Consider the following 115,343-nt stretch of genomic DNA (forward strand, 5'->3'; position numbering starts at 1 on the left):
GCAAGCGCAAGCACAAGTATGAGCAACAGCGAGTCTGCATCACGTAGTGCTTCAGCTTCAGCATCAACAAGCTTGAGCAATAGCATTTCTGCTTCAATCAGTGCATCAGAATCAGCAAGCACAAGCGTAAGCAACAGCGAGTCTGCATCACGTAGTGCCTCAGCTTCAGCATCAACAAGCTTGAGCAATAGCATTTCTGCTTCAATCAGTGCATCAGAATCAGCAAGCACAAGTATGAGCACCAGCGTGTCAGCCTCAATCAGTGCTTCAGTATCAGCAAGCACAAGCGTAAGCAACAGCGTGTCTGCTTCAATCAGTGCAAGTCAATCAGCAAGCACAAGCATGAGTAACAGCGTGTCAGCCTCAATCAGTGCTTCAGTATCAGCAAGCACAAGCGTAAGCAACAGCGAGTCTGCATCACGTAGTGCTTCAGCTTCAGCATCAACAAGCTTGAGCAATAGCATTTCTGCTTCAATCAGTGCATCAGAATCAGCAAGCACAAGCGTAAGCAACAGCGAGTCTGACTCAATCAGTGCTTCAGTATCAGCAAGCACAAGCATGTCTGCTTCAATTAGTGCATCAGAATCAGCAAGCACAAGCATGAGTAACAGCGTGTCAGCGTCAATCAGTGCTTCAGTATCAGCAAGCACAAGCTTGAGTAACAGCGTGTCTGCTTCAATCAGTGCTTCAGTATCAGCAAGCACAAGCATGTCTGCTTCAATTAGTGCATCTGAATCAGCCAGCACAAGCTTGAGTAACAGTGTATCCGCCTCAATCAGTGCATCTGAATCAGCCAGCACAAGCATGAGCACCAGCGTATCTGCCTCAATCAGTGCTTCAGCTTCAGCATCAACAAGCTTGAGCAATAGCATTTCTGCTTCAATCAGTGCTTCAGAATCAGCCAGCACAAGCATGAGCACCAGCGTGTCCGCTTCAATCAGTGCAAGTCAATCAGCAAGTACAAGCTTGAGTAACAGCGTGTCCGCTTCAATTAGTGCATCTGAATCAGCCAGCACAAGCATGAGCAACAGCGTATCCGCCTCAATCAGTGCATCTGAATCAGCCAGCACAAGCATGAGCACCAGCGTGTCTGCTTCAATTAGTGCATCTGAATCAGCAAGCACAAGCTTGAGTAACAGCGTGTCCGCCTCAATCAGTGCATCTGAATCAGTAAGCACAAGCATGAGCACCAGCGTGTCTGCTTCAATCAGTGCTTCAGTATCAGCAAGTACAAGCATGAGCACCAGCGTGTCTGCTTCAATCAGTGCATCTGAATCAGCAAGTACAAGCTTGAGTAACAGCGTATCATCCTCAATCAGTGCATCTGAATCAGTAAGCAACAACTCAAGTAGTACTTCAGTTTCAACAAGTACTTCAGTAAGCTTGAGTAACAGCGTAAGTACATCTACATCACTTAGCAATAGCGTTTCAAACAGTTTGAGTACAAGTGCGTCACAACAATCTAACTCATTCAGCTATAGTAAGGGTGAGCCAACAAGCGAATCTAAGCCAGAGTTTAACCTTCCTAGCTACCTTGAATCTGTAAGTGCAAGTGAGTCAGTCTCAACAAGCACAAGCATGAGTGACAGCGCAAGTACCTCAGCTAGCTTGTCCGACAGTGCTTCAATCTCAAGTGCTACAAATCACTCTCAAGCACCTAAGCCACAGCCTGCACAACCAGGACAAGTCAAAGTTACTCCAAACGCTAAGGCTTTACCAAATACAGGAACTGCAAGTAACCAATTTGCTGGTCTTGGATTAGGAGTAGCTGCCTTGGTAACTGCCTCTCTTCTTGGTAAGAAGAAGAGATCAGCAGCTTCTGAAATGGATTTAGAAGACTAAGTTCCAAAAATCGGCTACAATGAAATTTTGTTGATATCATTTTAGCGATGAAAATAAGAACCCCGGATGGCTCAAGGCTATCTGGGGTTTTTCGGCTCTTTTCTACCATTTGTCAAGTCTATCAAGGCTTTAAGTAAAAAAAGAGATAAGACAGTAGCTATTCTGAGGTTACTGTCTTATTTTTAACACTTTTTGATCCATAAAAGGGCATGCTAAAAAACACCTCATCTGGTATTTTTGAAACAAGGTGTTACCATAATACGGCATAGACAGCCTTATCGATTTTGGGTCAAAGAATAATCGTAAAGTTTGTTATGCGTAATGAGGTAATACATTGTTCGAATGAGACGATGTATAGAGGCAATCGTAAGTGGCTTAGTTGAAGCTATTGTTGATTGTCTTTTTCGTTTCTCATAAAAGTCAGCGATATGGCAGGGATTGGTATGACTAGCTGAAGCGATGTTGTGAATGCACTTGAACAAGATTTTTCTGGCATAGGGATTACCTCGTTTAGTGATGTGTTCCTTAGCGAGAAAGTTCCCAGATTCATAGTGTCTCAGGTCAATGCCAATAAAAGCGTTGATTTGATTGGTAGACTGAAAGCGACGAATATCTCCCAATTCGCCAATGATAGATGTCGCTGTGGTTTCTGCGATGCCAGGAATTGACCGTAAGATGTCATACTCTGGTAAAGGCTGAGCTAGAGCTACCATATCGTTTAAGACAACTTGTCTGCGTTCAGAAAGACGAAGCAATTCTTGATCATAGTAGCGAACCTCTTCAAGCATTGGAGAGGTTTTCTTGACCGCACAAAAAGATTGTTTAGCGAGTTTTATCAGTTTATCAGTCAGGTAAGCAATACGCTTTTCAGAGATGCGTTTGGAGGTAGATTGACGGATAATCTCATACAAGTCACTTTGAGATAGGCTTAATACAAACTCTTTACATGGAAAAGCTATCACTAAGTTCCAATATTGCTCTCCAGTTGGTGTGGATAAGAGATTTTCCAATTCAGGAAAGGTGACTTGTAGGACCTTGTGCAGACGGTTTTTAGCTCGAACAAGATCTTCAGTCATATTTTGATAGAAACGGCTTAAATCACGCAGGTGTTGATAAACTTCTTCCTGCACGTAAGTTGGTTTACGATTGTGCACAAGCTGAGATTTAGCCAACTTTTCAGCGTCAATTTTATCTGTTTTACGAACTCGCAGACTGTCCAATTGCTAGCCGTATATAAGCGTAACCAGATTCCTCAAGAAAGGCCTGAAGACGCCGAGAATAGACGCCTGTGGCCTCAAATATAATCTCAGGGTTATGAACAGTTTTCAAGTCCCCCAACAGGCGATTGAATCCAATGGCATCATTGAGTATGGTGTAGCCATGAACCTTCTCACCGTTGACTAAAATTGCCACCTCAGAACTTGTTTTACTTACATCCATTCCAAATACTGCACGCATGACATTACCTCTTTTGTCTTGAATAATTCCATGTTTTAGTGATTTTATTTTCAATACGCGACGTTTAGCGTCCCACATACTTTGATCAAACTCCACCTAAAACAAGTTGTCTTGCCAATTTGTCAAGCGACGTCTAGCGCCATAGAGCCCTACGACTTTACAAGACACCACTACTTTAACATAAAGAAAAAGTAGTGAGTACTCTCTTCCGTCGGAGATTTCTTCACTACTAATCTTAGTATGTTTGTCAACTGTAGTGGGTTGTTGAAAAGTTACAACCTGGAGAGGACCAAATTTGTTCTCTCCTTTTTGATATTCAAAGCGACGAGAATTCTAGTTTTAAAGTTGTCAAAGTTCCGAAAGCTAAAAGCGTTGCGTTTGAGTAGGTAAGATCTAAGGCGTTTATAATTTTAGATCCATAATTCCTACAGTGGTTTTACCCACTACAGAAATTATAGATTTTCTCATTATTGGAGAAAAATTCTTTTTCGATCCTTTTAGATTTCCATGCTTCATTGCTGGGGAAATGTGGTAAAATAAAAGATAGATTTTTACGAGAATGAGAGAAGAAATGTCTAAGAGGAAATTTGATAGCCATTCTATCACAGGCCGACTCTACCTTCTATTTGGAATTGTCGGAGCCTTATTTTTGGTGCTGATCGCTCGTCTGGGCTACATGCAGGTCGTCAATCAAGAATTTTATACAGATAAATTAGCTAAAGCAAGTAAAACAAAGATAAAATCGAGTTCGGTTCGTGGGCAGATCTATGAAGCTTCAGGCAAGCCCCTGGTGGAGAACACAACCAAGCAAGTGGTGACCTTTACGCGAGATAATAAACTGACAGCAGAAGAAATCCGTGAAACAGCACAAAAGTTACTGCAGTATGTGTCCGTGTCTGACCTAAAGGTGACCGAGCGCCAAGAAGTTGACTATTATCTGGCGGATAATAAAGTTTACCGAGAAGTGGTTGAAAAATTACCCAAGGAAGAAAAATTTGATACAGATGGAAATCGTTTGCCTGAAGCCAAGATCTATAAGGCAGCAGCGGAGAGTATTGATCCAAGCCAGCTAGGCTATACAGATGAGGAAAAGAGGATTATCGCTCTATTTAGCCAGATGAATGCTGTTCCAAACTTTTCAACAGGGACGATTCAGACGGATGACTTGACGACGGAGCAGGTCGCTACAATTGCGTCCATCGGCAAAGAGCTTCCGGGTATTAGTATTTCAACCAGCTGGAACCGGAAGGTTTTGGAAACATCGTTGGCTTCGATTGTTGGTCAAATTTCAACCGAAAAAACAGGTCTGCCAGCTGAGGAAGCGGATGACTATGTCAAGAAGGGCTATTCTCTGAATGACCGAGTGGGAATTTCTTATCTGGAAAAAGAGTATGAGTCTGTTTTACAAGGAAAACGAGCAGAAAAAGAAATTCGGCTGGACAAAAATGGGAACATGGAGAGTGTTGAGACCATTTCTGAGGGCAGTAAAGGGAACAACTTGAAGCTAACCGTAGATCTGACTTTCCAGCAGGGAGTCGAGGATATTCTCAGAAATGCCTTTAATATGGAGCTAGCCAAGGGCAATGCCACCTATTCAGAAGGTGTCTATGCCGTGGCTATGGATCCCAATACAGGATCAATCTTGGCACTGGCTGGTGTCAAGCACGATCTGGAAACAGGCGATATCTCAGCGGATGCGCTGGGTACCATTACAAATGTCTTTGTTCCTGGTTCTGTCGTCAAGGCGGCTACCTTAACCGCTGGTTGGCAGTACGGAGCCATTTCAGGAAATCAATCCTTGGTCGATCAGCCGATTCTTTTCGCGGGTTCTGCTCCCATCAATTCTTGGTTTACGGCCTACGGTTCACGTTCTATTACGGCGGTGGAGGCTCTGGAATACTCGTCTAATACCTATATGGTTCAGGTGGCCCTAAATATGCTTGGGGCTCCGTATAGCCCAAATATGGCCTTAGGAACCAATAATGTCGATGCTTCAATGAAAAAGCTCCGTTCGACTTTTGCAGAATATGGTCTGGGGACTGAGACAGGGATTGATTTACCGACAGAATCAACAGGCTACATTCCCAAAAACTTCACAGTCAGCAATTATATTACGGATGCTTTTGGTCAGTTTGATAACTACACACCACTTCAGTTGGCTCAATATGCGTCGACGGTAGCCAATAACGGCAAACGGGTAGCTCCGCATCTGGTTGAAGGCATTTACGCCAACAATGACCAAGGTGGACTGGGAGACTTGATTGAGAAAAAGGAAACAAAAGAACTAAATCAGGTCAATATTTCTGAGGAAAATATGGCTCTGATAAAACAAGGTTTCTATCAGGTGGTTAATGGATGGAGTGGCTTTACAACTGGACGGACGATTGCGCAGGGCGCTATGGTTTCTATCAGCGCCAAAACAGGTACTGCTGAAACCTTTGTCAACGGTGGTACATCTGCTATCAACACCAATGTTGTATCCTATGCACCAAGCGATAATCCTAAAATAGCTGTAGCCGTGGTATTTCCGCACAATACTGACCTTTCCTCAACGGTCAGCCACAGTATCACCCGTGATATTATCAACCTTTATAACCAACAGCACCCTATGAATTAGAAAGGAAAAGCAGTAGAATCGGATCAAGATTTTACTGCTCAACTATTATTATGCTTTATCCAACTCCTATCGCCAAATTGATTGATAGCTTTTCCAAACTGCCGGGTATCGGCATCAAGACAGCTACTCGTCTGGCCTTTTATACCATCGGGATGAGTGACGATGATGTCAATGAATTCGCCAAAAATCTACTAGCTGCCAAACGCGAGCTGACCTACTGCTCTATCTGTGGCAATCTGACGGACGATGATCCTTGTGCTATTTGTACGGATCAAACGCGCGATCAGAATGTGATTCTGATCGTTGAGGATAGTCGCGATGTGTCTGCTATGGAAAATATCCAAGAATACCATGGCCTTTACCATGTCCTTCACGGCCTCATCTCCCCCATGAACGGTGTAGGACCAGATGATATCAATCTCAAGAGTCTCCTGACTCGCTTGATGGACAGCCAAGTGACGGAAGTGATTGTAGCTACCAATGCAACAGCTGACGGAGAAGCTACTTCTATGTATATTTCGCGGGTGCTCAAGCCTGCAGGCATCAAGGTGACTCGTCTGGCCCGCGGACTGGCTGTCGGCGCTGATATCGAATATGCAGACGAAGTGACCCTGCTCCGAGCCATTGAAAATCGGACAGAATTGTAAGATGAAAGAAAGATTTCCTGCTGAAAAACAGCTTTGGGAGTCTTTTTTCTATTCAAAAATGCGGGGAAATATGATATACTGAAACAGTCTAAAAAGAAGATGGGGCAACCCAAAATGAACTTATAGCTAGAAATGTTAGGATAAGATAATGGTCAAACAAACCTTGATTTTACTATACGGTGGCCGCAGTGCTGAGCGAGAAGTTTCAGTCTTGTCGGCTGAGAGTGTCATGCGAGCTATCAACTATGACAAATTTTCTGTCAAGACTTATTTCATCACAAAAGCTGGCGATTTTATCAAAACGCAGGAATTTACAGAAAAGCCGTCTGCAGATGAAAAGCTCATGACCAATGCAACGGTTGATCTTTCACAGCAAGTCAAACCGAGTGATATTTATGAGGAAAATGCAGTTGTTTTTCCTGTTCTTCATGGACCGATGGGCGAGGATGGCTCTATCCAAGGCTTCCTTGAAGTGCTGCGCCTTCCTTATGTGGGCTGCAATATCTTGTCTTCCAGTGTTGCCATGGACAAAATCACTACCAAACGCATTCTGGAGTCTGCTGGAATCCCACAGGTGCCTTATGTAGCGGTGATTGAGGGTGAAAATCTGGAAGAAAAAATTGCCGAAATCGAAGAAAAATTAACTTATCCGATTTTTACCAAACCGTCTAATATGGGCTCTAGTGTCGGTATTTCTAAGTCTGAGAATCAAGAGGAGTTGCGAGCGGCATTGGATTTGGCCTTCAAGTACGACAGCCGTGTCTTGGTTGAGCAGGGAGTCAATGCGCGTGAGATTGAAGTTGGTCTCTTAGGAAATTATGACGTTAAGAGCACCTTGCCGGGCGAAGTGGTCAAAGATGTGGCTTTCTACGACTATGAAGCCAAGTATATTGACAATAGGATTACCATGGATATCCCTGCAAAAATTTCAGACGAAGTTATTTCAGTCATGCGTACGAATGCTGAGACAGCCTTTCGTGCCTTGGGCGGACAGGGATTGGCTCGCTGTGATTTCTTTTACACCGAAGAGGGGGACATTTTCCTCAATGAGCTCAACACCATGCCTGGCTTTACTCAATGGTCTATGTATCCTTTACTTTGGGAAAATATGGGACTGCCTTATTCCGAGTTGATTGAGACATTGGTAAATCTAGCTGAAGAGGCCTTTGCTAAGAGAGAAGCGCATCTTTTATAAATATGATATAATAGAGGGACTGAGATGACAGACCGAATATTTACTATTTAGTCTGGCCTCAATCCCTTCTTTTTTTGGGAAAAAGCGGAAAAATGAGTTAAAAATATGAAATTAGATTTATATGAGATAGCAGAAGTCTTGGCTGCCAAAAATGATGTCAGTCAGTTTGAAAATGTGACTTTTAGAAAGGCTGAATTTGATAGCCGTTTGATGGAGGCGGGGGATCTTTTTATCCCGCTTAAGGGGGCGCGTGACGGCCATGACTTTATCGCGACCGCCTTCGCTCAGGGAGCTGCGGCTACCTTGTCTGAGCGTCCGGTAGCAGAAGGACCCTATATTTTGGTCGATGATGTGCTCGCGGCCTTTCAAGCCTTGGCTCAGTACTATCTGGAAAAGACAGGGGTAGATGTGCTCGCTGTGACGGGCTCCAATGGGAAGACTACAACCAAGGATATGCTGGCTCAGCTATTAGCTACTAGCTACAAAACCTATAAAACTCAAGGCAACTATAATAATGAAATCGGTCTGCCCTACACGGTGCTCCACATGCCAGACGACACAGAAAAGCTAGTTTTGGAAATGGGACAGGATCATTTGGGAGATATCCATCTTCTGTCTGAAATTGCCAAGCCTAAAACGGGCATTGTGACCTTGATTGGCGAAGCTCACTTAGAATTTTTCGGAAGCCGTACGGAGATTGCTAAAGGTAAGATGCAGATTGCGGATGGCATGAGGAAAGGCGGTCTACTCTTGGCTCCGGCTGATAAGATCGTTAATGATTTTCTGCCGGACCAGCAAAAAGTAGTCCGCTTTGGTTCCGATGCAGATATTTGTCTGACGCGTCTAGAAGAGCGCAAAGACAGCTTGACCTTTGAAGCGAATTTTCTGGAGCAGGCGATTGACCTACCTGTGACTGGCAAATATAATGCGACCAACGCTATGATCGCCTCTTACGTTGCCTTGCAGGAGGGTGTCAGTGAGTCGGCGATTCGTCAGGCTTTTGCCCAGCTGAAATTGACCCGCAATCGGACCGAGTGGAAGAAGGCGGCTAATGGAGCCGATATCCTGTCAGATGTCTACAATGCCAATCCGACAGCTATGCGCCTGATTCTTGAGACTTTCTCAACGATTCCAGCCAGTCAGGATGGCCGCAAGGCTGCAGTCTTGGCTGATATGAAAGAGCTGGGTGCTGACTCCAAGCTGATGCATGGAGCCATGATTACCAGCCTCAATCCAGAGATTATTACCGATCTTTTCCTCTATGGAGAGGACATGGAAGCCCTCTATGTCTATGCTCGGGAAATCTACCCACCAAATCGGGTACATTATTTTATCAAAAATGCTGACAAAGATCAGTTTGAAGATTTGACCAAGACCGTTAAGACTTGGTTGCAATCCTCCGACCAAATCTTGCTCAAGGGTAGTAATTCGATGAAGTTGGATAAATTAGTGGAGGTCTTGGAGCATGGGGACAAGTGATACAGCTTTAATTCTGCAACGACTGCTGGCTATAACGGATACAGGTTTGTCTTTTGCAGCCAGTGATTTTGATCGAGAACGCTATGCGGATATCAGAGAAAATCTGAATCAGTTGCTCAGCGAGACCAGTCATCTGGAACCGGATGAGCTGTCTGACTTACTCCGGCCGACAGATTTTTATGCGACTCCTTTGGTCGATGTCCGAGCTTTTATCGTTCAGCAGGGCAAGATTTGTCTAGTACGAGGACAGCAAGAGGAGACATGGGCTCTGCCGGGTGGTTTCTGTGAAGTAGGCTTATCTCCCAAAGAAAATATAGTAAAAGAAATTCAGGAAGAAACTGGATTTCAAGCTAGCGTAGTACGCTTGCTGGCTGTCTTTGATAGCAATAAATTTCAGCCACAAAGTAAGCAGTACGTCAAGCTCGTGTTTGAATGTCAGCTTAAAGAGGGAGATTTTCAGCCCAATTTAGAAATCGCTGAGCTGAGTTTCTTTGATCAACAGGATTTGCCTCTTCTATCCGAGAAAAGGATAACAAAAGAGCAGATGCAACTTCTATGGGATATTTATCAGAATCAGCAGGAACAATATATAGACTAGATTGAAGTTGATGCTGATTGGATGCTTATATCCAATAGACCAGATAATCTAGCTCAATCTGTCCAGAGTTATAAGGGCCAGAAGCTATTACCTCTAGAAAGTTGAAAAACTTTTTGAGAAAAATTAAGGACTTTGCTAGGAAGAGCAAGCCCAGTGTCCTTAAAAAATATTTATTAGGATGAAAATTTGAAAGATGAATTTACTAGATTTTTTTACTAGTCACAAAACAGAACCACCTGTGATGACACCTTTTGCTTACATTCTGCTCATGATGAGCCTAGTGTCCGTCATCTATGTTGCTAGTCGTTATTTTGAACAAAAGAAAGTGCAGACTTTTTTTAGAGTTGCCCAAATCGTGCAATTAGTCTCTTTGTATGGCTGGTACTTGGTTATTCAGGAGCCTTTGTCGGAGAGTCTCCCCTTGTATCATTGCCGAGTCGCTATGTTTGCTGTCTTGCTACTGCCAGATAAAGTAGCTTATAAGCAATATTTTGCCTTATTGGGAGTATTTGGACCGATTTGCGCTATTGTCTATCCGATTTTGGATCCCTATTCATTTCCGCATATAACCCTATTTTCGTTTTTCATCGGTCATTTGGCTTTGTTAGGCAATTCGATTATCTACCTGATGAAGCATTATGATAGACTTAATCTGTCCTATCGCCGTATCGTAGAAATTACCTTTGGCTTAGACTTCCTCATCTTGCTTGGAAATATTGCATTCGGGGGCAACTACGGTTTCTTAAAGGATCCGCCTCTGGTAGGAGATCATGGTATGCTTGGGAATTATATGATCGTGTCTGTGGTCTTAGCGACGGCCTTGCTTCTATTTTCTTACTTGTTCAAAGAAATGAAGGAAAGACAGGCAGAGCGATTGACCCAATAAAGATTGGAAGAGGAAATGATTTCTCTGGTAACTAGGAAAATTCTGCCTAGATTTTCAATCTGACTGCGAGTTTGAGCATACAGATTTTAGAAGTAGAAAGGAAACTGGATGCATCATTTTTTGACTACCAATCAAACTGAACCACCCTTTGTTTCAGCTTTGGCCTACTCTTTGATGATGGCATTGCTTTTGCTGTCCGTCTACGCATCGATAAAATACCATAAGAATTCTAGCTTTATCAAAAGCATGAAAATCCTTCAGTTGTGCCAACTGGCAATTCTTTATAGCTGGTATGTGGGTTTTCAGCTCCCTCTGGCAAATAGTCTGCCTTTGTACCATTGCCGTTTGGCCATGTTTGCGGTGGTCTTTCTGCCAGATAAATGGCCCAGCAAGCAGTATTTTGCTCTCCTAGGAGCCAGCGGGGCAGTCTTCGCCCTCGGCTATCCAGTCTTTGATCCTTATGATTTCCCGCATATTACCAGCTTCTCTTTCCTGATTGGTCACTATGCCCTCTTGGTTAATTCCCTAATTTATCTGATGAATCACTACGACAAGACCCAGCTCAAGAAATATATGATTGTCCTCTATACTTTTGTGCTCGATGCCTTTCTTGTCGCTGTCAATCAAGTGACGGGTGGGAATTACGGTTTGCTAAAAAGCCCGCCTTTTATCAGCCAGCACAATCTTTTAGTAAAATATTTAGCTGTGTCGATTATTTTGTCCGCAACTTTGCTTCTTTTTGATGAAATATTTAAGAAACGCTGGAAAAAGCAGCTAGAAATTGTTTAAAATGAAATTTTGTAGCTCCTGTCAAGTTTAGTTGGCAGGAGTTTTCTTAAATCTGATTTTAATCTTAATCATTGCAATTTTCTCTTTAGCAGTGTCATTGTCAGATTTTAAGATAAGTTAGCCAAATATAAAGAATAGGAGAGTGGGACAGAAATCGGTAATTCGTTAGAATTCGATTTCGTCGTCCCACCTCCGCACAGTTGAGTAGGGCTGTAAAAGCTGATGAAATCAGCGTAGTAGAGCCCACTCAACCACTGCGTCTTGCTCGACATTCCAAAGACAATTGAGAGGCTAGGACTTTTGTCCCAGCCTCTTTATATTCTTCAGATAATTGAAAAAAAGCGCTAAATCCGCTATAATAGGTAGGTTGAAAGGATTAGAATATTCCAATGTAAAATAAAAAAATACTGACATTCACCATTATCCTAAAATGAAAGAAAGAGAAGAAGATGACTTTACAAGAAGAAATTAAGAAACGCCGCACCTTTGCCATTATTTCCCACCCAGACGCGGGGAAAACGACCATCACTGAGCAGCTGCTCTACTTTGGGGGCGAAATTCGTGAGGCTGGTACTGTAAAAGGTAAGAAAACAGGGAATTTTGCCAAGTCTGACTGGATGGATATCGAGAAACAACGTGGTATTTCGGTAACCTCATCTGTTATGCAATTTGACTACGATGGCAAACGAGTCAACATCCTTGACACACCAGGACACGAGGACTTCTCTGAAGATACCTATCGGACCTTGATGGCGGTGGATGCTGCGGTCATGGTCGTGGACTCTGCCAAGGGTATTGAGGCCCAAACCAAGAAATTGTTTGAGGTTGTGAAACACCGTGGAATCCCTGTCTTTACCTTTATGAACAAGCTAGACCGTGACGGTCGTGAGCCACTGGACCTCTTGCAAGAATTGGAAGAAGTCTTGGGGATTGCTAGCTATCCGATGAACTGGCCAATCGGGATGGGGAAAGCCTTTGAGGGTCTCTATGACCTCTATAACCAACGTTTGGAGCTCTATAAAGGGGATGAGCGTTTTGCTAGTTTAGAAGACGGAGACAAACTTTTTGCGAGCAATCCTTTCTATGAGCAAGTCAAGGATGATATTGAACTTCTAAATGAAGCTGGGAACGAGTTTTCAGAGGAAGCTATTTTAGCTGGTGAGCTAACCCCAGTCTTCTTCGGTTCAGCCCTGACTAACTTTGGGGTGCAGACCTTCCTTGAGACCTTCCTCAAGTTTGCTCCAGAACCTCATGGACACAAGAAAACAGACGGAGAAATTGTGGATCCTTATGACAAGGATTTCTCAGGATTCGTCTTTAAAATCCAAGCCAACATGGACCCTCGTCACCGTGACCGTATTGCCTTTGTCCGTATCGTATCGGGTGAATTTGAGCGCGGTATGAGTGTCAACCTACCTCGTACTGGTAAGACTGCCAAACTTTCGAATGTTACCCAGTTTATGGCTGAAAGTCGTGAGAATGTGACCAACGCTGTTGCAGGAGATATCATCGGGGTTTACGATACCGGTACTTATCAGGTTGGAGACACTTTGACGGTTGGAAAAAACAAGTTCGAATTTGAACCACTGCCAACCTTTACACCTGAAATTTTCATGAAAGTTTCTGCTAAGAACGTCATGAAACAAAAATCCTTCCACAAGGGAATCGAGCAATTGGTACAAGAGGGAGCCATTCAGCTTTATACAAATTACCAAACTGGTGAGTACATGCTAGGCGCTGTCGGCCAACTCCAGTTTGAAGTCTTTAAACACCGTATGGAAGGCGAGTACAATGCGGAAGTGGTCATGAATCCTATGGGGAAAAAGACAGTTCGTTGGATCAAGCCGGAAGACCTAGACGAGCGTATGTCTTCAAGCCGAAATATCTTGGCCAAAGACCGCTTTGACCAACCAGTTTTCCTCTTTGAAAACGACTTTGCCCTCCGTTGGTTTGCGGATAAGTATCCAGATGTAGAGTTAGAAGAGAAGATGTGATTCAGTACTACCAATTGGAACTAAACTTCCTAATTGGTGGACGCTAGCCGCTATTTGGCGGACTAGCTAGCTGCCTTACACTTATGTTTAGAAAATAATATCGATTTGCTTGGTTATTGTCAGGACATAGGAGCTTTGGCTATGAGGCTAAGTGTGGGCATTATGTATGAGCTATTAGACAATCATTCTAGATCGCAGAAAGGAGTTCTATGTTTCTGGAAAGAAAACTGAAAGACCAATCTGTCTGGATCAACATTGACTCAGATGATGTTAAAAAGAATGGACAGATTTATCAGGATTATAATATCGATCTTGAAACCATTGAGTATGCGCTGGATAAAAACGAGCGGGCTCATATGGACTACAATCGTGAGAATGGGACAGTTCTTTTCATCTATAATGTGTTAAATTTAGCGACAGAGAAGGACTACTATGAGACTATTCCGATGACTTTCGTGGTACAGCAGGATCGTCTCATCACCATCAGCAATCAAGACAATGCCTATGTGGTTGATATCATGAAGGCCTACACGGAGCATCATGAGCCTGTGTCAGTCTATAAGTTTCTTTTTGCCAGTCTAGAGTTGATTTCCAATTCCTATTATCCGGTCATTGAGCAGATGGACAAGCGAAAGGATGAGCTAAACAGACTTTTGCGTCAGAAGACCACCAAAAAGCATCTGTTTGCCCTCTCGGACTTAGAAACCTCCATGGTCTACCTAGTAGCGGCATCCAAGCAAAATAGTATACTTTTAGAGCATATCAAGAGCCATGCTGTTTATCGTGGCTTTGATGAACTAGAAACTGAGCAGTTTGAAGATGCCATGATTGAGGCACGTCAGCTGGTTTCAATGACGGATTTGATTGCTCAGGTTCTTAGCCAGCTTTCGGGCTCCTACAATAACATCCTGAACAACAATCTGAATGATAATTTGACTGTCTTGACTATTATTTCGGTTCTTCTGGCAGTCCTAGCAGTCATCACTGGCTTCTTCGGTATGAATGTACCCCTGCCTTTGTCAGATGATAAAAATGCTTGGCTTTATATTATCATCATTAGCTTTGTTCTCTGGACTCTTTTGACCAAGCTCCTCAACTGGGTGGTCAATAAAGAGCGATGAATAACATACATTAAATGAATGAGGTTTTTGAGCCTCATTTTTTTTATGGTATTAGTTGGAGCGAGTTCCATATTTTATTCATGAAGAATAGAGGGAAAATTTTTTGTTCACTAGGACAAAAGGATGAAAAACTGCTTTCAAAGTAGTATAATAATTTTAGTATCATAATAGGAGGTTTCGTATGCTTCATGTAGAAAAACTAGAAAAAAGTTTTGGGCAAAAGCAAGTCTTGTTCGGTATTGATTTTGAAGCCCAGCCGGGGCATATCCTTGGTTTAATTGGGAAAAACGGTGCTGGGAAAACAACGATTTTTCACAGTATTTTGCGCTTCCTAGACTATAGTGGAGAGATTCGTTTCGAGGGGCAGGCGATTGAGCAGGAGACCTATAGCAGGATTGGCTATCTGCCTGAGGAAAGAAGCCTGATGCCCAAGCTGACGGTCTTTGAGCAAGTGCGCTATCTGGCAAATCTAAAGGGTGTGCCGACAGCTGTTGTCAAAGAAAAACTGCCCCAATGGATGGAAAAGCTTCAGGTCAAGGGAAAATTAACCGACAAAATCAAGAGCTTGTCTAAGGGGAACCAGCAAAAGGTTCAGCTGATTATCACGCTCCTGCATGAGCCAGACTTGATTATTTTAGATGAGCCTTTCAGCGGTCTGGATCCTGTCAATACTGAAATCCTGAAAGAAGTCATTATTGAAGAGAAAAAGCGCGGAGCGACGATTATCTTCTCGGATCATGTCATGACAAATGTGGAAGAGTTGTGCGATGATGTCTTGATGATTCGTGACGGGCAAGTGGTTCTCAATGGCGATGTGCAGGCAGTCCGCAACCAATATGGCAAGACTCGTCTTTTCGTTTCAAGTGACTTGTCTCAGGCTGAATTAGAAGCTCTGCCCCATGTTGTCAAGGCGACGCAGACCAAGCAAGGTATCTGGAAATTGATTTTGGATGACGAAACAGCTGGTCCTGAATTGTTTGATCGCTTGACTCAGGGAAGCTATGTGGCAACTTTTGACCAGCAGGCACCGACAATTGATGAAATTTTCAAATTAGAATCAGGGGTGGAAGTATGAAACAAATGTTAATCGTAATCAAAGAAACCTACCTGCGTCATGTTAAGTCTTGGAGTTTTGTCTTTATGGTCTTGTCTCCTTTTCTCTTTCTTGGGTTGAGCTTGGGGATTGGCTATCTGCAAGGAAGCTCTATGGCCTCCTCTAAAAAGGTGGCAGTGCTAACCCAGCTTGATTCTGTCAGAGAAGTATTAAGAGCTGAAGATCAGCTGAGCTTTCAGTACAAAGATGAAGCAGCAGCTAAGCAGGCTGTAAAAGATAAGAAAATCGCAGGCTATCTGACGGTTGAGGAAAAAGACGGACAGCTCTCTGCTACCTACTATGCAGAAACCAGCATGAACGCTGCAACGAAAATGGTTTTGTCCAATTCCCTTATCCAGGTCCAGCAGGCTTTAAACCTGGCTCAGGCCAATTTATCAGCTGAGCAGAGTCAGATTCTTGCGCGGACAGTCCAGTTTGAAGAAAAAATCGATGAAAATAAAGAAAGCAAGAAGATGATTCAGACCTTTGCTGCAATGGGTCTGGGCTTCCTGCTCTATATGATTCTGATTACTTATGCCAGCATTACTGCCCAAGATGTGGCCAGTGAAAAGGGCACAAAAATCATGGAAGTTATCTTCTCCAGTATTAAGGCGACCGATTATTTCTATGCCCGTATGATTGGGATTTTTGCGGTAATTCTTAGTCATCTGGGCATTTATGTGCTCGGTGGACTGGCAGCCTTTCTCTTTGCAGACAGCATTCCTCTTGTATCCCAAGTCTTGAAGAGCAATCCAGCCATTCAGCAGTATATCGGAGAAGCTGTGTCTTTGAATACTCTAGCTTTTGTAGCAGTTAGTATCTTTATGTATGTTGTCTTGTCAGCCTTTCTTGGTTCAATGGTGGCGCGAGCAGAAGATACAGGAAAAGTCCTTTCGCCCGTTATCATGCTGATTTTAGTTGGCTTTATGGGAGTTTCTTCGCTAGGGGCAGCAGGAGACAATGTGATTTTGAAGGTTGGTTCTTATCTTCCGTTCATCTCAACCTTTTTCATGCCCTTCCGAGCTATCAATGGTTATGCGACCAGCTTGGAAGCTTGGCTTTCTCTAGGAATTACAGCTGCTTTTGCGGTGATGATGACCGTTTTCATTGCACGAATCTACTCCAGTCTTGTTCTACAGACAGATGATTTAGGAGCTTGGAAGACCTTCAAACGTGCTTTAAAATATAAATAAATCACAACTTCACTGGAGTCATCTGGTGGAGTTTTCTTTTTGTATTTTAATTTAATATTTTGAATAATAGGGCTAGGTAAAAAGTGGAATTTATGGTAAAATAGTACAGATAAAACAAGGAGTGGAAAAATGGTAGAACCTAAATATAAGCGTATTTTGATTAAACTATCTGGAGAAGCTTTGGCTGGCGAAAAAGGTGTGGGTATCAATATCGCCACTGTTCAAAAAATGGCTGAAGAAATCAAGGAAGTCCATGAACTGGGCATTCAAATTGCCTTGGTTATCGGTGGTGGTAATCTTTGGCGAGGCGAGCCAGCAGCAGAAGCGGGTATGGATCGCGTTCAAGCGGACTATACTGGCATGTTGGGAACAGTCATGAATGCACTTGTAATGGCAGATTCCTTGCAGCAAGTGGGCGTTGACACCCGCGTTCAGACAGCGATTGCGATGCAGCAGGTGGCTGAGCCTTATATTCGTGGACGTGCTCTTCGTCACCTAGAAAAAGGTCGGATCGTTATTTTCGGTGCTGGTATTGGTTCACCATATTTCTCAACAGATACGACAGCTGCTCTGCGGGCTGCAGAAATTGAGGCAGATGCTATCCTCATGGCTAAAAATGGTGTGGATGGGGTCTACAATGCCGATCCAAACAAGGATAAAACGGCTGTGAAGTTTGATGAATTGACCCACCGTGACGTTATTAACAAAGGCTTGCGCATCATGGACTCGACTGCTTCTACCCTTTCTATGGACAATGACATTGACCTAGTCGTCTTTAATATGAATGAACCTGGCAATATCAAACGAGTAGTCTTTGGCGAGCAAATCGGGACAACTGTCTCAAATAATTTATAAAAATCAGGAGAAAAGAAAATGGCAAATGCAATTGTAGAAAAAGCAAAAGAAAGAATGACCCACTCGCACCAAAGCTTGGCGCGTGAATTTGGTAGCATCCGTGCAGGCCGCGCTAATGCTAGCCTTTTGGATCGTATCCATGTGGAATACTATGGAGTAGAGACACCGCTTAACCAACTCTCTTCTATCACGATTCCAGAAGCTCGTGTGCTTTTGGTGACACCTTTTGATAAGTCTTCTATCAAGGATATCGAGCGTGCGATCAATGCCTCTGACTTAGGTATCACACCATCTAGCGACGGATCTGTCATTCGTTTGGTTATTCCAGCTCTGACAGAGGAAACTCGTCGTGAATTGGCTAAAGAAGTGAAAAAAGTCGGTGAAAATGCTAAGATTGCGATCCGTAACATCCGCCGCGATGCGATGGACGAAGCAAAGAAACAGGAAAAGGCTAAAGAAATCACTGAAGATGAATTGAAGGTTCTTGAAAAGGATATTCAAAAAGTCACTGATGATGCAGTGAAGCATATCGATGATATGACAGCGACTAAAGAAAAAGAACTTCTAGAAGTTTAATATTTTAGCAGAATCAAAACTCAGTTGGCCTTGGCTGACTGAGTTGTTTTAACATAAAAATCCTTGCGATTAGAAGAGGCAAGGTAGAAGTAGGGCTATATGAACACAAATCTTGCTAGCTTCATCGTGGGGATTATCACGGATGAAAACGATCGTTTTTACTTTGTCCAGAAGGATGGACAAACTTATGCGCTTTCTAAAGAAGAGGGACCGCATGAGCTCGGTCAGTCTGTCAAGGGCTTTGCCTACAGCGATATGAAGCAGAAACTTCGCCTGACGACTCTTGAAGTTACAGCGACCCAAGACCAGTTTGGCTGGGGAACGGTAACGGAGGTCCGAAAGGATCTAGGTGTCTTTGTCGATACTGGTCTGCCGGATAAGCAAATCGTCGTGTCACTAGACATCTTGCCAGAGATCAAGGAACTCTGGCCTAAGAAGGGCGACCGCCTTTATATCCGTCTGGATGTGGACAAAAAAGACCGCATCTGGGGTCAACTGGCTTATCAGGAGGACTTCCAACGTCTGGCCCGTCCTGCCTACAATAACATGCAGAACCAAAACTGGCCAGCCATCGTTTATCGGCTCAAGCTTTCTGGTACCTTTGTTTACCTGCCGGAGAATAATATGCTGGGCTTCATTCATCCGAGTGAGCGCTATGCAGAGCCACGTCTAGGGCAAGTCTTGGACGCACGGGTAATTGGCTTTCGTGAAGTAGACCGCACCCTTAACCTCTCTCTCAAGCCTCGCTCCTTTGAAATGCTGGAAAATGATGCCCAGATGATTCTGACCTATTTGGAGAGCAATGGCGGCTTCATGACTTTGAACGACAAATCTTCACCAGACGACATCAAGGCCACTTTTGGTATTTCCAAAGGCCAGTTTAAAAAAGCTCTGGGCGGTCTCATGAAAGCCGGTAAAATCAAGCAAGATCCGACTGGAACGGAGTTGGTGTAAATGAGAAAATCTTTTTACAGCTGGTTGATGACAGAGCGTAATCCTAAGAGCGAGGAGCCTAAGGCTATTTTGGCGGATTTGGCTTTTCAGGACACGGCCTTTCCTAAGCACACGGATGATTTTGATGAGGTCAGTCGTTTTCTGGAGGAGCATGCAAATTTTTCCTTTAACTTGGGCGAGTTTGATGCTATTTGGGAAGAGTATCAGGCCCATTAAGTGGATAGTGGCTAGGGATAGTCATTTTCTGCTTGCTTTGATATAATAAATGTAATTCATTCAATAAATTAAAATAGAGAGGTTCTTTGTTTGCAGGAACATTCAGTAGAATTGAAACTGGGCCATCCAGATGATGCCTTTCATCTCTTTGGCTCTAATGAACGCCATCTGCGCTTGATGGAGCAGGAATTGAAGGTCACCATTCATGCCCGAACCGAGATTGTGCAGATTTTAGGGACGGAGGCTGCCTGTGAGGAGGCGAGCCAGGTTATTCAGGCTCTCTTGGTCTTGGTCAATCGTGGCATGACCATCGGTACACCCGATGTTGTGACAGCCATTACTATGGTCAAAAATGACGAGATTGATAAGTTTGTAGCTCTTTACGAAGAAGAGATTATCAAGGACAGCTATGGCAAGCCAATTCGGGTTAAGACATTGGGTCAGAAAATCTATGTGGATAGTGTTAAAAATCATGATATTGTCTTTGGGATTGGTCCAGCTGGGACAGGGAAGACCTTTCTGGCGGTGACCTTGGCCGTGACAGCTCTCAAACGTGGGCAGGTCAAACGCATCATCTTGACGCGACCAGCGGTAGAAGCTGGTGAGAGTTTGGGCTTTCTGCCTGGTGACCTTAAGGAAAAGGTGGATCCTTATCTGCGTCCGGTCTATGATGCCTTGTATCAGATTTTGGGTAAGGACCAGACGACACGCCTGATGGAGCGAGAAATCATTGAGATTGCACCTTTAGCCTATATGCGGGGGCGGACGCTGGATGATGCTTTTGTCATTCTGGATGAAGCGCAGAATACCACCATCATGCAGATGAAGATGTTCCTGACACGTCTCGGCTTCCAGTCTAAGATGATTGTCAATGGAGACATCAGTCAGGTTGACCTGCCTCGCAATGTCAAATCAGGACTCATTGACGCTCAGGAGAAATTAAAGAACATCTCCCAGATCGACTTTGTTCATTTCTCAGCCAAGGATGTGGTTCGCCATCCAGTAGTGGCGCAGATTATCCGTGCCTATGAGCCGCCAGCTCCTAAGAAAGAGGATCGTGAAGTAGCTGAGGACGAAAGCGTTAGCTGATGATAAATGATAAAAAAACGACTAACTTGATGAACAAGTTAGTCGTTTTCTAGTGTCTGAAAATTATTTGGTTAAACCGTAGTTGTAGTCATCATCTTGCATGGCTTCAACTTCACCAAGAAGGTAACCATTTCCGACCTGAGAGAAGAAGTCGTGGTTAGATGTTCCTGTTGAGATCCCGTTCATGACGATTGGGTTGACATCGTCCGCTGAATCTGGGAAGAGGGGATCTTGTCCTAGGTTCATGAGGGCCTTATTGGCATTGTAGCGAAGGAAGGTTTTAACTTCTTCGGTCCAGCCAACACCGTCATAGAGGCTTTCTGTATAGCCCTCTTCGTTCTCGTAGAGTGTGTAGAGTAGGTCGTACATCCATTCTTTGAGCTTTTCTTGCTCTTCTTCAGGCAATTCGTTGAAACCGAGTTGGAATTTGTAACCAATGTAGGTCCCGTGAACGGACTCATCACGGATGATCAGTTTGATGATTTCCGCAACGTTAGCTAGTTTGTTGTTGCCAAGATAGTAGAGGGGTGTAAAGAAACCAGAGTAGAAGAGGAAGGTTTCCAGGAAAACGCTGGCAATCTTCTTTTCAAGGGGGCTACCATTAAGGTAGATTTCATTGATAATTTCTGCTTTTCTTTGTAGGTAGGGGTTAGTGTTGGTCCATTCAAAGATTTCTTCAATCTCAGCCTTGGTATTCAAGGTAGAAAAGATAGAAGAGTAAGATTTTGCGTGGACGGATTCCATGAATTGGATATTATTGAAGACGGCTTCTTCGTGGGCAGTACGGACGTCCTTACGTAGAGCATCCACACCAGATTCAGACTGGAGGGTATCCAGCAGGGTCAATCCTCCGAAGACCTTGCCGACCAAGTCTTTTTCCTTGTTGGACAATTTTCTCCAGTCATCCAGGTCATTAGACAAGGGAATCCGTGTATCCAGCCAGAATTGCTCCGTCAGCTTTTCCCAAGTTGATTTGTCGATGACATCTTCGATAGCATTCCAGTTTATGGCTTTATAGTATGTTTGCATGTTTATATTCTCTCGTTTTTTTGAATTCTTTTCTTAACTAAATACTTTCCAGCTACTGAGCTACCTTTTCGTAGTCCGTCAGAGGCTATTGTATCAATTTTGCTTTCTAAATTTATTTTATCTTCTTCCAAAATGGAAATCTTCTTTTTATCTTGTCGGCGTAGCTTCTTTAAAATTGCGTTCTGAAATTTTAACTCATTATTTTCTCGTTTTGTTTTACTAAATCCGAACATATTCTTCTCCTAATTAAAAGTAAGTTATAAATTTGATATTTTAGAATCAAAACTAGATCACACAGCTTTCACACTGATTTGCCCCAACTTCGCCGCCATCGTCAGTGAAGGTGCGGACGTAGTAGATGGACTTGATTCCCTTGTTGAAGGCGTAGTTACGCAGGATAGAAAGGTCGCGGGTTGTCTGCTTGCTTTCTTTTTTCCATTCGTAGAGGCCTTTAGGAATATCGCTGCGCATAAAGAGAGTCAGTGAAAGTCCTTGGTCCACGTGCTCAGTTGCAGCGGCATAAACATCAATTACCTTGCGCATGTCCATGTCATAGGCGCTGGTGTAGTAAGGGATAGTCTCAGTTGACAAGCCTGCCGCAGGATAGTAGATCTTACCGATTTTCTTTTCCTGACGTTCTTCGATCCGCTGAGTGATTGGATGGATTGAAGCAGAAACATCGTTGATGTAGCTAATAGAGCCATTTGGTGCAACAGCTAAGCGGTTTTGATGGTAGAGGCCGTCAGCCTTGACCTTGTCGCGTAACTCTGCCCAATCCTCTGCAGATGGGATAAAGATATCTTTGAAAAGTTCTTTGACACGATCAGACTTAGGTACAAATTCACCCGTCAGGTATTTGTCAAAGTAAGTGCCGTTAGCATAGTCAGATTTTTCAAAGTTATGGAAGGTCACGCCACGCTCGCGAGCGATATTGTTAGACTCAACTAAAGTCCAGTAGTTCATGAGCATAAAGTAGATGCTAGTGAACTCGACAGCTTCCGCTGATCCATAATCGATCAACTGCTGAGCCAAATAGCTGTGCAGTCCCATAGCTCCCAGACCAAAGGTATGCGCCAGACTGTTACCGTTGTCGATAGAAGGCACAGCTGTGATGTGTGAGCTGTCAGTGACAAAGGTCAAGGCGCGTGTCATGGTTCGGATGGATTTTCCGAAGTCAGGCGAAGTCATCATGTTGACAACGTTTGTAGATCCCAAGTTACATGACACATCTGTTCCCAGGTGGAGATACTCTTGTGCGTCATTCAAGAGGCTAGGCTCTTGAACTTGCAGGATTTCTGAGCAAAGGTTACTCATGATAATTTTGCCGTCGATTGGATTGGCACGGTTAGCTGTATCGATATTCACGACATAAGGATAGCCAGACTCTTGTTGCAGTTTAGAAATTTCTGTTTCCAAATCACGGGCCTTGATCTTGGTTTTGGTGATTTTAGGATTAGCAACTAGCTCATCGTATTTCTCTGTGATGTCGATATAGGCAAATGGAACGCCGTATTCACGTTCGATTGAGTAAGGGCTGAAGAGATACATATCTTCATTCTTGCGCGCTAATTCGTAGAATTTATCTGGAATGACAACACCGAGCGAGAGAGTTTTAACTCGAACTTTTTCATCAGCATTTTCTTTCTTGGTAGAAAGGAAAGCGATGATATCTGGGTGGAAGACATTGAGGTAAACAACTCCAGCTCCCTGACGTTGGCCCAGCTGGTTAGAGTAAGAGAAGCTATCTTCAAACAGTTTCATAACAGGAACAACTCCAGATGCAGCTCCTTCATAACCCTTGATAGGAGCTCCAGCTTCCCGCAGATTGCTGAGGGAAATACCGACCCCACCTCCGATACGAGAGAGCTGCAGGGCGGAGTTGATGGAGCGGCCGATTGAGTTCATGTCATCTGTTACTTGGATGAGGAAGCAGGAAACCAATTCGCCACGACGAGCTCGACCAGCGTTGAGGAAGCTTGGTGTAGCCGGTTGATAGCGCTGGTGGATGATTTCATTTGCGATATCTTTGGCAATGGCTTCATCTCCGTTGGCAAAGTAGAGGGCATTAAAGAGCACCCGATCTTCCATGCCTTCGAGATAATATTCACCATCATTTGTCTTCAGTGCATACTGGTTGTAGAATTTATAGGCTGCCATGAAAGATTTGAACTTGAAATCTTGAGCATGGATAAAAGCAGACAACTCTTCAATATATTCAGGAGAATAGAGTTGGATAAATTCTTTTTCCAAGTAGTTTTCTTCAATTAAATATTGAATTTTTTCAGTAATAGAAGCAAACTTCATCGTGTTTGGTTCAACATTTTCTTTAAAGAAGGCTTCCAAAGCTTCCTTGTCTTTGTGAAGCATGATTTGCCCATTGACTGGACGATTGATTTCGTTATTTAGACGGAAGTAAGTCACATCTTCTAAGTGTTTGAGTCCCATAATTTTCCTTTTTCTAAAATGTCTTTTGCTTTTACAAAATAAACGGCTCCTACGAATGATAGGAGCGGCAACAAAGCTCTAAATACTGGCGAGATTATGATAATTTTTTAAGTTTACCAGGCTGGAAACCAGAAAATGCTTCAGTTGGCGTTTGAATAACAGGCGCTGCATTGAAACCGAGGCTTTTAACATGGTCGATGTATTCTGGTTGCTCATCAAGATTGATTTCGCGATATTCCACATTGTTGGTATCGAGAAAACGCTTGGTCATCTTGCATTGAACACAATCGTTTTTAGAGTAAATAGTTACCATTAGATGATTCCTCTATACTTTCATTTTCTTAAATTTAAATCTGAAACTAGTATATCTAAAAGCGAATTCGATGTCAACAGTTTTGAACTAAATATTGTATGATATTTTCTTATAGCAACTATAGAGATACAATATATAGTGTATAAAACATCGAAACAAAGAGAAATAACCACAAGGAGTCACAGCGCTTACTGTACTTTAAGCGAAGCTAGAGCAAAAAGAATTCATTGTAAGGAAGAAAGCCTTGAAACGATTTCGAAAAGAGAGGGAGCTGACGATTGAATCTACTATTTTAAAACAGAATTCATTTTCAAACTCTAACGAAATATTTTGTAAGCGGGCTATAAAATTCTTGAAAAAGATTTCAAAAAGTGATATAATATCAATTTGTAAGGGTTATCACTTTAACTCAAAAAGAATTATTTTAAAGGAGAGTCTAACTATGGCTTCTAAAGATTTCCACATTGTGGCAGAAACAGGTATTCACGCGCGTCCAGCAACATTGTTGGTACAAACAGCTAGCAAATTTGCTTCAGATATCACTCTTGAGTACAAAGGTAAATCAGTAAACCTTAAATCAATCATGGGTGTTATGAGTCTTGGTGTTGGCCAAGGTGCTGACGTTACAATCTCAGCTGAAGGTGCAGACGCGGATGATGCTATCGCTGCTATCTCAGAAACAATGGAAAAAGAAGGATTGGCATAAGAAAATGACAGAAATGCTTAAAGGAATTGCAGCATCTGATGGTGTTGCTGTTGCTAAGGCATATCTATTAGTTCAACCGGATTTGTCATTTGAGACTGTTTCAGTCGATGATACGAATGCAGAAGAGGCTCGTTTGGATGCAGCTCTTGAAGCTTCACAGAACGAGCTTTCTGTTATCCGTGAGAAAGCAGTAGATAGCCTTGGTGAGGAAGCGGCTCAAGTATTTGACGCTCACTTAATGGTACTCGCTGACCCTGAAATGGTTGGTCAAATCAAAGAAACGATCCGTACTAAGAAAGTAAATGCGGAAGCTGGTCTGAAAGAAGTTACAGACATGTTTATCGCTATTTTTGAAGGTATGGAAGACAATCCATACATGCAAGAACGCGCGGCAGATATTCGTGACGTAACGAAGCGTGTTTTGGCAAACCTTTTGGGCAAGAAATTACCAAATCCAGCTTCTATCAATGAAGAATCAGTTGTAATCGCACATGACCTGACTCCTTCTGATACAGCTCAATTAGACAAGAAATTTGTTAAAGCTTTTGTAACTAATATCGGTGGACGTACAAGCCACTCTGCAATCATGGCGCGTACGCTTGAAATCGCAGCGGTATTGGGAACAAATAATATTACTGAACTCGTTAAAGACGGCGATATCATCGCAGCTAATGGTATCACTGGTGAAGTAATCATTAACCCAACTGAAGAGCAAGCAGCAGCATTTAAGGCAGCTGGTGAAGCTTATGCGAAGCAAAAAGCTGAATGGGCTCTCTTGAAAGATGCTCAAACAGTGACTGCCGATGGCAAACACTTTGAACTCGCTGCTAACATTGGTACACCAAAAGACGTTGAAGGTGTCAATGCAAATGGTGCTGAGGCCGTAGGTCTTTACCGTACAGAATTCCTTTACATGGATTCACAAGACTTCCCAACAGAAGACGAGCAGTACGAAGCATACAAGGCTGTACTTGAAGGAATGAATGGTAAACCTGTTGTCGTTCGTACAATGGATATCGGTGGAGATAAGGAACTTCCTTACTTCGATATGCCGCATGAAATGAACCCATTCCTTGGTTTCCGTGCATTGCGTATCTCTATCTCTGAAACTGGTGACGCTATGTTCCGTACACAGATCCGCGCTCTCTTGCGTGCTTCTGTACATGGACAATTGCGTATCATGTTCCCAATGGTTGCTCTCTTGACAGAATTCCGTAAAGCTAAAGCAGTTTACGAAGAAGAAAAAGCGAAATTGCAAGCTGAAGGTGTTGCTGTAGCGGACAATATTCAGGTAGGTATCATGATTGAAATTCCGGCAGCAGCAATGCTAGCTGATCAATTTGCCAAAGAAGTTGATTTCTTCTCTATCGGTACTAACGACTTGATCCAATACACAATGGCTGCCGACCGCATGAACGAACAAGTTTCATACCTCTACCAACCATACAACCCATCAATCCTTCGCTTGATCAACAACGTTATCAAGGCAGCTCACGCTGAAGGCAAGTGGGCAGGTATGTGTGGAGAAATGGCCGGTGACCAAACAGCTGTGCCGCTTCTTGTCGGAATGGGCTTGGATGAATTCTCTATGAGTGCGACTTCTGTCCTTCGGACTCGTAGCCTTATGAAGAAATTGGATACGAAGAAGATGGAAGAACTTGCACAGCGCGCATTGACTGAATGTGCAACGATGGAAGAAGTTCTTGAACTTGAAAAAGAATATCTTGACTTCGATTAATCTGAAAATTAAGATCAGGAAATTTTCCTGGTCTTTTTTTACTTTTCTTCAGTGTCCAGTGGACCTAGTGTAGAAAGTGAGAAGTGATAAAAAAGAGAGAAATATAGAGAGTTCATATGAACAAAAGAAGATGATTCATGAAATTTGTGAAAAATTTCTTTAAATTTATAAAATTTAGTTGAAATTTTCAGAAAATTTGATAAAATGATACTTAATAATATTTTGGAGGGGACACGTGACACAATATAAGAACTATATAAATGGAGAGTGGAGAGCTTCTGAAAATGAAATCACCATCTCATCTCCTATCAATAATGAGATTTTAGGAACTGTGCCTTCCATGAGTCAGGCAGAGGTTGATTATGCGATGGCGAGCGCTCGTGCGGCTTTGCCAGCTTGGCGCGCCCTTTCAGCAGTCGAACGTGCAGCTTATCTGCATAAGGCTGCGGATATTTTGGAGCGCGATCAGGAGAAGATTGGCGAAATCCTTGCAAAAGAAGTTGCCAAGGGTATCAAAGCGGCGATTGGAGAAGTTGTTCGGACAGCAGACTTGATTCGCTATGCGGCTGAAGAGGGCATCCGTATTCATGGCCAGGTTATGGAAGGAGGTGGCTTTGAAGCTGCCAGCAAGAAAAAACTGGCTATGGTCCGTCGTGAGCCTGTAGGAGTTGTCTTGGCTATCGCACCATTTAACTACCCAGTCAACCTGTCTGGTTCTAAGATTGCTCCTGCTCTTATCGGTGGAAATGTTGTGATGTTTAAGCCACCTACTCAAGGTTCAATCTCTGGTCTGCTCTTGGCTCAAGCTTTTGCTGAGGCTGGTCTTCCTGCTGGTGTTTTCAATACCATCACAGGCCGTGGTTCAGAAATTGGGGATTACATTATTGAGCATAAGGAAGTAAACTACATTAACTTTACTGGCTCCACTCCAATCGGTGAGCGCATCGGTAAGTTGGCTGGTATGCGTCCAATTATGTTAGAATTGGGTGGTAAGGATGCTGCAGTTGTGCTGGAAGATGCCGACTTGGAGCATGCAGCTAAGCAGATTGTTGGCGGAGCATACAGTTATTCCGGTCAGCGCTGTACGGCTATTAAACGTGTCATTGTCATGGAGAGCGTAGCAGATAAATTAGCGGCGCTGATTAAGGCAGAGGTAGAGAAACTGACGGTTGGGGATCCCTTTGATAATGCGGATATCACACCAGTCATTGATAATGCATCAGCAGATTTCATCTGGGGCTTGATTGAAGATGCTCAAGAAAAGGGAGCGTCAGCCTTGACAGAAATCAAACGTGAAGCAAATCTCATCTGGCCTGCCTTGTTTGACCATGTGACACTAGATATGAAATTAGCTTGGGAAGAGCCATTTGGTCCTGTTCTTCCGATTATTCGTGTGACTTCCCTTGAAGAGGCTATCCAGATCTGCAATCAGTCAGAATTTGGTTTGCAATCTTCAGTTTTTACAAATGATTTTCCGAAAGCATTTGAAATTGCTGAAAAACTGGAAGTGGGTACTGTACATATCAATAATAAGACCCAGCGTGGTCCAGATAACTTCCCATTCCTTGGTGTTAAGGGGTCTGGAGTCGGAGTGCAAGGGATTCGTTACAGTATCGAAGCGATGACACAAGTGAAATCTATCGTGTTTGATGTGAAATAATGAGAAAGGCGGCTTTGTGCGGCCTTTTTTCTTACCATAATGAACTTGTAAATCTAACAAGTGTTCGAACAATATAAAAATAAGCAGGCGTTGATATTTTTGATTGCTTATCATTTTAAAATGTAAATTTACATATTGGTCTAGATAAATTATTTTAGGAATCCTAGTACAGGGATTGATTTTTAAGTACAGATATTAGCCTCAAACTCTTTGAAATCACTATTTTATCAGATATTTTCCACAAAAACCTTGATATAGCAACTCATTCTTTTTAAGAAATTGGGCTTTTGAAATTTTTGAGATAGTTTTTGGAAATTTACTTGAAAAATATAAGAAAATGGGGTAAAATAGAAACATAGAAAACGCTTACAAATAGAAAGGTGACTAAATGGACAAAAAAGAAGCATTAAGAACCTTTACAACAGGTGAAAACTTTCATTTGCAGCATTATTTAGGAGTGCATCAGGATGTGGTGGATGGCAAGGCTGGCTACACCTTTAGAGTCTGGGCTCCAAATGCGCAGAATGTGCATCTGATTGGAGATTTCACCAATTGGTATGGAGAGCAGATTCCTATGACTCGCAATGAAGGCGGTGTCTGGGAAGTCTTCACGGATTTGCCTAAGGAAGGAGATATTTACAAGTACAATATCAAACGCAGTAGTGGTCAGGAAATCTTGAAAATTGATCCGCTGGCTATCTATTTGGAAGAGCGCCCAGGTACGGGAGCTATTGTTCGGACTATTCCAGAGAAGAAGTGGCAAGATGGGCTTTGGCTGGCTCGGAGAAAGCGTTGGGGCTTTTTCTCAAGACCGGTCAATATCTATGAAGTACACGCTGGCTCTTGGAAACGAAATCCTGACGGCAGTCCATATTCTATGGCTCAGCTTAAGGAGGAGTTGATTCCTTATCTGGTCGAAATGAACTATACACACGTTGAGTTCATGCCGCTCATGGCCCATCCTTTGGGACTCAGCTGGGGCTACCAGCTCATGGGTTACTTTGCCTTTGAACATACTTATGGAACGCCAGAGGAATTTCAAGACTTTGTCGAAGAATGTCACTTGAATAATATTGGTGTCATTGTGGACTGGGTTCCGGGTCACTTTACCATCAATGACGATGCCTTGGCCTACTATGATGGAACACCAACCTTTGAGTACCAGGATCATGACCGAGCTCACAACTATGGCTGGGGCGCCTTGAATTTTGACCTAGGAAAAAATGAAGTGCAATCTTTCTTGATTTCTAGTATCAAATTCTGGATTGATTTCTACCATCTAGATGGGGTTCGTGTGGATGCAGTTAGCAACATGCTCTACCTAGACTACGATAGTGGTCCTTGGCAGCCAAACAAGGATGGCGGTAATCGTAACTATGAAGGCTACTATTTCTTGCAACGTTTGAACACAGTCATCAAGCTATTTCATCCAGATGTTATGATGATTGCTGAAGAGAGCTCGTCCGAAACCAAGATTACAGGCATGAGAGAGATGGGCGGTTTGGGCTTTGACTTCAAGTGGAATATGGGCTGGATGAACGATATTCTGCGTTTCTATGAAGAAGACCCGATTTATCGCAAGTACGACTTTAATCTGGTGACCTTCAGCTTTATGTATGCTTTTTCTGAAAATTTCCTCTTGCCTTTCTCTCACGACGAAGTCGTTCACGGCAAGAAGAGCATGATGCATAAGATGTGGGGTGACCGCTACAATCAATTTGCTGGTCTCCGCAACCTCTTGACCTATCAAATCTGCCATCCAGGCAAGAAATTGCTCTTTATGGGTTCAGAATTTGGTCAATTCCTAGAGTGGAAGTCAGAAGAGCAGCTGGAATGGTCAAATCTGGACGATCAGATGAACAAGCAGATGCAGAGCTTCACTTCGGCCCTCAACGCCTTTTATCGAGATAATCGTCCGCTTTGGGAGATTGATCTTAGCTACGATGGCATCGAAATCATTGATGCCGACAATACCGATCAGAGCGTCCTTTCCTTTATCCGTAAGACGGAAAAAGGAGATATGCTGGTCTGTGTATTCAACATGGTGCCAGTAGAGCGCAAAAACTTTACCATTGGTGTGCCAGTGGCAGCCGTTTATGAAGAAGTATGGAATACTGAATTAGAGAAATGGGGAGGTGTTTGGAAAGAACACAACGAAACAGTTCAGTCTCAAGAGGGACTATGGAAAGATTATCCGCAGACCTTGACCTTTACGCTACCAGCTTTGGGAGCAAGTATTTGGAAAATCAAGCGTCGTGTGAATGTTCGTAAAAATGCTAAAAAAGATTCCACAAAGGAGTAGGATATGAAGAATGAAATGCTAGCTTTGATTCTTGCCGGTGGGCAAGGAACTCGTCTTGGAAAGCTCACACAAAGTATTGCAAAACCAGCAGTACAGTTTGGTGGTCGTTATCGTATTATTGATTTCGCGCTGTCAAACTGTGCCAACTCTGGGATTAATAATGTCGGTGTGATTACCCAGTACCAACCACTTGCTTTGAACAGTCACATCGGGAACGGTTCAAGCTGGGGCTTGGATGGTATCAACACAGGTGTATCCATTCTTCAGCCTTACTCTGCCAGTGAAGGAAATCGTTGGTTTGAGGGAACTAGCCACGCTATTTTCCAAAATATTGACTATATCGACAGCATCAATCCTGAATATGTCTTAATCCTATCTGGTGACCATATCTACAAGATGGACTATGATGATATGCTCCAATCCCATAAGGATAACAGCGCTAGTTTGACGGTTGCAGTCTTGGATGTACCTCTCAAGGAGGCCAGCCGTTTTGGTATCATGAATACCGACGCTAACAATCGGATCGTTGAATTTGAAGAAAAACCAGAAAATCCTAAATCTACCAAGGCTTCTATGGGAATCTATATCTTTGACTGGCAACGTCTCCGCAATATGTTGATTGCTGCTGAAAAGAGCAATGTAGATATGTCCGACTTTGGTAAGAATGTTATCCCTAACTATCTTGAATCTGGCGAAAGTGTTTATGCTTATGAATTTAACGGCTACTGGAAAGACGTTGGTACGATTGAGTCACTTTGGGAAGCTAATATGGAATACATTAGTCCAGAAAATGCTTTAGACAGTCGTGATCGTCAGTGGAAAATTTACTCACGCAACTTGATTTCACCACCCAACTACCTTGGTGCAAATGCTCATGTTGAAGATTCTTTGGTAGTTGACGGCTGTTTTGTGGATGGAACTGTTAAGCATTCTATTCTTTCAACAGGCGCTCAAGTTCGTGAGGGTGCAGAAGTTATTGATTCTGTCATTATGAGTGGCGCTATTATCGGTCAGGGAGCTAAGATTAAACGTGCGATCATTGGTGAGGGCGCTGTTATTTCTGATGGTGTAGAGATTGACGGAACAGATGAAGTGCAAGTAGTCGGATATAATGAAAAAGTGGGGGTACCAACAGATGAAGATTGATAAATATTCAGCGATTTTAGGAAATACGGTCGGTTTCCACGACATGTCAACCTTAACAGAACATCGTCCAGTTGCCAGTTTGCCATTTGGTGGGAAATACCGCTTGATTGACTTCCCACTTTCTAGTCTTGCTAATGCTGGTGTTCGTAGCGTCTTTGGTATCTTCCAGCAAGACAATATCAGCTCTGTATTTGACCATATTCGTTCAGGTCGTGAGTGGGGCTTGTCTACACTTTTGAGCCACTACTATCTAGGTATTTACAATACTCGTGTAGAAAGCAGCACAGTTGGTAAGGAATATTATGAACAGTTACTGACTTATCTGAAGCGCTCAGGCTCTAACCAAACTGTAGCCCTGAACTGTGATGTGTTGATCAACATTGACCTAAATCAGGTCTTCCACTTACATAACACAACCCAGCAACCGATGACAGTGGTTTACAAGAAATTGCCATCTAAGGACATTTCAGATGTGAATGCAGTTCTGCAAGTCAGTGAAACAGACCATGTCCTAGGACATAAACTGCATAGTGATAGAGACGAGGGCGAGCTCTTCAATATGTCTACAGATATTTTTGTAGTAGATACGCCTTGGTTGATTGAAAAATTGGAAGAAGAAGCCCAAAAAGAATTCCCACAAAAACTGCGCTATGTTCTTCGGGACTTGGCAGCTGAAGTTGGAGCTTTTGCTTACGAGTATACAGGCTATCTGGCAAATATTTACTCTGTTGAATCATACTATAAGGCCAATAAAGATATGCTTGATCGGCAGAAATTCTACTCCCTCTTCTCACCAAATCAAAAGATTTATACAAAGGTGAAAAACGAAGAGCCGACTTACTATGCAACAGGATCGAAGGTAAATCGCTCTCAGTTTGCCTCAGGTAGTATTGTAGAAGGTGAAGTTGTAAATTCTGTTATTTCGCGGAATACAAGAATTTTAGCAGGTAGCAGTGTCAAAGACAGTCTCCTCTTCCCACGCGTTGTCGTTGGAAAAAATGCAGTGGTAGAATATGCAATTGTGGACAAGGGCGTTGAGATTGCTGAAGGAGTTGTTGTTCGAGGGACAGCTGAACATCCAGTTGTACTGAAGAAAGGTCAAAAAGTTACAGAGGACATCGTTTCATGAAAATTTTATTTGTAGCAGCAGAAGGGGCCCCTTTTTCCAAGACGGGTGGTTTGGGGGACGTTATCGGCGCCCTCCCCAAATCCTTGGTCAAAGCTGGTCATGAGGTTGGGGTTATTCTGCCCTATTATGACATGACGGATGCTAAATTTGGTGATCAAGTTGAAGATCTCTTCTCCTTTGAAGTCAGTGTCGGTTGGCGTCGGGAATATGTCGGTGTCAAAAAGATTGAGTTGGAAGGTGTGAACTTCTACTTTATCGATAATCAGCATTATTTCTTCCGTGGACACGTCTATGGTGATTTTGATGACGGCGAACGTTTTGCCTATTTCCAATTAGCAGCAATTGAGCTGATGGAGCGCATTGACTTTATTCCAGATGTTCTCCATGCGCACGACTACCATACGGCTATGATTCCTTTCTTGGTCAAGGAAAAATACCGCTGGATTCAGGCCTATAACAACATCAAGACAGTACTGACTATTCATAATTTAGAGTTTCAGGGACAATTTCCGGATAGCATGCTTTGGGAACTCTTTGGTGTCGGCTATGAACGTTATGCGGATGGCACTCTCCGTTGGAATGACTGCCTCAACTGGATGAAGGCGGGCATTCTCTATGCAGATCGCGTGACAACTGTTTCACCGAGCTATGCCAACGAAATTCGGACAGCTGAGTTTGGCTGCGGTCTGGATCAGATTCTTCGGATGGAGTCAGGCAAGCTGGTCGGCATTGTCAATGGTATCGATACAGATATCTACAATCCAGAAACCGATAAATTGCTGGCTTACCACTTTAATAAAGACGATTTGACCGGGAAATTAGAAAACAAACGAGCTCTTCAAGCAAAAGTAGGCTTGCCAGTTCGGGACGATGTTCCTGTCGTTGGTATCGTCTCTCGTTTGACTCGTCAAAAAGGTTTTGATTTGGTGGTGGAAGAGTTGCATAATCTGCTTCAGGAAGATGTGCAAATTGTCCTTCTTGGAACAGGAGATCCTGCATTTGAACGTGCCTTCGCTTGGTTTGGCCAGGCTTATCCTGAAAAATTATCCGCTAATATCCTTTTTGATGTTACTTTGGCTCAGGAGATCTATGCAGCCAGTGATATTTTCCTTATGCCGAGCCGCTTTGAACCTTGCGGTCTATCTCAGATGATGTCTATGCGTTACGGGACACTGCCACTGGTTCATGAGGTTGGTGGTTTGCGTGATACGGTTGAACCTTTCAATGTCTATAGTGGACAGGGAACAGGCTTTAGCTTCAATAACTTCTCTGGTTATTGGCTAACATGGACTTTCAAAGAAGCCCTCAATCTTTACTGGCATGACCAAGAAGCTTGGCATAGTCTGCAAATACAGGCGATGGAAAGAGATTTCTCTTGGGATACAGCCAGTCAAGCATACAGTGATTTATATGAGTCACTACTCTAGTATGTTGCATTAGAACAGCAATCCTCTCTTGTTTCTGACAAGAGAGGATTTGTCGGGTAAGTGGTCTTTCTCATGTTGACATCTTATCCAGACGGATGCTTTTCCCTAAAAGAAAGGAAGTTGATTCGTAAAAATGGAATTAAATAAAGAACAGTTTATCCGAGATTTCAAGGATACTTTGCACGAACGACAGCTTATTAAGATTGCGGATGCTACACCTGCCGAGCTTTTTCAAGCCCTCGCTAGTACCATTCGTAAATATATCACGCCACTGTGGCTGGAGCGCCGCAATAAACTCGTGGAACAGCAGCAAAAGACAGCATATTACTTTTCTATTGAGTTTCTTCCAGGGCGCATGCTGGAAACCAATCTGCTCAACTTAGGTATCCTCGATACGGTTAAGGAAGGCTTTGCCGATTTGGGCGTTGACTTTGAAGATGTCAAGAATGCTGAGTATGATATGGCCTTGGGCAATGGCGGTCTGGGCCGCTTGGCAGCAGCCTTCATGGACTCGCTGGCAACCACTGGCTATCCAGGTTTTGGAAATGGGATTCGCTATCGCTACGGTCTTTTCAAGCAGAGAATCGTAGATGGCTATCAGGTGGAAATTCCAGACGATTGGTTTGGCAGTCTGGGCAATGTCTGGGAAACCCGTAAGGATCACGGCATTGTGGATGTTAAAATCTTTGGTAATGTCTACTTGCGTGCCAATGAAGAAGGCCGCATTGTACCGGTTTATGAGCATTCTAAAACTTTGCGTGCTGTGCCTTATGACGTGCCTCAGATTGGCTTTGGCAATGACAATATCAACAATCTCCGTCTTTGGGATGTTGAAATCCCAGAAGAATACGAACTGGACTATCCAACTATTGAAGCCCGTCGACGGGTGCAGGACATCACTGCCATTCTCTATCCAGACGACTCTAGTTACAAAGGAAAAGAACTGCGCCTGATTCAGGAATACTTCATGACCAGCGCAGGGCTGCAAACCATTATCAAATCTTATCTCAAGCAAGGTCGACCGCTCAAGAATATTCATGAGAAGGTTTCCGTCCATATCAACGATACCCACCCAGCAGTTGCGCCAGCTGAGTTTATGCGCCTTTTGCTGGATGATTATGGTCTCGAGTGGGCAGATGCTTGGAATGCGACGGTCAAGACCATGAGCTACACCAACCACACCATTTTGTCAGAAGCCTTGGAAAAATGGGATGCAGAGCTCTTTAAGAATGTCCTGCCGCGGGTTTATCAAATCATCCTAGAAATCGACAACCGCTATGTAGCTGAAATGGCTGGACGTGGACTTGATCCGCAGGTCATCGAAAACACTCGGATCGTCAAGGACAATCAAGTCCACATGGCTCACTTGGCTATCATCGGTGGTCATTCAATCAATGGTGTTGCCAAACTCCACACAGAACTGCTCAAAGAAGACACCTTGCGTGATTTCTACAGCATTTATCCAGAGAAGTTTAACAATAAGACCAATGGCATTATCCAGCGCCGCTGGCTGCAAATTGCGGATGAGCCTTTATCAGCTGAGATTGATAAGCTAATTGGTAAGGGCTGGAGAAGTGATATCCATGAGTTGCGCAAGCTTTTGGAATTCAAGGACAATCAGCAAGTGCTGGGTGATTTCTACCGAGTGAAGCAGGAAGCCAAGGCTCGTCTGGCTGACTTCATCAAGGACTCAACAGGAGTAGAAGTTTCTACAGAAGCTATCTTTGATGTACAGGTGAAACGGCTCCACGCCTACAAGCGTCAGCTGCTCAATCTGCTTCATATCATCAAGCTCTACTGGGACCTCAAGGACAATCCTGACAAGGATATGGTGCCACGCGTCTTTATCTTCGGTGCCAAGGCTGCTCCAGGCTACCACTTTGCTAAGTCGGTCATCAAGCTAATCAATGAAGTAGCCAATCTGGTTAACAAGGATGAAAGTCTGCAAGGCAAACTCAAGGTTGTTTTTCTGGAAAATTATCGGGTCAGCTTGGCTGAGCTCATCATTCCAGCAGCAGATGTATCTGAGCAGATTTCCCTAGCTTCCAAGGAGGCTTCTGGTACTTCCAATATGAAGTTTATGATGACAGGTGCCATTACCCTAGCTACTCTGGACGGAGCCAATATCGAAATCAAGGACGAGGTCGGTGACGACAACATTGTCATCTTCGGGATGGACAAGGACCAAGTTTACGAGCATTATGCCCGCCACGATTATTACTCACGCGGTGTCTATGAAAGCAATCCAGACATTCGCCGAGTGGTCGACACCTTTGTCAATGGCACCATTCCAAATGTTCGTGAAGAAGGATCTGAAATCTACGAAGCCCTTATCACCCATAATGACGAATACTTCCTCTTGGAAGACTTCCATGCCTATGTAGAAGCTCAGGAGAAGATTGATGCCCTCTATCGTGACAAAGAAAAATGGGCCCGCATGAGCTTGATTAACATCGCTACATCTGACAAGTTCACCTCAGATGATACCATTGAGCAATATGCCAAGGAAATCTGGAATCTGGAGAAATAAACCTCTTCAGAAAACATGAATACTAAGAGATTGGGGCTGGGGTCTCAGTCTCTTTTGCTATCCATCTACCATCTTGTCTAGAAATATGCTATAGTAGAGAAAGTATGAGAATTCAACTTTTTAAAAAGCAGGATAAGCAAGTATGAAAGACTATACGATTTTTTATCAACAATTAACAACTCCTTTTCGCAGTCGTCCTAGGATAGTGAAAGGAATGACCTATTTTAATAGGGGGATGACTGTTTTTATGCCTCTGGTGTATGGAGTGGTCTTGACTGATGCCTTTCTGACAGAGGGTTGGAAAGGGCTGCTTGCTTTTTTTCTCCTTCCAGCTATCGGATTTGCTCTCTTGTCAGCGATTCGTAAACAACTGAATCAGCCACGCCCTTACGAGAAATGGGCTATTCAACCCTTGCTGGCCAAGGATACATCAGGCAAGTCCATGCCCAGCCGCCATGTCTTTTCGGCGACAGTGATTTCTATGTGCTTGCTCTACTTTTTCTGGCTGCCGGGGCTTATCTGCCTCTTGCTTTCGGCAGGGTTGGCAGCAGTGCGCGTGATTGGCGGCGTGCACTATCCAAAGGATGTAGTGATAGGATACCTTTGCGGAATTTGCTGGGGAGCTTTAATCTTTTTATTATAAAGGTCTGGCGAGAGCCAGATTTTTCTTTGTAAAGTAAGTTGAGGAGTAGACAAAGTGCCCGAATCTATATTATAATGTAAGCAGTACCAAACTTTTATCATCAAGGATGCCTGATTTTGGAAGATGAAAAATATGTAAGGAGACTATTATGTCAGAACCGTTATTTCTAGAGTCTGTGATGCAGGAGAAGATTTGGGGCGGCACCAAGCTGCACGATGTCTTTGGCTATGAAATTCCCAGCGACCATGTGGGCGAGTATTGGGCAATTTCGGCTCATCCGAATGGTGTTTCAACCGTCAAGAATGGCCGTTTTGCAGGTCAGAAGCTAGATGCGCTCTATGCCGAGCACCGTGAGCTCTTTGGCAATCGTCCAGAGCCTGTCTTTCCACTTTTGACGAAGATTTTGGATGCCAATGACTGGCTTAGCGTACAGGTCCATCCAGATGATGCCTATGGACTAGAGCACGAAGGAGAGCTTGGCAAGACTGAATGCTGGTATGTTATCGCTGCAGACGAAGGGGCAGAGATTATCTACGGTCACAATGCCAAGAGCAAAGAAGAATTGCGCCAGCAAATCGAGAGCAAGGACTGGGATCATCTTTTGACCAAAATTCCGGTCAAGGCTGGTGACTTTTTCTATGTGCCAAGTGGCACCATGCATGCTATTGGCTCAGGCATTCTGATTTTGGAGACTCAGCAGTCTAGCGATACCACTTATCGGGTCTATGACTTTGATCGTAAGGACGATGCTGGCAATCTTCGTGAGTTGCATTTGGAGCAATCGATTGATGTTCTGACTATCGGCGAGCCTGCTAATAGCCGTCCCGTTACCATTCAGGCAGACGATTTGACCTCTACTCTTTTGGTGGCCAATGACTTCTTTGCTGTTTACAAGTGGGACATTGCTGGTTCTGTTGAATTTAAAAAGACAGTAGATTACAGCTTGTTCAGTGTCTTGGAAGGTGCTGGCGAGTTGACAGTGGATGGGCTAGTGTATCCTATCAAAAAAGGATCTCATTTCATCCTACCGAGCGATGTCACAGAGTGGACCTTGTCTGGCGACTTGCAACTGATTGTTAGCCATCCATAGTGAAAAAATACATAGACTGAGTGCTCATCTCGGTCTATGTTTCTTTATTTTCGAAGAATGAATAGAGAAAACAGGACTTTAACTTCAATCGGTGAAAAAGTCCAATAAATAAGGTATTTCATCATGGTTGCTTGAAGATATTTTTTCTGAAAAATGGTACAATGAAAAGGAATATCCAAAGGAGTTGAATATGGAACACAAAGAAAAAGATTTTAGTTTGTCCTGGTTTTTTAGATGGTTCTTGGATAATAAGGCCATTACCGTATTTTTGGTGACCTTACTCATCGGTTTGAACATTTTTATTCTTAGCAAAATTAGCTTTATTTTTACACCGGTGATTGAGTTTATTGGTGTCATTATGTTGCCAGTGATTTTGGCTGGGCTGCTTTACTATCTGCTCAATCCCATTGTCGACTGGATGGAAAAGCGCAAGATTAACCGTGTGGCCGGGATTACAATTGTCTTTGTCTTGATTGGTGTTTTGATTGTGTGGGGCTTGGCGGTTGCTATTCCTAACTTGCAGCATCAGATAGTGAGTTTTTCAAAAAATGTTCCCGCCTATCTCAAGCAAGCCAATAAAATGATTGATGATGTTTTGACCAATCATATTTCAGATGATTTGAAGCCACAAATCGAGCAAGTTACGAATAAGCTTTCGACTCAGATTACTTCATGGGCCAGCAATTTTTCATCTAAGGCAGTCAATTGGGCCAGCAATTTGATTAGTACGGCTTCACAAATCATTGTGGCTATTATCATCATGCCTTTTATTCTTTTCTATTTACTGCGCGATGGGAAAAATCTCAAAGGCTATGTGGTTCAGTTCTTGCCAACGAAATTCCGCGAGTCATTTGGTCAGGTCATGACGGATGTGAATACCCAGTTGGCCAATTATGTTCGAGGTCAGGTGACTGTAGCAATCATCGTGGCTCTTATGTTTATGATCTTTTTCAAGATTATTGGTTTGCGTTATGGTGTGACTCTAGCCGTTGTGGCAGGAGTTTTGAACTTGGTGCCTTATTTGGGAAGCTTCCTTGCCATGTTGCCAGCCTTAGTTCTTGGCTTGATTGCTGGTCCGATCATGCTGTTGAAAGTCATTATTGTCTTTATCGTGGAGCAGACCATTGAGGGGCGCTTCGTGTCTCCATTGATCTTGGGAAGCCAATTAAGCATCCATCCGATTACGATTTTATTTGTTTTGCTGACTTCAGGAACCATGTTTGGTATCTGGGGTGTCTTACTGGGAATTCCAGCTTATGCATCAGCCAAGGTTGCCATCACAGCGCTCTTTAAGTGGTACAAGAAGGTTAGCGGTTTGTATGAAGAAAGTGTTCAAGAATTAGGAGAAGGCAGTGAGTAAGAGTGAACAAATGTTAACAGCTCTGCAAAATCAGGATTTAGCACAGGCTGAGAAGTATTTTGAAGAGGCTTTGAGCCAAGATACCGATCAAGAGTTATTAGAATTCGCCGATTACTTAGAAAGTATCGGCTTTTTCCCGCAAGCCAAGCGAATTTATGAAAAATTAGCTCCGCTTTTCCCCGAGTCCTATATCAGTCTGGCAACGATTGCTGCTGACGATGGTGACTTGGAAGAAGCTTTTGCTTATTTAGAGGAAATTGACTCAGAAAGTGAATGGTATGTGGCCGCTCTCTTGGCCAAGGCTGACCTCTATCAGCTAGAAGGATTGCCAGATGTGGCAAGGGAGAAATTACTGGAAGCTGCCAAACTGTCGGACGAACCTTTGGTGACTTTTGGTTTGGCAGAAATTGAGTTTGAATTGGAAAATTTTGCTCAGGCTATCAAGGAATATGCTCAGCTAGATAATCGCTCTATCTACGAGCAGACAGGGGTGTCCACCTACCAGCGGATCGGTCTTTGCTATGCCAGTCTGGGGAAAATTGAAGCTGCCATAGAATTTTTGGAAAAGGCTGTGGAGCTGGAGTACGATGAAGAGACGGTCTATGAATTGGCAGCTATCTTGTACGAACAAGAGGAGTACCAAAAAGCTAATTTGTACTTCAAGCAGCTGGATACGATTTCGCCAGATTTTGAAGGCTATGAGTATGCCTATGCGCAGTCTCTCCATGCGGAGCATAAGACCGAGGAAGCTTTGGCAATGACTGAGCAAGGCTTGACCAAAAATCCTTTCGAGACTCGCCTTCTGCTCCTTGCTTCCCAACTATCTTACGAACTGCATGATGTGGAAAAATCCGAGGATTACCTGCTAGCGGCTCAGGAAAATGCAGATGATGTAGAGGAAATTGCTCTGCGACTGACCAATCTCTATTTGGAGCAGGAGCGCTATGATGAGGTCTTAGCTTTTGAGGAACAAGAGCTAGACAATGTCTTAACCCGCTGGAATCTGGCGCGGGCTTATCAAGCCTTGGAAAATCTGGAAAAAGCTGGGGAGCTTTATCAGGAGCTGGCACTTGACTTGCAGGAAAACCCTGAATTTCTGGAAGAATACGTTTATCTCTTGCGCGAATTAGGGCGTGTGGAAGAAGCAAAAATACAGGCTGGCAAATATCTGCGTTTGGTTCCAGATGACACTGCTATGGCAGATTTGTACGAAAGTTTGTAAAGTTCTCTTGAAAAATCTCTTGCCTTGCTAGTTTTCGATTATATTAGGAAGAGGCTTGTTTTTGCTGACACGATAGTTTGATTAAAGAAGGAGTGGAGATAATGTCCCAATTGAAACGAATCCAAGAAATGGAAGAGCATTTGAATAAATATTCTCAGGTCTTAGCGAAAGCTCAATCAGCTTTGGCTGAGCTGGAGGCCAGCCAGAAGAATTATATCCAGCTCCGAGATTATTACACCAGCCAGGTTTTCTTTGACGATTTGGAATTTTCCAATCGACCAGACTTTCCTGAGGATGTGGCCTGCGGTGTTCTGAGCGAAGATGCTGTCTACGATCTCATGGGAGAGCACTTTGAGACGGCGCTGCAGCTGCTAGACCTATCCAGTGCTATGCTGAAAGAAAGGTAGAGGCCTAGGAGGATTTTTGAAATAAAATGGCTTCTGTCGAAAGGCTAGAGCATGGACAACGTCAACGAAAGGATCGGAAATGTGGGAAATCTAAAACAAAGGCCGACCAACCGTTGACATTATTAAAGGAACATAAGATTTGCAGAAAGGCGGCAAGCATGCGCGACAACCATCTTCATACCTATTTTTCCTATGATTCTGAGGCGGATTTTTCTGACTATCTGGACCATTACGAGGGCGAGATTGTCACTACCGAGCACTATGACCTGTCCAATCCCTACCCTTACCAAGCTACCTCGCCCCATGATGATGTGCCTGACTATGCGGCCTATTCGGCAAAAATTGCAGAGCTGAACCAGCAATATGGCAACCGCATCAAAAAGGGGATTGAAATTGGTTACTATGCTCCGCGTAAGGCTGATATTTTATCATTCCTAGCCGATAAGGAATACGATCTGAAACTCCTATCTGTCCACCACAATGGTAGTTTTGACTATCTGGAAGAGCCTGTCTTGCAGCTGGATAAGATGGAGTTAATTCCTCGTTACCTGAGAGAGCTGGAAGAGGCTATTGAAGCTGTTCCGGCGGATGTCCTAGCTCACTTTGACTATGGCTTTCGGAAATTTGAGCTTACCGTAGAGGAGTTAAAAACTTTTGAGCCTCAGCTGCGACAGCTTTTTCAAAAGATGATTGATCATGATCTGGCCTTTGAACTCAACTGCAAGTCCATGTATTTATACGGTCATGAAGACCACTATATCTACGCTCTTAGTCTTGTCAAGGAGCTTGGTGGTCAGCGCTTTTCAGTTGGCTCCGATGGCCACAAACTAGAGCATTTTCGACTTAAGTTTGACCGAGTGGCTCAAATCCTCGCTGATGCCGGTATTGAGGAAAGTCAGTTGATTTAGGGTATCGGAATTACATTTTGATTGTCCATTAAACGATTTTTTTGAAATTCGACCAGAATATGATATACTTAATTATCTTAGAAAATACAGAAGTTTGTTGATATAGGAGAAAAAATGGCAGAGCCAGTGAAATTATTTCAGTATAATACCCTAGGAGCCTTGATGGCTGGACTTTATGGTGGGAGCATGACGATTGGGGAGCTCCTGAAATACGGCGATTTGGGGATTGGTACACTGGATTCCATTGATGGGGAGTTGATTGTTCTTGATGGTAAGGCCTATCAGGCTAAGGGATCTGGCAATGTGCCTGAAGTTGTAGAAGTTTCAGATGATGTAACAGTGCCCTACGCTGCAGTTGTTCCCCACCAAGCGGAGGTCATTTTCCGCCAACGCTTCGAAATGACAGATGAAGAGCTGGAAAAGCGAATTGAATCCTATTACGATGGGGAAAATCTATTTCGCTCCATCAAGATTCATGGAGAATTTTCCCACATGCATGTGCGAATGATTCCAAAATCGACTTCAGAGAAGAAGTTTGCTGAAGTAGCCGTAAGTCAGCCTGAGTACCATGCTGATAATGTCTCCGGCACCATTATTGGCTTTTGGACACCCGAAATTTTCCACGGTGTCAGTGTAGCCGGCTATCATCTTCACTTTATTTCAGACGACCATACCTTTGGTGGTCACGTTATGGACTTTGTTATCAAGGAAGGGATTGTGGAGCTAGGTGCTGTCGATCAGTTGGATCAACGTTTTCCAGTTCAAGACCGTAAGTTCCTCTTTGCAAAATTCAATGTCGATGAAGTAAGATCGGACATGGATAGGGTTGAGTAGTCAATTACTGTGACAATAGTCTATTTCTGATAAAAAAAGAGGCTAGGACTCTGCTGTCCCAACCTCTGAAAGATAACTAGAATTTTTAATTTAGTAAGTTTGAGGAGCCGAGGCTCCTCTTTTGTTTTTCAATATCCGCCAAATCCATATTTTAGAAACGGATTAGTTTACATTTTCATGCTTTTAATCTTTTCTTCATCAGGTGTGACGCGCAGGGTTTTCTGGCCTGTATAGGTGACAAATCCTGGCTTGCCACCGGTTGGTTTATTGAGTTTTCTGACTTCAATCATGTCCACTTGGACCAGATTGGAGAGTCTGGCCTTGGAGAAGTAGGCCGCTAGCTCGGCAGCGTCTGTCTTGACTTCATCGCTGGGCTGGAGATTGCCGGTGATGACCACATGGCTTCCTGGGATATCCTTGGCGTGGAACCAAAGCTCGTCCTTCTTAGCCATCTTAAACGTCAGTTCGTCATTTTGTAGGTTGTTGCGGCCGACGAGGATAATGGTTTGACCGTCAGTTGCCAAATATTTCTCCGGTTTCTGCCTTTTCTGGATTTTCTCTCTTTGGCGTCGTCGGATAAAGCCAGTCTGAATTAGTTCCTCTCGGATTTCCGCAACTTCAGTTAGGCTGGCCTGAGCAAGGGCGGTTTCCACGCTCTCTAGGTAGAGTATGGTAGCCCGAGTCTCCTCAATCAAACTGGTCAGATGTTTGACGGCTTCCTTGAGCTTCTGGTAGCGTTTGAAATAGCGCTGGGCATTTTGGTTTGGGGTCAGGGCCTTGTCAAGCGAGATGCTAATCTTCTCACCTGTGTAGTAATTGTCCAGCTCTACCTGATCTTGGTCGTTGGGCACCTGATGGAGAAAGGTGGTCAAGAGTTCCCCTTTTTGGCGGAATTCTTCTGCATTCTCCGTTGCTAGGAGCTCTTCCTCTTGCTTGCCCAGTTTTTTCCGGTTCTTTTCCAACTCATTTTCTACCCTGCGGATGAGTTCGCTGGCCTGCTGGTTGACCCGATCGCGCTCAGCCTTGTCCTTATAGAAAGTATCCAAAAGCTCGGATAGTGTGGACATTTGGGTCTTGCTGTCAGAAAATAGCAGAGCAGAGAAGGATTTTTCGGTCAGGCTTGGCTGAGTCGGACTGGCAAAAAATGCTCGAAAGTTTTTGAGCTTGTCAGCTGTCAAACGGCCACTGAGTTCAGTAGCTGTATCCCGACCCAAGCCCTGAAAAATCTGCTGCAGGCGTTTGGGCTCTAAATTCTCTGTCTGTAGGATTTGGAAGAGCTTTTCATCACCTACAGTGAAAGGATTGAGACTACCTGTTTGAGGCGGTGCGACATAGGTTGAGCCCGGCAGGATAGTGCGATAGCTATTTTGCGAAAATCCGACATGTTTGATGGCTTCAATAATCTTACCGCTGGCCTTATCCAAGAGAATGATATTGCTGTGCTTGCCCATGATTTCGATAACCAGAGTCACAGCCACGCTATCTCCGATTTCGTTCTTATTGGAGACGCTGATTTCCAAAATCCGGTCATTCTCCACTTGCTGGATCGCTTCAATGACAGCACCCTGTAGGTATTTGCGCATGACCATGATAAAGGTATTAGGCACTGCTGGATTTTCAAACGTGGTATCTGTCAGCTGGACGCGCCCAAAGACCGAGTGGGCTGATAGGAGCAGCTTGTGGCTTTTACGGTTGCTGCGAATCTGTAAAACCAGCTCCTGTTCAAAAGGTTGATTAATCTTTTGGATGCGGCCGCCCAGCAGTTCGCGGCGCAGCTCCTCTGTCATATGGTGTAAAAAAAATCCGTCGAAAGACATGTTTTTCTCCTTGAAAGTTGCTAAAGAAGATTATAACAAAAAACCAAGCCAAAAGCTTCTAAAGTCTCATCAAAAAGAAATTTATTTTTTTCAATGATTATCGATATAAACAAAAACCGAACATTTTATAAAAATTTTCAAAAAAGCCTTGACATCCCTTCAGGAAAAAATTACAATATAGGAAATTAGAAAAGTAGTAGATGCATTTGTTTTTAGCGAGCTTGTGGTTGGTGGAAATGAGCAGCAAATCTTTACGAAATTGGGCTAATTGATAAAATGAATTTGAAACAATAAGAATTCGGTAGGCACACCTTACAGTGCAGCTTGTTTGATGACAAGACAGAGATATGGGGAAATACTAGCTATTTTTACATAATTGAGGTGGCACCGCGATTTACGCCCTCACACAGAATATCTGTGTGAGGTTTTTTTGTTGCTTATTATAAAAAATAAGGAGAATTGCCCATGTTTAAACGATGGCGTCCCTAGGGATTGAATAGCAAAAAATGAAATAAAGAAATGGAGAAAGAATATGAAAAATAAACATTTAATGACTATTTTAGGCCTCTTGGCTGTTTTGGTAATCGGTGGGATGGCTTATTCCAGCTTGAGCGGAAAGAGCAACGGATCTAAGACTGGCGACGATAGTAAGACAGCCAAGGTTGGTGTCTTGCAGTATGTTAGCCACCCTTCCCTTGATTTGATTTACAAGGGAATTCAAGATGGTTTAGCTGAGGAAGGCTATAAGGGCGACAAGATTAAGATTGATTTTATGAATGCTGAAGGCGATCAGAGCAAGGTTTCTACCATGAGCAAGCAGCTTGTTGCTAATGATAACGATGTGCTGATTGGGATTGCGACTCCGTCTGCGCAAGGACTAGCTGCGGCTACTAAGGACAAGCCTATCGTCATGGGAGCTATCACAGATCCAGTCGGAGCAAATCTAGTTAAAAATCTGGACAAGCCAGGTGGTAATATCACAGGTGTTTCTGACCACAATCCAGCTAAGCAACAACTAGAGTTGATTAAAAAATTAACGCCAAATGTGAAAACAATCGGTGCCCTTTATTCTAGCAGTGAAGACAACTCTAAAGCTCAGGTAGAAGAGTTCAAAAAATTGGCCGAAGAGGCAGGCTTCAAGGTAGAGGAATACTCTGTTCCTTCAACCAATGAAATTGCTTCAACTATGAATGTCATGACTGGCAAGGTTGATGCTATCTGGATTCCAATTGACAATACCATTGCGTCAGCATTTGCGACAGTTGTGTCCAGCAATAAAGAAGCTAAGAAGCCGATTTATCCAAGTGCGACGGCCATGGTAGAAGAAGGCGGTCTTGCCTCTGTCGTTGTAGACCAGTATGACCTCGGTGTTGCGACTGGTAAAATGGCTGCTAAAGTTCTTAAAGGTGCCAAACCTGCTGATACTGCAGTAGATATTTTTGATAAAGGTAAATCTGTTATCAATACTAAAAATGCCAAAGAACTGGGCATTACTATCCCAGAAGATGTCCTCAAAGAAGCAGGACAAGTGATTAAATAAAAGAAAAGAAGTCTGTTGCTCAACGGACTTCTTTTTCTTCTTGTAAATTCTATAACTGAGCTTGCGAAATGTTTAGAAATCTGTTAGAATGAAATATAATTGAATAGCAATCCGCAAGACCAGTAACCTAGGGGAGGTTTGACAGGGAGGGGAGCCAGCGACTGAGAGCTCTCTAGATGAAATCTAGGCGAATTCACTTGCTTTGGGATTGGTAATTAAGGTCTGGCTTGCCAGATAAAAAACGGATGGTACCGCGTGTCAACGCTCCGCTTCGGTGTGAGTGAGACCGCGGTTTTTATTTTGGAGGAACTATGTCAACAATTGAAGAACGATTGCAGAGTCTGCGTGAGGAAACTTTAGCCCAATTGCAGACCATTACTCTGGAAAATGCTAAGGATATGCAGGAGCTGAAAGTATCTGTCCTAGGGAAAAAAGGGAGTCTTACTGAGATTCTCAAAGGGATGAAGGATGTTTCTGCTGAGATGCGTCCTATTATCGGGAAGCACGTCAATGAAGCACGAGATGTGCTAAATGCAGCCTTTGAAGAAGCAGCTCAAATCTTGGAAGAGCAGAAAGTTGCAGCCCAGCTGGCCAATGACGCCTTGGATGTGACCCTGCCTGGACGTAAGATTCCGGCTGGAAATCGCCATATCTTGACCCAAACAAGTGAAGAAATCGAAGATATCTTTATCGGTATGGGCTATCAGGTTGTGGATGGTTTCGAGGTTGAGTCAGATTACTATAACTTTGAGCGGATGAATCTACCTAAGGACCACCCAGCACGGGATATGCAGGACACTTTCTACATTACAGAAGAGATCCTCTTGCGTACTCACACTTCTCCTGTCCAAGCTCGTGCCATGGATGCTCATGACTTTAGCCAAGGGCCACTCAAGATGATCTCTCCGGGACGTGTTTTCCGTCGTGATACAGACGATGCGACTCACTCTCACCAGTTTCACCAGATTGAAGGTCTGGTCGTAGGGGAAAATATCTCTATGGCTGACTTGCAGGGAACTCTGCAGCTGATTGTGCAAAAAATGTTTGGTGCGGATCGTAAGATTCGTCTGCGTCCATCTTACTTCCCATTCACAGAGCCATCTGTCGAAGTGGACGTATCTTGCTTTAAGTGTGGTGGGGCCGGCTGTAATGTCTGCAAGAAGACTGGCTGGATCGAAATCATGGGAGCTGGAATGGTGCACCCAAGTGTCTTGGAGATGAGTGGCATCGATTCAGAGAAATATTCTGGCTTTGCCTTTGGACTTGGTCAGGAGCGGGTAGCTATGCTTCGCTACGGTATCAACGATATTCGTGGCTTCTACCAAGGCGATGTACGTTTTTCACAGCAGTTTAAGTAAGAAGTCAGTAGAATAGGACTTGATTTGAACAATCCCATCACGACAAGCCTGATTAGCAATGTTTGCGAGCTTGAAATGCGTGGCATAGATGTTCATCAGTTTAGCTGCCTCTATAAGACATTTTTAGCTGGGAAGTTTATTCTAAGCCGCTTCTGGGAAAGGAGTGCCCTATGTTAGTTAGAGTTCGGCCAGAGGATCTGGATATTTTGCGGGACTTGGAAGTGCAGACCTACCAAGAAACTTTTGGTCCTTTCATCAAGCAGGAAGACTTGGAGCATTATTTTGCCCATGAGCTGGCGCGTGAAAGGCTGGAGCGGGAGTTGGCGAATCCTGAGTCTGAGCATTATTTTGTACTAGACAAGGAGCAAAAGATTGCTGGTTTTCTCAAGTGTAATTGGGGTCAGGCTCAGACAGAGCAGGAGTTAGAAGATTCCTTTGAAATTCAACGGATTTATGTGCTTGCCTCCCATCAGGGTCTCGGCTTGGGCAAGGAAATGTTTGAATTTGCTCTAGAAGAAGCCCGAAAACGTGGCTTTAGCTGGGCTTGGCTAGGCGTTTGGGAAAGAAATTTCAAGGCTCAGAACTTTTATTTTAAATATGGCTTTGAAAGATTTAGCCAGCATGAATATATCACTGGTGACACAGTCGATATTGACTGGCTTTTAAGAAAGAAATTAAATTAAAAAGACGAGAGTATCGCTACTTATTAGGCTTTTAGTGAAAACAGAAATTTATAGAGAGGAATCAAATACGACCGAAGATAGAACGGACTGGCTTTGTCTATGAAATCAAAGTTAGTTTTGGTCGGTCGTAAAATCATAAATATGTTAGTTAGTTATAAATGGTTAAAAGAGCTGGTTGATTTGGATGTGACAAGCGCTGAGCTGGCGGAGAAAATGTCCACAACTGGTATTGAAGTAGAAGGAGTCAGCTCGCCAGCTGAAGGTCTTTCGAAAATTGTTGTCGGAGAAGTTCTGAGCTGCGAGGATGTTCCAGATACCCACCTGCACCTCTGTCAAGTCAATGTTGGTGAAGACGAGCCTCGTCAGATTGTCTGTGGTGCACCGAATGTTCGCGCTGGGATCAAAGTTATGGTGGCTGTACCAGGCGCTCGCATTGCAGATAATTATAAGATTAAAAAAGGGAAAATCCGTGGCTTGGAGTCACTGGGTATGATTTGCTCTCTCAGTGAGCTGGGGATTTCTGATTCGGTCGTGCCAAAAGAATTTGCGGATGGTATCCAAATTTTGCCAGATAGTGCTGTACCAGGAGATGAGGTCTTCCCTTATCTGGACTTGGATGATGAGATTATCGAGCTTTCCATCACGCCAAACCGGGCTGACGCTTTGTCTATGCGTGGGGTGGCACACGAAGTAGCAGCTATCTACGATAAGCCTGTTCATTTCAAAGAATTTCCTTTGACTGAAGGGGATAAAGAGGCTGCGGCTAGCTTATCTGTAGCCCTTGAGACTGAAAAAGCACCGTTTTATGCCGCTCGTATTTTGGACAATGTGACCATTGCTCCGAGTCCTCAGTGGCTGCAAAATCGCCTCATGAACGAAGGAATCCGTCCGATTAATAACGTAGTGGACGTGACTAACTATATCTTGCTCTACTTTGGTCAGCCCATGCATGCCTTTGATCTGGATACATTTGAGGATGACCAGATTGTCGTCCGAGAAGTGCGTGCTGGTGAAAAACTGGTAACGCTGGACGGCGAAGAGCGGGAGCTGGAAGTTGGAGATTTAGTTATCACTGTGGCAGATAAGCCAGTGGCCCTTGCAGGCGTTATGGGCGGAGCAGCCACCGAAATCTCTGATAAGTCGACTCGTGTCGTTCTGGAAGCAGCTGTCTTTGATGGCAAGTCAATCCGTAAGACAAGTAGCCGTCTGGGCTTGCGTTCTGAGTCTTCTTCACGCTTTGAAAAAGGAATTAACCTTGCAACAGTAACTGAAGCTCTAGATGCTGCTGCAAGCATGATTGCTGACTTGGCAGGTGCAACTGTTCATGCTGGCATTGTCCAAGCAGGACAGTTAGATACGACTGACAAGCAGGTTTCGACTAGCCTTTCAGATGTCAACCGAGTCTTGGGAACAGATTTGACTTATGCGGATATTGAAGATATTTTCCGTCGTCTAGGCTTTGGTCTTAGCGGATCTGCGGACTTGTTCACAGTCAGCGTGCCTGCTCGTCGTTGGGATATCAGTATTCCAGTAGATCTTTACGAGGAAATTGCTCGTATTTATGGCTACGACCGCTTGCCAGTTTCCCTGCCTCAAGATGCTGGAACGGCTGGCGAATTGACGGCCACTCAGAAGCTACGTCGCAAGGTTCGGACGGTGGCTGAAGGAGCAGGTCTGACCGAGATTATTTCCTATGCCTTGACCACGCCAGAAAAAGCTGTCGAATTTACGCTTAATCCTACAAATCTAACGGAGCTTATGTGGCCTATGACAAGGGAGCGCAGTGTTCTTCGCCAAAATGTGCTCTCAGGCATGTTGGATACTGTCAGCTACAATGTTGCTCGTAAAAATAAGGATTTGGCCCTTTATGAAATTGGGAAAATCTTTGAACAAACAGGCAATCCGAAGGAAGAATTGCCTAATGAAATCAATAGCTTTGCCTTTGCCCTAACTGGCTTGGTAAGTGAAAAAGATTTCCAAACGCCAGCGACTCCTGTTGACTTCTTTTACGCTAAGGGAGTGGTTGAAGCGCTCTTTGACCGCTTGGGATTAGAAGCTGATTATCAAGCAACTGACCAGCTTAAGAGTCTGCATCCAGGTCGGACAGCGCTGATTTTGATCAAAGGTCAGCCTGTGGGCTATGTCGGGCAGGTTCATCCAGTGACGGCTAAGGCTTATGATATCCCAGAAACCTATGTGGCAGAGCTCAATCTGACAGCTATTGAGGCGAGTCTTGAGCCAGAACAGCCTTTTGCAGAAATCAACAGATTCCCAGCTGTTACTCGCGATGTGGCCTTGTTGCTCAAAGCAGAGATCAGCCACAGACAGGTGGTGGAAGCGATTCAAGCTGCCGGAGTGAAACGTTTGACAGATATCAAGCTCTTCGATATCTTCTCAGGTGAAAAGCTGGGTGTCGGCCTTAAGTCTATGGCCTACACACTGACCTTCCAAAATCCAGAAGACAGCCTGACTGACGATGAAGTGGCTAAATACATGGAAAAAATTGAAAAATCCTTGGAAGAAAATGTCGGCGCAGAAGTGCGCTAGTATATACAAAGAGAAGCAGTCCTTAAGGGCTGCTTTTATCTAATAGTAGGACTTTATAAAAAACTTGATTTATGGTATCCTAGTCCCAATAAAGATTTTACAGAAAGAATATTTTAATGGGATATAAAAGAAGTTATGCAGCTGAAATTGTAGCTATTATTATTGTTATTATTGGAACCTTCATATTCATTGGAGTAATGCAATCACCAAATAGTAGTGGTGGGAACCACAGTGATCGCTTAGAACAGCTAGAGTCTGAACGAAAAGATGCAAAGTTGAATGAAAGCCTGATGACTATTGAAAAAGCCAAAACCTTGGTTAATTCGGATTTTGCACCTGAGAATGAAACACCAGAAGAAGAGCAAAAAAGACTGCAAGCTTTTGTAGAGACCTATAATAAACAATTAGAGTCCGAACAAGCTTCTATCCGAAGAGAAAAGGAATCTGAGCAAGAAATTCTCAATCAAAATAATAAATATGTGGGCCCAATTCTAATTGGTGCAGGTATTATAGTTACTATTTTAGGTGTTTCGGCTTATAAGAAAGCTCATGAGCCTGCAGCTTTTACTATTTCTGATGATAAGATTGATGTTAAACCCTCTGTTTTCCAAGATATAAATCACATTAATTTAACAAATATTAAGCAAATAGAGTATGAAATTAGACGTGCTTATTCTAAAAATTCGAGATCAACTTATCGCATACTTTATTTTAAAGACGAAGAAGGAAAAACACTGGAAGAGATTGACTTGAATGATCTTGTTGATGCTGATTTCAATACCATTCATAGAGAAATTAGTGAGCGAGCTCCACATATTGAATGGATTTTTCCGAAATAAAAGGAAAAATTGTAGGAAAAGTAATTATGGAAAATTCAAACCAAATATCCCAATGTCAGACTCTTTGGGCTAGAAATAAATATCTGGTTCTCAGTCATTCCAGTAAGATCTATCTGGAAATCCGTCAGTATCTGAAAAGTGACTTGGTGGAAGCAACACATGTCCAAGACTTGATTGATCAGGCGGTAGCCCTGCCTGAAAACCGAGGTCAGGTCTGCAATGCCTTTCAGCATGTTTGGGGTTATTTTAAGAAAAAAGCCAGCCCCGCTGAAAAAGAAAATTTTATGCTTCTTTTAGATCGATACCAAGTAGGTCAGGTGGAGCAGAAGGTTTTGGTAGAAGCTGTGAAAGATTTGCTTAGAAAGTACCCCAATCCCTATCTGCAGAATTCCACTCTGTTATTTGGGGATAAGGCATAAGGCTCGGCCATCAAGGATGACTAGCTTTGATCCTCTAGAAGAAGCAAGAAATTCTACATCTCCAGTCAAGTTAGGCTGGAGAATTTTCTATTTTTAGATAAAAAATGCTATATGATTGACAAACAAAACAGACAATTGTAGAATACAATTATAAACTACAAGTGTAGAAAAAGGAGAAAGCAATATGACTATTTCGAAAAAAGCCTTTACTGGAATCTTATCATTGACAGTCGCAGTTCTATTGACTGCTTGCTCAGGCAATGCTAATCAGGGAGGAAATGCTAACTCATCACAAAATACCCAAAGCCAAACATCACAGCCTGCGCAAGAACAGGCTTCTTCATCCAATGCAGGTCAGACCAGCAATATAAACGGACGCTACCAAGCAACCGACCATGATGGTGACCAGCATGTCCTAGAAATCAACGGTAAGACTGGCACTTGGACTGAGACCGAGGTCGATGGCAGTAAGGAAATCAAACAGGTACAAGTAGATGCAGCGAAGCAGAGACTAATTGTCGGTGACGATGTCAAAAGTTACCGACAAAATGGCAATCAGCTGATTGTGAACGAATTGGATGATGATCCAGACACTCTGACCTTTACCAAGCAGTAAAGTGTTTCTTAATCTGCTCAGAAAAAGTGTGTGCGAAGCGTAAAGAAAAAGAAACAAGAACGGTTTCAGTATATGAACTGAAGCCCTTGTTTCTTTTTATTTTATGAATTTCTTTTAAGGAAAGTTTCTTACTTAGGGAACCGCTATACGACTTAGTGATTTTCGTGTGAATCTGGTTGCCATTAGTCTCATATGTTTTTCTAGCTTGCTTCTTTATGATATAATGATCTTTAACATCTCAAAGGAGGATAGCTTTGTTTTTAGCTTTTAAAGAGATTATCTACAGCCGTGGACGCTATCGTTTAGTGGTTGCTGTGGTCTTTCTCATTACCTATATGGTTTTCTTTTTGTCTAGTCTTTCTGTCGGTTTGGCTAGGCTCAATCGCTTGGCTCTGGACCAATGGCAGGCTGAGTCAATTGTCTTGTCGGAGTACGCCAATAAGAATCTAATCGCTTCGACTCTCAAGGAAGAGGAGTACAGTAGCTTGCTTCAAGGGGACTCAGTCGCTGCTTTGGGACAAACGTCAGCAGTGGCCAATTATGAAGATGGGACTGATAAACTCAATGCTCAAGTTTTTGGTCTCTCTTGGGATAGTTTTCTAGCGCCTGACATTATTGAGGGACGTCCTGCTGAGAATGCTCATGAAGTCATTGCGGATAAGCGCCTGCAACAAAAAGGTGTCAAACTAGGCGACCAGCTCCAGCTCAATGGCAGTGAGCGCCTCTATCAGGTTGTTGGCTTCACAGAAGATAATAGCTTCTTTACGCAACCTGTAATTTTTATGGATTTAGATGATTTCAGGGAATTAAAGTACGGCTCTAGTCAGGTTAAGAATATCAGTGCACTTGTGGTCAAAGATAGTCAAAAGATTGAAGAAACTGGGCTTAGTCAGCTCTCTATGAGTGAGTTTATAGAAAATATCCCTGGTTATCAGCCTCAGGTTCTGACTTTTTCCTTTATGATTGGGGCCATGGTTCTGATTACCTTTTTAGTATTGGGGATTTTCATGTACATTATCACCATTCAGAAGACCCAACTTTACGGTATTATGCGTGCCCAAGGGATTGCCAGTGGGAAGATTATTGCTTCTATTTTCTGGCAGATTTTCATCCTATCCACTCTGGGAATCAGCTTAGCTGTCTTGGCTCTTTTGGGAACCCAGCTAGTCTTGCCGGCCTCTATGCCTTTTTACAGTGATTGGCGAGCTTATGCTGGCTTGATTGTCCTGATTGTTTTCATGTCGCTGGCCGGTGGACTCTTGTCTATTCATCGGGTTCTGAAAATTGACCCTATCACAGCGATTGGAGGTGAGTAAATGCCAATCATAGAACTAAAAGGGGTTACAAAAGAATATGGTCAGGGGCATACGCTGGTCCAAGCCCTGAAGCCAACGGATTTCCGCTTGGAAGCTGGGCAGTTTGTAGCCATTATCGGGCCGTCAGGATCAGGGAAAACAACCTTTCTTACCTTGCTGGGCCATTTGCAAACTCCCTCAAAAGGACAGATTCTCCTACGTGGGAAAGATACTTCCCAGCTCAAGGAAAAGGAAAGGGCTGCTCTACGCTTCAATGATTTCGGCTTTATTTTGCAGGCTTCCAATCTCATTCCTTTTTTGAAAATCGAAGACCAGTTCCAGCTAATTGATCGTTTGTCTAAAAAAGAAAGGACAGATCTGGACAGTTTGATTGAGCTGCTAGATCTAAAAGACACGCTCAAGCAGTATCCCAAAGAATTGTCTGGCGGGGAACGACAGCGAGCTGCTATCGCCAGAGCGCTTTACAATAGCCCAGATATTATCTTGGCTGATGAGCCGACAGCTAGTCTGGATACGGAGCGGGCTAAGCGAGTGGTCCATCTGCTCAAAGAAGTGACTCAAAAATTTAACAAGAGCGTGGTCATGATTACCCATGATAACCGCCTACTGGACGAGGTTGACAAGGTCTATGAAATGCAAGACGGAGTGCTGACTCAAGTCCGATGAAGATGTAGCCAAACAAAAAATAGTTTGGGACAAGGAGAGTGCCACGATTCATGATCAGGGAAATCTTTAGCTGGATTGAATAGACAAATAAACACGGTTCTATTTTTCAAGAACCGTGTTTCGTTTTCTTCATTTTTTGGTGATTTTCAGGATTTATTTTGGTGGTGCGGGCTTTGTGGAGGAGAACCTCCAACCAGCTGCGTTTTTGGATGCGTTCTCTGACGTGCTCATTCATTCGGCTTTCTAGGTATTCGCCCAGATTTTTTGCTTTGATAAATTCTGTGACTCCCATATTATTTTCCTAGGCAGAATTGGCTGAAGAGCTGGGTGATAAGCTCGTCTGGCGCTGCATCTCCAGTGATTTCACCAAGGATTTCCCAAGTACGAGTCAGATCGACTTGGAGGAGATCTACAGGCATGCCTAGTTCCAGTCCCTGATTGACGGCTTGCAGGCTTTCGACAGCCTTTTCGATGAGAGAGATGTGGCGGGCATTGGACAGATAGGTGGCGTCTTGCTCGACAATTCCAGCATTTTCAAAGAAGAGCTGGTTGATACGATCCTCGATTTTATCAATATTTTGGTTGTGGAGAACGGATATCTTGATAGCATCTGCTGGCAGCTGATCCAGTTCAATCCTCTCTTCAAGGTCAGTCTTGTTCAGTAGGACGATGCGATTGCTGTCTTGGCTGATTTCAAGCAATTGTCTGTCTTGGTCAGTTAGTTGCTCGCTGGCATTGAGAACCAAGAGAACCAAGTCAGCTTCCTGTAAGGCTTTTTTAGAGCGCTCAACGCCAATCTGCTCCACAAGATCATCCGTTTCCCGAATCCCTGCGGTATCAATAAGCTTGAGAGGTACGCCGTTGATATTGACATACTCCTCGATCACATCACGAGTTGTCCCCTCGATATCGGTCACAATAGCCTTGTCCTCACGCAAAAGATTGTTGAGGAGGCTGGATTTACCAACATTAGGTCGACCGATGATAGCAGTCGAAATACCCTCGCGAAGAATCTTACCGCGTCGCGCAGTTTTGAGAAGCTGTGTCAGAAGTTGCTCAAATTCTAGCGTTTTTTCGCGAATGATTTCTGTCGTTGCTTCCTCAACATCGTCGTACTCAGGATAGTCAATATTAACCTCGACCTGAGCCAGTGTGTTGAGGATTTCCTGACGGGTGCTGTTGATAAGGTCAGAAAGAGAGCCGTCCAGCTGCTTGACAGCATTGTTCATGGCTTTATCTGTCTTGGCGCGGATGATGTCCATGACGGCCTCAGCCTGAGTCAAATCCACGCGCCCATTGAGAAAGGCCCGCTTGGTAAACTCGCCAGGCTCTGCCAGTCTAGCCCCCTCGCGGATAGCCAGCTGCAGGATTTCATTGGTGACCGCAATTCCGCCATGGGTGTTGATCTCGATGATATCCTCGCGCGTGAAGGTCTTGGGAGAGCGCATAGCCCCGACCATGACCTCATCCAGAATCTCTTGATTTTGAGGGTCGATGATATGGCCGTAGTTGAGTGTGTGGCTGGCAACTTTGCTTAGGTCCTTGCCTTTAAAGATTTTTTGGGCAATAGTAAAGCTGTCAGTCCCGCTTAGTCTGACGATACCGATGGCTCCTTCCCCAAGAGGGGTCGAAATCGCAGCGATGGTATCAAATTCTCGTGTTATCATGTATATCCTTTCTGAAAATCTATTTTGCAAACATCTGTCCCAAATTCATCCAAAAAGTTTTTGAGATTTGTGCATCATTTTGTTCTTGCTTTGCATAATTGATAAGTATAATGGGAAAGTGGTAGTTAAATCCTTGTGTCTTAGAAAATGCGACTGACGGCTAGAGTTCTTTCCAATATTGGTAGAAGATAAATAGCTGTCGGGTAGGAAATTTATGTTATTCTAAACCTGTTCCTATCTTGCTAGTCAGTAGGAAAGAACCGTCTTCGTTTTTTGAAAAAGTTAGGATGACAGCTTGATATTTACTTCCTTCTGGTAAGTAGGTGATGGTTTTTATTTCAGATCCGCTGACAGTAGAAGTAGTTTCGTCAGTTGGTTTGCCGTGGTCGCGAATGACATCGTCGTATTTTGTTCCGCCGGCACCTTTTTTCAAAATATCTCCCTCTTTGAGTGCATCAAATTCTGCTTTTGTCCATGTAAACGTTGTACTTTCTTCTTTTTCCTTTTCTTCTTCTCTTTCTGACGAATCAATATAGGAACGATAAGAGCTCGAAAGAGTATCAAACCTTTTTCCCATCTCATTGAACATACGGGAATAGAATGATAGAGTGACCAGTGCGATGATTAAGGAGAAAAAGGAAATGACAGAGCCAATTATAGCCAAAGTTTTCTGTTTCTTTTGGTTAATAATGAGACCGATAATAGCAAGGATAAGAGCAATAGTACCGATAAAAAAAGATAGATAATTGATGATTGGTATCCAGGAGCCAAGTAAAGCGATTGCTCCAAAGACTATGGCTAAAATACCTAAAACTTTATTTTCTTGCTGCATCATAACAACCTCCTCAAATTTTCTATAGCTTACTACTTGAAATATGTATTTCTTTTAGTAATTTGCCTATCTTCATTGTAGCGTAAAATAGAACTAGGAGCAAGATTTTAAGGAGATTTTCGTGAAATGGAGCACTGTTAAAACGTGAAGAACCGTTTAAAGAGCTGAAAACACTTTCAAATTTCAAAGAATTGTGATATACTAAACATAGTTGATTTGAGGAGGTGCTATGGAAACTCTAAAGAAACTAGCAGGCATCAAGGCTGCTGAATTTGTCGAAGACGGGATGGTGGTCGGTCTGGGAACAGGTTCGACTGCTTACTATTTTGTCGAGGAAATTGGTCGACGTATCAAAGAGGAAGGCTTGCAGATTACTGCAGTCACAACCTCTAGCGTGACTAGCAAGCAAGCAGAAGGCCTGGGCATTCCGCTGAAATCCATTGATGAAGTGGATCAGGTCGATGTGACCGTTGATGGAGCTGATGAAGTGGATCCTCAGTTCAACGGCATCAAAGGCGGAGGAGGAGCCCTGTTGATGGAGAAAGTTGTCGCGACACCTACCAAGGACTACATCTGGGTGGTTGATGAAAGCAAATTGGTTCAAAAGCTAGGTGCTTTCAAGCTGCCAGTCGAAGTAGTGCAATATGGTGCTGAGCAAGTTTTCCGTCGTTTTGTAGAGGCAGGCTACAAGCCAAGTTTCCGTGAAAAAAATGGCCAACGTTTTATCACGGATATGCAGAACTTCATTATTGATCTAGATTTAGGTTTAATCGAAAATCCAGTCGAATTTGGCCGAGAATTAGATCATATCGTGGGCGTTGTTGAGCACGGCCTTTTCACCCAAATGGTCAACAAGGTGATCGTCGCTGGTCAAGGTGGCGTGAACATTTTAGAAGCAAATAACTAGAAAAGAGGTTTTCATGTCAAAATTTAATCGTATTCACTTAGTCGTTATGGACTCAGTCGGCATTGGGGCAGCACCAGATGCTAACAATTTTGTTAATGCAGGGGTGCCAGATGGCGCTTCCGATACGCTGGGACATATTTCTAAAGCAGTCGGTCTAGATGTGCCAAATATGGCTAAGCTAGGCTTGGGCAATATCGAGCGTGAGCAAGCCTTGAAAACTGTGCCAGCTGAGGAAAATTCAAGTGGTTACTATACTAAATTAGAAGAAGTTTCTTTAGGCAAAGACACGATGACAGGCCACTGGGAAATCATGGGCCTGAACATTACTGAGCCTTTTGATACTTTCTGGAATGGCTTCCCAGAGGAAATCTTGACTAAAATTGAAGAATTTTCTGGCCGTAAAGTTATTCGTGAGGCAAACAAACCTTATTCTGGCACGGCAGTTATTGACGACTTCGGACCTCGTCAGATGGAAACTGGCGAATTGATTATCTATACTTCTGCAGATCCAGTGCTTCAAATCGCAGCTCATGAGGAGATTATTCCTTTGGAAGAGCTCTATCGTATCTGTGAATTCGCTCGCTCAATTACCTTGGAACGCCCTGCACTTCTGGGACGGATCATCGCTCGCCCTTATGTAGGTGAGCCAGGCAACTTCACTCGTACAGCTAATCGCCATGACTATGCAGTCTCTCCATTTGAGCCAACTGTTTTGGACAAGCTCAATGAAGCTGGCATTGATACTTATTCAGTTGGTAAGATTAACGATATTTTCAACGGTGCTGGGATCAACCACGACATGGGGCATAACCAGTCCAATAATCATGGCGTAGACAATTTGGTTAAGGCTATCCAGTCTGAGGACTTCAAGTATGGCTTCTCATTTACCAACTTGGTAGACTTCGATGCTCTTTATGGTCACCGTCGTGATCCGCATGGCTATCGTGATTGTCTGCAAGAATTTGACGCTCGCTTGCCAGAAATCATTGAAAACATGCGGGAGGACGACTTGCTCATGATTACTGCTGACCATGGTAATGACCCAACCTATGCCGGAACGGACCATACTCGTGAGTACATTCCACTCTTGGTTTTTGGTAAATCCCTCAAGGGGAATGGTCACTTGCCTGTTGGACATTTTGCGGACATTTCAGCAACCATCGCTGACAACTTCGGTGTCGACAAGGCTATGATCGGTGAAAGCTTCTTGGACAAATTGGTATAAGTATAAGAGAGTGAGGAAAATATTTTATGACAACATTATCTGAGAAAATTAAAGCAACGGCCGCCTTTCTGAAAGAAAAAGGCATGGCAGAACCTGAGTTTGGTCTGATTTTAGGCTCTGGTTTGGGAGAATTGGCTTTTGAAATCGAAAATGCTGTTAGTCTTGACTATGCGGATATTCCAAACTGGGGTCGCTCAACTGTCGTTGGTCACGCTGGAAAATTAGTCTATGGAGACTTGGCAGGCCGCAAAGTCTTGGCACTGCAAGGCCGTTTCCATTTCTACGAGGGAAATCCATTAGAAGTCGTTACCTTCCCAGTGCGCGTGATGAAGGCTCTTGGTGCGACAGGTGTTATTGTGACCAATGCTGCCGGTGGTATCGTTTATGGTCCTGGTACGCTTATGGCCATCACTGACCACATCAATATGACGGGCCAAAATCCTTTGATCGGTGAAAACTTGGATGAATTTGGTCCACGTTTCCCTGACATGTCTAAATCTTATACACCAGAATATCGTGCAACTGCTCATCAAGTCGCTGATAAGCTTGGCATTAAGCTGGATGAGGGTGTTTATATCGGTGTAACTGGACCAACCTATGAAACACCAGCAGAAATCCGTGCTTATAAGACGCTCGGAGCAGATGCAGTTGGCATGTCTACTGTTCCAGAAGTCATCGTGGCTGCCCACTCAGGATTGAAAGTTCTCGGAATTTCATGCATTACCAATCATGCTGCTGGATTCCAAGAAGAGCTTAATCACGAGGAAGTGGTTGAAGTGACAGAGCGTGTCAAAGGTGATTTCAAACGATTACTTAAAGCCATTCTTGCTGAATTGTAAGAAAATAAAATATTAAACGAAAGAAAGGTAGAGCGTGTGTTTTGATTTGAACACAAGCGGAAAACTATCTTTCAAAAAAATACAGAAAGGAAGGGCTAACTGTATTCGCTGAACTGAATACGGGCGGAGAACTGTGTAAAAAGATAAACTTTCTAGCATCTGCGATGCGTCGTCAGTTTCCTATTTTTACTTGGTTCTCTGTCGCCCTTTATATCTTAATTTATGTCTATCCATATTGCTGCTAAACAAGGTGAGATTGCTGATAAAATTCTCTTGCCAGGTGATCCGCTTCGTGCTAAGTTTATTGCGGAGAATTTCCTAGAAGATGCCGTTTGCTTTAACGAAGTGCGGAACATGTTTGGTTACACTGGTACTTACAAGGGTCAGCGGGTTTCTGTCATGGGAACTGGGATGGGAATGCCGTCTATTTCTATCTATGCGCGTGAGCTGATTGTGGACTACGGTGTGAAAAAGCTGATCCGTGTTGGAACGGCTGGCTCGCTCAATGCAGATGTTCACGTTCGTGAATTGGTTCTGGCTCAAGCGGCTGCGACCAACTCAAACATTATCCGCAACGACTGGCCACAGTATGATTTTCCGCAGATTGCCAGCTTTGATTTGCTGGACAAGGCTTATCATATCGCCAAAGACTTGGGCATGACGACCCATGTTGGAAATGTTTTGTCATCAGACGTTTTCTATTCGAACTATTTTGAAAAAAATATCGAGCTGGGCAAATGGGGTGTGAAAGCTGTTGAGATGGAAGCTGCGGCCCTTTACTATCTGGCTGCCCAGCACCAAGTAGATGCCCTAGCTATTATGACCATTTCTGATAGCTTGGTCAATCCTGACGAAGATACGACAGCAGAGGAACGCCAAAATACCTTCACTGATATGATGAAGGTCGGTTTGGAAACCTTGATTGATTAAGCATGGATCTAGATTTAAAAGAGGAAATTCTCTTTGCGATTTCCCGTTATGACTATGCTTATGCCTATAAACTGGCGCAGAAGTTGATGGGAAGTTTCTCGATTGTAACTAGCCTATTGGCTATTCTGGCAGAGCGCAGAGAGCTTAATATTCTGCCAGCCATGGATGAAGAGTTGAAGACTGCCTTGCAGACGCAAAGCGGTTTTCAGCTTTTTTGTCATACCGATTTGGCTGACGAGCAGTTGGCCAACTATCTCTATGATTTGGAAGCCAAGCTGCGCAATGAGCAGATTATTGATTTCGTTCGAGCGGTCAGCCCAGCGATTTATCGGATTTTCATGCGCTTGATCAAGCTGGAAATTCCTGATATTGAGCACTTTATCCATAATTCTCGTGAAGCCAGCTATGACCGTTGGAAGTTTGAACGGATGCGGGAGTCGGATTATGCTGCCTTACAGGTCTTTCATGCGGAAAGCACGGTCAATTCATCCAGTCTGACAGAGCTGATTTTGCATTTGGATCTGCCAGAGTCTGTTAAGGAAGAGGTCAGGCAGCTGCGAGAATTGGAGAAGTCAGTCCGAAATCCGCTGGCTCATCTGATTAAGCCCTTTGATGAGGCAGAATTATATCGGACAACGGGTTTTTCATCCCAGTATTTCATGGAGATTTTGGTGGACTTGGCACGTTTCACAGGTATTGTCTACGATCGGGAACATTTTTATTTTGATGAGGCAAATCGCTTGGTTAGAGCTTTACTGACAGGAGAGGAAAATGGATAAAATACAGCAGTTGCAAGACATGATTGACCAAAGTCAGAATATTGTCTTTTTTGGTGGAGCAGGTGTCTCGACCGAGTCTAATATCCCTGACTTTCGTAGTTCGAATGGAATTTACAGTGTCAAGTTAGGTCGGCATTTTACGGCAGAGCAGCTGGTTTCGCATACTATGTTTGAGCGCTATCCGCAGGAGTTTTTCGACTTTTACAAGAAATACCTGCTCTATCCAGATGCTAAGCCCAATGCGGCTCACGCCTATCTGGCTCATTTGGAGAAGACAGGTAAGCTCAAGGCTGTGGTGACGCAAAATATTGACAGCCTGCACGAAATGGCTGGCTCAAAAAATGTCCTCAAGCTGCACGGCAGTGCGGATAGAAATTTCTGTCTAAACTGTCAGCGATTTTATGATTTGGAGGCATTTCTAGCTCTGCCTGAAACGGTGCCCTACTGCCCTGATTGTGGCGGCGTGATTAAGCCTGATGTGACCCTCTATGAAGAGCCCTTGGATATGGAGACCTTCCAGCAAGCCGCGCAGGCCATTCATCAAGCCGACCTGCTGATCATTGGGGGAACTTCCTTGGTGGTCTATCCCGCAGCCAGTCTCATCCAGTACTTTGCTGGCAAGCATCTGGTCGTTATCAACAAGACCAGCATTCCACAGGACAAGCAAGCTGACCTCGTCATCGAAGGTAGGATTGGGGAAGTTTTGGGCAAATTACGACAATAAAAAGAACACCTGAGGAGGGCTGCAAAAGCTTTATCAGGTGTTTTCTGCATTAGAGCGATAGGAAGCTTCTATATAAAATCTTTTGACTATGCTATAATAAGATATAGAACTCAGGAGGTTTTAATGAAAAGATTAAAGAAAAAGCACCAGTTAATCCTGATTGTAATAGCTTGTATCTTAGTTTCATATCTTGGTTTGCGTTATTATCTCAAACCAGGGTGGTTTGATTGGGGAAATACTTATTATCCAGTATATAACTATAAAGTAAAGCATATTCAACCTAAGAAAAAAGTGATTAAGGATTTGAATATTGAATTTGTACATAAAGAAAATGAAGAGCTACTTCAAGGTCAAGAGTGGACCGAGGGAATCTTATCGAATTGGGATGAGTACAATGAACAACAAATTTTGCATGTTACTTTTACCGACGGTAGTAAGTCTGATATTCCGTTAAGAGAGCCTATTGGAATTGGTCCATCATTTAGTAATAATTTGTTAAATGATTCCATTTATCAAAAGTTAAGCTTTCGTTTTCCAGAATTTAAGTCACCTAATATCAAAGAAACTAGAAAAGTCATTGATAGATTATTGTTTCTTTATGCGGGGGATACTCTTTATCAGGTTCCAGAAGCTAGCAGTGAAATTTCTTATCAGTTAAAAAATCCTAAAACAGGTGAAATGCAGACCTATTATGAATATGGGAACAAACCCGATTTTAGTTGGACCCCCATTTTCTTTACGAGTTCGAAAGAACCTTCAGATAACGAATTAGATTTTTTTGAAGATTATCAAAAACGATCTAGGGGTAACTACTGGGATAGATACTATCATAATCTTTATAACAATCGGTTAACTCATAAATCCCATCGTTCTTACTCCAGGATATTTTACTCAGACGACTTGACTAATCTGCCTCTAAGTGTTAGCACGACAGGGAGCCAGTTTAAAATGACCATTACGCATTCTTATATTGTCGAACGTATTGACAATAAGGACTATAAGGTTAAGTCAACTTCAAAAACCTATACAGATAAAAATAAAGCGGAATACATAACTGAAGTTTTAAATCAAATTTAAAAAGAATCCAGATAGCTTAAACAAGCATCTGGATTTTTTCGCTTTAAGGATATAGTTTTGATAGAGTTTCCTTGAATTCATTAGGGATCCATAGAGTTCCACGGTAATATGTGCCATTTCTGAGATTCTGCAACTCATCTTTATATAAGTATATACGATTAGTTTTTTTCTCCTTATTTTTTTCAGGAGGCGTATTTTTTATAATCGTTGGTATTTCAGCAATTATTTTCTGAAATACTGCTTTGTAATTATTACCAAGCTCTTTTTTTAATTGATTTTCTCTTTCATCAATTTTTCTATTTAGTTCTTCCATGTTTGGTTCATCCCAATGATAAGTGATCGTGAAAGAATGGCTAGAAGAACCAGCTTCGGTCATTTCAACTTTCCAATCTTTCCAATCCTTTATATAAGTATCCCAAAAGGCTTGAAAAATGGCTTTCTTCTCTTCATCCGAAGGAGTGTAGTATGGTTTTACGTTGGAAAAAATATCAGTGGTGAGAGAGGACTGGTTGATAATATTATCGTAGAGTGCTGCTGTAACATCGTCTTGTAGGTGTTTCTTTATATATGTTTCAACAACTTGGCTTGGATTTTCAGTGTCTGAATTCTGGGTAGGAGTATGAAAGTCAACACTGTATTCCTTATCGTTAGTTTGGTTGTTATATACAAGTTGATATTTTTTTGCTGCTTCTCCTAAAAACCAGACCTCGCAAGTCCCATCCGAGTTCTTTTTGAATTCTTTAATAGGTATTTGTGAACCTTTGTCATCATACAACTCAAAATCTACTCCAGAATAAAGGTCATTTTCCTTTATATTAAATTTCACATAGTAACTATCTCCAGCTTCTTCTAAGCTTTTCACAGAATTTTCAGTGTTAGACAAGCCACTGTTGCTATCAATAATAGCGATAGTTGGGACAGACTTAATCAAAGTAGGGATAGGATGAATATTGAAATAGACAATGAATGTAAGGATAAGAAATGTTAAAACTATCTTAACTGTATGCTTTGATTTCATTCCTTCTCCTTGCTTCTTGTTTTATTATAGTATCTGGGCTTATTTATCAAACTGTACTTCCTCAATCAGGTACTCGATAAAGCGCTCGCCCATCTTGGACAGGCTGGCTTTTTCGTGCTGGATATAGACCAGCTCGATCGGGTCATCGATGTCCAGTGGGATGGAGACGATATTGTCTCCGTTGAGGTTGCTGTTGAGAATACCAGTTGCAATCGTGTAGCCATCCAGACCGATCAAAAGGTTAAAGAGGGTTGCACGGTCGCTGACGACGATAGATTTTTTATGGTGCTCCTGAGAGAGAATTTCCTCAGAAAAGTAGAAGGAGTTGTGAGTACCTTGGTCATAGCTGAGATAAGGGAAATCTTCCAAGTCTGACAGTTGTACCAGCTTTTTCTTGGCCAGCGGATTGGACTTGCTGACAAAGATATGGGGCTGTGCTGTGAAGAGGTGGGTCGCAATCAGATGGCTATCATCCAGCATTTTAGAGAGGACATCACGGTTATAGCTGTTGAGGAAGAGGACGCCGATCTCGCTGCGGAAGTTCTTCACGTCATCAATGATTTCCCAAGTCCGAGTTTCCCGCAGAAAGAGCTCGTATTTCTCCATGTCGCTTTTTTTAAGCAGGGAAACAAAGGCATTGACTACAAAGGCATAGTGCTGGGCAGAGACGCTAAAAAGCTCGCGGTGGGCGACAGGATTTTTGTATCGCTCTTCTAAAAGCTGAGTCTGCTCCACCACTTGGCGGGCATAGGAAAGAAACTCCATGCCGTCCTTGGTCAGGGTAATGCCCTTGGGATTGCGAATGAAAATCTCGATGCCCATTTCATTTTCCAAATCCCGCACAGCGTTGGATAGACTTGGCTGGGTGATAAAAAGTTGCTTAGCAGCCTCGTTCATGCTGCCTGTCTCGACGATTTTGATAATGTAGTGTAATTGTTGAATTCTCATAGGTCTATTTTATCACAAACTGGGGATTTTTTCCTGATAAATCAGAAGTTTAGAAAATGTTTGCTTGCTAAAGTTTCCTATGCTAAAATGAAGGAAATAAGGAGGGCGATATGGCCAAAAAGGATGACTATAAAAATCGTTCGGTAGGACTACCCATTACTATTTTTATAGTATTTTTGACAATTTGCTTGATGCTTCCACTTGGGAAGGTGATAGTCATGTGGGGGATTAAATCTGCTTATGAGGGACTTGAGCGAAGCAGCGTGTCTTCAACTGTTCGTCAAAAGTCATCAGAGGAGCCTGAGCTAGAGGAAAAAGTTTTAGAGAGAGGCAACCATCGTTTTAAATGGACAACGGATGAAATCATCAATCTGCAAATAAAGGATACTTCTGCTGGCCAAAACGGAATTTCTCTGGATCAAATCCTTGAAAAGCATGGCAAGGCTTCAAGCTTTTTTTATACTGAGAGCAATGGAAATATTGAATTAAACTATACAAGTGAGATTATTCAAGGCCATCATAGTAGTTTAAGGTTAACATTTGAAAAAGATGGAGCAGGTTATCATCTCATTAGCAAGATCGCGAATATTCTTGATGAGGCTTATCCAACTTTGCCTCAGGGAGATAGTCCCCATCTCTGGACAAAGGATGAAATTGCTGGTTTACAAGTTCGTGACGAGAGTACAGGCAATCCTGGCATGTCCTACGAAGAAATCATTCAATTATTTGGTCTACCTAGAGAATCAGAAGTTGTTATTTCGCGCTTGGACGCGGCAGATAGCCAGCATATTGGCTTGGAACTCAAATACTTAACATCAGATCAAGTCTATGATAATGAATGGGTTCATTTAACTTTACACCGTCAAGAAGATGGCGTCTTTCGGTTGACGACAGTTACTAGTCATATCGATAGAAGAGAAAGATAGGGAGATTGATGGTCTCCTTAGGTAGTCAAAGCAAGCAGAAAAGACGGGAAATTTGGGCTTTCTTCTGTATAAACAGACTGAAGTACATTTTGCAATCTCGATCTATTCATGATATGATAAGTTTTTAGACTGATAAGGAGCAGTGATGAAGAGACAAGAAGATTCGTTTGAAGATATTGCTTTTGAGCTAGAAAAGCAAACCTATAAGTCCAAGTTTTTACCATTCATGATAGTAGCTATTGTTGTATTTTCTATCATTGGAACAGCTTTTTTGACACTTTCTCTATCTGGAAAAAGCAAAGCCAAGCAGACGCCAACTCCGTCTAGCCAGATTAGTTCGTCATCAAATAGTTTGGAAGATGAGAAAGCTGAAGCAGAACAATTCGCTAAAAGTCTTATTGTTTCTCCAGAAAAAAGCGGTCCCTTTCTTTGGACAGTTGAAAAGGCAGTCGCGCTTCCCATAAACAAATACAAAGGCGGAGCCGTCTTGGAAGATGTTTTAAAGGAATTTGGGAAACCAGTTCAAGGTGGGGCCTGGATTGATTTTTTGCCAAATCATAAAGTTCAAAAACATATTCGGCTTGTCTGGGAATCGAAAAATGGTAGTACGGGCTATATAGCTTTAACCTTTGCTGAATTTGATGGTGTCTATAAGCTCATTTCAAAATACCACTTTAGCCTTTCAAGTGATAAAATTCAGGTGGATAACAATCCTAAAAGATCCTTTTTATGGACGCAAGCATACATCGATAGTCTTGTTATTGGTGCTAGAGAAGGAACAGCTAAAGGTACACCATATGATGAGATTGTTTTAAAAGTCGGCTTACCTCTATATCAGACGATTACTGGAGACGACAATCAACTGAAGATGCGGGTTGATTATGTTAATCCAGATTCTTGGCAAAATCCAGAACAATTGAAAAGAGTTCATTTAGAATTCTACAAGCAAGAAGATGGTAGATGGCGTTTGGTGTCTAAAGAAAGTGAGTAAACTAAATCGATAAGAAAGAGGAGGAAAATGAGGAGAAGTAGCAAGAAAAAACGTGATCTTCATTCGTTTAGAGAGATCAAAAGAGACCTTTATCGTCAACAAAAGCTAAAACGAGAAGAGCTCAGAATGATGACGATGAAGGAGGAGAAAAAAAGAATTAGCTTGGCTTTTACCCTTCTTTGTTTGGCAATCTCTTTTGCTTTGTTCTTTGGCTTCTATTATTTATCGCAACAGGTTCCTAATAAAGCTGAATTGAAGTACAAATATGACGATAGAGCTTCGTCAGTTAGTGGAGACAGCTCGGCTAGTCAGCAAAATGATGATGAATCAAAATTGACCCAAGAACAAAAGGAACTGAAAAAGAAAATTGTTGAGGAAGATGAAGAGAAATTTGCTTTTAATTGGACATTAGATAATTTTGTAGAACTCAAGGTGAAAAATGGGGGGACTAATAGCCCAACTTTAGAAGAAGTCATTGCGAAATACGGTAAGGCTTCAGATGTGAGTTTTGCTAAAAAAGAAGTGACACTGACTTATAAGACAAGAATTATAGATGTTCCGAGATATGGCGCGTCGGGACATCCTCAGGAAATCAGTTTGAGCTTTTATGACCCTGATTCAAATGGGAAGACCTACTATTTGATAAATAAAAGTGCAGTATATTTAGATGACAGTAGATATCTTCCAGCGACAAAAGATGAATTTGTCTTTAAGTGGAAATCAGAAGATATGGATACATTAAAAATAGGTGATTGGCGGTATGGCAAAGGCGGGATGACTTATCAAGAGGTTGTTGAGCGTTTTGGATTGCCTTCACATACAAATATTTCGGGAAGTGATACAGATTATAGTCCGTTAACATTGCAAGTGAATTATATTAATATTCGTCGTTCAAATACAGAACGGAAAAGTGACAGGGTGTCCTTGAATTTTAGAAGACAGGAGGATGGCAGTTTTTGTTTGGCAGATGTAACAAAGCGAATTTGACAAGAGCTGGTAAGACTGTAATTCCTTGGAGAAAATTTGAAAGTTCTAATGTTTTTTCTATCTTGACAATCCTTATCGCTAACGATATAATGTTTACAATTTAACCTTTAATCAAGTCCAGTGAGGCTGCAAGGTAGGAAAAACGGTATAAGGGGCAATTTGACTGCCTCGTTTTTTGCAAAACCTTGCTGTGGCGAGGTTTTTTCTTGTAGAAAGTGAGGTTGTCATGGTTAGTGATAGTTGTAAAAAGAGATTTGGCAAGATTATGCTGGAGCAGATGGAGCTGCTGGAGCAAGTAGAAATTGCGCCTCAGATTTTTTCGATGCGCCTGAAAGGCCAGATGGTGAGCCAGATGCAGGTCGGGCAATTCCTGCATATCCGAGTGCCAGATGATAGCAAGCTGCTGCGGCGTCCGATTTCTATATCGGAGATTGACCGAGAGCAAGGTATCTGCCGGATTATTTATCGGGTCGAAGGTGGCGGGACGGCCATTTTCTCTCAGCTTCCTGTCGGTAGCTATCTTGATGTCATGGGGCCTCAGGGTAATGGCTTTGATTTGTCTCCGGTAGAAAAGGGCGACAAGGTCTTGATCATTGGTGGTGGTATCGGTGTGCCTCCTCTCTTACAAACGGCCAAAGAACTGCATGCTAAGGGTGCCCAGGTTACAGCAGTATTAGGCTTTGCCAATCAATCTGCTGTTATTTTGGAAAAAGAATTTCGTGAGTGCAGTCAGTTGTTTATCACTACAGATGATGGGACTTACGGTCAAAAGGGCTATGTATCAACGATTGTCGACGAGTTGACAGATGAGTTTGCTGCGGTATATTCTTGTGGAGCGCCCGGTATGCTCCAGTATGTGGATCGGAAATTTCATGACCATCCCCATGCCTATCTATCGATGGAGTCTCGGATGGCTTGTGGTATGGGTGCCTGCTATGCCTGCGTCGTTCATGTAGCAGGTCAGGATGAAGCAGTTAATAAGCGGGTCTGCGAAGACGGACCAGTTTTTGAGACTGGGACCATCGTGCTGTAGGAGGATAAGGAAATGACTGAAAATCGTTTGAAAATTTCTCTGCCAGGCTTAGAGCTGAAAAATCCAATCATTCCAGCTTCAGGTTGTTTTGGATTCGGTCAAGAATATGCCAAATACTATGACTTGGATCTACTGGGCTCTATCATGATCAAAGCGACGACGCAACATCCCCGCTTTGGCAATCCAACGCCCCGTGTGGCCGAGACGCCAGCTGGTATGCTCAATGCTATCGGTCTCCAAAATCCAGGGGTCGATGCCGTTTTGGCTGAAAAACTTCCTTGGCTGGCTCAGCACTACCCAGATTTGCCAATTATTGCTAATGTGGCTGGTTTTTCCAATGAAGAATATGCTTATGTATCTGGAAAAATCTCTCAAGCTCCCAATGTCAAGGCCATTGAGCTCAATATTTCCTGCCCCAATGTGGACCATGGCAATGCGGGGCTTTTAATCGGACAAGTCCCTGAGCTAGCCTATGAAGCGGTAAAAGCAGCAGTTGCTGCCTCTCAAGTTCCAGTCTATGTCAAATTGACTCCTAGTGTAGCAGACATTACCCAAGTGGCCAAGGCGGCAGAAGATGCGGGTGCGAGCGGTCTGACCATGATCAATACCTTGGTGGGAATGCGTTTCGATCTGAAAACGAAGCGGCCGATCATTGCCAATGGAACAGGTGGCATGTCTGGTCCAGCTGTCTTTCCTGTAGCACTCAAGCTGATTCGTCAGGTCGCTCAGTTCACCAAACTACCAATCATTGGCATGGGGGGAGTTGACTCGGCAGAGGCAGCGCTGGAGATGTTTATCGCTGGCGCATCAGCTATCGGCGTCGGAACAGCGAATTTTACCGACCCTTATGCCTGTCCTAACATTATAGAAAACTTGCCGCAAGTCATGGATAAATACGGCATTGAAAGCTTAGAAAGCTTGAGAAAAGAAGTCAGAGAAAATTTACTTTAAGCTTGATTTTCTCTTGACAAACTTCCCAGTAAATTATAGAATGTTTAAGACTAAACCTTTAAAGAAGTCCAGAGAGGCTCTAAGGCGCATACGTTTAAAATGGCAGATTCTGCCACATTTTCGTGTAACCTTGCTCTCGGGCAAGGTTTTTTCTATGATTATAGTAAGTAAAAAGCAAGGAGAAGAACCGCATGCGTGAAGAACGTCCTATTATCGCCCTAGACTTTCCATCTTTTGATGATGTCAAAAACTTTCTGGAGCATTTTCCTGAAGATGAAAAACTGTACGTCAAAATCGGCATGGAATTCTTTTATGCCATTGGTCCAGAAATTGTGCATTATCTGAAAGGCTTGGGACATAGTATTTTCCTCGATTTGAAATTGCACGACATCCCTAATACCGTGCGTTCAGCTATGTCTGTTTTGGGAACATTTGGCATTGACATGGTGACGGTTCATGCGGCTGGCGGCGTTGAGATGATGCGGGAGGCTAAAAAGGTCCTCGGTGACAATGCGAAGCTAGTAGCGGTGACCCAGTTGACTTCGACCAGTGAAGAAGATATGCGCGACTGCCAAAATATCCAAACAACTGTGCAGGAGTCGGTTGTTAATTATGCCCGTAAGGCCAAGGAAGCTGGGCTGGATGGGGTTGTTTGCTCAGCTTTGGAAGTTGAACTCATCAAGACAGCTACGGCGGACGATTTTCTTTGCGTAACACCGGGTATACGGCCGGCCGGTGCTGAAATCGGTGACCAAAAGCGGGTCATGACACCGCAGGAAGCCCACCAAATTGGCAGTAATTATATTGTGGTTGGTCGCCCGATTATTCAGGCTGAAAATCCTTGGGACGCCTATCACGAAATTAAGAAACAGTGGAATAGCTAAGTAAGAATTTCAAATGAAACCGTCAACGAAACGAATAGCTTAAAAACAGATTTATAAGGAGTGAAAAATGACTTTAGCCAACGATATTGCACGTGACTTGTTGAAAATCAAAGCAGTTTACTTGAAACCGGAGGAGCCTTTTACTTGGGCTTCTGGGATTAAATCACCGATTTACACAGATAACCGAGTGACTTTGGCCTACCCAGAAACTCGGACCTTGATCGAAAATGGCTTTGTCGAAAAAATCCGTGCGGAATTTCCAGATGTGGAAGTGATTGCGGGCACGGCAACGGCGGGTATTCCTCACGGGGCTATCATTGCCGACAAGATGAATCTACCTTTTGCTTATATCCGCAGCAAACCAAAAGATCACGGGGCGGGCAATCAGATTGAAGGTCGAGTGGCTCCTGGTCAAAAGATGGTTGTGATTGAAGATTTGATTTCCACTGGTGGCTCTGTCTTGGATGCTATTGCGGCAGCTAAGCGTGAAGGAGCAGATGTGATCGGTGCTGCAGCTATCTTCACCTACGAATTGCCAAAAGCGGATAAGAACTTTGCGGATGCAGGCGTGAAGTTGGTGACCTTGTCTAACTACACAGAGCTTATCCACCTAGCTGAGCAAGAAGGCTACATCAATGCAGAAGGATTGACTTTGCTGAAGAAGTTTAAAGACGATCAAGAAAACTGGCAAAATTAAGAAGGTACGAGGAGGCGGGACTAGCATGTTCCTGTCTCCTTTTTAGGATTGACTTGGCCTCTGCTCACTTTTTAAAATAGCAAAAAGTGCCTGATTTTGTTATAATAAAGCCATGTCTAAGATTTATCATATCACTTTTTTGATTCTACAAAAAATCATGCTGGTATTGAGTCTTCATTGGCTGTTTACAGCTATTTTTCATGTGTCGCAGTTGAGTAGCCTGGCTCTGATTTTGTTTGGAGTCTTGGCGATCTTAGCGAATCGCTATCGGTTTCAGCTTAAAAAGTCTTATCATTTTCTCATGAGGCACAAGCTGGCCATTGCTTTAGCAGCTCTCCTTTTTCAGCTCATCATGCTCCTATCGGCTGAGCTTTTGATTCGACGGGATGCAGCGGTAGTTTTCACAGGGGCTTTTAAGTACCTGAAGGAGTCCTCTATTTCCAGCTACCTGACGCGCAATCCTAATAATCTGCCCCTCTTTCTCTATGAGCGTTTCTTCTTTAATCTCTTTGGCGAAGCAGCTCTCTGGATTATGCAGGGACTCAATCTTTTTTACGTCAATATTGCATCTTGTATCCTCTACAAAGGCTGTCAGCGGTACTTTTCGCAGGCTACAGCCGATGCGGTTTTTAGTCTTTATGTGACCTTGGTCGGATTTTCGCCTTACTACATGTCTATGTACACGGACATTCCTCCCTTGCCTTTGATTAGTCTACAGATTTTTCTGGCTCTCAGTCTGTTGGAAAATAAGGGAGATAGGCGCCAAATCATTGCTAGAAGTCTTATATTAGGGATTCTGACTAGTCTTGCCTTTTTGATTCGTCCGACAGTGATGATTCTGTTGATTGCTCTTTTTGGAGTTTTGTTTTTGAGACAAAACTGGCAAAAGTTTTTCTTGACTGCTGCAGTCTTTACTTTAAGCTTTTCAGCAGGCTACCTTCCGCTTCATTATGGTCTAGCTCACCAGACAGAAGTGCCGATTATCCAAGGCCAAGGGCTGGCCAAAGGGCCACTGCTTTTCATCAATCTGGGCCTAACCAATATCGGTCACGATCAGGAAGACATGAAGGAAGGGCTCTTGCAATACGTGGAACCTGATAAGCGGGCTGACTACAATAACGGTATGTTTGCCAAGGAAAATGTCATCAAAGAAATCAAGCGTCGTCTGAAAGAATACACTCCGCTGACCTTTCTACAGCACCTGTATTATAAACACTCTTTGACGGTTGCTGAAGGAAACTTGGGTTGGCTCTATCGCAGTGTTGAAAATGAAAAGACGCCTTATATTTCACCACTTTATGAGTTTACAAAAGACAATGCATTCGCCCAGTTTATCCGTGATTTCTTCCTCAATTCTGATAAGGACAGTTTTCGATTTTATTCGCTGATCAAGCAGGCAGTTTGGATTGTCATGGCTTTGGGGCTGGTCTTTGCACTTTGGAAATACCGACCAAACGATTCCTTGAATTTCTTAAGCTTGGCAGTTTTCGGTGGCCTGCTCTTTCTGCAGATTTTCGAAGGAGGCAAGACCCGTTATCTGATTCAGTTTTTGCCACAGATTTTGATTTTGTCAGCTGTGGGATTGACTCAATATCCACAGGCTCTAGGAAAATATTATTTTTGGACTAGAAAGAAGGACTCTTTGAAATGACAAGACCTGTTCCTATCTATGAACCGCTTTATACCTTGAAGCCTATTGCCGAGAATATCTGGATTGTCGACGGTGATTTGATTGAGATGGATGCGGTGCTGACAAAGTTGCCTTTTTCTACCCGCATGACGGTCATCAAGTTAGCAAATGGCCAGCTCTGGTGCCATTCACCAATCCAACCAAATCAGGCTTTGTTTGACCAGTTGGACGCTTTGGGACCAGTTGCACACCTTGTTTCGCCTAATAAGATTCACTATGCTTATATAGCTGACTGGAAGAAGCGTTATCCGGAGGCGATTGCTTGGTCTAGCCCAGGTGTTGAAGAGAGAGCGGCCAAGCAGAAAATCCCAGTCTCTTTTGATGAAAAGCTGACGGATGAGGCTCCTGAAGCTTGGGCAGGCCAGATAGAACAGTTAGTTTTCAAGGGAAGTACTTATATTGAGGAAGTTGTCTTTTTTCACAAGGACAGTCAAACCTTGATTTTGACAGATTTGATTGAGAATTTTGAAACAGACCGTTTTCCAAGTCAGATTCGCGGCAAGGCTTATAAATTAGTTCGTGTTGCAGCTCCGGATGGCCAGACGCCTATTGACTACCGTATGACCTTTATCGGTCATCAAAAAGAAGCCAAAGAATGTCTAGAGCAGATGCTGGCTTGGAAACCGGAGAAAATCATCCTAGCCCACGGTTCTTGTTTTCTGGAAAATGGCACAGCTGAACTCAAAAGAGCGCTTAGGTGGATTAGGTAAGAGAATTTTATCGTAGGAAATGAGAGGAGACATGTATGCAGCATTCAGCTTGGCACGCTTTGATTAAGGAACAGCTGCCGGAAGGTTATTTTGCAAAAATCAATCATTTTTTAGATGAAGTGTATGCTTCGGGGACCATTTACCCACCTCGGGACAAGGTATTTAATGCGATTCAGACGACAGATTTAGCGGATGTTAAGGTGGTTATTTTAGGGCAGGATCCCTACCACGGACCAAGACAGGCACAGGGCTTGAGTTTTTCGGTCCCTGATGACATTCCAGCTCCGCCTTCTTTGCAGAATATTCTCAAAGAACTGGCAGACGATATCGGAGTGAAAGAGTCGCATGATTTGACTTCCTGGGCTCAGCAGGGTGTTCTCTTACTCAATGCTGGTCTGACAGTGCCTGCTGGCCAGGCCAATGCGCATGCCGGCTTAATCTGGGAGCCATTCACAGATGCGATTATCAAGGTAGTCAATGAGAAGACTGATCCAGTTGTCTTTATCCTATGGGGGTCTTACGCTCGTAAGAAAAAAGCCCTGATTAGCAATTCCAAACATTTGATTATCGAGTCAGCGCATCCAAGTCCGCTGTCTGCCTACCGTGGCTTCTTTGGCAGCAAACCCTTTTCACGGACCAATGATTTTTTAGTGGCTAAGGGCTTGGAGCCAATCGATTGGTTAGCATAGGAGGTAGTATGGTTCAGTTAGCAACGATTTGTTATATCGATAATGGGCGGGAATTTCTCATGCTGCACCGCAACAAAAAGCCCAACGATGTTCATGCTGGGAAATGGATTGGAGTCGGTGGTAAGTTAGAGCGAGGAGAAACCCCGCAGGAATGTGCGGCACGCGAGATTCTAGAGGAAACAGGACTAAAGGCAAAGCCTGTCCTAAAAGGTATTATTACTTTTCCAGAATTCACTCCCGACTTGGACTGGTACACTTATGTTTTCAAGGTGACTGAGTTTGAGGGGGAACTGATTGACTGCAATGAAGGGACTTTGGAATGGGTGCCTTACGATCAGGTTTTATCTAAACCAACTTGGGAAGGAGATCATACCTTTGTTGAATGGCTGCTGGAGGATAAGCCCTTCTTTTCAGCTAAATTTGTTTATGATGGTGATAAACTGCTCGACACGCAGGTCGATTTTTACGAATAAAGGAGATAGAAAATGCTACTAATCAAGAATGGCCGTGTAATGGATCCTAAGTCTGGTCTGGATCAAGTGTGCGATGTGCTGGTGGAGGGCAAGAAAATTGTCAAAATCGGCCAAAATCTGGAAGCGGCTGATGCCCAAGTCCTAGATGCTAGTGGTTTGGTCGTTGCCCCCGGTCTGGTCGACATTCACGTTCACTTCCGGGAGCCAGGTCAGACTCATAAAGAAGACATTCACACGGGAGCCTTGGCAGCGGCAGCGGGCGGTTTTACAACGGTTGTTATGATGGCCAATACCAATCCGACCATCTCTACAGTTGAAACCCTGCAGGAAGTGCTGGAGTCGGCTAGTCGTGAAAATATCCATATCAAGTCCGTCGCGACCATTACTGAGAATTTCGATGGTCAGCATTTGACAGACTTCAAAGATCTCTTGGCAGCTGGTGCAGTAGGTTTCTCAGATGACGGAATTCCGCTGACCAACGCTGGCATTGTCCGCCAAGCCCTGATCGAAGCATGTAAAAACGATACTTTTATAAGCTTGCATGAGGAAGATCCTAATCTCAACGGCATCCTTGGTTTCAATGAGCATATTGCCAAAGAGCATTTTCATATCTGTGGCGCGACAGGTGTGGCCGAATACAGCATGATTGCTCGCGATGTCATGATTGCCTATGATGCCAAGGCTCATGTCCATATCCAGCATTTGTCCAAGGCTGAGAGTGTCAAGGTTGTCGAGTTTGCCCAAAAACTAGGCGCTCAAGTCACTGCTGAAGCAGCACCTCAGCACTTCTCTAAGACAGAAGCTCTGCTATTGACCAAGGGCAGCAATGCTAAGATGAATCCGCCGCTGCGCTTAGAATCGGACCGTCTGGCCGTTATCGAAGGGCTCAAGTCTGGTGTTATTTCTGTCATTGCAACGGACCATGCTCCACATCACGCTGATGAGAAAAATGTTGAAGACATCACTAAAGCACCTTCTGGTATGACTGGTCTTGAGACCTCGCTTTCTCTGGGGCTGACCTACTTGGTTGAGGCTGGTCATCAGAGCTTGATGGAACTTTTGGAGAAAATGACGGTCAATCCAGCTAGTCTCTACGATTTTAATGCTGGTTTTCTAGCCGAAGAAGGCCCAGCGGATATCACTATTTTTGATCCTAAAGCTGACCGTCTGGTTTCCGACCATTTTGCCTCCAAGGCAGCCAATTCGCCTTTTGTTGGCGAAGAGCTGAAAGGCCAAGTCAAATATACCATCTGCGATGGAGAAATCGTCTTCCAAGACTAGTAGATATTCATAGAAAGTCAACGTTCCATGTTATTTTGGAACGTTTTTCGTATTAAGAGGAAAGATTCTTTGAAAGGGCATTCCCTTTTTACAATAAAAACAGTATAATAGTAGAAAAAACATAGACTGGAGCTTTTATTTATGAAAAAGAAGCATCTTATTTTACCTGTTTTGTCTACGGTTCTGTTGGCACCTGCCTTTTTGGACCATCAAGTTGCTGCGGATGAGGTTCAGCCAGCAACTGCTGTGGCAAATGTGAACGAACCAGCTCAAAAACCGGTTGAAACGGATTTGGCGCAAGCAGGTGGAGTTTCTGCCGATGAAGCTAGTGTTAATGCGGCCATCGCAGCTAATGCTCAAGATGTATCAGGAGCGTCCGACGCAAGCTTGCCTGAAGCTACCATTCTTCATACAAACGATGTGCACGGTCGTATCGTCGAAGAAAAAGGTGTTATCGGTGATGCCAAACTTGCAACGGTTATCAAGGAAGAACGTGCGAAAAATCCTCAAACGCTGGTTGTAGATGCAGGAGATGCTTTCCAAGGTCTGCCAATTTCTAACAGCTCCAAAGGGCAAGAACGCGCGAAGATTCTCAATGAAATCGGCTATGATGCTATGGCGGTCGGAAACCATGAATTTGACTTCGGTTTGGATGAGGCTAAAAAATACAAAGAAATACTCAATTTCCCACTTCTCAGTGCTAATACCTATGCCAACAATGCCCGTGTGTTCCAAGCATCAACTATTGTGGACAAGGATAAGAATGTAGAAGGTGATGAATTTGTCGTGATTGGGGTGACCACTCCTGAGACAGCTACAAAAACGCACCCAAAAAATATTCAAGGTGTGACTTTCGCGGATCCAATCACAGAGGTTAATCGGGTGATTGACGAAGTTGAAGCGCGTGCAGCAGCTGAAGGCAAGACTTACAAAAACTATGTCGTTCTGGCTCACTTGGGTGTGGATACTACGACACCAGTTGAATGGCGCGGTTCTACCTTGGCTGAAGCCCTTTCTAAAAATGCTAAGCTGAAGGGCAAGCGCGTTACAGTGATTGATGGCCATTCTCATACAGTAGAGTCCACTACTTACGGTGAAAATGTGACCTACAACCAGACTGGTAGCTATTTGCATAATATCGGTAAAGTTACTTTCAAGGCCAACCAACTTCTGGGCGATCCTCAGCAAATCCCTGCTGAAACAGCTAAAAAAGCTAGTCCAGACCCAGTTGTAGCAGAGATGGTCAAGAAGATCAAGGAAAAATATGATGCAGAAAATGCCAAGGTAATCGTGGCCAATAGCCCTGTTGAGCTTAACGGTGACCGTGAAAATGTCCGCGTTCGAGAAACCAATCTGGGGAATGTGGTAGCCGATGCCCTTTACAAATACGGCCAAACAGGCTTTGCCAACAAAACAGACTTGGCTGTGACCAACGGTGGCGGCCTACGGGAAACCATTGCTAAAGACAAGCCGATCACAAAGGGAAATGTCATCGCTGTATTGCCTTTTGGAAATACCATTTCACAAATCAAGGTAACAGGTCAGAATATCGCAGATATGTTTGCCAAATCTTTGGGCTCAATCCTGCAAGAAAAAGATGGAAAACCTGTCTTGGATGAAAACGGCCAACCATTGCTCGAGCCAAGCGGCGGTTTCTTGCAAGTCTCTGGTGCCAAAGTTTACTATGACACAACTCTGCCAGCAGAGAAAAGGATCCTCCGCATTGAAATCAAAAACAAAGAAACAGGTGTTTATGAAGCCCTTGACTTGGCTAAGACCTATTACCTGACAACCAATGACTTCCTAGCAGCAGGTGGTGATGGTTATACCATGCTGGGTGGTGCGCGTGAGGAAGGTCCATCTATGGACGTGGCCTTTGCAGAATATCTGGAAAGTGCAGATTTGACAGCCTATGCAGCAATTAATCCAAATTCTCGCACGATTTCGATGTCTGCTAGCAAGGATACAGATGGAGATGGTTACACAGATATCGAGGAAATCCAGCAGGGTACTAATCCAAAAGATGCCGCTTCTAAGCCTGGACAAAGCAATCCAGCAAACCCAACCAATCCTACCAATCCTACCAACCCAACTAATCCAACAGTTCCAACAAGACCAAGCAATCCAGTAGTTCCTAGCCAACCCAATCATCCAGTTGTGCCTGAGACAAAACCACAAGAACAACCTGCTGTTGAGAAGCCAAATACAGCTCAGCCAGTAGCAAATAAGGCAACTTATCAAGCTCCAGCACAGGTTCGTCCGACAGAAGTAGCAAGCAAACAAGGAATTCTTCCGAAAACAGGAAGCAAGAATCCTTTCCTTCTTTCTATGTTTGGCTTAGTATTCGGAATGCTGGGTGCAGCAGGCCTGAAAAAAACTCAAAAAGATTAAAAAAATGAGGCTGGGACAAAAGTCCTAGCCTCTCAATTGTTTTTTTTGGATTGTCGAGCAAGACGCAGTGGTTAAGTGGGCTATACTACGCTGATTTCATCAGCATTTACAGCCCTACTCAACTGTGCGGAGGTGAGACGACGAAATCGAATTCTAACGAATTACCGATTTCTGTCCCACTCTCATTTTTTTGGATTTTGCTTGGTCAAGTTGATGCCCCAAGGGATTAGGTTTTCAGTTTTATTTCGAATCCGTTGGATATTGTCCCGATGACGAAGGATGATAATAGCTGCTAAGAGAATGATAATCAGGGTAAAGAGGAAATCATAGCTAGGTAGGATAAAGCCTAAAGCAGGAAAAATCAAGACAGACAGGATAGCCACGCTTGCAGAAACCACGCTGGCTAGAGAAATCATACTTCCCAGATAGAGGGTTGTCACAAAGACCAATATCAGATAGACAAAGAAAGCGGGTGAGAAGCCTAGAACAGCTCCTGCACTAGTCGCCACGGCTTTTCCGCCCTTGAAGCCAGCAAAGATTGGAAAGGTATGGCCAATCACGGCCAAGAGACCAAAAATCAGTGGTGAAATCCCATCAATATGCAGGAAAAGCGGCAGCAGCGTTGCCAGTGTACCTTTGAGAAAGTCGATAGCAAAAGTAGCCGTCCCTGCCGTCTTTCCCAAAATACGGAAAGTATTGGTCGTGCCAGTATTGCCACTGCCGTATTCGCGGAGGTTCTTTTTAAAGAAAATCTGTCCAATCCACAAACCTGTCGGAATGGAGCCCAGTAAATATGCTAGTAATAATCCAATTATCGTGTTCATCATGATTTTATTATACCATGATTTGGAACTTGGACAAAGGACTATGATAAGAATATTTTAAGTGAATTGTCTAGTCTGACGCTTGCAGCTAAGCTGCCTTTCTCCAAAATCACTTAAAATCCAGATTCTATCAGCCTTTAAAGGGTATTTTGTAGAAAAAAACTTTGCAAAATTTACCAAAAACTTGTAAGATAATAAGGATGACTATCATGCAGGAGGTTCCTTGTGGCAAAAAAGGAAATCAATATTAACAATTACAATGACGATGCCATTCAGGTATTAGAAGGGTTGGATGCGGTTCGCAAACGTCCGGGGATGTATATCGGATCGACCGACGGAGCGGGACTTCACCATCTGGTCTGGGAGATTGTGGACAATGCTGTCGATGAGGCCCTGTCAGGCTTCGGTGACCGAATCGAGGTTACCATAAACAAGGACGGCAGTTTGACTGTCGCAGACCACGGACGCGGTATGCCAGTCGGCATGCACGCGATGGGTATTCCCACGGTTGAGGTTATTTTCACCGTTCTCCATGCTGGAGGGAAGTTTGGTCAAGGTGGTTATAAGACCTCGGGTGGACTCCACGGTGTAGGATCCTCTGTTGTCAATGCCCTGTCCAGCTGGCTGGAAGTGGAAATTACGCGCGACGGAGCTGTTTACAAGCAGCGCTTTGAAAATGGTGGAAAACCAGTCACTACGCTCAAGAAAATCGGCACCGCGCCTAAGTCCAAGTCTGGAACCAAGGTGACCTTCATGCCGGACGATACGATTTTTTCAACGACAGACTTCAAGTACAACACTATTGCGGAGCGGCTTAAGGAATCAGCCTTCCTGCTCAAGAATGTCCGTCTGTCGCTGACTGATGAGCGGACTGGCGAAGAAGTAGAGTTTCACTATGAAAACGGGGTTGAAGACTTTGTCAGCTATCTCAATGAAGACAAGGAAACCCTGACGCCTGTCCTCTATTTCGAGGGCGAGGAGAGCGGCTTCCAAGTTCAGGTGGCTCTCCAGTACAACGATGGCTACTCGGACAATATCCTGTCCTTTGTCAATAATGTCCGCACCAAAGACGGTGGTACCCATGAGACGGGACTCAAGACAGCCATTACCAAGGCCATGAATGACTATGCCAGAAAGACAGGTCTGCTCAAGGAAAAGGACAAGAATCTGGAAGGCTCGGACTACCGTGAGGGTCTGGCTGCTGTCCTGTCCATCCTCGTACCAGAAGAACACCTCCAGTTTGAAGGACAGACCAAGGACAAGCTGGGCAGCCCTCTAGCTCGTCCGGCCGTGGACTCCATCGTCTCTGACAAGCTGACTTTCTTCCTCTTGGAAAATGGTGAGCTGGCATCTAACCTTATCCGCAAGGCCATCAAGGCCAGAGATGCTAGAGAAGCGGCCCGCAAGGCGCGTGACGAAAGTCGGAATGGCAAGAAGAATAAAAAAGACAAGGGCTTGCTGTCTGGTAAGCTGACTCCGGCCCAGTCCAAGAATCCAGCCAAGAACGAACTCTATCTGGTCGAGGGTGACTCTGCCGGTGGCTCTGCCAAGCAAGGCCGTGACCGTAAGTTCCAAGCTATCCTGCCCCTACGTGGTAAGGTTATCAATACCGCCAAGGCTAAGATGGCTGACATTCTCAAGAACGAAGAAATCAACACCATGATTTACACGATTGGAGCTGGTGTTGGGTCAGACTTTACCCTTGAGGATGCCAACTATGACAAGATCATCATCATGACCGATGCGGACACCGACGGTGCCCATATCCAGACCTTGCTGCTGACCTTTTTCTATCGCTATATGCGCCCGCTGGTCGAGGCTGGCCGCGTCTATATCGCCCTGCCGCCTCTCTACAAGATGTCCAAGGGTAAGGGCAAGAGCGAAGTCGTCGAGTATGCCTGGACCGATGGCGAACTGGACGACCTGCGCCGCAAGTTTGGCAAAGGAGCTACTCTTCAACGCTACAAGGGGCTCGGTGAAATGAATGCCGACCAGCTCTGGGAGACGACCATGAATCCCGAAACCCGCACCCTCATCCGTGTCACTATCGAGGACCTGGCCCGCGCCGAACGCCGCGTCAATGTCCTCATGGGCGACAAGGTCGAACCACGCCGCAAGTGGATTGAGGACAATGTCAAGTTTACTTTGGAGGAGCAGACAGTTTTTTAACGGAGTACTTTTCATTGGAGCAAAAGCTCCTAATGAAAAGACGCTTGCCGCTATCAGGCGGACAAGCTAACTCCCTTACTAGCTCGAAAAGCAAAAAATAACGTTTTGCTTTTCTCACGTCGTAGGAGGAGAAGTGTATGGCAAATAAAAAGAAAAAACAAAAGAGTATTCCAGAAAAAGATATTAAAAAAGAATTTGTTGCGAAGGTTAATCTATCTAGTAAAACTAATCAGAAAAAGGGAAATACAAATGATATTGAAAACAAAACTGATAACGCAAGTTTCACCATTCCTCAACCTTTACTTATAAAAAATCAGAATAATGATAAAACTGTTTTTGATAAAATTATTCAGTTTTTGCCTTTAGTGATTTCTATAATATCGTTAGGCTTTACGATGTTTCTAGGATTTAGGACAATTGAAAATAATGAAAAGAACCAAGAGAATAATATCAAAAATCAGGAAAATAATAAAATTAACCAGGATAGAAGCAAATATCTTGATACAACAAATTTTAATATTGTTCAAAATTTCTGGCAAGAGAATCCAAGCTATACATTGTATAACGAATCTACAAAACCATTAACTATACCGCCCAAACCGTCTTACTATATGTATATCCCTGCTAAACTATTTTGGATTTTTAAAGACGGTAGGCGTTTCTCGAATTTAATTTTATTACCTGTATCTTATGATAATGTTATCAGTCAATCAAGTACAGGTAAAACTATTGACGAAATTACTACCTCAGTTCTTCCGAAAAATTTTTATGGAAAACTAGGAGCCAGGGATTTAAGGTCTAGATTTTATGGTCGTCCCGGTATTGATAATATCGCTTATGAGTTACGAGTATATCCGTTTTTGGCTATAGCTACAAAATTAAATTATTCTTACAAAGATAAACCGGAAAAACCTTTATCAGAGAATTTTGTGACTACTCCGTGGAGTAAGGAGCCTCTTTCAGATACTAGATATAATGATTTAGAAAATTATACAAGAAATATTGCTCATTTTCCTGAGAACGAAATAAAAATTGTTGGAGATGATAATATTTATGATACTGCTTTTGCATATTTAGATTCACAAATTTCTAAATTCATTCCAATGTTAAAGGAGGGGTTTAAGAACAATGAAGAACAGCAAAGGTTTTATACTCTTATGGGAAATCGCTGGGATATGAAATATGATCCCCAAAAGGATATTCTTGATTATGCGAAGCCGAGTGAGGATAACTTTTATTCTCTCGGTAGGGAACTTTCTGATAAGGTTATCCCTGCTAAAGATCCTCTTTACCCTGACTATTAGAGGAAAGAATTCACTAAAAAAGCCCCCCCACCCCCTCATCGGGAAATCCGCTGATCTATTTTAAGTGGTAGGGAGCTTGTCGGAATTTCCGACGACCTCCCTATCATTTGAGAAGTCTCTTCGGAAATTCCGATGAGCTGCCTGGCTGACAGGGAGAAGATCGGAAAATCCGACATCAACACTGCCAAGTGGACGACCTTCCACCAAAATTATGAGAAACAATTTAATAAAATTTTAGGAGAAAAAAATGAAATATAAGATTACAAATTTAGATATGACCAGATTGGAAGGAAAGAGTTTCTTCCAACTGCTGAGCGATAGTCTTGAGGCTGTCAATGCTTTTACAAAAGCAAATAAGTCTGAGCAGGTTTATGCAACGAAGCTTGGGGATATGGAGAAACTCCTTGAGACCTTGCAAGCTGGTTTGCACCGTTCCAAGGCCAGTCAAACGGTGGCTAGTCTGGAAGCGTCTGATCGTGAGCGTGATGATGCGCTTTCTACCTTGTCTGGTTTGGTCAAGGCCTTCTCTCGTGTGAAAGAGGCAAGTAGCAAGGAAGCTTACGACAAACTCAGCAAACTTTTCAAAAATTATGCTGGGCTAACGAGTATGAGCTACGAAAAAGAGACAGAAGCTATTAACCATTTGCTCAAGGAGCTAAAAGATAGTGACTACCAAACTGCCCTTTCAACTCTGCATTTGACAACTCATGTAGAAACCTTGACAAAGGCGCACTCTCAGTTTGAAAAAGTCTATAAGGAGCGCTTGGCTGAGCAAAAAGGCAAGGCACCTAGTCAAAACAAGGAAGTCCGTGTGAAACTGCAAGAAATCTATGACTTCCTTGTGGACTTTACTGCAATCAACGCCTATGCTTATCCAGATAAAAAGCAGTATGCCGATCTCCGTGACCATCTCAACGCTATCCGTAGTCGCTATAAAAAATTAACACCAAAGAAAAGCAAGCAAGAAGCAGTAGGTGAGGAAAAGTAGCTTTCTTCTGAAGAAGTCCCTCACAGATAGACGAGTTTTTGCAACATAAGGCGAAGTTTTGAAGTTCTAAAAAGAATAGAAATGGGAACAAACATGGTATTGGAAAATAAACTAGACATTACAAACTCAGGCCCGTTTCTTTAAGGGTGTGGATGCTTCATATTATTACGAAGGGTACAGCTTATATAAAGCTGAGGAGTTGTTAGGTAAGAAAGTTTGTAGAGGAGTGTTTAGATGACTATTCTTGAAACAGACCGTCTCATTATACGGGACTTGCAGGAATCTGATTTGCCGGCTTTGATCGCTATGAATCAGGATCCGGAGGTCATGCAGTATTTCCCAAAGCCATATAGTCAAGCGGAGTCCTTGCGGCTTTATCAGGGCATTCAAGATGAAGTTAAGGCTTATGGATACAGTCTTTGGGCTGTTGAAGAAAAGGACAGTCAGGAGTTTGTCGGCTTGGTAGGTCTGCACCATTCGGATTTACGGATTTTTGCTGGAAAAGAAGCTGTAGAAATCGGCTGGCGTCTGCGAAAAGAGTTTTGGAATCGTGGTTATGCGACGGAGGCTGCCCAAGCCTGTCTAGACTTCGCTTTCCAGCAAGCTGGCTTGTCAGAAGTTTACTCTTTTACATCCTTGCTCAATCTCCCTTCGCAAAAAGTCATGCAAAAGCTAGGCATGGAATTTGTCAAAGAATTTGATAATGAAAAAGTTCCAGCAAACAGTCCCCTTTATAGACATACCCTCTACAGAATCGAGAGTTTCCACTAAAAAGGTAGGTGTTTCCATGAGAACTGAACCCAAAATGCTTGATTTAATTTTACAAACCGCAAAAACTCTAAAAGTCGAGGCTGTCGCTATGTCTGGTTCGCGGACAAATCCAAAGGTTCCCAAGGACGAGTTCCAAGACTATGATGTGGTCTACATTGTGGAGAATTTGGACACTCTGGCGGCTGACCTTGCTTGGTTGGAAAAGTTTGGAAAGCGCATGATTGAGCAGCATATCCTACTAGACCATCGCCGCCTCTATCTCATGCTCTTTGAAGATGGCAATCGGATAGATTTGACTCTTTGCCCAAAGGAGCACATCAAAGAGTGGGTGAATAGCGAAGCGGATTTCACGGTGCTGGATGACCCGCAGGGGCTGTTTGCTTCTTATGCACCGACACCTGAGCGCTATTGGACGGCACAAGCCAGTGAGACTGACTTTGATAAATCCTGCAATGAATTTTGGTGGGTATCAGCCTACGTGGTTAAGGGGATTCATCGCAAGCAACTCATCTATGCGACTGACCATCTCTACGGTATTTGCCAACAAGAACTCTTGAAGGTCTTGGCTTGGCAGGTCGCAGGTGATCGGGGGACTGTCGACGTCGGCAAGAACTACAAGTATCTCTTTCAGTATTTGCCTGCTGAGAAAGAGAAAGAATTTTCAAATTTGCTTGAATTTTCAAATATAGAGAAAATCACTCAGTCTTTGTTTGCTACGATGCAACTTTTCCACCAAGAAGCTCAAATCCTTGCTCAAAAGATGGGATTTGATTACGATAAGGAAGTAGCTGAGAAGATGATTGAGTATGCTGAGGAAAGACTAGAAACAAATGAAACATTTACAAAATAATAAGATAACAAAATTTTTACTGATTAGTTTTCTCATTTCTTGGGGGCTTGGTTGGGGATTGCTCGCTTTTCTGACGCAAATGAGCCTCTTAAGTCTAACAAGTCCACTAGGAGTTTTTCTCCATTTACTAGGAGGTTTCGGTCCAACCATTGCAGCCATTTCTTGTTTGCCTCAAAAATCCATTAAAAGCATAGTCTCTTTTATCTTAGGGGACTCAAAGAAATATATTTTGTTATTTCTTTTACTAATTTTCGTGCAGACAGGTGTCATTGCTTTCTCATCTAAGGAGCTTAATCCGGCTTTTCCACTAGGAAATTTGTTTGTTGTTTTTTTAAGTGCAGTCTGTGTTTATGGTGGCGAAGAAGAATTGGGATGGCGAGGCATCTTGCAACCAACTTTGGAAACTAGATTCTCCTTTTGGATTTCCGGTTTGATAACAGGTTGTATTTGGGCAGTATGGCATGTACCTTTATGGTTTGTGATTGGAAGCTCTCAAAGTAGGATGCCTTTTATATTATTCAGTCTATTTGCAATTTATCTCAGTATTCTTCTAGCAGCTGTTTTCAAAAAGACTAAGTCGATCCTTTATTGCGCCATTTTTCACGGCTTAATTAATACCCTACTTAGCTTATTTGTTATTAAAATTAATCTTTTATTTATTATAGGATTAGTAGGATTGCTCTTCTTTTCTCACTACCTACAAAGAAACAGTTAAATTTATAAAATATAGATTTACTTTACAATAAAACACTAAAAAGAGAATTATTATGTCCAATATTCAAAACATGTCCCTTGAGGACATCATGGGAGAGCGCTTTGGTCGCTACTCCAAATACATCATTCAAGAGCGGGCCTTGCCGGACATTCGCGATGGCTTGAAGCCTGTGCAGCGCCGTATTCTTTATTCCATGAACAAGGACGGCAACACCTTTGACAAGGGCTACCGCAAGTCTGCCAAGTCTGTCGGGAACATCATGGGGAATTTCCACCCTCACGGTGACAGCTCCATCTACGATGCTATGGTCCGCATGTCTCAGGACTGGAAGAACCGTGAGATTCTCGTTGAGATGCACGGTAACAACGGTTCCATGGACGGTGATCCACCAGCGGCTATGCGTTATACTGAGGCGCGGCTGTCTGAGATGGCTGGTTATCTTTTGCAGGATATCGAGAAAGATACCGTTCCTTTTGCTTGGAACTTTGACGATACCGAGAAGGAGCCGACTGTTCTGCCGGCTGCCTTTCCTAACCTCTTGGTCAATGGAGCAACTGGGATTTCAGCTGGTTATGCGACGGATATTCCGCCTCATAATCTAGCAGAAGTGATTGACGCGGTTATCTATATGATTGACCATCCGTCTGCTAAAGTGGACAAACTCATGGAGTTTCTGCCTGGTCCAGACTTCCCGACAGGAGCTATTGTCCAAGGTCGTGATGAGATCAAGAAAGCCTACGAGACTGGTAAAGGTCGCGTCGTGGTGCGCTCCAGAACTGAGATTGAAAAGCTGAAGGGCGGTAAAGAGCAAATCGTCATCACCGAGATTCCTTACGAGATTAATAAAGCGGTCTTGGTCAAGAAGATTGACGATGTGCGGGTCAACAATAAGGTGGCTGGCATTGCTGAGGTGCGGGACGAGTCTGACCGAGACGGTCTTCGTATTGCCATCGAACTCAAGAAAGACGCCAATACCGAGCTGATTCTCAACTACCTCTTTAAGTACACCGATTTGCAAGTTAATTACAACTTCAACATGGTGGCGATTGACAATTTCACGCCTCGTTTGGTGGGGATTGTACCAATCTTGACCAGCTATATTGCCCATCGCAAGGAGATCATTTTGGCTCGCAGCCGTTTTGACAAGGCCAAGGCTGAGAAACGACTTCATATCGTGGAAGGACTGATTCGGGTTATTTCCATCTTGGACGAGGTGATTGCCCTGATTCGTGCTTCAGAAAACAAAGCAGACGCCAAGGAAAATCTTAAAGTTAGCTATGATTTCACTGAGGAGCAGGCTGAGGCTATCGTCACTCTCCAACTCTACCGTTTGACCAATACAGACGTAGTGGTTCTGGAAGAGGAAGAAGCAGAGCTGCGCGAGAAGATTGCCATGCTGGCTGCCATTATCGGCGATGAGCGAACTATGTATAACCTCATGAAGCGGGAGCTCCGCGATGTCAAGAAGAAGTTTGGCAATCCGCGTCTCAGTGAGTTGCAAGATACAGCAAACGCTATTGAGATTGATACGGCTAGTCTCATCGTGGAGGAAGAAACCTATGTTAGCGTGACACGTTCTGGCTATATCAAGCGTACCAGTCCGCGTTCCTTCTCAGCTTCTACCCTAGAGGAGATGGGCAAGCGTGATGATGACCGATTGATTTTCGTCAGTCCAGCCAAGACGACTCAGCATTTATTGATTTTCACCAGTCTTGGAAATGTTATTTACCGGCCTGTTCATGAACTGTCAGATATCCGCTGGAAAGAAATCGGAGAACACCTCAGCCAGACCATCAATAACTTTGATACCAAAGAAGAGGTTATCTATGCAGAGTTGCTGGACAACTTTGAGGAGGGGACCTACTTTGCAGCGACCAAACTGGGACAAATCAAGAGAGTGGAGCGCAAGGAGTTCAGTCCTTGGCGGACCTACAAGTCCAAGTCGCTCAAGTTTGCTAAACTAAAAAATGAAGACGACCAGGTCATTGCTCTGGCGTCGATTAAGCTGGATGATGTTATGCTCGTGACCAAGAATGGCTATGCTCTTCGCTTCAATATTGAGGAAGTTCCTGTGATCGGAGCTAAGGCAGCTGGGGTTAAAGCTATCAACCTCAAGAAGGACGATGTCTTAGCAGCAGCCTTTATTGCCAATACTGACTCGCTTTACATCCTGACTCAGCGCGGTTCGCTCAAGCGTATGGCAGTCGCAGACATTCCTGTTACTAGTCGAGCAAATCGCGGTCTTCAAGTTCTGAGAGAGCTTAAGACCAAGCCACATCGAGTCTTTGCGGCTGGACCAGTCTATGACGAAGCAGCAGACTTTGAACTCTTTACAACAGAAGCTGAAGCCAGTGAGGAGCAGATTTTGCAGGTGCTTTCTAATAAAGGAACGGCCTATGAAATCAATCTGGCCGACCTCAGCCTGTCTGAGCGCACCAGCAACGGTAGCTTCATTTCTGATTCTATTTCAGACGAAGAAGTCTTCTCAGCTTATATCAAGTAATCAACAAGCCAGTTCACACGAACTGGTTTTTTAAAAAATAAATTTTCAGAAAATTGAAAATAATGATTGAATTTTTCAGAAAAAGGTGTACAATAGGGAGTATCTATAAATTGAAAGATAAGGAAAAGAGGAAAAAGACTATGACAGTAAATCTTGATTGGGAAAATCTTGGCTTTTCATATATGAAATTGCCTTATCGCTATATCGCTTATTATCGAAATGGTCAGTGGGAAGAAGGCAAGCTGACAGAAGATGCGACCCTGCATATTTCGGAGTCTTCACCAAGTCTTCACTATGGCCAGCAGGCTTTCGAAGGTCTAAAGGCTTATCGTACCAAGGATGGCAGTGTCCAGCTTTTCCGTCCAGATGAGAATGCTAAGCGCCTGCAACGCACATGTGATCGTCTCTTGATGCCACAAGTTTCAACTGAAATGTTTGTGGAAGCGTGTAAGGCTGTTGTCCGCGCAAACGAAGACTATGTACCGCCATATGGAACAGGGGGAACTCTCTACCTTCGTCCCCTTTTGATTGGTATCGGAGATATCATCGGTGTAAAACCAGCAGAGGAGTACATTTTTACGATTTTTGCTATGCCAGTTGGAAACTACTTCAAGGGTGGCTTGGTTCCAACCAACTTCTTGATCCAAGATGAATATGACCGTGCAGCTCCACATGGTACGGGTGCTGCTAAGGTGGGTGGTAACTACGCAGCTAGTCTCCTACCAGGTAAGATGGCTAAGTCTCGCAACTTCTCTGATGTTATCTACCTAGATCCGTCAACTCATACCAAAATTGAAGAAGTCGGATCAGCCAACTTCTTTGGAATTACAGCAAACAATGAATTTGTGACTCCGCTTAGCCCGTCCATTCTGCCGTCCATTACCAAATATTCTTTACTTTACTTGGCAGAACACCGCTTGGGCATGACTCCGGTTGAAGGTGATGTTCCGATTGATAACTTAGATCGCTTTGTCGAAGCAGGAGCTTGTGGTACGGCAGCAGTTATCTCACCAATTGGAGGAATCCAGCACGGTGATGATTTCCATGTGTTCTATAGCGAGACAGAAGTCGGTCCAGTGACTCGCAGACTCTACGATGAGCTGACTGGTATCCAATTTGGTGATGTGGAAGCCCCAGAAGGTTGGATTGTAAAAGTAGACGAATAACTTTAAGAGCCCTTTGAGGCTCTTTTTATTGAGGAAATCACTTGCCAGCTTTGCTATTTTTGTGTAAAATAGAAACTTGAAAGAGGTAGAAGAATGAGTAAAAAAGATAAAAAAATTGAGATTCAGATTGCGGATAGTAAGGTGACACTTGGTGCGGATCAATTTGATGGCTACACACTTTCTATTGGGAAAAAAGTCATTGGCGAGATTGCCGAGTTTGACGGTCAGTTTGCTATTATCAAGAATGGAAATGTTGAAAGTTTATATAAAAAGCTTGAAAAAGCGGTGGAAACTTTGATTGAAACCTACAATTTAGGAAAATAAGGGCTTGCGCTTTTATTAGATTAATGATATAATTGATATCGTTGATTGTCGGAGAGATAGCGAAGAGGCTAAACGCGGCGGACTGTAAATCCGCTCCTTCGGGTTCGGGGGTTCGAATCCCTCTCTCTCCATTTCATCATTGGGGTATAGCCAAGCGGTAAGGCAAGGGACTTTGACTCCCTCATGCGTTGGTTCGAATCCAGCTACCCCAGTTCTTAGGTAATATATCAGATAAAGGATAAAATATCGTCGGATATTTTATTTCTTTATAGGGTGGAAAACGGTAAAGATAAATCAATGTCGTTTGCGGGTGCTTAGGAAAATAATTATAAGTATGTCAAGTAGTATACTTGATTGTTGGAGGATTTTTTTAGATGAATGAATTTGAAGATTTGCTAAACAGTGTTAGCCAAGTCGAGCCAGGTGATGTCGTTACTGCTGAAGTATTGACAGTGGATGCTAACCAAGCTAATGTTGCCATTGCTGGTACTGGTGTTGAAGGGGTTTTGACTCTGCGTGAGTTGACAAATGATCGTGATGCTGACATCAATGACTTTGTAAAACCAGGTGACACACTTGAATTGCTTGTTCTTCGTCAAGTAGTAGGTAAAGATACAGATACAGTTACTTACCTAGTATCTAAAAAACGTTTAGAAGCTCGCAAAGCATGGGACAAATTGGTTGGTCGTGAAGAAGAAGTTGTTACTGTTAAGGGCACTCGTGCTGTTAAAGGTGGACTTTCTGTTGAGTTTGAAGGACTTCGTGGATTTATTCCAGCTTCAATGCTCGATACTCGTTTCGTTCGCAACACTGAACGTTTTGTAGGTCAAGAATTTGATGCTAAGATCAAAGAAGTAGATCCAAAAGAAAACCGCTTCATCCTTTCACGTCGTGAAGTTGTAGAAGCAGAAGCTGCAGCAGCGCGTGCAGAAGTATTTGGTAAATTGAATGTTGGTGATGTTGTGACTGGTAAAGTTGCTCGCATCACAAGCTTCGGTGCTTTCATTGACCTTGGTGGTGTTGATGGTTTGGTTCACTTGACTGAACTTTCTCACGAGCGCAACGTTTCACCAAAATCTGTTGTTTCAGTTGGTGACGAAATCGAAGTGAAAGTTCTTGATTTGAACGAAGAAGAAGGCCGCGTGTCTCTTTCACTTAAAGCTACAACCCCTGGACCATGGGATGGTGTTGAACAAAAACTTGCTGCTGGCGATGTAGTTGAAGGTACAGTAAAACGTTTGACTGACTTCGGTGCTTTCGTTGAAGTATTGCCAGGTATTGACGGACTTGTTCACATCTCACAAATTTCACACAAACGTGTTGAAAATCCAAAAGATGCTCTTAAAGTTGGTCAAGAAGTAACTGTTAAAGTTCTTGAAGTGAATGCTGCTGCTGAGCGTGTATCACTTTCTATCAAGGCTCTTGAAGAGCGTCCAGCTCAAGAAGAAGGCCAAAAAGAAGAAAAACGTCAATCTCGTCCACGTCGTCCACGTCGTCAAGAAAAACGTGACTTCGAGCTTCCAGAAACTCAAACTGGATTCTCAATGGCTGATCTTTTCGGTGATATCGAATTGTAATTTACTTAAGAAGAGGCTGAGTTTCTCAGCTTCTTTTTTCGTCTTTTCAAGTGGGAGTTTACATCCGAGTCATTTATTGCGATACTTGCTCTTTATGCATATTCAGTTTTATTTAAGCGAAAGATGCTAGACTAAATCTCTCGTGCATTCTATGAGAAAGGAGCTTGCCGTGAAGTTTATTTTTAATTCTATTAGATTTATAGTCCGCTTTCTTTGGCGGCTCATCTGGGGACTTATTTGGTCTGTGGCACTCAGTTTCCTTGTTCTTGTAGGTGTTTTTTATTTTACTACTTCGACAGAGACGGGGGCAGAGGGATTATCGCAGGCTCTTCGAACTACTGTTACTCAAGTGGATCAATTCTTAACGCATCAAGGACTTTCCACTGGTTTTCAGACTAGTGAGGGAATTCAGTCCCATCAGCTGACAGATGAGCATGCAACAACAGGGGCTCGTTGGGATCAGCCAAGCGCCACAATTTATATCGATACAAATAATGAAACCTTCCGTTCAGCCTATCAGGAGGCCATTGATTCTTGGAACCAGACAGGTGTCTTCACCTTTCAAATCATCAATGACAAAGACAAGGCGGATATTGTTGCGACGGAGATGAATGATGGCAATGTCAGTGCAGCTGGCGAGGCAGAGTCCAAGACCAACCTGCTGACCAATCGTTTCACCCATGTGACTGTTCGCCTTAATAGTTACTACTTGTTGGACAGACGCTATGGTTATTCTCATGAGCGGATTGTCAATACAGCAGCGCACGAATTGGGCCATGCTATCGGATTAGACCATAATGAGGAGGAATCAGTGATGCAGTCGGCAGGCTCATTTTATAGTATTCAGCCAGCAGATATCCAGGCTGTAAAAGACTTGTATCAATCATAAAGGTATGCTAAAAACGATTTTTAATTTTATTAGACGCTTCCCAGAGCAAGTTTTCCTCTTTCTTTTTAACTCAGGAATTTTTGCTTGGCTGTGGAAAAGCGGCAGCGACATTGCTAACCAGCTAGGCGTGACAGCAGCTTGGGAGACTCATGTTCCAGCGCCTATTCAGGCCTTCTTTGGCGAGAATGTGGAGACAGTTCAAGGATTTTTCCAGCATTCAGCCATTATGTGGCTGATTGGTTCCATGATTATTCTATGGATTGTTCGTTTTGTCAAAGGGATGATAAAGCTAAGTCTTTTTGTTTTGATTATTTTGCTGGGCATTTACTTGGTCATGCAAAATCAAGAAGTTCTAGGGAGTTTTCTGTAAACTACAAGCAATTTTTTATAGAAGAAAAAAACTTATGACATGAAGAGCCTTAATCGAGTGAGAGCAAGTCTTTCATGGCAAGTTCAGTGCAAGCTTTCCAAGAAGTTTTTAGAATGCCTTGTACTCTTTGATATTTATTACATATATATTAATGTAATGAGTTTTCGTGTGGACAAGCTTGCAACAGTGCTAAATCTTTAGTAAAAAAGTGGACTTCTAAAAAATATTTAAAAAAAACAAAAGAAAGGGTTTACATTCACATTTTGATGTGCTATAATGAAACCATAAATTGAATAGGGTGAGCGTTACTAAGTTGGATTAGGCGTGACCGCAAATGAATTGGAAGAGGCAAGTGCTCTTGTGTTTTTCCGTTTGTTTGCGGTCATTTTTATTTCACGAAGGCTCAAGAAAATGATAAGGAGGGAACTATGTATCGAATCATACTTCCTATGAATAACAATGTTGCTCTAGCCAAACATGAAAATGGTGAAGAGGTTGTTCTGATTGGTAGTGGGATAGCATTCAATAAGAAAAAGGGTGATCCTGTTCTGGAAAGTAAGATTGAGAAAGTCTTTCGTATGAGAACGGAAGAGTCCAAGGAAAACTTTGTAGCCTTGCTCAAAGATGTGCCGCTGGACTTTATCACAGTGACTTACGATGTGATTGACACGCTTTCTAAGAAATACCATTACCCAGTCCAGGAGTATATTTATGTCACACTGACGGATCATATTTACTGTTCTTATCAAGCGCTCCAGCAGGGACGGTACAAGAGTAGTGATCTGCCAGATGCTTCAGATAAATATCCCATTCCTTATCAAATTGCTCAAGAAGCAGTAGCTATTTATCGGGAACGACTCTTAGAAGCATTTCCAGACGATGAAATAAACAGAATCGCCTATCACTTTATCAATGCAGAAGGGGTCTCCAGTCCAGCAGGGCAAGGTCATTTAGATCAGCGGAAGGAAATTCTAGCGGCTGTAGAAGAAGAGCTGAGAAAGCAGGGAATTAAAAGAACATCGGAGAATAGCAACTTCTATGACCGATTTATGATTCATCTCAATTACTTCTTAGATTACTTAGACAGAAGCCGAGATGATAATGTTTCACTGTTAGAAATGGAAAGTCAGATTAAACTGACCTATCCCAAAGCTTATCAAATCGGAAGTAGTCTTTATGAGATTATTGCTCAGAAAACTGGAATAGACTTGTATCATAGTGAGCGAGTTTATCTGGTTTTACATATTCAACGATTACTATAAGGAACATTAAAAGGAGGATCTATCATGAATAGAGAAGAAGTAACATTACTTGGTTTTGAAATCGTAGCCTACGCAGGTGACGCTCGCTCCAAGTTGCTGGAAGCACTAAATGCAGCTCAGGCTGGAGAATTTGACCGCGCAGAAAGTTTGGTGGAAGAAGCAAATGCTTGTATCGTCGAAGCGCACCATGCTCAGACCAGTCTTTTGACCAAAGAAGCTGCTGGTGAGGATTTGGCCTATAGCGTGACCATGATGCATGGTCAAGACCACCTGATGACAACCTTGTTGCTTAAGGATTTGATGAAACACATGATTGAACTATACAAAAGAGGAGTAAAATAATGAATAAACTCATCGGACTTATTGAGAAAGGAAAGCCTTTCTTTGAGAAGATTTCTCGGAATATCTATCTCCGTGCTATTCGGGATGGCTTTATCGCCGGTATGCCAGTCATCCTCTTCTCATCTATTTTTATCTTGATTGCCTATGTGCCAAATGCTTGGGGTTTCCATTGGTCTAAGGACATTGAAACTTTCCTAATGACTCCTTATAGCTATTCGATGGGGATTCTGGCTTTCTTTGTTGGTGGGACCACTGCAAAGGCTTTGACAGACTCTGTCAACCGCGACTTGCCTGCGACAAACCAGATTAACTTCTTGTCTACTATGCTGGCTTCTATGGTCGGCTTCCTCCTCATGGCTGCTGAGCCTGCCAAGGAAGGCGGCTTCCTAACTGCCTTCATGGGAACCAAAGGTCTTTTGACAGCTTTCATCGCAGCCTTTGTTACGGTTAATGTCTATAAGGTTTGTGTAAAAAATAATGTCACCATCCGCATGCCAGAAGAAGTTCCACCAAATATTTCCCAAGTATTTAAAGACTTGATTCCATTTACTGTATCAGTTGTTCTGCTCTACGGTTTGGAACTGCTAGTTAAAGCAAGTCTGGGAGTAACCGTTGCAGAATCTATCGGAACACTTCTTGCTCCGCTCTTCTCAGCGGCAGACGGCTATCTGGGAATCACGCTTATCTTTGGTGCTTATGCCTTCTTCTGGTTTGTAGGAATTCACGGTCCGTCTATCGTTGAGCCTGCCATTGCTGCCATTACTTATGCCAATATCGATGCCAACTTGGCCTTGCTTCAAGCTGGTCAACATGCGGATAAGGTCATCACTTCTGGTACTCAAATGTTCATCGTTACTATGGGTGGTACTGGTGCGACCTTGATTGTTCCATTCCTCTTCATGTGGATCTGTAAGTCTGAGCGTAACCGTGCGATTGGACGAGCATCTGTTGTCCCAACTTTCTTTGGTGTTAATGAACCTATTCTCTTTGGTGCACCAATCGTACTCAATCCGATTTTCTTTATTCCATTTATCTTTGCGCCTATCGCAAACGTATGGATTTTCAAATTCTTTGTTGATACCTTAAACATGAACTCCTTCTCAGCCAACCTTCCTTGGGTGACACCTGGACCTCTGGGAATTGTGCTGGGTACCAACTTCCAGCTTCTGTCCTTTGTTCTTGCAGCCCTTCTTGTCGTAGTGGATGTGATTATTTACTATCCATTTGTCAAGGTTTATGACGAACAAATCCTGGAAGAAGAACGTTCTGGCAAAGCTAACGATGCTCTTAAAGAAAAAGTAGCAGCTAACTTTAATACTGCTAAAGCAGACGCTATCCTTGAAAAAGCAGGAGTGGATGAAGAAGCTCCAGCGCAAAACAATATTAGCGAAGAAACCAATGTTCTGGTGCTCTGTGCAGGTGGTGGTACTAGTGGATTGCTGGCCAACGCTTTGAATAAAGCAGCAGCTGAATACAATGTTCCTGTCAAAGCAGCAGCGGGTGGATACGGTGCTCACCGTGAGATGTTACCTGAATTTGACCTGGTTATCCTTGCTCCTCAAGTTGCCTCCAACTTTGAAGACATGAAGGCGGAAACTGATAAATTGGGTATCAAGCTGGCTAAGACTGAAGGTGGCCAATACATCAAACTAACCCGTGATGGCAAAGGAGCACTGGCCTTTGTTCAGGAGCAATTCAAGAACTAAATCTGTTTATGTGAGATGAAGCAACTTGATAAGAATATCATCAAGCTTGCCTTCATCTCAAATGCTATTGAAAGGAAAATAAGATGACAAAAAGCTTACCTAAAGATTTTATTTTCGGTGGTGCAACAGCAGCCTATCAAGCTGAAGGGGCGACTCACACAGATGGAAAAGGACCTGTTGCCTGGGATAAATACCTAGAAGATAATTACTGGTACACTGCGGAGCCTGCCAGTGACTTTTACCACAAATACCCAGTGGATCTGAAATTGGCTGAAGAGTATGGCGTCAATGGGATTCGGATTTCTATTGCTTGGTCACGGATTTTCCCGACAGGCTATGGCGAGGTCAATCCAAAAGGTGTAGAGTTTTACCATAATCTTTTCGCAGAATGTCACAAGCGGCATGTGGAACCCTTTGTGACTCTTCACCATTTTGATACGCCAGAAGCTCTCCACTCAAACGGAGATTTCCTGAATCGGGAGAATATCGAGCACTTTGTAGACTATGCGGCTTTCTGTTTTGAAGAATTTCCAGAAGTTCGCTATTGGACGACTTTCAATGAAATTGGCCCCATTGGTGATGGTCAGTACTTAGTCGGAAAATTCCCGCCAGGTATCCAGTATGACTTAGCCAAGGTTTTCCAATCCCATCACAACATGATGGTCTCCCATGCCCGTGCCGTTAAGCTTTATAAGGACAAGGACTACAAGGGTGAAATTGGTGTCGTTCATGCACTTCCGACAAAATATCCTTACAATCCGGAAAATCCAGCAGATGTCAGAGCGGCAGAGTTGGAAGATATTATTCATAACAAATTTATCCTAGATGCGACTTATCTGGGACACTATTCAGATGTTACTCTGGCAGGAGTGAATCATATCCTTAAGGTCAATGGTGGCCAGCTGGATCTACGAGATGAAGACTTTGCAGCTCTAGAAGCAGCTAAAGACCTCAATGACTTCCTTGGCATCAACTACTATATGAGTGACTGGATGCGCGACTTTGACGGTGAAACTGAAATTATCCATAACGGAAAAGGCGAAAAGGGAAGCTCCAAGTACCAAATTAAGGGTGTAGGGCGCAGAGAATCTCCAACCCATATACCAAAAACTGATTGGGATTGGATTATCTATCCGCAAGGTCTCTATGACCAGATCATGCGGATTAAGAAGGATTATCCCAACTACAAGAAGATCTATATCACTGAAAATGGTCTCGGTTATAAAGATGAATTTGTGGACAATACAGTTTACGACGATGCTCGGATTGACTATGTCAAGCAGCATTTGGAAGTTTTATCCGATGCGATTGCGGATGGGGCTAATGTCAAGGGCTACTTTATCTGGTCTTTGATGGATGTCTTTTCTTGGTCTAACGGTTATGAAAAACGCTACGGCTTATTCTACGTAGACTTCGAAACGCAGGAGCGCTATCCGAAGAAATCCGCTCACTGGTATAAGAAACTAGCTGAGACACAAATGGTTGAATAAAAGATAAAGTCGTTAGAGTTGAGCTCTTTCGGCTTTTTTGGGTATGCCAATAAATTTAAAGTCTGATTTGATGGTAGGGAGAGCTTGGTGCTCAATCACTATACAGGATATTCTGGTCGGAGTGCTTGCGAAAAAATTTAAAATTTTTCTTTGAATTGGCTTGAGAGACAGATAGTTTGGATTGCATTTTTTATGACAGCCAATGGCTCTGTACTTGGAAATCTGCTATAATGGTCTTATGATTATTTTACAAGCAAACAAGATTGAACGCTCTTTTGCAGGGGAGCTACTTTTTGATAATATCAACCTGCAGGTGGATGAGAGTGACCGGATTGCTCTGGTCGGTAAAAACGGAGCTGGGAAGTCAACCCTGCTCAAGATTTTAGTGGGCGAGGAAGAGCCGACTTCTGGTCAAATCAATAAAAAACGAGACTTATCCCTGTCCTATCTGGCTCAGGACAGCCGCTTTGAGTCGGAGAATACTATCTACGACGAGATGCTGCTGGTCTTTGATAGCCTGCGCCAGCAGGAGAAGCGCTTGCGTCAGATGGAGCTGCAAATGGGAGAATTGTCAGGGAAAGACCTGACGGTTCTCATGACCCAGTATGACCAGCTGTCAGAGGACTTTCGCCAGAAAGGTGGTTTTACCTACGAGGCCGATATTCGAGCTATTTTGAATGGCTTCAAGTTTGACCAATCCATGTGGAAGATGAAGATTTCTGAGCTTTCGGGCGGGCAGAATACCCGTCTGGCTCTGGCCAAGATGCTTTTGGAGAAGCCAGAACTGCTAGTCTTAGACGAGCCAACCAATCACTTGGATATCGAGACCATTGCTTGGCTGGAAAATTATTTGGTAAATTATAAAGGTGCCCTGATCATCGTCAGCCACGACCGCTATTTCCTAGACAAGGTTGCGACCATCACGCTGGATTTGACCAAACATTCCTTGGATCGCTATGTGGGCAATTACTCTAGCTTTGTGGTCCAAAAGGAGCAGAAGCTGGCCACTGAAGCCAAGAACTACGAAAAGCAACAGAAAGAAATCGCTGCGCTGGAGGACTTTGTCAATCGCAATCTGGTCCGGGCTTCTACAACCAAGCGGGCTCAGTCCCGTCGTAAGCAGCTGGAAAAGATGGAGCGTTTGGACAGGCCGGAGACCGGCAGTCGATCGGCTAATATGACATTCAAATCTGATAAAGTTTCGGGCAATGTTGTGCTGACCTTGGAAGATGCAGCTATTGGCTACGGTGAGGAAGTCCTGTCGGAGCCGATTAACCTTGACATTCGCAAGTTTAATGCGGTAGCTATTGTCGGACCAAATGGGATTGGGAAGACGACCTTGATTAAATCACTAATCGGACAAGTGCCCTTCATCAGAGGCAAGGAGCAGCTGGGGGCTAATGTGGAAGTGGGCTACTATGACCAAACCCAGAGCAAACTGACTGCCAGCAATACGGTTCTTGATGAGCTATGGAATGACTTCAAGCTGACGCCAGAGGTCGAGATTCGCAATCGCTTAGGCGCTTTTCTCTTCTCGGGAGACGATGTCAAGAAGTCTGTCGGCATGCTATCAGGTGGAGAGCGGGCGCGGTTGCTTCTAGCCAAGCTGTCTATGGAAAACAACAACTTCCTCATCCTCGACGAGCCGACTAACCACCTGGACATTGACAGCAAGGAGGTGCTGGAAAATGCCCTGATTGACTTTGACGGCACCCTGCTCTTTGTCAGCCATGACCGTTACTTTATCAATCGCGTGACCACACATATCATCGAGCTTTCTGAGACAGGCTCCACCCTTTATTTGGGTGATTATGACTACTATTTGGAGAAAAAGGCAGAGCAGGAAGCCTTGCGTGAGGAGTCGGAGCAGGTCGATTCTGACAAGCCAGCACCTGCCAATGACTATGACTATCAGCTTCAAAAGGAAAATCAGAAAGAACAGCGTCGGCTGGCCCGACGCTTAGAGCAATTGGAAGCGCAAATCGAGGACTTGGATAGTCAGATCAGTCAGCTTCAGGAAGCCATGCAAGCTACCAACGACGCCAGTGAACTCATGGAGAGCCAGCAGCAAATCGACCAGTTGATCGCCGCCCAAGAAGAAGCTATGCTAGAATGGGAAGAACTAGCGGAGAAGGTGTAGGAAGAAATAGAACAGCTACAGGAATGCCTAGTTTCCTAGAGTTCAAGATACTTAATTTCACATGTGAAATCAGTTCCAAAAGAATAAAAAGCGAATTTTAATATGTGGAATTTCTGATTTTGTGGCAAAAAGGAAGATTCTTCATGAAAGATTTTTTCCTTGAGAACAAGAGACGAATTTTTACATGTGTTCTGAGATTTTTTCGAGAAAAATAAACTATTCTTCATGTAATCTAAGTTTTTTTAAAGAAAAGTCAGCCCGTCAGATTTTCTGAGAAGCTATTTTGGAGCGAAATGACTCTGTCAGATTTTCGGACGGTTAGTCTGAGAGCAAATCCCGAACGTTCTATTTTCGGACGAGTTCTTTTTGTAGAATTTGCCTTTTCCGATTTTCGACCGATAAGATTTTGATGAAATAAGTCTTATCTGAAAGTAAAATCCGAATAAAGAGCGACTAGGGAAGCGAAACAGCAATTAAAGGAATTTAAGTGGTAAACAAATGGAAGATTTAGGTAAAGTTTTTCGTGATTTTCGTTTAAATGGGCATTATTCTTTAAAGGAAGCGGCGGATCAGGTTTGCTCGACTTCTCAGCTGTCTCGTTTTGAGCTGGGTGAGTCGGATATGACTCTCTCGAAATTTTTAGCTCTCTTGGATAATATTCATGTGACCCTTGAAAATTTTATGGATAAGGCAAGGAATTTCCAGCAGCATGAGCACGTGGCCATGATGGGTAAGATTATCCCTCTTTACTACTCAAATGACATCAAGGGATTTCAGGACTTGCAAGCGGAGCAGTTGGAAAAGGCCAAGGCCAGCAGTGCGCCTCTTTACTATGAGCTGAATTGGATTTTGATGCAGGGCTTGATTTGTCAGCGAGACAGCCAGTTTTGCATGAGGCAAGAGGATTTAGATAAGGTGGCTGATTATCTTTTCCAAGTGGAAGATTGGACCATGTACGAGCTGATCCTCTTTGGCAATCTCTATAGCTTTTATGATGTGGACTATGTCTACCGTCTGGGCAAGGAAGTTATGGAGCGGGAGGACTACTACAAAGAAATCGGTCGCCATAAGAGACTGGTCTTGATTTTAGCCCTCAATTGTTACCAGCATTGTTTGGAAAGTCGTTCTTTTGATAAGGCTAGTTATTTTGAGGTTTATGTAGAGAAAATCATTGGCAAGGGCATTAAACTCTATGAACGCAATGTGTTCCTCTATCTCAAGGGGTTTGCTGCTTATCAGAAGGAGCAGAAGAAGCAGGGCATCACGCAAATGCAGGAAGCCATGCACATCTTTGAAGTGCTGAATTTACCTGAGCAAGTCGCCTATTATAAAGAGCATTTCGATAAGTTTGTAAAAGTATAATTTCCTAAATACGGGAAAAATAAAGAACCTCCCTCCATTCCTGATACAATAGTTTCAGAAATGAAAGGAGGTGTTTTTATGAATCGACAGGCAGCACAGCTGATTACACGGGCTGCTATTAATAAAATTGGGAATATGCTTTATGATTATGGGAATAGCATCTGGCTTGCTTCTTTGGGAACTCTGGGACAGACTGTCTTGGGCATTTATCAGATATCTGAGCTAATCACTTCTATCTTATTCAATCCTCTGGGTGGGGCCATTACGGATCGCTTTTCCAGACGGAAGGTGCTGATGGTAACGGACTTGATTTGTGCTGGACTTTGTCTGCTGATTTCCTTTATATCTAATAACCAGCTCATGATTGGAGCGCTGATTTTGGCCAATGTGGTACAGGCTATAGCCTTTGCTTTTTCTCGGCCGGCTAATAAATCCTACATTACAGAGATTGTGGACAAGGATGACATTGTGGCCTACAATTCTCATCTGGAACTGGCCTTGCAGGTTATCAGTGTTTCAGCTCCAGTTTTGTCTTTTATCGTGATGCAGTATGCAAATCTGCGCATGACTCTTCAGCTGGATGCTCTTAGCTTCTTTCTGGCTTTTGCCTTGGTTTACTTTCTGCCTAATCATGAGCCAGGCAAGCAGCAGTCTCCCATCAATCTTGGCAATATCCTGAGAGATATCAAGGAAGGTTTAGTTTATATCCGTCAGCAAAAAGAAATTTTCTTTCTGCTCTTGGTAGCTTCAGCAGTTAACTTCTTCTTTGCGGCCTTTAATTATCTATTGCCTTTTACCAATCAGCTCTACGATAAGACCAGCTCTTATGCGACCATTTTGAGTTTGGGTGCTATAGGCTCAATCATCGGAGCCATTCTAGCTAGCAAGGTTAAGGCCAGTATGGGAAATCTACTCCTAGCTCTGCTATTGACTGGTGTCGGAGTCGCAGTCATGGGCATCTCTGCCTTGCTACCGGTTCATCCATATTTTTCTTATTCTGGTAATCTTATCTGCGAGCTCTTTATGACTGTTTTCAACATTCATTTCTTCAGCCAGGTTCAGACCAAGGTGGACAAGCAGTATCTAGGTCGCGTTTTCTCAACGATCTATACGCTGGCAATTCTTTTCATGCCTCCTGCGACTTTTCTGATGACCCTTCTGCCGAGTGTCCGCACAGCCACCTTTCTCCTACTTGGTCTAGGCGTAATGGGGTTAGCTTTGATTTCCTACCTTTATCAAAAGAAAATAGAAACAAACTAGGTTGAGGAGATTTCCAATCTAGTTTAATGTTTTGTCTTGCAAATCTTCAGCTGAGAATTTTTAGATTCATTACCAGCCTAATTTGGTTTAGAATTTTATTTCCAAGCTACCAGCCCAAATTGGCTGATAAATTAGTAGTGCGAGGTGTTTGAATAGCTGGTAGAAAAATTTTTTCCATTGGAATGTACATATAATCATTGTTCCTTGCTAGTAAAAGTAGTATGATGAAGTATAAGCAAAATTAATGGAGTGAGGAATGAAAGATTTTCATTTTGATGCGATTTCAGCATTTGAAAACTATAAAATTGAGGAGGCCAAAGATGGCCATGTTTTAGTAACCACAGAGGTCGTCCCCTCTTCTCTAAACTATTATGGCAATGCACATGGAGGCTACTTGTTCACCTTGTGCGATCAGATAAGTGGTTTGGTTGTCATTTCACAAGGAGCTGACGCTGTGACCTTGCAATCTTCCATCAATTATCTAAAAGCAGCCAAACTAGGCGATACTCTGAGCATTGAGGGGAACTGTATCCATGCTGGTCGGACGACTAGAGTGGTGGATGTGGATATTGTCAATCAAGATGGGAAGAATGTCTGCAAGGGGACCTTTACCATGTTTGTCACTGGCGAAAGGGGCGAAAATGCACAAGTTAGAATATAAACATTATCTTTTTGACTTTTACGGAACACTAGTAGATATCCGGACTGACGAAGATGATCCGACTTTATGGTTGTATCTTTCCCGCATCTATGCAGCATATGGAGCAGATTATCAGCCAGAAGACTTGAAAAAGAAATATGGACAATTGGTAGCAGAGCAGGAAAAAAAGATAGCTCAAGAGAGAGGCCTTGCCTATCCAGAGGTTGATTTGGTGGCAGTTTTCATTCAGCTTTTGCAGGAAGCTCCAACTAAGCATGAAACCCAGACTCCGCTTCCAGATGTGCAGGCTTGGGGAGAGCAGCTGGCCGTAACGTTTCGGAGTTTGTCCCGTCGTCAGCTCCATGCCTATCTAAATACCCTGAAAGTTTTAAAGGCCATTAAGGACCAGGGAGGCGATGTTATTTTGCTCTCTAATGCTCAAAAGGCTTTTACAATGCCAGAAATTGAATTGACGGGTTGTGCTGCTTATCTGGACAAAGTTTATATTTCTTCGGATTATCAGATAAAAAAACCACAAGCAGAATGGTTAGAACTCGTACTGGAGGAGAATCAGTTCAATCCAGAAGCTACGGTGATGGTTGGCAATGATTTTTCTACGGATATGGCTATTGCTCAAGCTGTTGGGATTGATGGCGTTTTGCTGAACACCTTTCCATACTCAGCTGCAGAGATAAATAAGCTTAATAAAATGCAGGCCAGAGTCATTACGGATATAGAAGAACTGCTGGAAAATAGAAAGTAAAAGACGACTTCGAGGTCTTTAAATGGTTTATTCACAGCCAAAACTGTGGATAACTCCTGGAAACATTACGATTTGATGAAAAATTGTGGATAACCTTTATTAATTTGCTTACTTATGATATAATAGCCCATATAAATAAAAATAGAAGAGGTATGTGAAATGTCACGTAAACCATTTATCGCTGGTAACTGGAAAATGAACAAAAATCCAGAAGAAGCAAAAGCATTCGTTGAAGCAGTTGCATCAAAACTTCCTTCATCAGACCTTGTTGAAGCAGGTATCGCAGCTCCTGCAGTTGATTTGACAACTGTTCTTGCTGCTGCAAAAGGTTCAAACCTTAAAGTTGCTGCTCAAAACTGCTACTTTGAAAATGCAGGTGCTTTCACTGGTGAAACAAGCCCACAAGTTTTGAAAGAAATCGGTACTGACTACGTTGTTATCGGTCACTCAGAACGCCGTGACTACTTCCATGAAACTGACGAAGATATCAACAAAAAAGCAAAAGCAATTTTTGCAAATGGTATGCTTCCAATCATCTGTTGTGGTGAAAGCCTTGAAACTTACGAAGCTGGTAAAGCAGCTGAATTCGTAGGTGCTCAAGTATCAGCTGCTTTGGCTGGCTTGACAGCTGAGCAAGTTGCTGCATCAGTTATCGCTTATGAGCCAATCTGGGCTATCGGTACTGGTAAATCAGCTTCACAAGACGACGCACAAAAAATGTGTAAAGTTGTTCGTGACGTTGTAGCTGCTGACTTTGGTCAAGAAGTTGCTGACAAAGTTCGCGTTCAATATGGTGGTTCAGTTAAACCTGAAAATGTTGCAGAATACATGGCTTGTCCAGATGTGGACGGAGCTCTTGTTGGTGGAGCGTCACTTGAAGCTGAAAGCTTCCTAGCTCTTCTTGATTTTGTGAAATAAGAATAACAATAAATGGCTTGTTGCCTTAAAGGCGGCAAGCTTTTTAAGAGTTTGGAGATAAAAGGTGAAATCAAAGGAACTTATCTATTTGGCCAGCACAGCTATATTGCTAGCAGCAACGGCTAACGTAGTACAGGCAGAAGAAAATGCGCCGACAACCACAGACCTTGAAGTAGCTAAGTCAGAACTTCAAGTAGAAAAGGATCATCAACCTCAGAAGGGCACCTTACCAGAAGTGGTGCCTACTGACCGTCAAGTTAAACAAGAAAGTTCGGTCGCAAAAGCGGAAGCTAGTCCAGTATACAAGGCACCAGAAAATCTGGCACCTGCTGCTAGTCTGGTCAAGGAGAATGTACCAGAAAATAAAGCGAGTGAACAAGCAAAGGCAGCTGCTTCTGAAGCGATTCAGAATCCAGTAAAGGCTGAGCAGACTTCCCCAACGATCAGCGCCAGTCCTGTATCTAAAAAAGGAAGCACTTCTTTTTATAATGCAGCTTCTTCAGCAGGACAAACAGCGCGTGGCAATTCACAAGCAGAAATCAAGGGCTCTACCTTTGTGGATGTGAGTAGTCATAACGGCCATATTAGCGTAGAAGACTATCGCCAATTAGCATCCAAAGGTGTCGGCGGTGTCGTTGTCAAACTGACAGAAGGAACCCACTATACAAATCCTTATGCTGAGTCTCAGGTTCGAAATGCGCAAGCAGCTGGTTTGCAAGTATCAACCTATGCCTTCTCGCATTATACAAATGATGCAGAAGCGAGAGCAGAGGCTCGTTACTATGCTGCTTTTGCTAATAAACTGTCCTTGCCTAAAAATACAGTCATGGTCAATGACATGGAAGACCCTAAAATGCAAATGGGGATTAACCAGCATACTCAGGCTTGGGCAGATGAAATGCGCAAGCAGGGATATGCAAATCTGATGTATTACACGAGCGCTAGCTGGGTTGACCAGAACAACCTACGCCACAAAGGTCCAATCAATACATCTCTCTTTGGCCTTGATAATTTTTGGATTGCTCAGTATCCAGCACCGAAGCTAAGTGCAAATGATGCTAAAAATTTGAAGTACAATAGCAGAGCAGGAGCTTGGCAATTTACTTCTCAAGCGCAGCTGCTTTCTGGTAAGCATGTTTTTGACCAAAGTATTGACTATTCTGGAAGATTTACAGCTAGAGCTACTTTGGTTAAACAACCGCTGACAGGTAAGATTAGTATTCAAAATAATAATCCAAAAACTGGTACATTTGATGTTGTTGTTTCCGAAGTTTCCGCACCACATGGAGTTCAGGAAGTCAAACTTCCGACTTGGTCCAGTGAGCGCGGGCAAGATGATATTGTTTGGTACACTGCAACGAAGCAAGCTAACGGGACTTATAAGCTGACAGTGAATGCTGCCAACCATAAAGGCTCTACGGGCGAATACAATGTTCATTTGTATTACGTTCAAGGTGACGGTAAGTTAGTCGGTGTCGGTGGCACAACGACTAAGGTTTCAGTTGCGAAGCCAGAAGGCAAGCTGACTATTGCCAACAACAATCCCAAGACGGGTACATTCGATGTGATCGTGTCTGAGGTTTCTAGTCCACAAGGCGTTCGTGAAGTCTTGCTTCCAACTTGGTCGCATGAACAGGGACAAGATGACATCATCTGGCACAAGGCACAAAGACAGTCAGACGGTACATATAAATTCACCGTCCGTTCTAGCGAGCACAAAAATTCTGTCGGCGACTACAGTGTCCACTTGTACTATATTCAAAATGACGGCAAGTTGGTTGGCGTTGGTGGTACAATGACTAAGGTCTCCGTTGCGAAGCCAGAAGGCAAGCTGACTATTGCCAACAACAATCCCAAGACGGGTACATTCGATGTGATCGTGTCCGAGGTTTCTAGCCCGCAAGGGGTTCGTGAAGTCTTGCTTCCGACTTGGTCAAATGAGAATGGTCAGGATGACATCATCTGGCACAAGGCTCAAAGACAGTCAGATGGTACATATAAATTCACCGTTCGTGCCAGTGAGCACAAAAACTCTGTCGGCGACTACAGTGTCCACTTGTACTATGTCCAAAATGACGGTAAGTTAGTCGGTGTCGGTGGCACAACGACTAAGGTGTCCGTTGCGAAGCCAGAAGGCAAGCTGACTATTGCCAACAACAATCCCAAGACCGGTACATTCGATGTGATCGTGTCCGAGGTTTCTAGCCCACAAGGGGTTCGTGAAGTCTTGCTTCCAACTTGGTCAAATGAGAATGATCAGGATGATATTATCTGGCACAAGGCACAGAAACAGTCAGACGGTACATATAAATTCACTGTTCGTGCTAGTGAGCATAAGAACTCTGTCGGCGACTACAGTGTCCACTTGTACTATGTCCAAAATGACGGTAAGTTAGTCGGTGTCGGTGGCACAACGACTAAGGTGTCCGTTGCGAAGCCAGAAGGCAAGCTGACTATTGCCAACAATAATCCCAAGACCGGTACATTCGATGTGATTGTTTCTGAGGTTTCTAGCCCGCAAGGCGTTCGTGAAGTACTGCTTCCAACTTGGTCACATGAGAATGGTCAGGATGATTTGATTTGGCACAAGGCACAGAAACAGTCAGACGGTACATATAAATTCACCGTCCGTTCTAGCGAGCATAAGAATTCCGTTGGTGACTACAGTGTCCACTTGTACTATATCCAAAACGACGGCAAGTTGGTCGGCGTCGGTGGTACAACGACTAAGGTTAATCTTGCTTCAGCTGCGAAACCAGAAGGCAAGCTGACTATTGCCAACAACAATCCCAAGACCGGTACATTCGATGTGATTGTTTCTGAGGTTTCTAGCCCGCAAGGCCTTCGTGAAGTCTTACTTCCAACTTGGTCACATGAGCAAGGTCAGGATGACATCATCTGGCACAAGGCACAGAAACAGTCAGACGGTACATATAAATTCACGGTTCGTGCTAGTGAGCACAAGAACTCTGTCGGCGACTACAGTGTCCACTTGTACTATGTCCAAAACGACGGCAAGATGGTCGGTGTTGGTGGTACAACGACTAAGGTTTCCATTGCGACAGAGGAGAAACCACAGGGAAAAATCAGTATCCAAAATAAAAACAATGAAACTGGTGAATTTGATATCGTCGTTTCTGGTGTTGTAGCTCCAGAAGGTGTCAAAACTGTCTATTTGCCAACTTGGTCCAGTCAAAATGGACAAGATGATATTCAATGGTATACGGCGGAACGCCAAGCTGATGGTACTTATCGCAAGCATGTTTATGCAAGAGACCATAAAAATAGCCAAGGCGAGTACAATGTTCACCTATATTACTTGAACAATCGCAATCAGCTGCAAGGAGCTGGTGGAGAGAAAACTACGGTTTCTATTAAACATCCTCAATCGCCTAGCAGTCAGCGTGATCGTGTTCTTGCAGCAGCAGCAGCGATGGTTGGCGTCAAGGGGGGCAGTGCTGAGCACCACCGTCTGGTCAATGACTATAATAGCGTTAGACCTCTACCAGTCGGTTATGCTGTGAAGAATTCAGATGACTGGTGCGACATTTTCACGACAGTTATTTTCCAAAGAGAAGGCTTGAGCGATCTTATTGGTCGTGAATGCGGTGTTGAGCGCCATATTCATATCTTTAAACGTCTAGGTATCTGGAATGAAGATGGTAATTCTACACCTAAAGCGGGCGATATCATCACCTTTAACTGGGATCAAAATAGCCAGCAAAATGATGGCTGGGCTGATCATATCGGTATTGTCGAAAAAGTCGAAAATGGTATCATTCATACGATTGAAGGTAACAGTAACGACGAAGTTAAACGTAATACTTACCGTATTGGTCATGGAAATATCCGTGGTTTTGCGACACCTCGTTATAGATAAACATACAAAAAAACCAAGGGAAACCTTGGTTTTTTAACGTCTTAGAATTTTCTTTATGAGCTGAAGCAGCTTAAACTTGAGTGGGTTAGGATAATAACGGAAAGTCCCCATTTTTCGGACGATGAAGCCGTTGAAGTTCTGCTTGAAGCGCAGAACACCGTCAGAACCGTCGAAAATTCCCATGATTCCGAGAAAATTATAAAATGGAATGCCTCTCTTGATGCTTTCGGTCATAACGTATTCCTGCAGCAGCGCAGGGGCGTAGAATTTATTAAACTCAGGATAGGATCCACTGAAAAGATAGGTCGCTTCCTGAGGGGTGTAGATAAAGAGACTGGCAGCCAGGACTTGGTCTTGGTCGCCGTACTTGTCGATTAGCTCTTGAGCCTCTAGCTTGCGGGTTTCAAAGCTGTCAAACTGGCTGGAAAGCTCCCGCAGCTGATTTTGCTTCTTTTCAGATTGAGGATTTTTCTCCAAGTCAGCCTGCAATTTCTGAATTTTTTGGCCTAGTTTCTCTTGGTCCTTTTGTAAGTTCTGAAGATAGTCCTTAAAGTTGAGACTGGCTGTCATAAAGTCAGCCTGTTGACCAAAGCTATCATAAAAATCTTGATAGTAGTCTAGTGGCTTGTCATCATATTCCCGCCTGTCAGAAGTGGCAGCTGTGATGTCTTTGAAAACGCTGAGTTGGTCGCGATCTAAATTTTTTAGTTTGATACCAAAGGTATTCGCCTTTTTGACGGTCGCCTTTCCATTTTTACTGAAGGATTTGAGTAGGTCTTTCTCCGTCAGACCAGCTAAATCTTTGACATAATGCCAATCAGGCTCCCCGCCTGGATAGCCTGTCTGTAAGCCATCAAAGTCAAAGCCCAAGTCAGTCAGTTGCTGGATAAGCTCGCCTTTTTCATCAGATGTGGGATGGCCATTGCTGTCAAAGGCCTGATACGTCTCATAGGGCTTGATGATGAGCTCTAGGGCACCTTCTTTTTTAGCATAGACTTGCAAAGCTTGATAGAAAGGAGTCAGGTATTGAGCATCAGTAGAGACAGGACCGCAGTTGATTTCCATATGAAGGCCGCCAGTCATAGGCATACTATAGAGGACAGCTGACACCACGACCTGTCCCTGCGGGTCAGTGTAGCCGACATACTGGGTACTGAAGCCCCGCTTGCTCAGCAGCTCTGCCATTTCCACGGTCTGCATAAAAGAGCGTTGGGAGCTAGCTGAGGTATGCTGGATGAATTCTTCTTGACTGAGAAGTTTAAAGGTCATAGGCTTCCTTTCTTTTAATGCTTGCTGCGCAGTTTCTTTCTGATAGTGTAGGCCAGATTGGAGAGGTGGTAAAGAGGATTAGTTGGCAGATTAAACTCACCAGCAAATTCCTCAATGGTCGGATTGAACTTGGATTTAAAGCTGTAGAGACCGCCCTTGAGGTCGTTTTCAATTCCGCCCATATTTTGCCAATCAGCTCCGCGCTCAAAAGCATGTTTGGCTGTTTCGTACCAAGTGATGATGGCAGGCTGATAACGACGGTATTCCTCGTCCATTCCGGCATAGATATTTTCCGAGGTTTTGCCGTATTCCAAGACCAGTGTGCCAGACAGGGGAACGACAGTAGCACCTTGGCTGATTTTGTCCTGCAGAAAGTCAATCTCTTCTTGGAGGCGTTTCTGTTCTTGCTGGTTATTCTCAATCTTGCCAGGCTTGGTTTTTTCGGTAAATTTCTCTGCTTCCTTGAGTGTCTTGGTCAGCTGAGCCTGCAAGTCATCCAAGCGTGCCTTTAGATCAATGCTGGATAAGGTGATGTAGGAGTGGTCAGGATAAGTGTCCAAGAGTTTTTGGTAATAGTCTTTGCCACGCAGGTGGATGTTTTTTCTATTTTCCGTTTTCTTCATCAGGGCTGAAAAGTAGTCCAGTAATTCTGCTCTGCCAAATTGGATTTGAATGCCTTTGTTGCGGGCCGTACGAATAGCCTGACGTGTGCTTTTAGAAAGCAGTTCCTCACTAAAATCTTCTTTATGGATATTGGCCTGCAAGCGAGGCTGGATGGTTTCGTCCAGAGACTCAGTCCGTCCGACCCAGACAGCTCCTGCTTGTTGCAGATCTTGAATCAACTCAATCGTCTCTGTATTGTCTTGCAATTCAGCACCCATCTTGCTTTCTGCCAGAAAGAGGCTAGGGTCAAACTTGACAAAGAGCGCTTTTTTCTCCTTGGCAAATTTCTTGAGCGACGCCAAAACAAAGGTCAGCAGCTCCTTGTCACTATAGTCCATAATAGGACCGCGAGGGATATAAAGCATGGTCATCCCCAAGGGCAGTGGTTTAATCAGGACACTGGCTGCAGCAACCAAGTGGCCGTCTTTGTAGAAGCCCAAGCGTTCATTTCCCCAGTTGTCCTTGATTTGAGCCCAAGCAGAGCTCTGCAGGAGATTGGCCTGCGGATGAGCCGTGACAAAATCATCGTGTTCCTGAGCTGAAATTCCAATTTTGTAGCTAAACATTATTTTAAAACCCACTCTCTAATAGCGTGTGCTACGCCGGATTCTTCGTTCGACTTGGTGATGTATTTGGCGATTTTCTTGAGTTCTTCTCTGCCGTTTTCCATGACAACAGGAGATCCGACTGCTTCCAGCATGGCACGGTCATTTTCTTCATCACCAATAGCCATGGTCTGCTCCTTGCTCAAGCCAAGTTTTTCAGCTAGATGGAGGATAGCAGCTCCTTTATTGACAGTTTTTTTGACAATTTCCAGATAGAAAGGAGCTGATTTTACCAGTGTATATTTTTCGGCTAATTCCGGTGGCAGCTTGGCAATGGCCGCATCCAGAATTTCTGGCTCATCAATATACATGCACTTGACGATTTCTTTATCAGTCATTTCTTCAGGCGTGCGGTAGAAGATCGGCATGTTAACAAGATTGGACTCGTAAACAGTGTACTTGCCGATGTTGCGATTGGCTGTATAAATGCCGTCCTTGGTGATGGCATGCATGTGGACACCTAATTTTCGCCCGAGCAGTTCGATATCGAGATAGTCGTCATAGGTCAGTGTTTCCTTGATTAATTCTTGACCTGTAACAGTATCCTGCACCAGTCCGCCGTTGAAAGTAACGACATAGTTGTCTGGCTGATTAAGCTCTAGCTCCTCGAGAAGCTTTTGAACTCCTGCAATAGGACGGCCGGTCGCAATGACAATCTTGACGCCAGCAGCCTTGGCATCCTGAACAGCGCTGAAGACTTCAGGAGTGATTTCTTTTTGGTTATTTAAAAGGGTGCCGTCAATGTCGACGGCAACTAATTTGATAGACATATTTATTCTCCGTAGGTAAATTGGTCGTTTTTGATATAGTGCATAAAGGCCTGGTTTTTTTCGCTGAAAAGTCCGGTCTCTGCTAGCATTTCCTTGGGGAAGTAGAAGCGATTATCGCCTTGTCTAGTTCCGGCTAGCGAATGAACGATAGGAGACAGGCTGGACAGTTCTGCTAAGCAGCCATCTTTTTGCAGAATTTCTATCTGAGTCCGAGGTTTTTCAACGTCAGGCCGGTAGAAATCATAAGGCAAATCAAAATTACGATGAATAGCAGTGTAGTAATTAGGGTCAAAACCAACCTGTCCAACTAGGTCTCGCATGATATCCAAATGCGCTTCGTTTTCCTGAGAGAAGACGATAGACTTAAAGACCTTGCGGTTGATAAAACGCTGAGCCAAGTCAGATAAAATCTTGTCTGGACTAGTCATCCAAACTTGGAAATAGGTATTCATAACACCATCATCCAAGGCCAGATAATCCTGCAGGGTCACTCTATTTTCAAAGAATGGAATGAGACTGGGAGATGACAGCGCAAAATAATCCTTCTGAGCCGGATAGAGGAACTTAGCCCGCTTGAGCAGATTTTGCAGCAAAACTTCCATAGCTCTGCTGGCCGGGTGGAAATAAACCTGCATGTACATCTGGTAGCGGCTGACTACATAGTCTTCTACCGCATGCATGCCATTGCGCTTGAAGGCGATGCCATTTTCTACTGGACAAATCACTCGTAAAATTCTGGTTAAGTCAAATTGCCCATAGGAAGCACCAGTAAAGAAGGAATCCCGCAAGAGATAATCCATCCGATCCACATCAATCTGGCTGGAAATCAGCTGAACCACCTGTTTATTAGGATAGGTATGATTGATGACGCTAGCCACCTTTTCTGGAAAATCTGGCGAAACCTGCACCAAGGCCTGATGAATCTCTGTTTCAGGACTGGTGATGATTTGCCGCGTAATGTCCTCATGATCGGTATCAAAGAGACGCTCAAAAGTATGTGAATAAGCGCCATGTCCCAAGTCATGCAGGAGAGCGGCTGTCATGGTTAGCAGGCTTTCGTGACTATCCCAGACATCGCTATATTTTTCATTGAAAATCTTGGTGATGCGTCGGGCAATCTCGTAAGCTCCCAGACAATGCGAAAAACGGCTGTGCTCCCCGCCGTGAAAAGTATAGCCAGAAGTGCCCAGCTGTTTGATGCGACGCAGCCGTTGAAATTCTTTGGTATTGATTAAATCATAAATGACCTGATGATCCACATGCACATAATTATGGACGGGATCTCGAAATACTTTTTCAATCATAGTCCTATTATATCATAAATGCTCAGTGGGCGAAATTCAAAGCCTGAAGTAGAAAGGAAGAATTCTCAAGAAATTTTTGGTAAAATAGAGGAAAGAAACAAGGAATGTGAGAAAATCATGAAAATTAGAATGAGAAATCAAATCAAATTAGATGAACAAATGGAGTTGATTGACCAGGTCTACGATGTAGAATGGACAAAAAAAGGAAGCAATCACTATTTGATTTATCAGAGCGAGGAGCAGGAAAAGGTCGTTCTGAAATTTAATGAGGACAAGCTGACTATGACCCGCTTTTCTGAGCCGAAAACCATTCTTCATTTTATCAAGAATGGTCAGCATTTAGTATCTATCCCGACTCCGCTGGGTGCTCAACAGTTTGTGACGGATACTCAGCACTATCACTTAGATGCAGAAAATCAGGTTTTGGAACTTCACTATGATTTGAAAAGAGGCGACGACGATCAGCTTTTTGCTTCCTATCAGATGAAAATAGAATGGAAGGAAGAAAAGTTTGAAAAATAATAGCTCTGCCTTGAAAAATACAAAAATTTTGGTATAATAAATACACTCAAGGGAGT

At 43.4% G+C, this 115,343-nt stretch carries 103 protein-coding genes, 2 tRNA genes and 2 pseudogenes; 88 read left to right on the plus strand and 19 right to left on the minus strand.

From position 1 onward, the window contains the following. From D8790_RS10530 to D8790_RS11005, 3 genes are all read right to left on the minus strand, one after another. On the minus strand, positions 1 to 296 hold a 296-nt coding region (locus tag D8790_RS10530), incomplete at its 3' end, for a hypothetical protein (RefSeq protein WP_312023749.1). Between the two features lie 27 nt (positions 297 to 323). Next, positions 324 to 914, minus strand: coding sequence for a hypothetical protein (locus tag D8790_RS11000; RefSeq protein WP_312023750.1), 591 nt, complete (start codon positions 912 to 914; stop codon positions 324 to 326). 33 nt (positions 915 to 947) lie between these two features. Continuing rightward, the gene (locus tag D8790_RS11005) at positions 948 to 1,343 is read right to left on the minus strand and encodes a hypothetical protein (protein ID WP_312023751.1); all 396 of its coding nucleotides are present in this window, start codon (positions 1,341 to 1,343) and stop codon (positions 948 to 950) included. A gap of 94 nt (positions 1,344 to 1,437) precedes the next feature. On the opposite strand from D8790_RS11005, the gene D8790_RS10890 reads away from it, so the two are divergent. Next, entirely contained in the window at positions 1,438 to 1,842 is a 405-nt protein-coding gene (locus tag D8790_RS10890) for an LPXTG cell wall anchor domain-containing protein (RefSeq protein WP_260470279.1), read from the plus strand. A 275-nt stretch (positions 1,843 to 2,117) separates the two neighbouring features. Here D8790_RS10890 and D8790_RS06645 read toward each other — a convergent pair. Further along, positions 2,118 to 3,300: pseudogene (locus D8790_RS06645) on the minus strand (IS110 family RNA-guided transposase). A 559-nt stretch (positions 3,301 to 3,859) separates the two neighbouring features. Between D8790_RS06645 and pbp2b the strand changes: the two are divergent. The 16 genes from pbp2b to D8790_RS06735 all read left to right on the plus strand — a co-directional run bounded on the left by pbp2b (position 3,860) and on the right by D8790_RS06735 (position 20,602). Next, positions 3,860 to 5,917: a penicillin-binding protein PBP2B gene (gene pbp2b, locus D8790_RS06655; protein ID WP_125388040.1), complete on the plus strand. Its 2,058-nt coding sequence runs from the start codon at positions 3,860 to 3,862 to the stop codon at positions 5,915 to 5,917. Positions 5,918 to 5,967: 50 nt separating this feature from the next. Further along, a complete protein-coding gene (gene recR, locus D8790_RS06660; RefSeq protein WP_125388041.1) occupies positions 5,968 to 6,564 on the plus strand; it encodes a recombination mediator RecR in 597 nt (198 codons plus the stop codon). Positions 6,565 to 6,712: 148 nt separating this feature from the next. Next, positions 6,713 to 7,759: a D-alanine--D-alanine ligase gene (locus D8790_RS06665; protein WP_125388042.1), complete on the plus strand. Its 1,047-nt coding sequence runs from the start codon at positions 6,713 to 6,715 to the stop codon at positions 7,757 to 7,759. 105 nt (positions 7,760 to 7,864) lie between these two features. Further along, complete coding sequence (locus tag D8790_RS06670) at positions 7,865 to 9,238, plus strand: UDP-N-acetylmuramoyl-tripeptide--D-alanyl-D-alanine ligase (RefSeq protein ID WP_125388043.1); 1,374 nt, start codon at positions 7,865 to 7,867, stop codon at positions 9,236 to 9,238. Continuing rightward, positions 9,225 to 9,836 carry an NUDIX hydrolase N-terminal domain-containing protein gene (locus D8790_RS06675; RefSeq protein WP_125388044.1) on the plus strand — a complete coding sequence of 204 codons (612 nt, stop codon included), beginning with the start codon at positions 9,225 to 9,227 and terminating at the stop codon, positions 9,834 to 9,836. Before D8790_RS06670 ends, D8790_RS06675 begins: the two co-directional genes overlap by 14 nt. Positions 9,837 to 10,029: 193 nt before the next feature. Then, entirely contained in the window at positions 10,030 to 10,722 is a 693-nt protein-coding gene (locus D8790_RS06680) for a YwaF family protein (RefSeq protein ID WP_125388045.1), read from the plus strand. A gap of 108 nt (positions 10,723 to 10,830) precedes the next feature. Further along, positions 10,831 to 11,511: a YwaF family protein gene (locus D8790_RS06685; protein ID WP_125388046.1), complete on the plus strand. Its 681-nt coding sequence runs from the start codon at positions 10,831 to 10,833 to the stop codon at positions 11,509 to 11,511. Positions 11,512 to 11,960: 449 nt separating this feature from the next. Then, entirely contained in the window at positions 11,961 to 13,505 is a 1,545-nt protein-coding gene (locus D8790_RS06695) for a peptide chain release factor 3 (RefSeq protein WP_125388047.1), read from the plus strand. Between the two features lie 209 nt (positions 13,506 to 13,714). Continuing rightward, complete coding sequence (locus D8790_RS06700) at positions 13,715 to 14,626, plus strand: magnesium transporter CorA family protein (RefSeq protein ID WP_061423151.1); 912 nt, start codon at positions 13,715 to 13,717, stop codon at positions 14,624 to 14,626. A 181-nt stretch (positions 14,627 to 14,807) separates the two neighbouring features. Further along, positions 14,808 to 15,701, plus strand: coding sequence for an ABC transporter ATP-binding protein (locus D8790_RS06705; protein ID WP_125388048.1), 894 nt, complete (start codon positions 14,808 to 14,810; stop codon positions 15,699 to 15,701). Further along, positions 15,698 to 16,912 carry an ABC transporter permease gene (locus D8790_RS06710; protein ID WP_125388049.1) on the plus strand — a complete coding sequence of 405 codons (1,215 nt, stop codon included), beginning with the start codon at positions 15,698 to 15,700 and terminating at the stop codon, positions 16,910 to 16,912. The genes D8790_RS06705 and D8790_RS06710 overlap by 4 nt, the downstream gene beginning before the upstream one ends. Positions 16,913 to 17,041: 129 nt before the next feature. After that, positions 17,042 to 17,767, plus strand: a complete 726-nt coding sequence (gene pyrH, locus D8790_RS06715) for a UMP kinase (protein WP_005589574.1) — start codon at positions 17,042 to 17,044, stop codon at positions 17,765 to 17,767. 18 nt (positions 17,768 to 17,785) lie between these two features. Continuing rightward, positions 17,786 to 18,343 (plus strand): ribosome recycling factor, encoded by a 558-nt coding sequence (gene frr / locus D8790_RS06720; RefSeq protein WP_005589576.1) that lies wholly within the window; start codon positions 17,786 to 17,788, stop codon positions 18,341 to 18,343. Between the two features lie 99 nt (positions 18,344 to 18,442). Further along, entirely contained in the window at positions 18,443 to 19,297 is an 855-nt protein-coding gene (gene cvfB, locus D8790_RS06725) for an RNA-binding virulence regulatory protein CvfB (RefSeq protein ID WP_125388050.1), read from the plus strand. Further along, entirely contained in the window at positions 19,298 to 19,513 is a 216-nt protein-coding gene (locus tag D8790_RS06730; RefSeq protein ID WP_125388051.1) for a YozE family protein, read from the plus strand. Between the two features lie 90 nt (positions 19,514 to 19,603). Beyond that, entirely contained in the window at positions 19,604 to 20,602 is a 999-nt protein-coding gene (locus D8790_RS06735) for a PhoH family protein (protein WP_125388052.1), read from the plus strand. A gap of 63 nt (positions 20,603 to 20,665) precedes the next feature. Here the strand turns inward: D8790_RS06735 and nrdF are convergent, their stop codons facing one another. From nrdF to nrdH, 4 genes are all read right to left on the minus strand, one after another. Then, on the minus strand, positions 20,666 to 21,631 hold the full coding sequence (gene nrdF / locus D8790_RS06740) for a class 1b ribonucleoside-diphosphate reductase subunit beta (protein ID WP_125388053.1): 966 nt from the start codon (positions 21,629 to 21,631) through the stop codon (positions 20,666 to 20,668). Between the two features lie 2 nt (positions 21,632 to 21,633). Continuing rightward, on the minus strand, positions 21,634 to 21,864 hold the full coding sequence (locus tag D8790_RS06745) for a hypothetical protein (protein ID WP_125388054.1): 231 nt from the start codon (positions 21,862 to 21,864) through the stop codon (positions 21,634 to 21,636). 52 nt (positions 21,865 to 21,916) lie between these two features. Further along, on the minus strand, positions 21,917 to 24,076 hold the full coding sequence (gene nrdE, locus D8790_RS06750; RefSeq protein WP_125388055.1) for a class 1b ribonucleoside-diphosphate reductase subunit alpha: 2,160 nt from the start codon (positions 24,074 to 24,076) through the stop codon (positions 21,917 to 21,919). 94 nt (positions 24,077 to 24,170) lie between these two features. Continuing rightward, the gene (gene nrdH / locus D8790_RS06755) at positions 24,171 to 24,389 is read right to left on the minus strand and encodes a glutaredoxin-like protein NrdH (RefSeq protein ID WP_005589588.1); all 219 of its coding nucleotides are present in this window, start codon (positions 24,387 to 24,389) and stop codon (positions 24,171 to 24,173) included. A gap of 442 nt (positions 24,390 to 24,831) precedes the next feature. Between nrdH and D8790_RS06760 the strand changes: the two genes are divergently transcribed. The 15 genes from D8790_RS06760 (at position 24,832) to budA (ending at position 43,491) form a co-directional block, all read left to right on the plus strand. Then, positions 24,832 to 25,095: a phosphocarrier protein HPr gene (locus tag D8790_RS06760; protein ID WP_005589589.1), complete on the plus strand. Its 264-nt coding sequence runs from the start codon at positions 24,832 to 24,834 to the stop codon at positions 25,093 to 25,095. Between the two features lie 4 nt (positions 25,096 to 25,099). After that, positions 25,100 to 26,833: a phosphoenolpyruvate--protein phosphotransferase gene (ptsP, locus tag D8790_RS06765; RefSeq protein WP_061910896.1), complete on the plus strand. Its 1,734-nt coding sequence runs from the start codon at positions 25,100 to 25,102 to the stop codon at positions 26,831 to 26,833. Positions 26,834 to 27,068: 235 nt separating this feature from the next. Next, positions 27,069 to 28,493, plus strand: coding sequence for an NADP-dependent glyceraldehyde-3-phosphate dehydrogenase (locus tag D8790_RS06770; RefSeq protein ID WP_125388056.1), 1,425 nt, complete (start codon positions 27,069 to 27,071; stop codon positions 28,491 to 28,493). Positions 28,494 to 28,881: 388 nt separating this feature from the next. After that, positions 28,882 to 30,795, plus strand: a complete 1,914-nt coding sequence (gene glgB, locus D8790_RS06775; RefSeq protein ID WP_125388057.1) for a 1,4-alpha-glucan branching protein GlgB — start codon at positions 28,882 to 28,884, stop codon at positions 30,793 to 30,795. Positions 30,796 to 30,798: 3 nt separating this feature from the next. After that, positions 30,799 to 31,941: a glucose-1-phosphate adenylyltransferase gene (locus tag D8790_RS06780; protein WP_005589595.1), complete on the plus strand. Its 1,143-nt coding sequence runs from the start codon at positions 30,799 to 30,801 to the stop codon at positions 31,939 to 31,941. Beyond that, positions 31,931 to 33,070: a glucose-1-phosphate adenylyltransferase subunit GlgD gene (gene glgD, locus D8790_RS06785; protein WP_045496500.1), complete on the plus strand. Its 1,140-nt coding sequence runs from the start codon at positions 31,931 to 31,933 to the stop codon at positions 33,068 to 33,070. The genes D8790_RS06780 and glgD overlap by 11 nt, the downstream gene beginning before the upstream one ends. After that, positions 33,067 to 34,497, plus strand: a complete 1,431-nt coding sequence (gene glgA / locus D8790_RS06790) for a glycogen synthase GlgA (RefSeq protein WP_125388058.1) — start codon at positions 33,067 to 33,069, stop codon at positions 34,495 to 34,497. The genes glgD and glgA overlap by 4 nt, the downstream gene beginning before the upstream one ends. A gap of 133 nt (positions 34,498 to 34,630) precedes the next feature. After that, the gene (locus D8790_RS06795; RefSeq protein WP_125388059.1) at positions 34,631 to 37,027 is read left to right on the plus strand and encodes a glycogen/starch/alpha-glucan phosphorylase; all 2,397 of its coding nucleotides are present in this window, start codon (positions 34,631 to 34,633) and stop codon (positions 37,025 to 37,027) included. A 142-nt stretch (positions 37,028 to 37,169) separates the two neighbouring features. Continuing rightward, complete coding sequence (locus tag D8790_RS06800) at positions 37,170 to 37,670, plus strand: phosphatase PAP2 family protein (protein ID WP_125388060.1); 501 nt, start codon at positions 37,170 to 37,172, stop codon at positions 37,668 to 37,670. 148 nt (positions 37,671 to 37,818) lie between these two features. Beyond that, entirely contained in the window at positions 37,819 to 38,760 is a 942-nt protein-coding gene (gene manA, locus D8790_RS06805; RefSeq protein WP_125388061.1) for a mannose-6-phosphate isomerase, class I, read from the plus strand. 190 nt (positions 38,761 to 38,950) lie between these two features. Then, positions 38,951 to 40,120, plus strand: a complete 1,170-nt coding sequence (locus tag D8790_RS06810) for an AI-2E family transporter (RefSeq protein WP_125388062.1) — start codon at positions 38,951 to 38,953, stop codon at positions 40,118 to 40,120. Beyond that, positions 40,113 to 41,342, plus strand: coding sequence for a tetratricopeptide repeat protein (locus D8790_RS06815; protein ID WP_125388063.1), 1,230 nt, complete (start codon positions 40,113 to 40,115; stop codon positions 41,340 to 41,342). Before D8790_RS06810 ends, D8790_RS06815 begins: the two co-directional genes overlap by 8 nt. A gap of 101 nt (positions 41,343 to 41,443) precedes the next feature. Then, positions 41,444 to 41,749: a DUF4298 domain-containing protein gene (locus tag D8790_RS06820; protein ID WP_125388064.1), complete on the plus strand. Its 306-nt coding sequence runs from the start codon at positions 41,444 to 41,446 to the stop codon at positions 41,747 to 41,749. 158 nt (positions 41,750 to 41,907) lie between these two features. Then, entirely contained in the window at positions 41,908 to 42,657 is a 750-nt protein-coding gene (locus tag D8790_RS06825) for a PHP domain-containing protein (protein ID WP_125388142.1), read from the plus strand. A 114-nt stretch (positions 42,658 to 42,771) separates the two neighbouring features. Further along, on the plus strand, positions 42,772 to 43,491 hold the full coding sequence (budA, locus tag D8790_RS06830) for an acetolactate decarboxylase (RefSeq protein WP_125388065.1): 720 nt from the start codon (positions 42,772 to 42,774) through the stop codon (positions 43,489 to 43,491). A gap of 167 nt (positions 43,492 to 43,658) precedes the next feature. Here budA and fbpA read toward each other — a convergent pair whose 3' ends face one another. Then, entirely contained in the window at positions 43,659 to 45,308 is a 1,650-nt protein-coding gene (gene fbpA, locus D8790_RS06835) for an Rqc2 family fibronectin-binding protein FbpA (RefSeq protein WP_125388066.1), read from the minus strand. Positions 45,309 to 45,840: 532 nt separating this feature from the next. Between fbpA and trpX the strand changes: the two genes are divergently transcribed. The 9 genes from trpX to D8790_RS06880 all read left to right on the plus strand — a co-directional run bounded on the left by trpX (position 45,841) and on the right by D8790_RS06880 (position 55,292). Then, positions 45,841 to 46,848 (plus strand): tryptophan ABC transporter substrate-binding protein, encoded by a 1,008-nt coding sequence (gene trpX, locus D8790_RS06840; RefSeq protein WP_125388067.1) that lies wholly within the window; start codon positions 45,841 to 45,843, stop codon positions 46,846 to 46,848. A gap of 311 nt (positions 46,849 to 47,159) precedes the next feature. Further along, positions 47,160 to 48,206 (plus strand): phenylalanine--tRNA ligase subunit alpha, encoded by a 1,047-nt coding sequence (gene pheS, locus D8790_RS06845; RefSeq protein WP_048764605.1) that lies wholly within the window; start codon positions 47,160 to 47,162, stop codon positions 48,204 to 48,206. A gap of 170 nt (positions 48,207 to 48,376) precedes the next feature. Continuing rightward, positions 48,377 to 48,889 carry a GNAT family N-acetyltransferase gene (locus D8790_RS06850; protein WP_125388068.1) on the plus strand — a complete coding sequence of 171 codons (513 nt, stop codon included), beginning with the start codon at positions 48,377 to 48,379 and terminating at the stop codon, positions 48,887 to 48,889. A 99-nt stretch (positions 48,890 to 48,988) separates the two neighbouring features. Then, positions 48,989 to 51,436, plus strand: a complete 2,448-nt coding sequence (pheT, locus tag D8790_RS06855; protein ID WP_376739453.1) for a phenylalanine--tRNA ligase subunit beta — start codon at positions 48,989 to 48,991, stop codon at positions 51,434 to 51,436. 116 nt (positions 51,437 to 51,552) lie between these two features. Continuing rightward, on the plus strand, positions 51,553 to 52,275 hold the full coding sequence (locus D8790_RS06860) for a hypothetical protein (RefSeq protein ID WP_125388069.1): 723 nt from the start codon (positions 51,553 to 51,555) through the stop codon (positions 52,273 to 52,275). A 26-nt stretch (positions 52,276 to 52,301) separates the two neighbouring features. Then, a complete protein-coding gene (locus tag D8790_RS06865) occupies positions 52,302 to 52,694 on the plus strand; it encodes a YbgA family protein (RefSeq protein WP_125388070.1) in 393 nt (130 codons plus the stop codon). A 184-nt stretch (positions 52,695 to 52,878) separates the two neighbouring features. Next, entirely contained in the window at positions 52,879 to 53,310 is a 432-nt protein-coding gene (locus D8790_RS06870; protein WP_062004223.1) for an SP_0198 family lipoprotein, read from the plus strand. Positions 53,311 to 53,564: 254 nt separating this feature from the next. Further along, complete coding sequence (locus tag D8790_RS06875; RefSeq protein WP_185761925.1) at positions 53,565 to 54,626, plus strand: ABC transporter permease; 1,062 nt, start codon at positions 53,565 to 53,567, stop codon at positions 54,624 to 54,626. Continuing rightward, entirely contained in the window at positions 54,627 to 55,292 is a 666-nt protein-coding gene (locus D8790_RS06880; RefSeq protein ID WP_125388071.1) for an ABC transporter ATP-binding protein, read from the plus strand. A 106-nt stretch (positions 55,293 to 55,398) separates the two neighbouring features. Here D8790_RS06880 and D8790_RS06885 read toward each other — a convergent pair whose 3' ends face one another. The 3 genes from D8790_RS06885 to D8790_RS06895 form a co-directional block, all read right to left on the minus strand. Next, entirely contained in the window at positions 55,399 to 55,584 is a 186-nt protein-coding gene (locus tag D8790_RS06885; protein ID WP_125388072.1) for a hypothetical protein, read from the minus strand. Position 55,585: 1 nt separating this feature from the next. Continuing rightward, on the minus strand, positions 55,586 to 56,959 hold the full coding sequence (gene mnmE / locus D8790_RS06890; protein WP_125388073.1) for a tRNA uridine-5-carboxymethylaminomethyl(34) synthesis GTPase MnmE: 1,374 nt from the start codon (positions 56,957 to 56,959) through the stop codon (positions 55,586 to 55,588). 217 nt (positions 56,960 to 57,176) lie between these two features. Beyond that, a complete protein-coding gene (locus tag D8790_RS06895) occupies positions 57,177 to 57,791 on the minus strand; it encodes a CD20-like domain-containing protein (protein ID WP_185761932.1) in 615 nt (204 codons plus the stop codon). A gap of 229 nt (positions 57,792 to 58,020) precedes the next feature. On the opposite strand from D8790_RS06895, the gene rpiA reads away from it, so the two are divergent. The 7 genes from rpiA to D8790_RS06930 all read left to right on the plus strand — a co-directional run bounded on the left by rpiA (position 58,021) and on the right by D8790_RS06930 (position 64,272). Next, positions 58,021 to 58,698: a ribose-5-phosphate isomerase RpiA gene (gene rpiA, locus D8790_RS06900; protein ID WP_125388075.1), complete on the plus strand. Its 678-nt coding sequence runs from the start codon at positions 58,021 to 58,023 to the stop codon at positions 58,696 to 58,698. A gap of 13 nt (positions 58,699 to 58,711) precedes the next feature. Further along, complete coding sequence (locus tag D8790_RS06905) at positions 58,712 to 59,923, plus strand: phosphopentomutase (RefSeq protein ID WP_125388076.1); 1,212 nt, start codon at positions 58,712 to 58,714, stop codon at positions 59,921 to 59,923. 26 nt (positions 59,924 to 59,949) lie between these two features. Beyond that, positions 59,950 to 60,762: a purine-nucleoside phosphorylase gene (locus tag D8790_RS06910; RefSeq protein ID WP_125388077.1), complete on the plus strand. Its 813-nt coding sequence runs from the start codon at positions 59,950 to 59,952 to the stop codon at positions 60,760 to 60,762. A gap of 222 nt (positions 60,763 to 60,984) precedes the next feature. Continuing rightward, complete coding sequence (gene deoD, locus D8790_RS06915) at positions 60,985 to 61,692, plus strand: purine-nucleoside phosphorylase (RefSeq protein ID WP_015604594.1); 708 nt, start codon at positions 60,985 to 60,987, stop codon at positions 61,690 to 61,692. Between the two features lie 2 nt (positions 61,693 to 61,694). After that, positions 61,695 to 62,471, plus strand: coding sequence for a Gbs1250 family HEPN protein (locus D8790_RS06920; RefSeq protein ID WP_125388078.1), 777 nt, complete (start codon positions 61,695 to 61,697; stop codon positions 62,469 to 62,471). Then, positions 62,464 to 63,195, plus strand: coding sequence for an NAD-dependent protein deacylase (locus D8790_RS06925; protein WP_125388079.1), 732 nt, complete (start codon positions 62,464 to 62,466; stop codon positions 63,193 to 63,195). Before D8790_RS06920 ends, D8790_RS06925 begins: the two co-directional genes overlap by 8 nt. A 123-nt stretch (positions 63,196 to 63,318) precedes the next feature. Further along, positions 63,319 to 64,272, plus strand: a complete 954-nt coding sequence (locus D8790_RS06930; protein WP_125388080.1) for a hypothetical protein — start codon at positions 63,319 to 63,321, stop codon at positions 64,270 to 64,272. Between the two features lie 43 nt (positions 64,273 to 64,315). Here D8790_RS06930 and D8790_RS06935 read toward each other — a convergent pair whose 3' ends face one another. Further along, complete coding sequence (locus D8790_RS06935) at positions 64,316 to 65,290, minus strand: hypothetical protein (protein WP_125388081.1); 975 nt, start codon at positions 65,288 to 65,290, stop codon at positions 64,316 to 64,318. Between the two features lie 39 nt (positions 65,291 to 65,329). After that, entirely contained in the window at positions 65,330 to 66,238 is a 909-nt protein-coding gene (locus D8790_RS06940; RefSeq protein ID WP_005589634.1) for a LysR family transcriptional regulator, read from the minus strand. 110 nt (positions 66,239 to 66,348) lie between these two features. Here D8790_RS06940 and D8790_RS06945 point away from each other — a divergent pair, with 110 nt between their 5' ends. The 14 genes and pseudogenes from D8790_RS06945 to D8790_RS10895 all read left to right on the plus strand — a co-directional run bounded on the left by D8790_RS06945 (position 66,349) and on the right by D8790_RS10895 (position 80,171). Then, positions 66,349 to 67,164, plus strand: coding sequence for a hypothetical protein (locus D8790_RS06945; RefSeq protein ID WP_125388082.1), 816 nt, complete (start codon positions 66,349 to 66,351; stop codon positions 67,162 to 67,164). Between the two features lie 145 nt (positions 67,165 to 67,309). Next, positions 67,310 to 68,155 (plus strand): hypothetical protein, encoded by an 846-nt coding sequence (locus D8790_RS06950; RefSeq protein WP_125388083.1) that lies wholly within the window; start codon positions 67,310 to 67,312, stop codon positions 68,153 to 68,155. A 27-nt stretch (positions 68,156 to 68,182) separates the two neighbouring features. Continuing rightward, a pseudogene (locus D8790_RS06955) lies at positions 68,183 to 69,155 on the plus strand (hypothetical protein). Positions 69,156 to 69,368: 213 nt separating this feature from the next. After that, positions 69,369 to 70,175 carry a dihydroorotate dehydrogenase electron transfer subunit gene (locus D8790_RS06960; RefSeq protein WP_125388084.1) on the plus strand — a complete coding sequence of 269 codons (807 nt, stop codon included), beginning with the start codon at positions 69,369 to 69,371 and terminating at the stop codon, positions 70,173 to 70,175. 12 nt (positions 70,176 to 70,187) lie between these two features. Next, entirely contained in the window at positions 70,188 to 71,126 is a 939-nt protein-coding gene (locus D8790_RS06965) for a dihydroorotate dehydrogenase (RefSeq protein ID WP_125388085.1), read from the plus strand. Between the two features lie 191 nt (positions 71,127 to 71,317). Next, positions 71,318 to 72,010: an orotidine-5'-phosphate decarboxylase gene (gene pyrF, locus D8790_RS06970; protein ID WP_125388086.1), complete on the plus strand. Its 693-nt coding sequence runs from the start codon at positions 71,318 to 71,320 to the stop codon at positions 72,008 to 72,010. 67 nt (positions 72,011 to 72,077) lie between these two features. Further along, on the plus strand, positions 72,078 to 72,707 hold the full coding sequence (gene pyrE, locus D8790_RS06975) for an orotate phosphoribosyltransferase (protein ID WP_005589648.1): 630 nt from the start codon (positions 72,078 to 72,080) through the stop codon (positions 72,705 to 72,707). A gap of 112 nt (positions 72,708 to 72,819) precedes the next feature. Further along, the gene (locus D8790_RS06980) at positions 72,820 to 74,358 is read left to right on the plus strand and encodes a glycosyltransferase-like membrane protein (RefSeq protein WP_125388087.1); all 1,539 of its coding nucleotides are present in this window, start codon (positions 72,820 to 72,822) and stop codon (positions 74,356 to 74,358) included. Further along, positions 74,355 to 75,107 carry a DUF4336 domain-containing protein gene (locus D8790_RS06985; RefSeq protein WP_125388088.1) on the plus strand — a complete coding sequence of 251 codons (753 nt, stop codon included), beginning with the start codon at positions 74,355 to 74,357 and terminating at the stop codon, positions 75,105 to 75,107. Before D8790_RS06980 ends, D8790_RS06985 begins: the two co-directional genes overlap by 4 nt. 35 nt (positions 75,108 to 75,142) lie before the next feature. Then, a complete protein-coding gene (locus D8790_RS06990; protein ID WP_125388089.1) occupies positions 75,143 to 75,796 on the plus strand; it encodes a uracil-DNA glycosylase in 654 nt (217 codons plus the stop codon). 8 nt (positions 75,797 to 75,804) lie between these two features. Further along, positions 75,805 to 76,269, plus strand: a complete 465-nt coding sequence (locus D8790_RS06995; protein ID WP_005589656.1) for an NUDIX hydrolase — start codon at positions 75,805 to 75,807, stop codon at positions 76,267 to 76,269. Positions 76,270 to 76,281: 12 nt separating this feature from the next. Then, positions 76,282 to 77,550: a dihydroorotase gene (locus tag D8790_RS07000; RefSeq protein ID WP_125388090.1), complete on the plus strand. Its 1,269-nt coding sequence runs from the start codon at positions 76,282 to 76,284 to the stop codon at positions 77,548 to 77,550. A 141-nt stretch (positions 77,551 to 77,691) separates the two neighbouring features. Further along, complete coding sequence (nt5e, locus tag D8790_RS07005) at positions 77,692 to 79,941, plus strand: cell surface ecto-5'-nucleotidase Nt5e (RefSeq protein WP_125388091.1); 2,250 nt, start codon at positions 77,692 to 77,694, stop codon at positions 79,939 to 79,941. A gap of 50 nt (positions 79,942 to 79,991) precedes the next feature. Further along, complete coding sequence (locus D8790_RS10895; RefSeq protein WP_260470278.1) at positions 79,992 to 80,171, plus strand: hypothetical protein; 180 nt, start codon at positions 79,992 to 79,994, stop codon at positions 80,169 to 80,171. On the opposite strand, the gene plsY is transcribed toward D8790_RS10895, so the two are convergent. After that, positions 80,124 to 80,768, minus strand: coding sequence for a glycerol-3-phosphate 1-O-acyltransferase PlsY (gene plsY, locus D8790_RS07015; protein WP_125388092.1), 645 nt, complete (start codon positions 80,766 to 80,768; stop codon positions 80,124 to 80,126). The genes D8790_RS10895 and plsY overlap by 48 nt on opposite strands. Positions 80,769 to 80,990: 222 nt before the next feature. On the opposite strand from plsY, the gene parE reads away from it, so the two are divergent. From parE to D8790_RS07140, 25 genes are all read left to right on the plus strand, one after another. Next, complete coding sequence (gene parE / locus D8790_RS07020) at positions 80,991 to 82,934, plus strand: DNA topoisomerase IV subunit B (RefSeq protein ID WP_125388093.1); 1,944 nt, start codon at positions 80,991 to 80,993, stop codon at positions 82,932 to 82,934. A 137-nt stretch (positions 82,935 to 83,071) separates the two neighbouring features. Continuing rightward, positions 83,072 to 84,238 (plus strand): hypothetical protein, encoded by a 1,167-nt coding sequence (locus tag D8790_RS07025; protein WP_125388094.1) that lies wholly within the window; start codon positions 83,072 to 83,074, stop codon positions 84,236 to 84,238. Between the two features lie 247 nt (positions 84,239 to 84,485). Then, complete coding sequence (locus D8790_RS07030) at positions 84,486 to 85,226, plus strand: DUF6261 family protein (protein ID WP_125388095.1); 741 nt, start codon at positions 84,486 to 84,488, stop codon at positions 85,224 to 85,226. Positions 85,227 to 85,460: 234 nt separating this feature from the next. Continuing rightward, on the plus strand, positions 85,461 to 85,997 hold the full coding sequence (locus tag D8790_RS07035) for a GNAT family N-acetyltransferase (RefSeq protein ID WP_125388096.1): 537 nt from the start codon (positions 85,461 to 85,463) through the stop codon (positions 85,995 to 85,997). Between the two features lie 16 nt (positions 85,998 to 86,013). Continuing rightward, the gene (locus D8790_RS07040; protein ID WP_125388097.1) at positions 86,014 to 86,847 is read left to right on the plus strand and encodes an aminoglycoside 6-adenylyltransferase; all 834 of its coding nucleotides are present in this window, start codon (positions 86,014 to 86,016) and stop codon (positions 86,845 to 86,847) included. After that, entirely contained in the window at positions 86,828 to 87,562 is a 735-nt protein-coding gene (locus tag D8790_RS07045; protein WP_125388098.1) for a CPBP family intramembrane glutamic endopeptidase, read from the plus strand. Before D8790_RS07040 ends, D8790_RS07045 begins: the two co-directional genes overlap by 20 nt. A 52-nt stretch (positions 87,563 to 87,614) precedes the next feature. Further along, on the plus strand, positions 87,615 to 90,065 hold the full coding sequence (gene parC, locus D8790_RS07050) for a DNA topoisomerase IV subunit A (protein ID WP_125388099.1): 2,451 nt from the start codon (positions 87,615 to 87,617) through the stop codon (positions 90,063 to 90,065). 62 nt (positions 90,066 to 90,127) lie between these two features. Beyond that, the gene (locus D8790_RS07055; RefSeq protein ID WP_125388100.1) at positions 90,128 to 91,231 is read left to right on the plus strand and encodes a branched-chain amino acid aminotransferase; all 1,104 of its coding nucleotides are present in this window, start codon (positions 90,128 to 90,130) and stop codon (positions 91,229 to 91,231) included. 93 nt (positions 91,232 to 91,324) lie between these two features. Then, entirely contained in the window at positions 91,325 to 91,555 is a 231-nt protein-coding gene (locus D8790_RS07060) for a DUF2969 domain-containing protein (RefSeq protein ID WP_125388101.1), read from the plus strand. A gap of 50 nt (positions 91,556 to 91,605) precedes the next feature. Then, positions 91,606 to 91,686: transfer RNA gene (locus D8790_RS07065), tRNA-Tyr, on the plus strand. Positions 91,687 to 91,695: 9 nt separating this feature from the next. Then, positions 91,696 to 91,767: transfer RNA gene (locus D8790_RS07070), tRNA-Gln, on the plus strand. 162 nt (positions 91,768 to 91,929) lie between these two features. Next, complete coding sequence (rpsA, locus tag D8790_RS07075) at positions 91,930 to 93,132, plus strand: 30S ribosomal protein S1 (RefSeq protein WP_015604624.1); 1,203 nt, start codon at positions 91,930 to 91,932, stop codon at positions 93,130 to 93,132. A gap of 151 nt (positions 93,133 to 93,283) precedes the next feature. After that, entirely contained in the window at positions 93,284 to 94,021 is a 738-nt protein-coding gene (locus tag D8790_RS07080; protein ID WP_185761927.1) for a matrixin family metalloprotease, read from the plus strand. 4 nt (positions 94,022 to 94,025) lie between these two features. Further along, positions 94,026 to 94,391, plus strand: a complete 366-nt coding sequence (locus D8790_RS07085) for a hypothetical protein (protein WP_125373483.1) — start codon at positions 94,026 to 94,028, stop codon at positions 94,389 to 94,391. 428 nt (positions 94,392 to 94,819) lie between these two features. Next, entirely contained in the window at positions 94,820 to 95,653 is an 834-nt protein-coding gene (locus D8790_RS07090) for a PRD domain-containing protein (protein ID WP_125388103.1), read from the plus strand. Between the two features lie 24 nt (positions 95,654 to 95,677). Beyond that, positions 95,678 to 95,995, plus strand: coding sequence for a PTS lactose transporter subunit IIA (gene lacF / locus D8790_RS07095; protein WP_125371058.1), 318 nt, complete (start codon positions 95,678 to 95,680; stop codon positions 95,993 to 95,995). After that, a complete protein-coding gene (locus D8790_RS07100; protein WP_125388104.1) occupies positions 95,995 to 97,701 on the plus strand; it encodes a lactose-specific PTS transporter subunit EIIC in 1,707 nt (568 codons plus the stop codon). The genes lacF and D8790_RS07100 overlap by 1 nt, the downstream gene beginning before the upstream one ends. Before the next feature lie 83 nt (positions 97,702 to 97,784). Next, positions 97,785 to 99,191, plus strand: a complete 1,407-nt coding sequence (lacG, locus tag D8790_RS07105; protein ID WP_125388105.1) for a 6-phospho-beta-galactosidase — start codon at positions 97,785 to 97,787, stop codon at positions 99,189 to 99,191. A 238-nt stretch (positions 99,192 to 99,429) separates the two neighbouring features. Next, the gene (locus D8790_RS07110; protein WP_125388106.1) at positions 99,430 to 101,331 is read left to right on the plus strand and encodes an ABC-F family ATP-binding cassette domain-containing protein; all 1,902 of its coding nucleotides are present in this window, start codon (positions 99,430 to 99,432) and stop codon (positions 101,329 to 101,331) included. 498 nt (positions 101,332 to 101,829) lie between these two features. Further along, positions 101,830 to 102,693, plus strand: a complete 864-nt coding sequence (locus D8790_RS07115; RefSeq protein ID WP_125388107.1) for an Rgg family transcriptional regulator — start codon at positions 101,830 to 101,832, stop codon at positions 102,691 to 102,693. A gap of 78 nt (positions 102,694 to 102,771) precedes the next feature. Beyond that, positions 102,772 to 103,953, plus strand: coding sequence for an MFS transporter (locus D8790_RS07120; RefSeq protein WP_125388108.1), 1,182 nt, complete (start codon positions 102,772 to 102,774; stop codon positions 103,951 to 103,953). A gap of 256 nt (positions 103,954 to 104,209) precedes the next feature. Continuing rightward, positions 104,210 to 104,614, plus strand: a complete 405-nt coding sequence (locus D8790_RS07125; protein ID WP_005589681.1) for a PaaI family thioesterase — start codon at positions 104,210 to 104,212, stop codon at positions 104,612 to 104,614. Further along, positions 104,595 to 105,356 (plus strand): HAD family hydrolase, encoded by a 762-nt coding sequence (locus D8790_RS07130; RefSeq protein ID WP_125388109.1) that lies wholly within the window; start codon positions 104,595 to 104,597, stop codon positions 105,354 to 105,356. The genes D8790_RS07125 and D8790_RS07130 overlap by 20 nt, the downstream gene beginning before the upstream one ends. A 159-nt stretch (positions 105,357 to 105,515) precedes the next feature. Further along, complete coding sequence (gene tpiA, locus D8790_RS07135) at positions 105,516 to 106,274, plus strand: triose-phosphate isomerase (RefSeq protein WP_061423083.1); 759 nt, start codon at positions 105,516 to 105,518, stop codon at positions 106,272 to 106,274. Positions 106,275 to 106,338: 64 nt separating this feature from the next. Further along, positions 106,339 to 110,154 carry a GBS Bsp-like repeat-containing protein gene (locus tag D8790_RS07140; RefSeq protein WP_125388110.1) on the plus strand — a complete coding sequence of 1,272 codons (3,816 nt, stop codon included), beginning with the start codon at positions 106,339 to 106,341 and terminating at the stop codon, positions 110,152 to 110,154. A gap of 33 nt (positions 110,155 to 110,187) precedes the next feature. Here D8790_RS07140 and D8790_RS07145 read toward each other — a convergent pair whose 3' ends face one another. The 4 genes from D8790_RS07145 to D8790_RS07160 are packed head-to-tail and all read right to left on the minus strand — an operon-like array spanning position 110,188 to position 114,765. Beyond that, on the minus strand, positions 110,188 to 111,423 hold the full coding sequence (locus D8790_RS07145; RefSeq protein ID WP_125388111.1) for an aminoacyltransferase: 1,236 nt from the start codon (positions 111,421 to 111,423) through the stop codon (positions 110,188 to 110,190). A 14-nt stretch (positions 111,424 to 111,437) separates the two neighbouring features. Continuing rightward, entirely contained in the window at positions 111,438 to 112,652 is a 1,215-nt protein-coding gene (locus D8790_RS07150; RefSeq protein ID WP_185761929.1) for an aminoacyltransferase, read from the minus strand. Then, entirely contained in the window at positions 112,652 to 113,461 is an 810-nt protein-coding gene (gene yidA / locus D8790_RS07155; RefSeq protein WP_125388113.1) for a sugar-phosphatase, read from the minus strand. Before yidA ends, D8790_RS07150 begins: the two co-directional genes overlap by 1 nt. A gap of 2 nt (positions 113,462 to 113,463) precedes the next feature. Next, on the minus strand, positions 113,464 to 114,765 hold the full coding sequence (locus D8790_RS07160; RefSeq protein WP_125388114.1) for an HD domain-containing protein: 1,302 nt from the start codon (positions 114,763 to 114,765) through the stop codon (positions 113,464 to 113,466). Between the two features lie 117 nt (positions 114,766 to 114,882). Between D8790_RS07160 and D8790_RS07165 the strand changes: the two genes are divergently transcribed. Beyond that, positions 114,883 to 115,287, plus strand: coding sequence for a YwiB family protein (locus tag D8790_RS07165; protein WP_185761930.1), 405 nt, complete (start codon positions 114,883 to 114,885; stop codon positions 115,285 to 115,287). Positions 115,288 to 115,343 lie beyond the last annotated feature (56 nt).

It is taken from the genome of Streptococcus cristatus, from assembly GCF_003943535.1.
GTDB classification, from domain to species: Bacteria; Bacillota; Bacilli; order Lactobacillales; family Streptococcaceae; genus Streptococcus; species Streptococcus cristatus_L.

Excerpts from the sequence above, each read along its gene's own strand:
- D8790_RS11000 (WP_312023750.1), bottom strand. The coding sequence starts at position 914 with ATGCTTGTGCTGGCTGATTCTGAAGCACTGATTGAAGCAGAAATGCTA.
- pbp2b (WP_125388040.1), top strand. The coding sequence starts at position 3,860 with ATGAGAGAAGAAATGTCTAAGAGGAAATTTGATAGCCATTCTATCACA.
- recR (WP_125388041.1), top strand. The coding sequence starts at position 5,968 with ATGCTTTATCCAACTCCTATCGCCAAATTGATTGATAGCTTTTCCAAA.
- D8790_RS06665 (WP_125388042.1), top strand. The coding sequence starts at position 6,713 with ATGGTCAAACAAACCTTGATTTTACTATACGGTGGCCGCAGTGCTGAG.
- D8790_RS06670 (WP_125388043.1), top strand. The coding sequence starts at position 7,865 with ATGAAATTAGATTTATATGAGATAGCAGAAGTCTTGGCTGCCAAAAAT.
- D8790_RS06675 (WP_125388044.1), top strand. The coding sequence starts at position 9,225 with ATGGGGACAAGTGATACAGCTTTAATTCTGCAACGACTGCTGGCTATA.
- D8790_RS06680 (WP_125388045.1), top strand. The coding sequence starts at position 10,030 with ATGAATTTACTAGATTTTTTTACTAGTCACAAAACAGAACCACCTGTG.
- D8790_RS06685 (WP_125388046.1), top strand. The coding sequence starts at position 10,831 with ATGCATCATTTTTTGACTACCAATCAAACTGAACCACCCTTTGTTTCA.
- D8790_RS06695 (WP_125388047.1), top strand. The coding sequence starts at position 11,961 with ATGACTTTACAAGAAGAAATTAAGAAACGCCGCACCTTTGCCATTATT.
- D8790_RS06700 (WP_061423151.1), top strand. The coding sequence starts at position 13,715 with ATGTTTCTGGAAAGAAAACTGAAAGACCAATCTGTCTGGATCAACATT.
- D8790_RS06705 (WP_125388048.1), top strand. The coding sequence starts at position 14,808 with ATGCTTCATGTAGAAAAACTAGAAAAAAGTTTTGGGCAAAAGCAAGTC.
- D8790_RS06710 (WP_125388049.1), top strand. The coding sequence starts at position 15,698 with ATGAAACAAATGTTAATCGTAATCAAAGAAACCTACCTGCGTCATGTT.
- pyrH (WP_005589574.1), top strand. The coding sequence starts at position 17,042 with ATGGTAGAACCTAAATATAAGCGTATTTTGATTAAACTATCTGGAGAA.
- frr (WP_005589576.1), top strand. The coding sequence starts at position 17,786 with ATGGCAAATGCAATTGTAGAAAAAGCAAAAGAAAGAATGACCCACTCG.
- cvfB (WP_125388050.1), top strand. The coding sequence starts at position 18,443 with ATGAACACAAATCTTGCTAGCTTCATCGTGGGGATTATCACGGATGAA.
- D8790_RS06730 (WP_125388051.1), top strand. The coding sequence starts at position 19,298 with ATGAGAAAATCTTTTTACAGCTGGTTGATGACAGAGCGTAATCCTAAG.
- nrdF (WP_125388053.1), bottom strand. The coding sequence starts at position 21,631 with ATGCAAACATACTATAAAGCCATAAACTGGAATGCTATCGAAGATGTC.
- D8790_RS06745 (WP_125388054.1), bottom strand. The coding sequence starts at position 21,864 with ATGTTCGGATTTAGTAAAACAAAACGAGAAAATAATGAGTTAAAATTT.
- nrdE (WP_125388055.1), bottom strand. The coding sequence starts at position 24,076 with ATGGGACTCAAACACTTAGAAGATGTGACTTACTTCCGTCTAAATAAC.
- nrdH (WP_005589588.1), bottom strand. The coding sequence starts at position 24,389 with ATGGTAACTATTTACTCTAAAAACGATTGTGTTCAATGCAAGATGACC.
- D8790_RS06760 (WP_005589589.1), top strand. The coding sequence starts at position 24,832 with ATGGCTTCTAAAGATTTCCACATTGTGGCAGAAACAGGTATTCACGCG.
- ptsP (WP_061910896.1), top strand. The coding sequence starts at position 25,100 with ATGACAGAAATGCTTAAAGGAATTGCAGCATCTGATGGTGTTGCTGTT.
- glgB (WP_125388057.1), top strand. The coding sequence starts at position 28,882 with ATGGACAAAAAAGAAGCATTAAGAACCTTTACAACAGGTGAAAACTTT.
- D8790_RS06780 (WP_005589595.1), top strand. The coding sequence starts at position 30,799 with ATGAAGAATGAAATGCTAGCTTTGATTCTTGCCGGTGGGCAAGGAACT.
- glgD (WP_045496500.1), top strand. The coding sequence starts at position 31,931 with ATGAAGATTGATAAATATTCAGCGATTTTAGGAAATACGGTCGGTTTC.
- glgA (WP_125388058.1), top strand. The coding sequence starts at position 33,067 with ATGAAAATTTTATTTGTAGCAGCAGAAGGGGCCCCTTTTTCCAAGACG.
- D8790_RS06795 (WP_125388059.1), top strand. The coding sequence starts at position 34,631 with ATGGAATTAAATAAAGAACAGTTTATCCGAGATTTCAAGGATACTTTG.
- D8790_RS06800 (WP_125388060.1), top strand. The coding sequence starts at position 37,170 with ATGAAAGACTATACGATTTTTTATCAACAATTAACAACTCCTTTTCGC.
- manA (WP_125388061.1), top strand. The coding sequence starts at position 37,819 with ATGTCAGAACCGTTATTTCTAGAGTCTGTGATGCAGGAGAAGATTTGG.
- D8790_RS06810 (WP_125388062.1), top strand. The coding sequence starts at position 38,951 with ATGGAACACAAAGAAAAAGATTTTAGTTTGTCCTGGTTTTTTAGATGG.
- D8790_RS06820 (WP_125388064.1), top strand. The coding sequence starts at position 41,444 with ATGTCCCAATTGAAACGAATCCAAGAAATGGAAGAGCATTTGAATAAA.
- D8790_RS06825 (WP_125388142.1), top strand. The coding sequence starts at position 41,908 with ATGCGCGACAACCATCTTCATACCTATTTTTCCTATGATTCTGAGGCG.
- budA (WP_125388065.1), top strand. The coding sequence starts at position 42,772 with ATGGCAGAGCCAGTGAAATTATTTCAGTATAATACCCTAGGAGCCTTG.
- fbpA (WP_125388066.1), bottom strand. The coding sequence starts at position 45,308 with ATGTCTTTCGACGGATTTTTTTTACACCATATGACAGAGGAGCTGCGC.
- trpX (WP_125388067.1), top strand. The coding sequence starts at position 45,841 with ATGAAAAATAAACATTTAATGACTATTTTAGGCCTCTTGGCTGTTTTG.
- pheS (WP_048764605.1), top strand. The coding sequence starts at position 47,160 with ATGTCAACAATTGAAGAACGATTGCAGAGTCTGCGTGAGGAAACTTTA.
- D8790_RS06850 (WP_125388068.1), top strand. The coding sequence starts at position 48,377 with ATGTTAGTTAGAGTTCGGCCAGAGGATCTGGATATTTTGCGGGACTTG.
- pheT (WP_376739453.1), top strand. The coding sequence starts at position 48,989 with ATGAAATCAAAGTTAGTTTTGGTCGGTCGTAAAATCATAAATATGTTA.
- D8790_RS06860 (WP_125388069.1), top strand. The coding sequence starts at position 51,553 with ATGGGATATAAAAGAAGTTATGCAGCTGAAATTGTAGCTATTATTATT.
- D8790_RS06865 (WP_125388070.1), top strand. The coding sequence starts at position 52,302 with ATGGAAAATTCAAACCAAATATCCCAATGTCAGACTCTTTGGGCTAGA.
- D8790_RS06870 (WP_062004223.1), top strand. The coding sequence starts at position 52,879 with ATGACTATTTCGAAAAAAGCCTTTACTGGAATCTTATCATTGACAGTC.
- D8790_RS06880 (WP_125388071.1), top strand. The coding sequence starts at position 54,627 with ATGCCAATCATAGAACTAAAAGGGGTTACAAAAGAATATGGTCAGGGG.
- D8790_RS06885 (WP_125388072.1), bottom strand. The coding sequence starts at position 55,584 with ATGGGAGTCACAGAATTTATCAAAGCAAAAAATCTGGGCGAATACCTA.
- mnmE (WP_125388073.1), bottom strand. The coding sequence starts at position 56,959 with ATGATAACACGAGAATTTGATACCATCGCTGCGATTTCGACCCCTCTT.
- D8790_RS06895 (WP_185761932.1), bottom strand. The coding sequence starts at position 57,791 with ATGCAGCAAGAAAATAAAGTTTTAGGTATTTTAGCCATAGTCTTTGGA.
- rpiA (WP_125388075.1), top strand. The coding sequence starts at position 58,021 with ATGGAAACTCTAAAGAAACTAGCAGGCATCAAGGCTGCTGAATTTGTC.
- D8790_RS06905 (WP_125388076.1), top strand. The coding sequence starts at position 58,712 with ATGTCAAAATTTAATCGTATTCACTTAGTCGTTATGGACTCAGTCGGC.
- D8790_RS06910 (WP_125388077.1), top strand. The coding sequence starts at position 59,950 with ATGACAACATTATCTGAGAAAATTAAAGCAACGGCCGCCTTTCTGAAA.
- deoD (WP_015604594.1), top strand. The coding sequence starts at position 60,985 with ATGTCTATCCATATTGCTGCTAAACAAGGTGAGATTGCTGATAAAATT.
- D8790_RS06920 (WP_125388078.1), top strand. The coding sequence starts at position 61,695 with ATGGATCTAGATTTAAAAGAGGAAATTCTCTTTGCGATTTCCCGTTAT.
- D8790_RS06925 (WP_125388079.1), top strand. The coding sequence starts at position 62,464 with ATGGATAAAATACAGCAGTTGCAAGACATGATTGACCAAAGTCAGAAT.
- D8790_RS06930 (WP_125388080.1), top strand. The coding sequence starts at position 63,319 with ATGAAAAGATTAAAGAAAAAGCACCAGTTAATCCTGATTGTAATAGCT.
- D8790_RS06935 (WP_125388081.1), bottom strand. The coding sequence starts at position 65,290 with ATGAAATCAAAGCATACAGTTAAGATAGTTTTAACATTTCTTATCCTT.
- D8790_RS06940 (WP_005589634.1), bottom strand. The coding sequence starts at position 66,238 with ATGAGAATTCAACAATTACACTACATTATCAAAATCGTCGAGACAGGC.
- D8790_RS06945 (WP_125388082.1), top strand. The coding sequence starts at position 66,349 with ATGGCCAAAAAGGATGACTATAAAAATCGTTCGGTAGGACTACCCATT.
- D8790_RS06950 (WP_125388083.1), top strand. The coding sequence starts at position 67,310 with ATGAAGAGACAAGAAGATTCGTTTGAAGATATTGCTTTTGAGCTAGAA.
- D8790_RS06960 (WP_125388084.1), top strand. The coding sequence starts at position 69,369 with ATGGTTAGTGATAGTTGTAAAAAGAGATTTGGCAAGATTATGCTGGAG.
- D8790_RS06965 (WP_125388085.1), top strand. The coding sequence starts at position 70,188 with ATGACTGAAAATCGTTTGAAAATTTCTCTGCCAGGCTTAGAGCTGAAA.
- pyrF (WP_125388086.1), top strand. The coding sequence starts at position 71,318 with ATGCGTGAAGAACGTCCTATTATCGCCCTAGACTTTCCATCTTTTGAT.
- pyrE (WP_005589648.1), top strand. The coding sequence starts at position 72,078 with ATGACTTTAGCCAACGATATTGCACGTGACTTGTTGAAAATCAAAGCA.
- D8790_RS06980 (WP_125388087.1), top strand. The coding sequence starts at position 72,820 with ATGTCTAAGATTTATCATATCACTTTTTTGATTCTACAAAAAATCATG.
- D8790_RS06985 (WP_125388088.1), top strand. The coding sequence starts at position 74,355 with ATGACAAGACCTGTTCCTATCTATGAACCGCTTTATACCTTGAAGCCT.
- D8790_RS06990 (WP_125388089.1), top strand. The coding sequence starts at position 75,143 with ATGCAGCATTCAGCTTGGCACGCTTTGATTAAGGAACAGCTGCCGGAA.
- D8790_RS06995 (WP_005589656.1), top strand. The coding sequence starts at position 75,805 with ATGGTTCAGTTAGCAACGATTTGTTATATCGATAATGGGCGGGAATTT.
- D8790_RS07000 (WP_125388090.1), top strand. The coding sequence starts at position 76,282 with ATGCTACTAATCAAGAATGGCCGTGTAATGGATCCTAAGTCTGGTCTG.
- nt5e (WP_125388091.1), top strand. The coding sequence starts at position 77,692 with ATGAAAAAGAAGCATCTTATTTTACCTGTTTTGTCTACGGTTCTGTTG.
- plsY (WP_125388092.1), bottom strand. The coding sequence starts at position 80,768 with ATGATGAACACGATAATTGGATTATTACTAGCATATTTACTGGGCTCC.
- D8790_RS07025 (WP_125388094.1), top strand. The coding sequence starts at position 83,072 with ATGGCAAATAAAAAGAAAAAACAAAAGAGTATTCCAGAAAAAGATATT.
- D8790_RS07030 (WP_125388095.1), top strand. The coding sequence starts at position 84,486 with ATGAAATATAAGATTACAAATTTAGATATGACCAGATTGGAAGGAAAG.
- D8790_RS07035 (WP_125388096.1), top strand. The coding sequence starts at position 85,461 with ATGACTATTCTTGAAACAGACCGTCTCATTATACGGGACTTGCAGGAA.
- D8790_RS07040 (WP_125388097.1), top strand. The coding sequence starts at position 86,014 with ATGAGAACTGAACCCAAAATGCTTGATTTAATTTTACAAACCGCAAAA.
- D8790_RS07045 (WP_125388098.1), top strand. The coding sequence starts at position 86,828 with ATGAAACATTTACAAAATAATAAGATAACAAAATTTTTACTGATTAGT.
- parC (WP_125388099.1), top strand. The coding sequence starts at position 87,615 with ATGTCCAATATTCAAAACATGTCCCTTGAGGACATCATGGGAGAGCGC.
- D8790_RS07055 (WP_125388100.1), top strand. The coding sequence starts at position 90,128 with ATGATTGAATTTTTCAGAAAAAGGTGTACAATAGGGAGTATCTATAAA.
- D8790_RS07060 (WP_125388101.1), top strand. The coding sequence starts at position 91,325 with ATGAGTAAAAAAGATAAAAAAATTGAGATTCAGATTGCGGATAGTAAG.
- rpsA (WP_015604624.1), top strand. The coding sequence starts at position 91,930 with ATGAATGAATTTGAAGATTTGCTAAACAGTGTTAGCCAAGTCGAGCCA.
- D8790_RS07080 (WP_185761927.1), top strand. The coding sequence starts at position 93,284 with ATGAGAAAGGAGCTTGCCGTGAAGTTTATTTTTAATTCTATTAGATTT.
- D8790_RS07085 (WP_125373483.1), top strand. The coding sequence starts at position 94,026 with ATGCTAAAAACGATTTTTAATTTTATTAGACGCTTCCCAGAGCAAGTT.
- D8790_RS07090 (WP_125388103.1), top strand. The coding sequence starts at position 94,820 with ATGTATCGAATCATACTTCCTATGAATAACAATGTTGCTCTAGCCAAA.
- lacF (WP_125371058.1), top strand. The coding sequence starts at position 95,678 with ATGAATAGAGAAGAAGTAACATTACTTGGTTTTGAAATCGTAGCCTAC.
- D8790_RS07100 (WP_125388104.1), top strand. The coding sequence starts at position 95,995 with ATGAATAAACTCATCGGACTTATTGAGAAAGGAAAGCCTTTCTTTGAG.
- lacG (WP_125388105.1), top strand. The coding sequence starts at position 97,785 with ATGACAAAAAGCTTACCTAAAGATTTTATTTTCGGTGGTGCAACAGCA.
- D8790_RS07110 (WP_125388106.1), top strand. The coding sequence starts at position 99,430 with ATGATTATTTTACAAGCAAACAAGATTGAACGCTCTTTTGCAGGGGAG.
- D8790_RS07115 (WP_125388107.1), top strand. The coding sequence starts at position 101,830 with ATGGAAGATTTAGGTAAAGTTTTTCGTGATTTTCGTTTAAATGGGCAT.
- D8790_RS07120 (WP_125388108.1), top strand. The coding sequence starts at position 102,772 with ATGAATCGACAGGCAGCACAGCTGATTACACGGGCTGCTATTAATAAA.
- D8790_RS07125 (WP_005589681.1), top strand. The coding sequence starts at position 104,210 with ATGAAAGATTTTCATTTTGATGCGATTTCAGCATTTGAAAACTATAAA.
- D8790_RS07130 (WP_125388109.1), top strand. The coding sequence starts at position 104,595 with ATGCACAAGTTAGAATATAAACATTATCTTTTTGACTTTTACGGAACA.
- tpiA (WP_061423083.1), top strand. The coding sequence starts at position 105,516 with ATGTCACGTAAACCATTTATCGCTGGTAACTGGAAAATGAACAAAAAT.
- D8790_RS07145 (WP_125388111.1), bottom strand. The coding sequence starts at position 111,423 with ATGACCTTTAAACTTCTCAGTCAAGAAGAATTCATCCAGCATACCTCA.
- D8790_RS07150 (WP_185761929.1), bottom strand. The coding sequence starts at position 112,652 with ATGTTTAGCTACAAAATTGGAATTTCAGCTCAGGAACACGATGATTTT.
- yidA (WP_125388113.1), bottom strand. The coding sequence starts at position 113,461 with ATGTCTATCAAATTAGTTGCCGTCGACATTGACGGCACCCTTTTAAAT.
- D8790_RS07160 (WP_125388114.1), bottom strand. The coding sequence starts at position 114,765 with ATGATTGAAAAAGTATTTCGAGATCCCGTCCATAATTATGTGCATGTG.
- D8790_RS07165 (WP_185761930.1), top strand. The coding sequence starts at position 114,883 with ATGAAAATTAGAATGAGAAATCAAATCAAATTAGATGAACAAATGGAG.